Genomic DNA, 111377 nt, shown 5'->3' on the forward strand with positions numbered 1-111377 from the left:
GGGGGGGGGGGGGGGGGCCGGGGGGCGGCCCCCCCCCGCCGGGGGGGGGGGGGGGGGGGGGGGGGCCCCCCCCCCCCCCCCCCCCCCCCCTCCCCGCGAAGGGCTTCCTCAGCGCCTTGATCTCGCGGGCAGCGCCTGCACGGCCTGGTCCAGGGCCTGGAGGAAACGGTTGGTCGTGGCCCGGTCGCGGACCGCGAGCCGCAGCCACTGCGGCCCCAGACCCGGGAACGTGTCCCCCCGCCGGGCCGCGAAGCCCAGCAGCCGCAGCCGCTCCCGCACCTCCGCCGCCCGCTCCAGACGCACCAGGACGAACGGCCCCCGGGCCGTCTCCACCGCCTCCACCTCGCTGAACTCGGCCAGCCCGGCGAGCAGATGGGCCCGGTCCACCGTGATCCGGTCCGCCGCCTCGGCCGCCTCCACCAGCGCCCGCGGCTCCATGCACGCCTCGGCCGCCGCCAGCGCCGGGGACGACACCGGCCACAGCGGCTGCGCCTCGGCGAGCAGTGCCACCGTCTCCGGAGCGGCCAGGACGTAACCGATCCGCAGCCCGGCGAGCCCCCACGTCTTGGTGAGGCTGCGCAGCACCACGAGCCCCGGGATGTCCGTCCGCCCGCACAACGCCTCGCGCTCGCCCGGCACGACGTCCATGAACGCCTCGTCGACCACCAGCGTCCGCCCCGGTCTGGCCAGCCGCTCCAGCAGCGCCGCCGGGTGCAGCACGGACGTCGGGTTCGTCGGATTGCCGATCACCACGAGGTCCGCCTCCTCGGGCACCGCCGCCGGATCGAGCCGGAAGCCGTCCTCCTCGCGCAGCAGCACCCGCCCGACCCCGTGCCCGGCCGCCCGGAGCGCCGCCTCCGGTTCGGTGAACTGCGGATGCACCACGACCGGGCACCGGGCCGGAAGAGCCCGCGCGATCAGGACGAACGCCTCGGCGGCGCCCGCCGTCAGCAACACCCGCTCCACCGGCAGCCCGTGCCGGCCGGCGACCGCGGCACGGGCGGAGGTCCCGTCCGGGTAGGCGGCCAGCGAGGTGAGCGACGCGGCTATCCGCTCGCGCAGCCACTCGGGGGGAGTGTGGGTACGGACGTTCACGGCGAGATCGGTCAGATTCTCGCCGCGCACCTCCGCGTCGCCGTGGTGGCGCAGGTCGGGCCCTGCGCTCTCGATGTTCTGCGTGGGGGGAGTCATGGCAGCCATGGTGAACGGGTGGGAGCCCCCCGTCACCGGTGAGGTGGAAGTTTTCCTGGCGGAAACATCGAAAGTCCCGGTGACGGCCGGAAACCGGCGGGCCACCGCACAGGTCGCCACCCCCCTGGACGCGGCGTTCCCGCCCGGGGCGCGGGTCTTCGGCACCACCAGCTCGTCCGCCTCGATCAGCGCCGCCGCCTCCGCGACCGACGGAGTCCCCACCGCGCCGCCCACCGCGCCCGAGGGATGCGGCACGCGGACCGCGGCCAGTGCCCCGGCCGGATGGGTCCGCACCGGCACCCCGAGCCGGGCCGCCGCCCCCACGATCCCCGGCTCGTCCCCCTTGGCGTCGACCGTCGCCACCTCGACCACGTCCGCCGCGTCCAGCCCCGCCCCGCTCAGCACCGCCTCGATCAGGGCGAACACCACATCGCCTGAGGCCCCGCGGCGCGCGCCGACCCCCACCACCAGACTGCGGGCCCCGGACTCCGGTCCGGGGCCGACGGATACTCCGGTCATCGGCGGAGCCCTGCCTTTCAGGTCAAACGTCGCGGTGGTACGTCGGTGGTACGTCAGGGGTACGGAGGCAGCGGGCGCGGCCGTTCCGTATACGGAGCACGGGCACGGGCACCGTTGACAGGAGGGGTGCCGGGGGCCCCGCCGGTAAGGCCACCCTGAGATGCGGGGAGAGGGCCCGATCGGCTAGCAAGGCCCCATGGCGGTGTTCGTCGCGCTCGGCGCGTTCCTGATGACCCTGGCCGGCGGCTGGGTCGCCCAACGCGTCACCGACCGCCGTCACCTGGTGCTCGGCCTCGCGGGCGGCCTGATGCTCGGCGTGGTCGGACTCGACCTGCTGCCGGAGGCGATCGAGGCGGCGGGCACACCGGTGTTCGGGGTGCCCGCCGCCCTGCTGCTGTTCGTCGGCGGCTTCCTGGCGGCCCATCTGGTCGAGCGGCTGCTCGCCGGACGCCAGGTGGCACACGGGGCGGGCGGCGAGCACGGCGACCGCGTACCGCAGGTGGGTCTGACGGCGGCCGCCGCGATGGTCGTCCACAGCCTGATGGACGGCATCGCGCTCGGCGCCGCCTTCCAGGTCAGCGGATCCATGGGCGTGGCCGTCGCGCTGGCGGTGATCAGTCATGACTTCGCCGACGGATTCAACACGTACACCCTCACCAGTCTTTACGGGAACGCCCGCCGCAAGGCGCTCCTGATGCTGTTCGCGGCTGCCGCGGCACCGGTCGTGGGCGCCGCGACGACGCTGCTGTTCACCCTTCCGGAGGAACTGCTCGGCGGATATCTCGGCTTCTTCGGCGGAGCGCTGCTCTACCTGGCCGCCGCGGAGATCCTTCCCGAGGCGCACCACACCCATCCCGCCCGCTCCACCCTTCTCTGCACCATCGGGGGCGTGGGCTTCATCTGGCTGGTCGTCGGCATCGCCGAGTGAGCCGCGCGTACGCCCGCACACGCTGCCGGCACGGACGCGCGGGTCGCTCACCGCGCCCGGCAGTGCTCGACGAACCGCCGGGCCACCGAGGGCGACGCGGCCCAGTGGGTGTGCAGATAGCTCGCGTGCACACCCCGCTGGACGTACCCCTCGACCCGCCGCTCCGGCTGGTGCATGCCCCAGGCGGGCGTGGTCCCGGCCCCCGGCTCCAGCACGGTGCGGTGGAACTCGTGACCGCGCATCCGGGTCCCCGCCACCGCCAGCGAACTGTCCGAGACCGCTACCGCCTGCCGGTACCCGAGCGTGAGGCGCTCGGACATCCGGGCCTCGGCGTCCAGCACCCCGCACATCGGCCGCCCGTCCAGCTCCCGCGCCAGATACAGCAGCCCCGCGCACTCGGCCGCCACCGGGGCGCCGCTCAGGGCCAGCTCCGTGACCGCCCGCCGCAACGGCTCGTTCGCCGACAGCTCGGGGGCGTACATCTCCGGGAACCCGCCGCCGATCACGAGCCCCGCCGTACCCGCCGGCAGCTTCTCGTCCCGCAACGGATCGAAGGTCACCACCTCCGCACCCGCAGCCGTCAGCAGCTCGGCGTGCTCCGCGTACGCGAAGGTGAACGCCGCCCCGCCCGCCACGGCGACGACGGGCCTCCCGGGCACCGCCGCCGGGGCGTATGCCGGCTCCCAGGCCTCGTCCGGCAGCGCGGGCGCGGTGCGGGCCAGCGCCATCAGCGCGTCCAGGTCGCACCCGGCGAGCACCCGCTCGCCCATGGCCCGTACGGCGTCCACCGCATCGGCCCCCCGCTCGGCCACCGGCACCAACCCCAGGTGGCGCGAGGGCGTGGCGACCTGCGGGGCCCGGCGCAGCACACCGAGCACCGGAAGCCCCGACTCGTCCAACGCGTCCCGCAGCAGCGCCTCGTGCCGGTCGGAGGCCACCTTGTTCAGGATCACCCCGCCGATCCGCACCTCCGGGTCCCAGGAGGCGAACCCGTGCACCAGGGCCGCCACCGACCGGGACTGCGAGGACGCGTCCACCACCAGCACCACGGGAGCCTTGAGCAGCTTGGCCACCTGAGCGGTGGACGCCAGCTCCCCCTGCCCCGAGGCACCGTCGTACAGCCCCATCACGCCCTCGACCACGGCGAGGTCGCACCCCGCCGACCCGTGTGCGAACAGCGGGGCGATGAGGTCCGTCCCGCACATGTACGCGTCGAGATTGCGGCCGGGGCGGCCCGTCGCCAGCGAGTGATAACCCGGATCGATGTAGTCCGGGCCCACCTTGTGCGGCGAGACGGCGAGCCCGCGCGCGGCGAAGGCGGCCATCAGGCCGGTGGCGACGGTGGTCTTGCCGCTGCCGGAGGCCGGAGCGGCGATGACCAGACGGGGCACAGTCACCACTCGATGCCCCTCTGGCCCTTCTGCCCCGCGTCCATCGGGTGCTTGACCTTCGACATGTCGGTCACCAGGTCGGCGGCCTCGATCAGCGCGTCCGGCGCGTTGCGGCCGGTGATCACCACATGCTGGGTGCCGGGCCGGTTCCGCATCACTTCGACGACCTCGTCGGTGTCGATCCAGCCCCAGTGCATCGGGTAGGCGAACTCGTCGAGCACGTACAGCTTGTACGTCTCGGCCGCCAGGTCGCGCTTGACCTGCTCCCAGCCCTCGCGGGCCTTCTCCTCGTTGTCGAGCTGGCCGTCGCGCTGGACCCAGGACCAGCCCTCGCCCATCTTGTGCCAGTCGACGGTGCCGCCCTCGCCGCTCGCGCCCAGCACCTTCAGCGCGTTCTCCTCGCCGACCTTCCACTTCGCCGACTTCACGAACTGGAACACCCCGATCGGCCAGCCCTGGTTCCAGGCCCGCAGCGCGAGCCCGAAGGCGGCGGTCGACTTGCCCTTCCCGATGCCCGTGTGGACGAACAGGAGCGGGCGGTTGCGCCGCTGACGGGTGGTGAGCCCGTCGTCCGGTACCGATGTCGGCTGTCCCTGCGGCATTAAGCGGCCCTCCCGGCTGCGGTGACGTCCTTGACGAGCCCGGCGATCGAGTCGGCCCGCAGCTCGTCGAGCGTGACGGCGGTGCCTCCCAGTTCCCGGGCCAACTCCCCGGCGAGACCGAGGCGTACGTACCCCGACTCGCAGTCCACGACGACCGAGGCCGTCCCCTCGGATCGGTGCAGCCGTGCCGCCCGCCCCGCGAGCGCGACCGGCTCGGGCCCGCCGGTCGCCCGCCCGTCCGTGACGACGACGAGCAGGGGCCGGCGCGAAGGATCGCGCAGCCGCTCGACGCGCAGCACGTCGTGGGCTTTCAGCAGACCGGTCGCGAGAGGCGTTCGGCCCCCGGTGGGCAGCGACTCCAGACGGGAGGCGGCCGCGTCCACGGACGAGGTCGGCGGCAGCGCCACTTCGGCGTCCTTGCCCCGGAAGGTCACCAGGCCGACCTTGTCCCGCCGCTGATAGGCGTCCAGCAGAAGCGACAGCACGGCCCCCTTGACCGCGCTCATCCGCTGCCGGGCCGCCATCGACCCGGAGGCGTCCACGACGAACAGCACGAGGTTGCCCTCACGCCCCTCCCGGGTCGCCTGCCGCAGATCGTCCCGCCGCACCACGAGCCCGCGCCCGGAACGCCCGCGCGCCCGCTGGTGCGGGGCGGCGGCCTGCACGGTCGCGGCCAGGTGCAGCTTGGTCAGCGACCCCTGCGGACGGCGCGCGCCGGTCGTACGCCCATGCTCGGTACGCGCCCGGGAGCGCCGCCCCGCAGCACCCTCGCCGAGCCCCGGCACGCTGAGCATCTTCGTCCGGAACGGCTCGGCGGACGCCACCGGCTGCTGCTCGGCCCCGGTGGACCGCCCGGGTGCGTCGGGGGTGCCCTCGGGGGCCTGCGACGGCGTGTCGTCGCTCTCGCCCTGGGGCGGCGTGCGGTCTCCGTCGGCCTGGGGCGGCACACCCCCGCCACCACCGCCGCCGCCGTCATCGTTCCCGCCCCCATCGGGGTCGGGGTCGTCGTCGTTGTTCTTGTCCTGCCCCTGATCCCCGGCGGCCTCGTCCAGGGTCTGGTCGAGCTTGTCCTCGTCCAGACCGGGCGCGTCGAAGGGATTGCGGCGACGCCGGTGGGGGAGCGCGAGGAGCGCGGCCTGCCGTACGTCGTCGGCGGTGACCTCCTCGCGTCCGGCCCAGGCGGCGAGCGCGGTCGCGGTACGCGCCATCACGATGTCGGCCCGCATCCCGTCGACCTCGAACGCGGCGCAGGTAGCGGCGATCTGGCGCAGCACGGCGTCACCGAGCACGACACGCGGCAGCAGGGCACGCGCGGCGGCGATGCGCTCCCGCAGGGCGCTCTCCTCCTCGGCCCAACGCCCGGCGAACCCCTCGGGGTCGTCGTCGTACGCGAGCCGGCGCCGCACGACCTCCACCCGCTCGTCGGTGTCCCGGGACGCGGCCACCTCGACGGTCAGCCCGAACCGGTCCAGCAACTGCGGCCGCAGCTCGCCCTCTTCCGGGTTCATCGTCCCGACCAGCAGGAACCGCGCCGCATGCCGTACGGAGACGCCCTCGCGCTCGACGTACGAGGCGCCCATGGCCGCCGCGTCCAGCAGCAGGTCCACCAGGTGGTCGTGGAGGAGGTTGACCTCGTCGACGTACAGGATCCCGCGGTGCGCGTCGGCCAGCAGCCCCGGCTCGAACGCCTTCACGCCCTCCGAGAGCGCCCGCTCGATGTCCAGCGCCCCCACGAGCCGGTCCTCGGACGCGCCGACGGGCAGCTCCACGGTCCGCGCGGCCCGCGACACACCGGCCGCCTCCGCGTGCGGCCCATCGGGACACGCCGGATCGGGGGAGCCCGGATCACAGGAGAACCGGCACCCCGGCACGACGGAGACCTCGGGCATGAGGGCGGCCAGCGCGCGGACGGCGGTGGACTTGGCGGTCCCCTTCTCGCCCCGCACGAGCACCCCGCCGACGGCCGGACTGACCGCGTTCAGCAACAGCCCGAGCCGCAGATCGTCCTGCCCGACGATCGCGGTGAAGGGATACGGCGTACTCACAAGGCCTCCTGGTCGACATGCTGTTCAACGTCCTGCCCGAGCCCGGCGGACCCGGCCACATCAGGCCCCTGGCTCTTTGACTCAGCGGACCCGGCAAAATCAAGCCCCTCCGGCGATTGAGGAGCGGGGTCCGGGGCAGCGCCCCGGCTCTCCGGCCCACCCGCACCCAACGGCGGCGCCCCCGGCGGCACAAACGGCAACCCCGCAGGCGCACCCCCCTCGATCAACCGCCACAACGCATCCGTATCCGCATGCTCCTCCACCAGATCCCCCAGCCGATCCAGCTGCTCCTCCCGCAACACCCCGAAACTCGTGTCCGGCGCGGGAACGAACCGCCGCCCCGCGGCCCGGGCCACCTCCACCAGGAACCGCCGCCGGAACGCATCGCTCTCCAGCGACCCGTGCCAGTGCGTCCCCCACACCGCCCCCACCCGGCACCCGTCCAGGAACGGTTCCCCGCCCCGCACATCGGCCACCCCGTGGTGGATCTCGTACCCCTCCACCGGCTCGCCCAGCGCCGAACCGACCGGCCGCGCCAGCGTCTTGGCCCGGTCGAAGCGAATCCGCACCGGCAGCAGCCCCAGCCCGTCGACCAGACCCGCCCGCGACTCCACCTCGTCCTCGATCCGCTCGCCGAGCACCTGGAACCCGCCGCAGATGCCGAGCACCGGCCGGCCCTCCGCCGCCCGCCGTACCAGCGCGTCCGCGAGGCCCCGTTCGCGCAGCCAGGCCAGCGCCTTCACCGTGCCGCGCGTCCCGGGCACGATCACCAGGTCCGCGTCGGCCAGCTCGTCGGCCCGGTCCACGAATCGCACGACGACGCCCGGTTCGGCGGCCAGCGCGTCCACATCCGTGAAGTTGGACATCAACGGCACCGCGCAGACCGCGACCCGCAGCACGTCCTCCCCGTGGGGCGGCGCCACGACCGACTCCCGTACCGCGCCCCGCATCGACACCCGCAGGCCGTCCTCCTCGTCGATGCCGAGCCCGTGGGTGAACGGCAGCACTCCGTACGTCCGCCGCCCGGTCAGCCCGTACAGCATGTCCAGGCCCGGCTCCAGCAGCGAGACGTCGCCCCGGAACTTGTTCACCAGATAGCCCGCGACCAGCGCCTGGTCCTCCGCGCTCAGCAGCGCCGTCGTGCCGAAGAACGAGGCGAAGACCCCGCCCCGGTCGATGTCCCCGACCACCAGCACAGGGAATTTCGCGGCCCGCGCGATCCCCATGTTCACGATGTCGGTGCGCCGCAGGTTGATCTCGGCGGGCGACCCGGCCCCCTCGCAGATCACCGCGTCATAGCTCGCCCGCAGCTGCTCCAGGCAGTCCGTGACCGTCCCGAGCAACGCCTCCTGCCGCCCGCCGTGGTAGCCCCGGGCGCTCATCTCGCCCACCGGCTTGCCCATCAGGACGACCTGGCTGGACCGGTCGCTGCCGGGCTTCAGCAGGACCGGGTTCATCAGGGCCGTCGGCTCCACCCGGGCGGCCTGCGCCTGCATCGCCTGGGCGCGCCCGATCTCCGCGCCCTCCCGGGTCACGAAGGAGTTCAGGGACATGTTCTGCGCCTTGAACGGCGCGACCTTCACGCCCCGGCGCACCAGCCACCGGCAGATGCCCGCCGTGACGACGCTCTTGCCCGCGTCCGATGTGGTTCCCGCGACCAGCAGTCCACCGCTCATGCCCGTCCCCGCTTCTGCCCTGTCTGTCCTGCTGACGACCGTCCCGCGAGCACGTGCCCCGCGACCAGCCGCCCCGCCACGCACACCCCAAGGGCCAGCGTGCTCACCCGGCGCGACAGCCGTACCGCGCGTTCGATGTCCGCGCCCCGCACCTCCCGCCCGGACTCGCCGTTCAGGACCGGCCGGTGTTCGACGCGCCCCGCGTACGCCAGCGTCCCGCCCAGCCGTACGCCGAGCGCCCCCGCGAACGCGGCCTCCACCGGCCCGGCGTTCGGGCTCGGGTGGCGTCCCGCGTCGGCCTTCCAGGCGCGTACGGCGTCCGACGGCCGCCCGCCGCCCGCGACGGCCAGCGCGGCCGTCAGCCGGGCCCCGGGCCACCCCGCGAGGTCGTCCAGGCGGGCCGAGGCCCAGCCGTAACGGCGGTGGCGGGGCGACTTGTGACCGACCATCGCGTCGAGCGTGTTCACGGCCCGGAACCCGACGAGCCCCGGCACCCCGCCGATCGCCCCCCACACGAGCGCGCCGACGACGGCGTCCGAGGTGTTCTCCGCGACCGACTCCACCACGGCGCGGGCGATCTGCGGCCCGTCCAGGGAGTGCGGATCGCGCCCGCACAGATGCGGCAGCCGCTCCCGGGCCACCTCCAGGTCCCCGGCGGCCAGCGCGCCGCCGATGGCACGGGCCTCCCGGCCCAGCGACGTACCCCCGACGACGGACCAGGCGGTGGCGGCGGTCAGCGCGACGGCGAGCGCGGGGCGGTCCCGTACGGCGCGGGCGGCCAGCGCGGCCGCCCCCACGGCGCCGCCGGCGCAGACGAGGGTGTGCAGCGCGCCCCGGCCCCGGTCGTCACGCCACAGCAGGGACTCCACCCGCGCGGCGGCGCGGCCGAAACCGGCGACGGGGTGGCCGCGCCGGGGGTCACCGAGCAGGGCGTCGGCGATCAGCCCGGCCGTGGCGCCGTACGCGAAGACGCGGTCGGCACGCACGGCTCAGGCCGCCGTGGGCAGAGGCGTTCCGGCACGAAGAGGTACGGGACGAGGCACAGGATGCGGCGCACGGCGGCCGGGCATGGCTTATGTCCTCACTCAGGGTCCGCGCCCTGGTTCGACGTGACCGGCGACAAGAGTCTCCTGGCTTCCCGGATCCGCAGTTCCCCCGGCCTTCCAGCCCTCGTTGAGAGGGCCGTGACATCCGGTGTGGGGGAGTGCTCCCCGGTGACAGTGGCGGGACCGCGCCGGATTCTCACCGGCTTCCTCTTCTGTCGCCGTAAATGGCTCCGGCAGTCCACCACGCTGCGAGAACGGCAGTCAACTTGCTGTTGACCTGCGGAGCTCCAGTGTGCGCAGACGCACATCGGGCCGGACACACGAGGTGTGTCCGGCCCGAGGAAGTGCGGTGGAACGGGGTCAGGCGACGATCAGATAGATCCCGTACGAGACCGCCGCCACGCACAGCGCGAAGCAGGCGTACGCGCCGGTGCGCGCCAGCGCGACCGATCCGCCGGCGGCGCTGCTTCCGGCCGTGGCCGACTGCTTGGAGAGGGCGACGATGCCCAGGGTGAAGAGGCCGACCAGCGCGACGGTGACCACAAGGCTGACACCGAAGACGGAGGCGAGAGCTGCCCAGTCGATTTTCATGCGGATCTGTCCTTACACCGTGGCCGGCGGCCGGGCCGGGTCGTCGGGCGCCGTGGCCGGGGCCGGGATGGTGGTCATGAGGTCGGAGGTCGGGCCGCCGACGGGCGGCGGCTGGACCGCGGCGATGGCGGTGGTGACGACGCCCTGGGGCTCGTCGTCGCCGGTGGCCGTGTCGTTGACGTTGGTGTGGTCGACCGGCTGGCGGCGCGAGGCCAGCCAGATCGCGAAGGAGCCGCCGACGAGCAGGATCGCGGTGACGGTGATGCCCCAGGTGCCCTGCTTGGTCAGGAACTCGGCGCCCGCGCCGACCAGACCCGCGGCCGGCAGCGTCAGACCCCAGGCGATGAACATCCGGGTGGCGGTGGACCAGCGGACCACGCCGCCCTTGCGGCCGAGGCCCGCGCCCATCACGGCCCCGGAGCAGGACTGCGTGGTGGAGAGCGAGAAGCCGAGGTGCGAGGAGGCCAGGATGACGGTCGCCGCACTGGTCTGGGCGGCGAAGCCCTGCGGCGGCTTGAGCTCGGTCAGGCCGCTGCCCATGGTGCGGATGATGCGCCAGCCGCCGAGGTAGGTGCCGAGCGCGATGGCCACACCGGCGGAGACGATGACCCACAGCGGCGGGTTGGAGCCGGGGGCGAGGACGCCGCCGGTGACCAGGGCCAGGGTGATGATGCCCATCGTCTTCTGGGCGTCGTTGGTGCCGTGGGCGAGCGAGACGAGACCGGCGGAGGCGATCTGTCCGGCCCGGTAGCCCTTGGCCGTCGACTTCAGCTGGTTCGGGTCGGTGACGTTCCGGTTGATCCGGTACGTCAGCCGCGTGGCCAGCATCGCGGCGAGGCCGGCCACCAGCGGGGCGGCGATCGCCGGGAGCAGCACCTTGGTGACGACGGTGCCGCCGTTGATCGAGGACCAGCCGGCCGACATGACCGCGGCGCCGATCAGACCGCCGAACAGGGCGTGGGAGGAGCTGGAGGGCAGGCCGACCAGCCAGGTCAGGAGATTCCACAGGATGGCGCCGACGAGCGCCGCGAAGATGACCTCGGTTCTGAGGCCGTCCTCGTTGACAATCCCGCCGGAGATCGTCTTGGCGACCTCCACCGACAGGAACGCGCCGATCAGGTTGAGAACGGCGGACATCGCCACCGCTGTCTTGGGCTTCAGGGCGCCGGTCGAGATGGTGGTAGCCATCGCGTTGGCGGTGTCGTGGAAACCGTTCGTGAAATCGAACACGAGAGCTGTCACGACCACAATCGCAAGCAGCAGCGTGATGTGTTCCATTTACCCAGGCAATCGTTCGACGTCAGTGGCTCGTGGACCGTAGGCAACCTGAGTGAACGGAAGATGAACTGGGCAGGGCGCTGTGGTGACCCCAAGCGGAGTGGGTCGCTTCCGCTTGTGTGCGGGAGTGGTTGCGGGATGCCCGTGGGGCGCGGCGTGGACTGCCCTTTGCCGCCCGTTGGCGAACATTTTGAGCGGTCGTTCGGAGCCCGGAAGAGATCCCCGTCACTCCCCATGTGACGTTCCGGTTGCGCGCGTTCGCGCCTACGCTCGCCCCATGAGCGAGCAGCACCCGGAATCTGTCCGAGAGACCTGGCGGAACGTCGTCGCGACGGCCCGCCGCAGCGCGGCGGACGGCCTGGTCGTCGGCACCTCGGGCAATGTGTCGGCCCGCGTCGGCGACCTGGTCCTGGTGACGCCCAGCGGGGTGCCCTACGACCGGCTCGGACCCCAGGACGCGGTCGGCGTCGACCTGGAAGGACGCCAGGTCCTCGGGAACCTCGGGCCGACCAGCGAACTCCCCCTCCACCTGGCGGTCTACCGTGCCACCGACGCCGCCGCCGTGGTCCACACCCACGCCGTGCACGCCACCGCCGTCTCCACCCTCGTCACCGAGGTGCCGCTGGTCCACTACGCGGCCGCCATCCTCGGCGGCCCGGTCCGCACCGCCGCCTACGCCCGCTACGGCACCCCGGAACTGGCCGACGCCATGCTCGGGGCCCTGCGCGACCGCACCGGCTGCCTGCTCGCCAACCACGGCACCGTCACCTACGGCGACACCCTCGACCAGGCCTACGAGCGCACCGCCCAACTGGAGTGGCTGTGCCGCCTCTGGCTCACCGCGAGCTCCGTGCCCGGCCGCACCCCGGCCCTGCTCGACGCGGCCCAGCTGGCCGAGGTGACCGAAGCGCTCAAGGGGTACGGCCAGCCCGGCTGACAGGCGCCCCCGAGCCCCCCCAAGCCCCCCGAGCCCTCCTGAGCTCCCCGAGCCCCCCCCGCGCCTGTGGCCGACGGAGGCCGCGCCCGCCCGGACGGCCCCCGTCCGCCGACAGCCCGGCTCCTGCTCGGACGGCCCCCGTCCGCTGGCAGCCCGCCTCCCGCCCCACGACACTGAAGCGGTGCGCCCGGTAACCGCGACGGCAACGGCCGTCACCACGATCCTCGGCGTCGGTGCGGCAGCGGTCGCGGCCGGCCGGTACGCCAGCGACGTCGCCCTCAAGGCGGCGCCCGGACGTCCCCTCCCCGCCGACCGCCGACTCACCGTGCACGCCGCGGCGTCCGGGCGGGTCACCCTGACCCGCTCCTTCTCGGCGCTCCGGCCCGGCACCTACGGACTGGCCGGACCCGGGGTCCACGCGGTCGTCGGACCCGTCGTCGACGGGGCCTCCCAGGCCGCCGACACCGTCGTCCGGAGGCTGGAGAGCGTCGGCCAGGGCATCCTCGAACCCGGCGCGAAGGTGCGGCTCACCCCCGCGCTGTACGGCGGCGACCCGGGCAGCGACCTCGGCCTGGACCACCAGGAGGTCGAGATCCCCGGCGAGCTGGGAACCCTGCCCGCCTGGTACGTCCCCGGCGCGCGCGACACCTGGGTCATCACCGTGCACGGCCTCGGCACCACCCGGGCCCACCCCATGAACCTGATGGGGTTCCTGCACCGACAGCGCTTCCCCGTGCTCGACCTCGCCCTCCGGGGCGACCCCGGAGCCCCGCGCCCCGCCGACGGCCTCGGCCACTTCGGCGCCTCCGAGTGGCGCGACCTCGACGCCGCCCTCCGCCACGCCCTGCGCCACGGCGCGCGGAACGTGATCCTCCACGGCTGGTCCACCGGCGCCACCGCGGCCCTGTACGCCGCGGTCGAGTCCCCGCTCCGCGACCGCATCAGCGGCCTCGTCCTCGACTCCCCGGTACTGGACTGGCCGGTCACCCTGCGCGCCCTGGCCGCCGCCCGCGGCGTCCCGGCCGCCCTGCTGCCGCTCGCCGTCCGGGCCGCCCAGGGCCGCACCGGGATGAGCACCGCCCCGGTGCTGGAGACCTCCGCACCGGCCTCCCTGCGCACCCCGACCCTGATCCTGCATGGCCCGGACGACACGATCGCCCCCTGGGCGGCCTCCCGTGAGCTCGCCGCCCGCCGCGCGGATCTGGTCAGCCTCCACGCCGTACCGCAGGCTCCGCATGCGTCGATGTGGAACGCCGACCCGGCCCGCTACGAAGAGACCCTGCGACGCTTCCTCACGCCCCTGATGTGAGCCGATGGGGTGAACTCTCCCCCTTGCCGTCGCACCGGGGGAACCTTTCACGTACCGGTGAAACGCCTTCCGTTTGGGCTTTCGGGCCGTCAGGGGCAAGACTGCTCCCGTGACGTCCCGTACTCCGCGCGACTCCAGGCTGCGACTTGTCCGCCCGCGACCCCTTGCCACCGCCCGCAAGGCCGTGACCACCCGGCGCACCAGGCCGGCTCCCCGGCCCCCCGAGGGCACCCCGCCCCGCACGGAACTGGCGCGCCAGGCCAGGGCGGTGCTCGCCGACGCCGTACGCATCGCCCACTGGGCCGCCGGCACCCCGGGGCCGGGCACCACCGCCCCGCTCGCGGCCCACGCCCTCGAACGGGCGGCCACCGCTCTGGAGCTCTCCCCGGCGCAGGTCCGCGCGGGCTGGGACCGGGCCCGGCTGGCCGGACTCATCGAGCTGCACGGCGACACCGCCCGCCCCGGCTGGCGGCTGCGCGCCTGGGACCGGGACGACTCCGCCGTGCTGCGCGGCTGGGTGGCGCTCTTCGACGCCTGGTCGCTCGTCCACGCCGCGCCCGAGGGCATCGAGGCGGGCGCGGTCGCCGAAGCCGTCGAGGCCGTGCCCCAGGTGCTCTCCCTCCTCCAGCTCTCCGCGGGCCCCGTCACCGTCCCCGCCCTGCTGGACCTCCTCGGCCAGCGCGTCGCCGAACTCCAGGAGGAGCGCTGCGAAGTGCCCCTGGGCCCCGGCAGAACAGCGCCCGCCGCCGCACCCGACCGGAGCGACGACCTCAACGCCCTGCTGCTCGACTGGGCCCTGGAGGGCCTCGCCGCCGTCGGGGCGCTGACCCTCGGCAAAGGGCACGCCACCCTCACCCCGCTCGGCAACTGGGCGGTCTGGGTCAAGCTGGAACAGATCTGCGTCGCCGCCCAGAGCCCGGCCGGGAACATCGAGCAGTCCGCCGCCGACATGCTCCTCGGCTGCGCCCGGCTCACCCCGGGACCGGCCCGCGACGAATACCGTGCCTGGCTCGCCGCCCGCACCGTCGGCAGCGCCGTCGCCGAACTGCTGGCCGTCGCCCGGGGCGAGGACGCGCTGCTGCGCGGACTGGCCTTCGAGGCGCTGAGGGTCGTCGGCGCCCCCGCCGAACCCGAGGTCCGCGCCGTGCTCGCCGAACCCTCGCTGCGGCCCTACGCCCTGCTCTGGCTCGCCGAGTACGAGGGCAACGACCCGGACGACGCCCAGGACGTCCTCAGCCGCGAGGAATCCACCTGGCTCTGGGTCGACACCGCGGCCGCCGTCGCCGACCACGGCGAGACCGGGCTCCTGGTCCGCCACCTCGACTCCGCCGTCCAGGGCACCGTCCCGGCCCTGCTCGACGAGGTCAGGGCCGTCGGCCACCCGCGCACCGTCCAGGTCCTGGTCGCCCTGGCCGCCGCCCACCCGGACCCGGCCCTGGCCAAGGCGGTCCGCCGGGCCGCCTTCCAGGTGCACACCGGAGGAGCCTGAACCGTCCGCCGCCGGGGTCCGCTCAGCCGGACCCCGGGGCGTACGTCCCGAAGCTCCACACATTGCCCTCGGCGTCCCGCGCCATGTAGTCCCGGGAGCCGTAGTCCTGGTCGGTCGGCTCCATGAGGATCTCCACACCGAACTCCTTGGCCCGGGCGAAGTGCTCGTCCACCTCGTCCACCACCACGTACACCCCCGCCGGGCCCGCGCCCGCCATCGCCCGCGCGAACACCCCCTCGCGGCCCTTGGAGCCGAGCATCACCCTGCCGTTGCCCAAGGACAGCTCGGCATGGAGCACACTGCCGTTCTCCCCCTCGTAGACCGCCTCCTCGGTGAAGCCGAGGCCCTGCGTCAGCGTCCTGATCGCGGCCTTCGCGTCGTCGTACAGGACCGTCGGATAGATCGTGGGAACGCCGCTCCCCGCGCCTGCCATCGCACTCACCTCTCCTGGATGTCCGCCGCACCTGATGTGATCTGCGTCTCAGTCTTCCATCAGGCACTGACAATGCCCTCCCGAAGGGGATCCCCGCAGGTCAGGAGCGTTCGGCTCAGGCGAACGTGTCGCACTTGGCCATATCGCCCGTGCGGAACCCGGTGGAGAACCACTGCTGCCGCTGCGCGGCCGAACCGTGCGTCCACGACTCCGGGGTGACCCGGCCCTGGTAGCGCTCCTGGATCCGGTCGTCGCCGACCGCCGCCGCCGCGTCCAGGCCGTCCCGGACGTCCGCCCGGGTCAGCTCCGTGATCAGCGGCCGGCCGGTCGACTCGTCCGGCGTCGTCGTCGCGTGGTGCGCCCAGACCCCGGCGTAGCAGTCGGCCTGCAGCTCCACCTTCACCGCGTTGCTGTTCTCGCCCTGCCGCCCGTCCTGCGACCGGCTCAGCGTCCCCATCTGGTTCTGCACATGGTGGCCGTACTCGTGCGCCACGACGTACGCCTGGGCGAACGGGCCGCCGCTGGAGCCGAACTTCGTCCGCAGATCGTCGAAGAACCCGAGGTCCAGATAGACCTTGCGGTCGGCGGGGCAGTAGAACGGCCCGACCGCCGAGGTGGCGGCCCCGCACGCGGTGCCCACCCGCTGGCTGAACAGGACCGTCGGGGCGGCCCTGTACTCCGCGTCGCGCCGGTCGAACTCCTGACGCCAGAAGTCCTGCACGCTGTTGACCACCGCGACGGTCCGGCAGTCCTCCCGACTGTTCGCGTCCTGGCCCTTCAGGCAGCTCTCCTGCACCTGCCCGGCCGACGACGAGGTCGCCGCCGGGTCCGCGCCGTCGGAGGTCAGCCCGAGCTGATCGGGGCCGACACCGAAGAGCAGGCCCAGGATCAGGGCGATCACCCCCGCGATGCCGCCGCCCACGGTGGCCCTGCCGCCCGGGATCCGGCTGCCGCGCACATCCTGGACCTCGGACGTGTCCAGATCGGCGTCGTCGTCGAACTGCACGGGCGCACCACCCTCGGGCTCGGGCGGGCGACGGGGTGACGCCCTGCGCCGAGTATCGGATGGTTCGTCCCACCGGGCACGCGGAAAAGAAGTTGCGTACCGCCAGTAGAATGGGCCGTATGGCCTTCCTCCTTGTGCATTAGCGGCGTCGAGAGACCTCCGCCCTCGTCCCTCCGCCGTCCAAACTGCCCTGGAGTTTTTCCGTGATCACCGCTTCCGGCATCGAGCTGCGCGCCGGCGCCCGCATCCTCATCGAATCCGCTTCCTTCCGCATCGCCAAGGGCGACCGCATCGGCCTCGTCGGCCGCAACGGAGCGGGCAAGACCACCCTCACCAAGTGCCTCGCGGGCGAGGGCACCCCCGCCGGGGGCACCATCACCAAGTCCGGCGAGGTGGGCTACCTCCCGCAGGACCCGCGCACCGGCGACCTCGACATCCTCGCCCGCGACCGCATCCTCTCCGCCCGCGGTCTCGACACGATCCTGCGCAAGATGCGCGAGAACGAGGACCGGATGGCGAACGGGCAGGGCGCCACCCGCGAGAAGGCGATGAAGAAGTACGAGCGCCTGGAGACGGAGTTCCTCACCAAGGGCGGATACGCCGCCGAGGCCGAGGCCGCCACCATCGCCGCCGCGCTCAGCCTGCCCGACCGGGTCCTCGGCCAGCCCCTCCATACGCTCTCCGGCGGTCAGCGCCGCCGCGTGGAGCTGGCCCGGATCCTCTTCTCGGACGCCGACACCCTGCTCCTCGACGAGCCCACCAACCACCTCGACGCCGACTCCATCGTCTGGCTGCGCGACTACCTCAAGTCCTACCGCGGCGGCTTCATCGTGATCTCCCACGATGTCGAGCTGGTCGAGACGGTCGTCAACAAGGTCTTCTACCTCGACGCCAACCGCTCCCAGATCGACGTCTACAACATGGGCTGGAAGCTCTACCAGCAGCAGCGCGAGGCCGACGAGAAGCGCCGCAAGCGCGAGCGCCAGAACGCCGAGAAGAAGGCCGCGACCCTCAACGCGCAGGCCGACAAGATGCGAGCCAAGGCCACCAAGACCGTCGCCGCCCAGAACATGGCCAAGCGCGCCGACCGGCTGCTCTCGGGCCTGGAGGCCGTACGCGTCTCCGACAAGGTCGCCAAGCTGCGCTTCCCCGACCCCTCGCCCTGCGGCAAGACCCCGCTGATGGCGGAGGGCCTCTCCAAGTCGTACGGCTCGCTGGAGATCTTCACCGACGTCGACCTCGCCATCGACAAGGGCTCCCGCGTCGTCATCCTCGGCCTCAACGGCGCCGGCAAGACCACGCTGCTGCGCCTGCTCGGCGGTGCCGAGAAGCCCGACACCGGCCAGATCATCGAGGGCCACGGCCTCAAGCTCGGGTACTACGCCCAGGAGCACGAGACCCTCGACCCGGACCGCACGGTCCTGGAGAACATGCGCTCCGCCGCCCCCGACCTCGACCTCGTCGCGGTCCGCAAGACGCTCGGCTCCTTCCTCTTCTCCGGCGACGACGTCGACAAGCCCGCCGGCGTGCTCTCCGGCGGCGAGAAGACCCGGCTCGCGCTCGCGACCCTGGTCGTCTCCTCCGCCAACGTGCTCCTGCTCGACGAGCCGACGAACAACCTCGACCCCGCCAGCCGCGAGGAGATCCTCGGCGCGCTGCGCACCTACAAGGGCGCCGTCGTCCTCGTCACCCACGACGAGGGCGCCGTCGAGGCGCTCCAGCCGGAGCGGATCATCCTGCTCCCGGACGGTGTCGAGGACCTCTGGGGAGCGGACTACCGCGACCTCGTCGCCCTCGCCTGATCCACCGGGGGTGGATCATTCGGCCTACGCGTGATCCATCATCTGCGTGAGAACGTCTCGTACTCCGGTGGTGCGCCCGGCGCTCACCCGTCGTGCGCCCCTTTTCCGGGCTCCTCTCCCCGTACGGCCCTGACCTGCCCGTTCTCCGGCAGGTGAGGGCCATACGCCCTCGTACGCCCGCTGGAATCAGGGATTCCGATCGTGTCGAGGCGCTTCTCGTCCGGGAAACCGCTCGCACCGACCTTGCCGAATGGGTGGCCAGGACGCGCGGTAGGGGTGATCATGAGAGTCCAGAGCGCACTTCGCATGAGGAGGCACGGGTGGCCGAGACTCTGAAGAAGGGCAGCCGGGTAACCGGCGCCGCGCGTGACAAGCTCGCGGCAGACCTGAAGAAGAAGTACGACTCCGGTGCGAGCATCCGGGCGTTGGCCGAGGAAACCGGCCGCTCCTACGGATTCGTCCACCGGATGCTCAGTGAGTCCGGAGTGACGCTGCGAGGACGTGGCGGCGCGACACGGGGCAAGAAGGCCGCTTCGGCCTGAGGCCTGCGGGTTTCCGGCGTTTCCGGTCTCTTCGGGCCCAACGGATTTCGGGGTGGCCACCCGGCTGACCGCAAGGTCGTCCGGGTGGTTACTGTTCAGTCACTTAGTTCTGAGTGCTGACTGCACCCGATCCGGAGGCGCCCCATGACCTCGCTCGACACTGTGCTCGACAAGGACGGCGTACGGCTCACCGTCGACGACGCCGTCGCCACGGTGACGCTCACCAACCCGGCCAAGCGCAACGCTCAGTCTCCCGCTCTGTGGCGGGCGTTGACCGAGGCCGGACGGGCGCTGCCCGGCACGGTGCGGGTCGTGGTGCTCCGTGGCGAGGGCAAGTCCTTCTCCGCGGGCCTCGACCGGCAGGCCTTCACTCCCGAGGGCTTCGACGGCGAGCCGTCGTTCCTCGACATGGCGCGCGGCCCGGAGGCCGAGCTCGACGCGACCATCGCCGAGTACCAGGAGGCGTTCACCTGGTGGCGCCGCAACGATCTCGTGTCGATCGCGACGGTCCAGGGCCACGCCATCGGCGCCGGCTTCCAGCTCGCCCTCGCCTGCGATCTGCGGATCGTCGCCGAGGACGTGCAGTTCGCCATGCGCGAGACCAGCCTCGGACTCGTTCCCGACCTCACGGGCACCCACCCCCTGGTGCACCTCGTGGGGTATGCCCGCGCGCTCGAAATCTGCGCCACCGGCCGCTTCGTGCACGCCGAGGAGGCCGAGCGCACCGGCCTCGCCAACCTCGTGGTCCCCGCCGACCAGCTCGACGCTGCGGCCCGCGACCTGGCCGCCGCTCTGGTGGCCGCCCCCCGTGACGCCGTCGTCGAGACCAAGGCCCTCCTCGGCGGCGCGCTCTCGCGTACCTACGAGGAGCAGCGCGTCGCCGAGCGGGCCGCCCAGGGCCGCCGGCTCCGCGACCTGGCGGGCATCACCGACTGACCACGTCCGTGACCAGCACCGACACCGGCAGCCGCGCCTCCGTGGCCGCCGCCACCGCCGTGCGCACCGACCGGGCGACATCCAGCGCCCGGTGGTCCGCGGCCGTCGCCACCTCGACCCGTACATGGTCCGGGGCGGTGTGCACGGGGCTGCCCAGGACCCGGGTCAGCGAGACGACGCCCGGCGCGCCGGCGGCCGCCGACGCCACCGGGCCCTCCGGCTTCGCGACCCGGGCGGCGGCCGTCGCTGTCACCTCTGCCGTCACCTGATCGGGCGCACCCTCCGCCAGCAATGCCGTCACCGTCAGATCCACCTCGGCGATCTCCAGACCCAGCCGGGCGGCCGCGGCCGTGACGAGCGCCGCGCGCAGGGCCGCCGCGGCGTCGGGCAGCGGCCGGTCCGGGGCGGCCGAGAACTCCGCCTCGATCCGCAGTGGCCCCGGCGGCAGCGCGCTCGCCGGAACCGGAACCGGAACCGGGGGCGGCACCGGGCCCGCCGGGTCCCGCGGAGCGTCGGGGCCGCCCCCGGCCACCGCTTCGCCCACCGGACCGATCCGCAGCTTCCCCAGCACCGTCCCGGGGCGGGCCGCGGCCCCGCGCAGCACCGAGACGGCAGCCGTCTCCGCGATCCACGCGCCGTCCGCCGGGCCGCCCAGCGGCAGCAGTCTGCCCAGGCCCAGCCGTTGCCGTACCGCAGCGGTCCATCCTTCGGCCCTCTGCGGGCCCCGCGCCGTTGTCATCGCCCCAGCCTGCCGCATCCACGGCGCGGGATGGGGAAAGCGCACTTAACGTGGGCAAGGAAGTCCAACCCTGTCCCGAAGGGAAGAGCGGCGATGACTGACACCTCCCAGCGCAACAACCCCGCCGGCGGTCCGAGCGACAAGAACCTCGGCAAGCGCGGCGGCGGCGACCCCGGCACCCGGGGCCGTACCACCATCGCCGACGGCGTCGTCGAGAAGATCGCCGGGATGGCGGCACGCGACGTGGTCGGCGTCCACGCGATGGGCAGCGGCCTGTCGCGGACGTTCGGCGCCGTCCGCGACCGGGTCCCCGGCGGCGGCAAGTCCGTCACCCGCGGCGTGAAGGCCGAGGTCGGCGAGTCCCAGGCCGCCCTCGACCTGGAGATCGTCGTCGACTACGGCGTGTCCATCTCCGACGTGGCCCGCGACGTCCGCGAGAACGTCGTCGCCGCGGTGGAGCGCATGACCGGTCTCGAAGTCGTCGAAGTCAACATCGCGGTCAGCGACGTCAAGCTGCCCGACGAGGAGGACGACGAGGACGAGCCCGAGCAGCGGGTCCAGTAGTCCTTCCGCGTCTCCGTCGCACGGCAGTTGAGGAGAGAAACACGATGAGCATGGCTGCGGCCGGTCTGCTGGCCGGCATGGCGCTCGGGTTCGCCGGATATTTCGGCGGCTTCGGAGCCTTCGTACTGGTGGCCGCGCTGGGCGCGATCGGCTTCATCGCCGGCCGCTTCCTGGACGGCGACCTGGAACCCGGCGACTTCTTCCGGAGTCGCGAGCGCGGCGACCGGCGACGGTGACGGCGGTGACCGGCCGGGTCGCCGCCGCCGAACGGGGCGAGACCCGGATCGCCGACCGCGTCGTCGCCAAGATCGCCGCCCAGGCGGCGAAGGAAGCGGTCGACGAACCTCCGGCGGACGGGGCGTCGCCGCGTGCCACGGTCACCGTGCACCGCGACGCCGCCCGGGTCCGGGTCAGCCTCGAACTCGGCTACCCCTGCGACATCGGCCACCAGTGCGGCGCCGTACGCCGCCGGGTCGCCCAGCGGGTCAAGGCACTGGCCGGCATGGACGTGCCCGAAGTGGCCGTGCAGGTCGAACGGCTGCACCCCGCCGGAGCGAGCGCCGCAGCACAGGGGAGGATCCGATGACCGAACCCGGTGAACCGACCGGCTCCACCCGGCGCATGCCCACGGTCGAGCAGAGCGACGCCGAGGCGACCGTGCCGGTCCCGGACGCGTCGGCCGAGGCCCGCGCACCGGTCCCCACCCTGGACCAGGGCGACGGCCGGGCCGGCCGCTTCTGGTCCGCGCGCCGGGTCCCGGCCGCCCTGCTGTCCCTGGTCCTCCTGGGCGCGGCCGGACTGCTGCTCTACGACATCGCCGCCGTACGCGCCGACCGTTCGGCCATGCAGTGGCGGCGTTCCCTCGCCGACGGACTGGCCGACCGGCAGCTGAACGACGTCGTGGTGCTCATCGGGGCGGGCGTCGCGGCGTTGATCGGCCTCTGGCTGATCCTGCTGGCCCTCACCCCCGGACTGCGCGACCTGCTGCCGATGCGCCGCGACCGCGCCGAGGTCCGGGCCGGACTCGACCGCACCGCCGCCGCACTGGTCCTGCGGGACCGGGCCGTGGAAGTGGCCGGTGTGCAGTCCGTGCGGGTCAGGATGGGACGGCGCAGGGCGAAGGTGAGCGCGCTCTCGCACTTCCGGGAACTCGACGACGTACGCGCCGACCTGGACGCCGTGCTGGAGAAGGCCGTCCAGGAACTGGGCCTGGCGAAGCCGCCGGCCCTCTCCGTCCAGGTGCACCGACCGCCGAAGAAGGGATGAGCCGCATGCGCTCCACCGTCAACCGGGTCCTGCTGGCCCTGGCCGGGCTGGTGCTGGTCGCCGTCGGCGGAGCCGTGCTGGCCGCCGGCCTCGGCGCGTCCGTGCCGTCCTGGTGGCCCTGGGACGGAAAGAACGACGTGCTGCTCAGCGCGGCCGACCGGCACCGCTGGCGCGACGAGGGCTGGTGGTGGCCGACCGTGATCGCCGTCCTCGCCGTGCTCGTGGTCCTCGCCCTGTGGTGGTTCCTCGCCCAGCTCCGCCGCGGCTGGCTCGCCGAGGTGCTGGTGGACAGCGGCGACGGCGAAGGGGCGCAGCTGCGGGGCCGCGCCCTGGAGGGCGTGCTCGCCGGGGAGGCGGGCGAACTCGACGGAGTGGCCCGTGCCCAGGCGATGCTGACCGGCCGCCGCACCGCGCCCCGGGCCCGGCTCCGGCTGCTGATGGAGCCGCATGCCGCACCCCTGGGGACGCTGGACGCGGTCGCCGACGGGGCGCTGGCGCACGCCAGGGAATCGGCCGGGCTGGACACGCTTCCCGCCGAGGTGCGCCTCAAGGCCGTCAAGCACCGCGCGGAGCGGGTGTCCTGACGGCCCGTGCGGCACCGGGCGAGCGGGCCGGGCCGGTCAGAAGCCGTGCCGTGATCCTCCGTCGACCGGGACCATGATCCCCGTCAGGTACGAGGCGGCGGGGGAGAGGAGGAAGGCCGCGGTCTTCCCGAACTCCTCGGGCGTCCCGTAGCGCCGCAGCGGGATCCGCGCCTCGTTGGCGGTTCGGGCGGCCTCCGCGTCGCCGGACAGGGCGTCCAGTTCACGGACCCGGTCGGTGTCGATCCGGGCGGGCAGCACGCCCACCACCCGGATGCCCCGCGGGCCCAGCTCGTCGGCCAGCGACTTGGCGAAACCGGCGAGACCGGGGCGCAGCCCGTTCGAGATGGTCAGCCCCGCGATCGGCTCATGGACCGATCCGGAGAGCACGAAGCCGATCACTCCGCCCTCGCCGAGCGCCTCCGCCGCCGTCCGGGTGAGCCGTACCGCTCCCAGGAACACCGTCTCGAACGCCGTCTGCCACTGGTCGTCCGTGTTGTCCGCGAGGAAGCCGGGCGCCGGTCCGCCGACGCTGATGAGGATGCCGTCGAGCCGCCCGAAGCGTTCCCGTGCCGTGTCCACCAGGCGCCGGGCGGCGCTCGGGTCGGCGTTGTCGGCGGCGAGCCCGACCGCGTCCGGGCCCAGTTCGGCGGCGGCCTCCGTGACGGCCTTCTCGTCCCGGCCGGTGATGATCACTTTCGCGCCGTCGGCGGCCAGGGAGCGGGCCGTGGCGTTGCCGAGTCCCCGGGTCGCTCCGGTGACGATGTACACGCGGTCCTTCAGTCCAAGATCCATGGCCCTATCCTGCCGGGTCCTCCCCGGCGAGGTCGACAGCGGAGTTCACCAGTCCGATATGGCTGAAGGCCTGGGGGAAGTTGCCCAGCTGCCGCCCCGCCGCGACGTCGTACTCCTCGGCCAGCAGCCCCAGGTCGCTGCGGAGCTCCAGCAGATGCTCGAACAGCTCCCGCGCCTCGTCCGGTCTGCCGGTCCGCTGCAACGCGTCGACCAGCCAGAACGAGCAGACGATGAACGCCCCCTCGCCGCCCGGCAGTCCGTCCACCGAGTGGCCCTCGGCGCTGTAGCGGCGGACCAGACCGTCGCTGCCCAGCTCGTCGCGGACCGCGTCGACCGTGCCGATGACCCGGGGGTCGTCCGGCGGCAGGAACCCGGTCCGCACGATGAGCAGCGTCGAGGCGTCGAGCTCCCGTGACCCGTAGGACTGGGTGAAGGTGTTCCGCTCGGGGTCGTACCCCTTCTCGCAGACCTCGGCGTGCACGGCGTCCCGCATCGCCCGCCAGCGCTCGGCGTCACCGGGCAGCTCCGGGTTCTCCTCCAGCGAGCGCACCGCCCGGTCGGCGGCGACCCAGGCCATCACCTTGGAGTGCACGAAGTGCCGCCGGACGCCGCGGATCTCCCACAGCCCCTCGTCCGGCTCGCGCCAGGTCGACTCCAGGAAGCCGAGCAGACTGAGCTGGAGGTTCCAGGCGTGCGGCTTGTCGTCGAGTCCGGCGACGCGGGCGAGGCGGAGCGCGTCGATGACCTCGCCGTACACATCGAGCTGGCGCTGACGGACGGCCGCGTTGCCGGTGCGCACCGGCCGGGAGTGTTCGTACCCGGCGAGCCAGGGCAGCTCCGTCTCGGGCAGCCGGCGCTCGCCGGCCAGCCCGTACATGATCTGGAGGTCGGCCGGGTCCCCGGCGACGGCCCGCAGCAGCCAGTCCCGCCAGGCCGCCGCCTCCTCCAGATAGCCGGCCGCGACCATCGCCCCGAGGGTCAGCGTGGCGTCCCGCAGCCAGCAGAAGCGGTAGTCCCAGTTCCGTACGCCGCCGATCTCCTCCGGCAGGGAAGTGGTCGGGGCCGCCACGATGCCGCCCGTCGGGGCGTACGTCAGCGCCTTCAGGGTGATCAGGGAGCGCAGCACGGCGTCGCGGTAGGGGCCCTTGTACGTACACTTCCCGGTCCACTTCGCCCAGTCGTGCAGGGTGTGCTTGAGGGCCTTGCGCGGGTCGATCAGCTTGGGGCGCGGCGCGTGCGAGGGGTGCCAGGTCAGCACGAACGCCACGCTCTCGCCCTCGGCGACGGTGAACGAGGAGCAGGTGCTGAACTGCTGCCCCCACGTCTTGACCGGCGGCTCGCTGCGCAGCCAGACGGAGTCGGGGCCCGCGACCGCCACCCGGTGGCCGTGCGAACGGCGCACCCAGGGCACCACGGATCCGAAGTCGAAGCGCAGCCGCAGCACCGAACTCATGTCGACGCTGCCGCTGACGCCCTCGACGATCCGCATCAGGTCCGGCGTCCTGTCGCGCTGCGGCATGAAGTCGATGACCTTCACCGTGCCGGTCCGGGTCTCCCAGTACGTCTCCAGGACCAGGGAGTCACCCACGTACCCGCGCCGGGCGCAGGTGTCCGCGGCGCCCGCTCCCTTGGGTGCGATGCGCCAGTGGCCGTTCTCCTCGTCGCCGAGCAGGGCGGCGAAGCAGGCGCCGGAATCGAAGCGGGGCAGGCAGAGCCAGTCGACGGAACCGTTCCTGCCGACGAGTGCGGCGGTCTGCAGATCGCCGATCAGGGCGTAGTCCTCGATGCGTGGGGTCACGCCTGGCGTTTTCCCGAACCGGGCCGTTGTCAACCAGCCCGATCGGGCCCGGCGGTGTGCCGGAGACCTCAGGCGCGCGCCGGTGCGGGCTGCTCCGGGGCCCCGGCCGTCGTGTTCCCGGCCGCGGCCTGCTCACGGTCGTGCTTCTCACGGCGTACGAGAATGATCCAGCCGACCGGGACCGCGGCGACGAACAGCCACCACTGGACGGCGTAGGCCATGTGCGGGCCGATCGAGCTGTCGTCGGGGCGGGCGATCTGCTCGGGCAGGTCGCCCGAGGGCGCGGGCTCGGTCTGCTCGATGTATCCGCCGAGGACCGTCCGGGACAGCAGTTGGGACTGCTGGTCGCTGTTGATCAGCATCACCTGCCGGTCCGGCAGGCCCGCGAGGTCCTTGATGCCGCTGCTGCCGGTCGTCTCGTCCGCCTTGAGGCGGCCGGTGACGGTCACTTCGCCCCGGGGAGCGGGCGGCACGTCGGGGAAGGCGGTCTGGTTCGGAGCGGCCGGGACCCAGCCCCGGTTGACCAGCACGGTGCCGCCGTCCTTGAGGTCCAGGGGGGTCAGGACATGGACGCCGATGCGGTCGTCGTCCGAGGTCCGGCGGCGGACGACCACCTCGTGCTCGGTGTCGAACGTCCCCGTCGCGGTGACCGTCCGCCAGTAGTCCGAGCGCGGGACGGTGTGCCCGGGGGAGGTGAGATCGGTGACCGGGACCGGCTGCGCGTCGAGGTTCCGCGAGATCAGCCCGTTCTGCTCGACCCGGTGCTCGTGCCGGTGGAACTGCCAGAAACCCAGCTCGATCATCGTCGGGATCAGCGCGAGACCGAGCAGGGTGAGGATCACCCACTGCCGGGTCAACAGGAAGCGGTACACCCCATGACCGTACAACCGGGGTCATGGGGTGCGGCACTCAGGGGTGCGGCCGGAGAGATCCGGCGATGGGATGATCCGTCACACTTTGTCCACGATGCCTGCCTTCCCCTCGGCGCGGGCGCAGTGGGCGCCGCAGTACCAGTGCCCGTCTGCTTCGACGCCCTGCCCGATCACCTGGACCCGGCAGTGCTCGCAGATCGGCGCCATGCGGTGGATGGCGCAGGAGAAGCAGTCGAAGACATGCACCGCGCCCTGCGCGTGCACCTCGAAGGACATGCCGTAGTCGTTTCCGCAAACCTCGCAACGTGCCATGCGCCACAGGGTGGGACGCCCGGCGGCCACGGGGCGAGCGGCCGCCGGGCGAGTCGCGCCCGGTTCACTCCGATGACGGGGTTCCCTCGGGCGACGGGATCGCCTCCGGAGACGGCGGGGGCGCCTGGTGCGGCAGCGCGGCACCGTCGGCCGGGGCCACATCGCGCAGCAGATGGGTGAAGGCGCTCTCCTCCAGGATCGGCGTCCCGAACGACTTGGCCTTCTGGGTCTTGGACGTGGCCGCGTCGGGATCGTTGGTCACCAGCAGACTGGTCAGCCGGGACACGCTGGTCGCCACGTGCAGACCGGCCTCCACCGCCCGGTCCTCCAGCAGCTCCCGGTCGATCGAGGTGTCCCCGGAGAAGGCCACCCGCATCCCCTGCTGGAGCGGCTTCTCCTTCTCGTACCGCCCGGGGTTGGGATACGGGCAGGCCGGCCGCTTGCGCGAGGGACGCCAGCTGTTCTGCTGCCGGGAGGGCTGATAGCCGACGCGCGGGGCGACGGGGGAGTCGGACCACTCGGTCAGCGGCCGGCACTCCAGCAACGGCAGCCGCACCCCGCCCCGGGCCGCCGCGTGCAGGCTCGGCCGGAACGCCTCGGCCAGCACCCGGGCGTCGTCCAGGGCGTGGTGGGCCTGCTGCTGTACGACCCCGAAGTGCGCGGCGAGGGTGGCCAGCTTGTGGTTGGGCAGCGGCAGGCGCAGCTCCTTGGCCAGGGCGATCGTGCACAGCCGGTGTTCGACCGGGGCGACCACGGCGGCCCGTGCGTACTCCCGGGCGATCATCGACCAGTCGAACGCCGCGTTGTGCGCGACGAGCACCCGGCCCGCGAGCCGCTCCGACAGTGCGGCCGCGACCTCCGGGAAGAGCGGCGCGCCTTCGAGCACGTCGCTCGTCAGCCCGTGGATCCAGACGGGGCCGGGGTCCCGCTCCGGGTTGACCAGCGTGTACCAGTGGTCCTCGACATCGCCCAGGGCGTCGAGCCGGTAGACGGCGGCGGAGATTATCCGGTCGTCGCGGGCGAGGCCGGTGGTCTCCACGTCGACGACCGCGTACCCCTGGGGGTAGGCGGTCGGCCATGGTGCGGCTGTCTGGCGGTCGTCGAGCATGGTCACAGAGAATACGGGCCATGACTGACAGTCCCCTATTCGGCCGTCCCGGGGGTGGGGTCAGGGGAGGCGGACGATGCGCTCGGGCGGGAAGAGTTCGGCGCCGGTGACGTGGGTGCTGTGGGTCAGGTGGATCGTCAGGTTCTCGGATGCGGCGAGGGGGGCGAGGTCGTAGCACTCGTCCTTCCCTGACAGGCGCAAGATGTCCAGGGTGGGCAGCTCCGAGAGGGGGGAGAGCTCGGAGGCCAGCTCGCACTGGGTCAGTGTCAGCATGCGCAGCCCGGTCAGTGGACCCGTCAGATTCAGATCGAGGTCCGCTATCCGGATGAGGAGCAGCTCCCGCAGCCCGGGCACTACCGGCGTCCGGGCGAGCTGCCGGAACTGGTTCGCGCTGTACAGGGCCAGATCCTGCAGACTTGTCCAGCCCTCCAGGCCCTCCAGGCCCAGGTATCGGGTCTCCATGAGGAGGTCGAGCCGGGTCACCTGCTCACACACCGGCAGTTCGCCGATGCTTTCCATGAGGAAGGGGTGGCCCAGGGTCAGGTACTGGAGGTCGGGCATCGCGGCGAGCGGCGCGGGGTCGAGGCCCGGATGGAGCTGGATAAGGGAGAGGCGCTCCAGTCCGGGGCGGGCAAGTAGCTCGATGTTCCGGATCTCCGGGCAGCTGCTCAGACCGAGTTCGCGCAGCCCGGGCATGGCGGCGAGCTGCCGAACTTCGGCAAGCTGCGTGTTGTTCCAGACGAATACCCGTCGTACATCGGGCCGTGAAGTGATCGGCGACAGGTCGTCGCGGTCGCCCGCCACGTTCACGTTGTGCACCCGCGGAATGTGGTGCAGGGCTGACAGCTGACCGTCCGACTTCACATACGCTTGGGTGGTCTCCCAGGTTTGGCTTGCCATTATCTCGTGTGCGTAGAGATCGTGGTCGAACCGTTCCCAGGCCAACGACACTTCGTTGATAACCAGGAACCGCTTGTCCTCCCGGAACTGCTTCACCAGCTCGTACGCGGCTTCGCTGCCCACTGCCGCAGCCGTTCGCACGACAGCGGCCAACTCTCGCTCGCTCAGGCCGTCCAGCATCGACGACAGCAACTCCAGAGCCAGATCACCCACTTTGGCCAGTTCTTCGATGCTCTCCTGGCCGTCCGGGGGCAACAGCCTCTCCGTCCGCGCCTCCACTTCCCTCCGCACCCCCGGATCCAGCTCCGGCGTGTGAGCCAAACTCCCCGCCGCAAGCAGAACCAGCCGGTGTTCATGCTCCGCCTCCGCGTCGGCCCGCTCCAGCAGGGCTGTGAGCAGCGACGCCCGCTCGTCCGGCCGTGCGTGCCCCACCGCCATCTGCACCACGTCGTCCCACTGGTTCTCGTGGGCATGGCGGACCAGGACGCCGAAGTCACGGGCCTTCACCGCCGCCTTCGCGCCCAGGTAGTCCTGGAAGGTGCGGTGCACGAAGCCCACCGCGCCCGGGGTCGGTTCGCGGAGGAGGCCGCTGCGGTTGAGGAGGTGGGCGAAGACCTGGTCGGAAGTGCCCCGGATCTGGGACATGGCCTGCAGCCAGTCGGCGATCAAGGCCATCGCCTCGTCCTGCCGAGCCTCGGCCAGGCCATTGCGGGTCAGCCAGTACGCGAGGCGTTGCAGCAGGGCCGTCTGTTCTTCGCGGGTCAGGTCGACGCCCTCCACCCCGACGATCTCGCGCTCGGTGTCGCGCCGCACCAACGGCATGTCCAGCGCCGCGTCGTACAGCTCCTTGCGCGCCCGGGGCAACTGCATCCGCCGGTCCCGGTTCAGTGCGCAGAGTAGGGCGCACATCAGCGGGTTCGTCGCGAGCAGCCCCAGGTCCCGGCGAGTACTGACGGCCCGGCGCAGGGCATTCTCGTAACGGTCCAGCTCAGCGCGTTCCTCGTCCGACCGGCACTCAGAGCGGGCCGCCCGGTGCCAGTGCCCGATGAAGGCGCGGATGTCTTCGCGGCCCATCGCCAGCAGCGTGTGCGGCTCGAAGCCGGAGCCGGACAGCCAGCTCTCCGGCACCGCCGACGGGCGGGTCGTGACCACGTACCTGGCCCGGGGATAGGCGGCGATCAGGTCCTTCAGCCAGCGTTCCGTGCGCTTGCGCAGCCGGTCCGGCACCTCGTCGACGCCGTCCACCAGGACCAGCGCCCGGCCTTCCCTGAGGAGCCGGTCCGCCCACCCCGCCGGGGCCGAGCCGTGCAGCGGGACGCCGGCCGTGCGCAGGAAGTCCGCCGGGGCGGGTAGCGCGTCGAGGGCCGTGAAGGCGCGCAGCCGCAGAACGAAGGGGACGCACCGGTTCCAGTCCGCCAGCTCGTCGCCGAACGTCTGCCGCGCGGCGTTCAGCGCCAGCCACTGCACCAGCGTGCTCTTGCCGGAACCGGCCGGACCGCGCAGCAGCAGTCGCTCGTGTTCGCCGAGGGCCTGCTCGATCCGGATCGTGGTCCGGACCGGGTGGTCGAGGCCGTAGCGATCGGCTTCGTACTTCCCGCTGACCTCAAGACCGATGTACGCCGTCTCCAGCGGCCACCCGCCCGCCGACCGCCCCAGCGTCAGCCCGAACAGCTCCACCCGGCTGTTGGCCGCCGCCATGAACTCCGCATACCGCCGCTCGAAGGCGACATCAGCTGCGTCCGGGCGCGGCCCGAGCCGGTCCCGTACGTCCTCCACCAGCTCCCGCGTCCGCCTCGCCGCGCGGACCTGCTCCACCGCCGCCCGCGCCGCGAAGGACGGGTGGGCCGTAAGCTGCTCCACCAGGTGTGCGCAGCAGCGGCCGAGGAGGTCCTCGTACAGGTCGACGGCGCGCTCCGAGAGCCCGGCGGCCGGGGCCGACAGCTCCGCGCGCAGCCGCTCGGGGTCCAGTTCCAGCGCGAACAGCCGACCGGCGTCCGGCTCGCCCGCCGCCGTGAACGTGTCCTGTACGGAGGTGAGCGCGGCCAGCCGTTCGCGCTCGGGCAGGTCCGCGTACGACTTGGACATGCGGCCCGCGAGCACCTTCGCCAAGCGGTCCGGCTTCGCGGGCCGGAGGAGCGGACGGACCGGGTCCGGGACCAGGCCCGCACCCGGCCTGGGGGTCAGCAACACCTTGGCCGCCGCGCCGGCCACTGTGGTGGCCTGTCGTAACAACGCAACTTCTGTACCGGACACGCGTGTTCCTCCCCCTCGGCGACACGTATCCCGCAGATCCTACGGGCGGGCTCTTGGCAGAAGGTGCCAAAGACTGCTGACAGCAGGTCTCGCATACTTGTGGGTAACAACGTCTAGCCCTCACCGTCCGGCGGCCCTACGGTGCTCGCATGGAGCCGAACCTGCCCGATGTCGTGCTGTGGTCAATACCGGCCTTCGTGCTGCTCACCGTGATCGAGATGGTCAGTTACCGCCTCCACCCGGACGAGGACGCCGCCGGGTACGAGACCAAGGACGCCGCCACCAGCCTCACCATGGGCCTCGGCAGCCTGGGCTTCGACCTGCTGTGGAAGATCCCCATCCTGGCGATCTACATGGGGGTCTACGAACTGACGCCGCTGCGGGTGCCCGTGCTGTGGTGGACCGTCCTGCTGATGCTCCTCGCCCAGGACTTCTTCTACTACTGGTCCCACCGCGGCCACCACGTCATCCGGATCCTCTGGGCCTGCCATGTGGTCCACCACTCCAGCCGCAAGTTCAACCTCACCACCGCGCTGCGCCAGCCCTGGACCTCCGCGACCGTCTGGCCCTTCTACCTGCCGCTGATCGCCTGCGGGGTGCACCCCGCGGCGCTCGCGTTCTGCCAGTCGGCCAACCTCGTCTACCAGTTCTGGGTGCACACCGAGCGCGTCGGCAAGCTCCCGCGCCCCTTCGAGTACGTCCTCAACACGCCCTCCCACCACCGCGTCCACCACGCCTCGCAGGGCAGCTATCTGGACCGCAACTACGGCGGGATCCTCATCGTCTGGGACCGGATGTTCGGGTCCTTCGCGGCCGAGACCGAGCGGCCCGTCTACGGACTCACCAAGAACATCGCCACCCACAACCCGCTGCGCGTCGCGACCCACGAGTACGCCGCCATCGCCCGGGACGTCCGGGCCGCCGACACCTGGAGCGAGCGGGCCGGGCGGGTCTTCCGGGGGCCGGGCTGGCAGCCGGCGTCGAAGGCGGCAGGGGGAGCGGGGGCTTCCGTACCCGGCCGGGCCGCCGCCTCCGTACCCGCCCAGGCAGCCGCGCCCGCCACCGCCCCGGAACGCACCCTGTGAGCGCCACGGCTTCCCGCCCCGCGCGCACCGGCGCCGCCGAGCGCTTCGCCCGCCCCGTGCTCCTCGCCTTCCTCCTCGCCGCCGTCGTCGACCTGGGCGGGCTCCTCGCCGGGGCCGAGACCGTCCATCTGGTCGCCAAGCCGCTGCTGATGCCGCTGCTCGCCGGATACGCGGCACTGCGCGGCGGACCCCGACTGCTCGTCGCGGCCCTGCTGTTCGGGTGGGGCGGCGATGTCTTCCTGCTCGCCGACAACGACCTCGCCTTCCTCGTCGGCATGGGCTCCTTCGCCGTCGGCCATGTCTGCTACCTGACGCTGTTCGGGCGGGTCGAAGGGCGCGACCGGGCCCGCGCACCGCTGGCCACGGGGGCCGGATACGTCCTCGTCCTCGTCGTCTTCCTCGTGCTGATCTGGCCGGACCTCCCGGCCGACCTGCGGATCCCGCTGACCGGCTACAGCCTGCTGCTCACCGCCATGGCCTGGCGGGCGGGCGTGCTCGGGCGGTACGCGGCGGCCGGCGGGGCGCTCTTCCTGCTCTCCGACGCCCTCATCGCCACCGGCATCGCGGACTGGCCGCAGGCGCCCGCCCCCGACTTCTGGGTGATGCTCACCTACATCGCCGCACAGGCCCTGCTCACCCTCGGGGTCCTCACGGCCGGGGCGTACCGTGGGCGGGGTACCAGCAGTTAGGCAAGGACCCCGAACGTATGCGCGCCACCGTCATCCACGCCCCCCACGACATCCGGGTGGAGGAGGTGCCGGACCCGGGGATCCAGCACCCCGCCGACGTGGTGCTGAGGGTCCTGCGGGCCTGCATCTGCGGCAGCGACCTGTGGGCCTACCGGGGCGAGTCGGCCCGGCGGCCCGGTCAGCGCATCGGCCACGAGTTCCTCGGCGTCGTCGAGGAAGTGGGGTCCGGCGTCGGCGGTTTCGCCGTCGGTGATCTGGCCGTCGCCCCGTTCGTCTGGTCCGACGGCACCTGTACCTACTGCGCCGAGGGCCTCACCACCTCCTGCCCCCAGGGCGGCTTCTGGGGTTCGGTCGGCCCGGACGGCGCGCAGTCGGACGGCGGTCAGGGCGAGGCCGTCCGCGTCCCCCACGCCGACGGCACCCTGGTCAGGCTCCCGGCCGCCGCCGCGTCCGACGACCGCCTCCTCACCGCCCTGCTGGCCCTCTCCGACGTGCTCGGCACCGGCCACCACGCCGCCGTCGGCGCGGGGGTCGGGCCGGGCAGCACCGTCGCGGTCGTCGGTGACGGCGCGGTCGGCCTGTGCGGGGTGCTCGCCGCCAAGCGGCTCGGCGCGGAGCGCGTCATCGCGCTCGGCCGCCACACCGCGCGCACCGACATCGCCCGCCGCTTCGGCGCGACCGACGTCGTCGCCGAACGCGGCGAGGCCGCCCTCGCCGCCGTCCGCGAGCTCACCCGGGGCGAGGGCGCGCACAGCGTCATCGAGGCCGTCGGCACCGAGCAGTCGATGCGCACCGCCCTCGGCATCGTCCGCGACGGCGGCTCCATCGGTTACGTGGGCGTCCCGCACGGCAGCGCCACCGGCGTGGACCTCGGTGCGATGTTCGGCCGGAACATCGCCCTGCGCGGCGGCGTCGCCCCCGTACGCACGTACATACCGGAGCTGCTCCCGGACATCCTGGACGGCACGATCGACCCGTCACCCGTCTTCGACCGGTCCGTCGGCCTGGACGAGGTGCCCGTCGGCTACAAGGAGATGGACGAGCGGACCGCGCTGAAGGTCCTGATCACGCCGTAGTGCCCCGACGCGGGGCGAGGGCCCGGGGAGAACATCCTCCCCGGGCCCTCGCTGCTCGCTCGGTCAGGTGCCTACCAGCGCACCGCGTCCAGCGCGTCCACCACTCCGGCCCCGTAGAAGCCGTTGTACAGCTTGCCGCCCTCGCAGACCGCGTCGACGGTTCCGTCACCGTCGATGTCGTACGGCGCACCGCACGCCTTCGCGTCCGCCTCCAGCGTCAGCAGCGCCTTCACCGCGGCCGGCGAGGCGTAGGGGTGCTTGGACTTGATCAGCGCCACGACGCCCGCGACATGCGGGGACGCCATCGACGTACCGGCCTTGTAGCCGAACTTGCCGCCCGGCAGGGTCGACAGGATCAGCCCGTTGTCGGCCGGCGGCTCGGGGGTCTGGTAGATCGTCGAGTCACCGCCCGGGGCCGCCACGTCGATGATCCCCTTGCCGTAGTTCGAGTACGAGGACTTCAGGCCCTTCGCACCCGTCGCGGAGACCGTCACGACACCCGGCAGCATGGTCGGGATGTCCGGGCACAGCTTCGGGTCGACCGTCCGCGTGACCGTCTCGGAGTCGTTCGGGCTGGTCGTGTCCTCGATCGCGGAGGACGCCAGGTCCTGGCGGGAGTTGCCCGCCGCGGCGACGTTGACCGTGCCCTTGCGCTCCGCGTACTTCACGGCGCGGGTCAGGGCGTCGACCAGGGCGCCCTGGTCCGGGTCGTTCTTGCAGTTGAACAGCCACGGGTCGGTGTAATAGCTGTTGTTGGTCACGTCCACGCCGCGCTCGGCGGCCCAGAGGAACCCGCAGACGACGGCCTCGGTGTAGAAGAACCCGTCCGGGTTCGACACCTTGATGCCCGACACCTTCACGCCCGGGGCGACACCGGTGACCCCGACGCCGTTCTTCGCGGCGGCGATGGTGCCCGCCACATGCGTGCCGTGGTCGCTCTCGCCCGCCGCCGGACGCCAGGAGCCGGCGGTGGTGTCCGGAGCACCCGTGACGCAGTTGACCGAGGCGCGGCTGTCGAAGTTCGGGGCCAGGTCCGGGTGGGTGTCGTCGACGCCCGTGTCGATGACGGCGACCGTCACCTTCTTCGAGCCCAGCGACTTCTGGTGCGCCTTGTCCGCCTTGATCGCGGGCAGCGACCACTGGAGGGGCTCCAGCGGGTCCTCGCCGGCCTTCGCCTCCGCGGCTGCGGCCGCCGCCTGCTCGGCGGTGAGCGGCTGCGCTATCGAGCCGACGTCCTTGGTGCCCTGCGGGACGATCGGGTTGGTGCGGGTGGCGCCCGCCGACTCCACACCGCGTGCCCGGCGGATCGTTTCGCCGAAGGCCGGGTTCTGCGAGTGGGCGACGATGACGCCGATCTGCTCATAGGCGACGACGACGGTGCCGCCCGCCTTGGCGATCGCCTTCTCGACGTCCTTGACGGTGCCGTGGCCGCCCCGGGTGTTGACCACGTAGGACAGCTTCGGCCCGTCGGTCCGGGCGCTCGCGGTGGACTGCTCGCCGGTGGGCGCCGCCGTGGCTGTCGCCGTCGGCAGGAAGCCGAGCGAGGCGGTCAGCGCGAGACCGACGGGCACCGCGAGTGCGCGGGTCCGTCTCGATGCCAGATGAGCCATGGGTTCTCCACATCATCCGTGCCGAACGACCGGACACCTGGCGTGTTCGGTCGCGTACATGACGAGTGAAGCTATCGCTGATCATCCCGGCGCATCAACGTTTACGGGCAAGTGAGTTCGAAGAGTGACCGATCCGGCCGAATGTGGACGGGTGGCTTCCGGGCAACCGGACGCACCGCGACACCTCCGACAAGGCGAACGCGAACGCGAAAGACGCGGTGAACCGCTTCGTCCCGCCCTCCGTGCCGTTGTCCAGGAGGTACATCACCGTCCCCCGCCGGTAACGAGGCCTCCCATGACACCCACCGTCCCCCAGATCACCGCACCCGCGTCGCGAGGAGATTCCGTGGCTACCGATGCACCGCCGCCCGAGGGCACATCGCCCGCCGGACCCGTCCAGCCCACCACCGAGGCGTTCATCGCGATGCAGGCGAGCCCGGACTTCGCCGACCTGCGCCGCTCGCACCGCTCCTTCGCCTTCCCCCTGACCATCGCCTTCGTGACCTGGTACCTGCTGTACGTCCTGCTCTGCAACTACGCGGGCGGATTCATGGCCACCAAGGTCGTCGGCAACATCAATGTGGCGCTCGTCCTCGGACTCGCCCAGTTCGCCACCACCTTCCTCATCGCCTGGCTCTACTCCCGGCACGCCGCCACCAAGCTCGACCCCAAGGCCGACGCGATCAAGTCCCGTATGGAGGCCGACGTATGAGCGCCGCCCACGCCCTTTATCCCACCGTCCAGCTCGCCGCCACCGAGGGGGCGAGCGAGCACCGGCCGCTGATCATCACGCTGTTCGCCGCCTTCGTCGTGGCGACCCTCTTCATCACCGTGTGGGCGGGCCGCCAGACCAAGAGCGCCGCCGACTTCTACGCGGGCGGCCGCCAGTTCACCGGATTCCAGAACGGACTCGCGGTCTCCGGCGACTACATGTCCGCCGCGTCCTTCCTCGGCATCGCCGGAGCCATCGCGCTCTTCGGATACGACGGCTTCCTGTACTCCATCGGCTTCCTCGTCGCCTGGCTCGTCGCCCTGCTCCTGGTCGCCGAACCGCTGCGCAACTCCGGCCGCTACACCATGGGCGACGTCCTCGCCTACCGGATGCGCCAGCGCCCCGTCCGTACCGCCGCCGGCACGTCCACGATCGTCGTCTCGATCTTCTACCTGCTGGCCCAGATGGCCGGAGCGGGCGTCCTCGTCTCGCTGCTCCTCGGCATCACCAGCGACGCCGGGAAGATCCTCATCGTCGCCCTGGTCGGCGTGCTCATGATCCTTTACGTCACCATCGGCGGCATGAAGGGCACCACCTGGGTGCAGATGGTCAAGGCCGTCCTGCTCATCGCGGGCACCCTGCTCATCACCTTCCTGATCCTGCTGAAGTTCAACTTCAACATCTCCGACCTGCTCGGCACCGCCGCCAGCAACAGCGGCAAGGGCGCCGCCTTCCTGGAGCCCGGCCTGAAGTACGGCGTCGACAACATCTCGAAGCTGGACTTCATCTCGCTCGGCATCGCCCTGGTCCTCGGCACCGCGGGCCTGCCGCACATCCTGATCCGCTTCTACACGGTGCCCACCGCCAAGGCCGCCCGTAAGTCCGTGAACTGGGCGATCGGCATCATCGGCGCCTTCTACCTGATGACGATCGTGCTCGGCTTCGGCGCCGCCGCGATCCTCAAGCCCGGCGACATCATCGCCTCCAACAAGGCGGGCAACACCGCGGCGCCACTCGCCGCACTGGAGATCGGCGGCGGCTCCGGATCCACCGGCGGCGCCATCCTTCTCGCGGTGATCTCCGCCGTCGCCTTCGCCACCATCCTGGCCGTCGTCGCCGGACTCACCCTCGCCTCCTCCTCGTCCTTCGCGCACGACATCTACGCCAACGTCATCCGCAGGGGGAAGGCCACCGAGAAGGAAGAGGTCCGCGCCGCACGCTGGGCCACCGTCGCCATCGGCATCGTCTCCATCGCGCTCGGCGCACTCGCCCGCGACCTGAACGTCGCCGGCCTCGTCGCCCTGGCCTTCGCGGTCGCCGCCTCCGCCAACCTGCCGACGATCCTCTACAGCCTCTTCTGGAAGCGCTTCACCACGCAGGGGGCCCTCTGGTCCATCTACGGAGGCCTCGCCTCCTCCGTCCTGCTGGTGCTGTTCTCGCCGGTCGTCTCCTCCAAGCCGACCTCGATGTTCCCGGGCGTCGACTTCGCCTGGTTCCCGCTGGAGAACCCCGGCCTGATCTCGATCCCGCTCGGCTTCCTGCTCGGCTGGGTCGGCTCGCTGATCTCCAAGGAGAAGCCCGACACGGACAAGTACGCCGAACTGGAGGTCAAGTCCCTCACCGGCGTCGGAGCGCACTGACACACACCGGAGCGGGCCCCTTCGGTTCCTCCCCGACGGACCCCTTCGGCGCATCACCCACCACCCGCGGGGGGGGGGGGGGGGGGGGGGGGGGGGGGGGCCGCCCCCCCCCCCCCCCCCGCCCCGGCGGGAGCCGTCACCGTACGAGGTTGATTTCCGCCCATACCGTCTTGCGGGGAACGGGCCCCGGGGCGATGCCCCAGTGATCCGCCAGCGCCTCGACGATGAGCAGGCCCCGCCCGGTCTCCGCGTCGTCCTCGGGCGGCTTGACGGCCCCCGGCCCGGGCGGAACGCTGTCGCCGCGCGTGTCCGTGACCTCGATCCGTAGCGTGCTTCCGTGGACGGTGAGGGCGAGTTGGAAGTCCCGGCCCTTCACGCGTCCGTGCACCATGGCGTTCGCCGCCAGCTCGGCGACGATGTGCGCCGCCGCCTCTGCCTCCGCAGGGAGCCCCCATGCCCCGAGATGGGCTGCGGTCAGCAGTCGGGCGAGCCGGGCCCCTCGGCGGGTGGGTGACAGCAGCACCGTGAACGCCCGTTCGGCGGGCGCGTGTTGGGTGCGGACGATTTCTTGGTTCATGTCACTCAGCGTGGCCGCGTCTGCATACCGTGAACAGTGACGGAGCCCTTGCGTACGGTCACTGTCTGGGGCTTGTCCGGCCTTGTCCGGGCTGTCGGGAGTGACGCACGGGGAACGGACACCGTTGAGGTGGGAACGGCACGCACGTCGGAAGTGGGGCTCGCATGAGCATGGTTGGCGACGATACGGAGCGCGGGGACGGCGGGGCGGACGAGCCCGGCTGGGAGGTCGACCCGGACGACGAGTCGGGCGTGGCGGTGGTCGCCGCCGTGGGCCGCCAGATCAGGGCGTGGCGCGAGGCGGCGGGCATGCGGGCGGGCGAGCTCGGGGCTGCGATGGGATACGGGGAAGACCTCGTCTACAAGGTTGAGGGCGGCCGGCGCATCCCTCGCCCGGAGTTCATGGACGGCGTGGACCTGGCGCTGGGGGCGGAGGGCAAGCTTGCCTCGATGAAGGCCGACCTGGCGGAGGTGCGGTACCCGAGGAAGATCCGGGAGTTGGCAAAGCTGGAGGCCGCAGCGGTGGAACTCTCGGCGTACGGCAGTCACAACATCCATGGCCTCTTGCAGACCGAGGAGTACGCGCGGGCGCTGTTTGGGATGCGGAGGCCCGCGTTCTCGCAGGACGAGGTGGAGAGGCTGGTGGCTGCTCGCGTGGCCCGGCAGTCCATCTTCGGCCGCTCGCCCGCCCCAGAGCTCAGCTTTGTCCAGGAAGAGGTGACACTACGGCGCCACCTTGGAGGCAAAATGGTGTGGCGTCGGCAGCTGGAACGGCTCCTGGAAGTGAGCGAACTGCGCCATGTTGAGATTCAGGTGATGCCGACCAGTCGCGACGAACATGCCGGAATGGGCGGTGAGATGCAGGTGCTCAAGTTCAAGGACGGCTCGGCGGTGGGGCGCTCCGAGGGCGACTTCGGCAGCCGACCGGTCTCCGACCCGAAGCATCTCCGGATCATCGAGCTGCGGTGTGGGATCCTGCGGGCGCAGGCTCTCAACCCGAGGGAGTCGCGGGCCTTCATCGAGCAAGTACTGGGAGAGACATGATCAGCGAGACCTCTGCCGGGGACGCTTCCATGCTGGAGTGGGTCAGGAGCAGCTACAGCGACAGCAGTAACAGCAACGAGTGCGTCGAGGTCGCATCCGCCCCCGACGCCGTCCACGTACGCGACTCCAAGAACGTCCAGGGCCCCCGTCTCGCCGTCGCCCCCGCCGCGTGGGCCTGCTTCGTCCCGTACGCCGCCGCAGGGCGCTGACCACCAGGTACTCGCACCCACGGCCCCTCGTCCACCTGGGGCCGCAGGAGGGGACACGCCTGGGAATAGGTGTCCGATAAACGTATCCCCCGCTCCGCATAACGATGACGTCACACATCCAGTGACTTCGCCACCGATCCCCGAGAATGTGACCCAAGCCACTAAAGGATCGGTAAACGGCGTGGTACAAATGCCCAACTTCGCAGGCGGCAGGACCGCCGAAGCGGAGCGCCGGAGCCGATCCGGCAACCAGGCCAGGGTGATCAGCGTCGTCGACCGCACCGCGTGACACACCGGGTCGCCGAAACCGGACAACGACGTTCGCTCATCCCCCCACCGCACACCGAACGGCCCAGGGCACCCACAGGTCCACCGTTCCTGCGTCATCGAGGTAGCAACGTGACACTCGACTCCATCACCCAGAACATCGATGAATCCGTCAGCGGATTCTTCGAGCCCATAGCCGACTGGCTGGGCGGGATCGTCTTCTACTCCGTGACCATCGCCGGGGCGGAGGTGCCGCTCATCGTCACTTGGCTCGCGGTGGCCGGCATCGTCTTCACCGGATGGTTCGGATTCGTCCAGGTGCGCAAGTTCCGTCTTGCCGTGGACGTGGTGCGCGGTAAGTACGACGACAAGGACTCGGCGGGCGAGGTCAACCACTTCCAGGCCCTGACCGCCGCCGTCTCCGGCACGGTCGGCCTCGGCAACATCGCCGGTGTGGCCGTCGCCGTCTCCATCGGTGGCGCCGGAGCCACGTTCTGGATGATCCTCTGCGGCCTTCTCGGCATGGCCACCAAGTTCGTTGAGGTCACCCTCGGTGTGAAGTACCGCGAGGTCCACGCCGACGGCACCGTCTCCGGCGGACCGATGCACTACCTGCCCAAGGGGCTCGCCGAACGCTTCGGGAAGAACGGCAAGAGCCTCGGCAAGGTCCTCGCCGTCCTCGCCTCGATCATGATCCTGTTCTTCGGGCTCTTCGGTGGCAACCTCTTCCAGGTCAACCAGTCCTACGCCCAGCTCGTCTCCGTCACCGGCGGCGAGGACGGCGCGATGGGCTCCTCCGGCGGGGCGCTCTTCTTCGGCATCTTCGTCGCGGCCCTCGTCGGCATCGTGCTCCTCGGTGGCATCCGCTCCATCGCCTCGGTCACCAGCCGGCTCGTGCCGGCGATGGCTGCCATCTACGTCGCCGCCTGCCTCGTCGTCATCCTCGTCAACGTCACCGCCGTGCCCGCCGCGATCGGCACGATCATCGAGGGCGCGTTCAACCCCGAGGGCGTCGCGGGCGGCATCCTCGGCGCACTGATCATCGGCTTCAAGCGTGCCGCGTTCTCCAACGAGGCGGGCATCGGCTCCGCGCCGATCGCCCACTCCGCGGTCAAGACCAAGCACCCCGCCAGTGAGGGTCTGGTCGCGCTGCTGGAGCCGTTCATCGACACCGTCATCATCTGCACCATGACCGCGCTGACCATCGTCATCGCCAACCCGACCAGCTGGGGCGAGGCCCGCGACGGCGAGTCCATCGGCGGCGTGACGATCACCTCGGACGCGTTCGAGACCGTGCTGCCCTGGTTCCCGTACATCCTCACCATCGCGGTGATGCTCTTCGCGATCTCCACGGTGCTCACCTGGGGCTACTACGGCCTCAAGGCCTGGACGCACCTCTTCGGCCGCAGCCGCACCAGCGAGACCATCTACAAGTCCCTCTACACCCTGTTCGCCGTCGCCGGGTCCCTGCTCACCCTGCAGACCCTCATCGACCTGGCCGACGCGGTGCTCTTCTCCCTCGCCGTCATCAACATCATCGGCCTCTACCTCCTCGCACCCGTCGTCAAGCGCGAGCTCAACTCGTTCCTCGAATACGTCCGGGCCCGGAAGGCCGGCGAAATCGACGGAGCCGACGGAGCCGACGGGGACAAGGGCGGGGAGCCGGAGAAGGTGAACGTCTGAGCCCGACCGGCCCGACCTCCTGCTGATGCCTCTCGCCCCTGCCTGTCCGCAGGGGCGGGGGGCATCACGCCGTGTGCGGGCAGCGAGGCGTCAGCTCGTACGCAGCATCAGCCCGATGCCGACCACCATCAGCCCCGCCGCCGCGATCCTCGGAGCCCCGAAGCGCTCCTTGAAGAACAGCGTGCCGATCGCCGCGCCCACGATGATCGACGACTCGCGCAGCGCCGCGATCGGGGCCAGCGGGGCCTTCGTCTGGGCCCAGAGGACCAGCCCGTACGCGGCCACCGAGAGGGCCGCGCCGAGCAGGCCCCGTACGACGAACGGCCTGAGCTGCGCCGCGAGTTCGGAGCGGCGGCGGTAGTACGCGTACGCCGGGATCGCCAGGCCCTCCAGGACCATCAGCCACGCGACGTAACCGAGCGGCGTGCCCGAGGCGCGGACCCCGACGCCGTCGACCGTCGTGTACCCGGCGATGGCGAGCCCCGTGCCGAGGGCCGCCACGATCGCCGGCCAGTGCGGGCGCTTCCCGGAGCCCCGGATGCCCCACAGGGCCAGCCCGACCAGCCCGGCCGAGGCCACCGCGACGCCCGCCGTGGCCCAGCCGTTCGGACGCTCGCCGACGAACACCGCCGCCAGGACCGTCACCACCAGCGGGGCCGTACCCCGGGCGATCGGGTACATCTGCCCGAAGTCGCCGAGGGTGAACGAACGCATCAGCAGCAGCATGTACACCACGTGCAGCACGGCCGAGGTCACCAGGAACGGCCAGGCCCCCGCCGCCGGGAACGGGGCGAACAGGGCCATCGCCACGCCGATCAGCAGACCGCCGCCGGAGATCAGCGTGAAGGAGACCAGCTGATCCTTGATCGCGTGGGCGATGGCGTTCCAACTGGCGTGCGTGACGGCGGCTATGAGGACCGCGAGGGCGACCAGAGGGGTCACTTGGCGGGCTCGCGCACATCCGCGACCGTCGCGCCCGCGTGGGCGATCAGCGTTTTCGGGTCGAGCGGGAACACCGTGTGCGGGGTGCCCGCGGCCGCCCACACCACCGCGTGGTCCAGGAGGCGTCGGTCGGCCAGGACGCGGGTCCGGGTGGCGTGGCCGAAGGGGGGTACGCCTCCGATCGCGTAACCCGTCGTCTCCCGGACCAGGTCCGCGTCCGCCCGCTTGACCTTCTGCGCGCCCAGTTCACGCCGTACCAGCTCGACGTCCACCCGGGAGGAGCCGTCCATCAGGACCAGTACCGGCACGCCGTCCGCCGTGAAGACCAGCGACTTGACGATCTCGCTCAGCTCGCAGCCGACCGCCGCCGCGGCCTCGACGGCGGTCCTGGTCGCGTCCGGGAAGCGGCGCACCTCGACCTGGAGGCCCAGTTCGGCCAGCGCCTCGGCGAACCGGGGGTGGGCGGGGGAGACGGGGGCGGCGGGGGCGGGCTGCGTGGTTTCGGGGGGTTCGGATGTGCTCATGGCTGCACGCTAGCGGTCCGTGCAGTATGCACGCGAGGGGGTTCCGGGGAGTGGGCGCGAGACCCCGGGCGGACGCGCGTACGTGCCCTCACGCTGCCGGATGCGAGCCCGGGGTGTGGCCGAAGGTGCGGCGGAAGACGTCGATGAAGGCGCTGGTGGACGACCAGCCGCACTGATGCGCGACCGAGGTCACCGGCGTCCGCTCGGTCAGGAGGATCAGGGCGTGGTGGAGTCGGAGCTGGGTGCGCCACTGCGGGAACGTCATGCCGAGGTCGCTGCGGAACAGCCGCGACAGGGTCCGGTCGCTGGCCCCGACCTGTCGGCCGAGTTCGGCGAGCGTACGGCCGTCGCCGGGGTCGGCCTGCAGGATGGCGCACAGGGCGCGGAGCAGGGGCGCGGTGGGCGTGGGCAGGTGCAGCGGCTGCTGGGCGTCCGACGCGCGCAGTCGGTCGAGGAGCACCGCGCGCAGCCGGGTCCGCTCGGGGCTTTCGCCGTCGCCCTCGGCGTGGGTGTAGGCGATGAGCAGTTCGCGCAGCAGGGGGCTGACGGCGAGCACGGTCGGTACGTCGAGGCCGAGCGGGTTCTCGGTGACGGGCAGCCCGACCAGGTGCAGATCGAGTTCGCCGTAGGCCCGGTGCGCGTGCACGACGCCGGCGGGGACCCAGATCGCGCGGGTGCCCGGGGCGACCCAGGATCCCGCGTCGGTCGTGATGGTCAGGACGCCGCGGCCCGCGTAGACGATCTGGTGGTCGTCGTGCCGGTGGGCGTCGATCGAGCCGCCGGGGGCCAGTCGCCGGGTGCGGGTCGGGGCCACGGGGTCGTGGCGGACGGCGTCGTGGTGGGCTGCGGCGTCGCGTACGGCAGCGTGGCGGATGTTCGTCATCACCTGGCAGTTTATCGAAAGCGCGACAGGGCTCCCGGGTCGGACCATGACGGGATGCGAAGGAACACACCGATCGTCCTGCTGTCCGTGGGCCATGCCTGTGTCGACGTCTACCAGGGCTCCGTGGCGGCCCTGGTGCCGTTCTTCATCGCCGAGCGCTCCTACACGCTCGCGGTCGCCTCGGGCATCGTGCTGGCCGCCTCGCTGCTGTCCTCCGTGGCGCAGCCGGTGTTCGGGGTGCTCACCGACCGGTGGGCCATGCCGTGGCTGTTGCCGGTCAGCACGCTCCTCGGCGGTGTCGGCATCGCGCTGAGCGGCCTGAGCGGCTCCTACCCGCTCACTCTGGCGTTCGTCGCGCTGTCGGGGATCGGGGTCGCCGCCTACCACCCCGAATCCGCCCGTGTCGCCCGCATCGCCGCCGGGGGCAGCCACCGGGCCATGGGCTGGTTCTCCATGGGCGGCACGATCGGCTTCGCCCTGGCCCCGCTCATGGTCGCCGCCGCGATGACCGCCGGAGGGCTGCGCTGGACGCCCCTGCTCGTGCTGCCCGCCCTCGCCGGAGCCGCGCTGTGCCTGCCCGTGGTGCGCGTACTCCAGCAGCGTCAGGCCGCCGGACCCGGTACGACAGTGCCGACCGGGAGCGACGACGTCGCCTCCTTCGTGAAACTGTCCCTGGCCGTGGTCTTCCGGTCGATCGCGTTCATCGGCCTGAGCACCTTCATCGCGCTCTACGTCCGCCAACGCCTGGGCGGCGGTACGGCCGTGGGCACCGCGGCCCTGACCGTGCTCTACCTCGGCAGCACGGTCGGCTCGGTGCTCGGCGGGTCCCTGGCGGCCCGGTGGGACCGGGTGGCGATCGCGCGCTGGTCGTACCTGATCACGGCCGTGGCGGTCGCGGGCGTGGTGTGGGTGCCCGGCCCTGCCGTCTACCTGTTCGTGGCCCTGACCTCGGCCGGCCTGTACGTGCCCTTCTCGCTCCAGGTCACGCTCGGCCAGGACTACCTGCCCTCCCGGGTCGGCACCGCGAGCGGGATCACCCTCGGACTGACGGTCAGCATCGGCGGCCTGGCCAGCCCCGCCATCGGACGCCTCGCCGACGCCACGTCCCTGCGGACGGCCCTGGCGCCGCTGGTTCTGATGCCGCTGCTGAGCTGGCTGTTCTTCCGGGGGCTGCCCGAACCGGGGGTGCCACGGGCCGAGTTGCCCGGGGTCGCCGCCGTCGCGCCTTCCGGGGGAGGGGCCGCGAAACCCGGGTGACCCCCGGGGCTACCCCCCCCGCCGCTTTGGATGGTGCCCCCCGGGGCTCCCCCCCCCCGCCGCTTTGGATACGGAGTGGCGCGGTTGCTAGGCCTCGCATTTCTGTTTGACGAGTTCCGGGACATAGGAACGGAGGAACGCGGTGATCTCCTCGCTCTGGTCCTCCGTGCTCTTGGCACGGTGTTCCGGACTGCCGATGACTACCTTGGTGACCAGGTAGCTCTCACCGTTTCCGGTGCACGGGATTTCCATGAGAGCACCATCTGCTGCGATTTGCAGTTGAGAGGTTCTCGCAAGAGTCGCAGACTTCGGGTTTCTAAGATGGAGAGAGCCGTTCTCTGCCAGATCGCGTATATCAATTCCTTCGCCGACCCGGCTGCTCGCCACCTGCATGATTAGCTTTTTGTCGACTTTTATATTGCATCCCCACGATGTGGTGGATCCAGGTAGATGCGGTAGGTTCTTGAGTTCCATCCCCGGAGGCAGAAAGGGTTTGATGGTGTCTGGCTCGACAGCAGTTCCGCAGATGTCTTGTGGTGTGTCGTAGCCGTACAGTTCTCCTGTGGAGCAACCGGTAATGACCGCAGTCAAAAAGAATGCGGCGGCCGTGGTGACGGCTCGCTTCCCCTTGATCATGATCCCTTTCCCGCCAGCCCTCGAGCCGTTGCGCTTCCCTGGCTGGCAGCGTCATCTATTTTGTCGGTGACCACGTAGATACTCTCGGCAGCGTGCGGGTTGGCCTGTGACCAGGTTATTGCTAGCTGGCGAAGGCGAAGTTCTTCAACTTCGTTGGTCTCCTGGGATTCTCGTACATTTCCTGAAGCTATTCTTTTTGTTTCTTCATCGAGCCACTTGCTCGTCACTGCATCGACGCCTCGTTGAGCGGCATCACCGAACTCGGGTATAAAGTTTAGGACGCCACCCCAGGTGTGGTAATCCATCTTCGCCTCCCAGGTTGCCTTGCTTTTTGCATCGTCGGCGTCTACCTGCAAGCCTTGATAGCGTGCCTCTTCCAGGAATCCTACGGTACGACCCGCTCGACGCCAGGTTTCCTCCGGATTCTCGCGGCCAGTGTTAATGTCGTGAACTATCTCTCTATTGATTGAGTCCTGAAGGGTTAGATAGGAGAAGCGGTCGCGGGATATCTGCTTCGACACTTCAAGGACTTGAGTTCGATCCAGCGGGGGATTCTCTTCGTCGTTGTGCGCACTTGTTGTCTCATGAACTTCATCGCCATAGTTGCCCATTGCTATGGCCATCGGTGTCCGCAGCTTCGAGTGGAAGCGGTCTCCTTCTGCAGACAGATTCTCCAGCGCCCCCTTGAATACCCGGTCATTTGCCTCCGAATGGGTAACGTATCCGCCGCCTGAATTATTTGGGTCGATTCCGGTTGTCCCGGAAATCAGTGCCGCACCGAGGCCTTGCCGTGAGTTAATGTCCTCAATATCCATATCTGCCGGGAGGCGTTCTCCGGATGGATCATGAGGATTCGGCATCAAGTATTCTCCGTTGATGACGGACCAGTCGCGGTCTCGCAGGAGATACTTCATTCGGTCGTTCCCTGATCCGCTTCCTCCGCTCTCCGGGCTAATGCTGGACTGTGGATCAAGAAATGCGGCTGATGCTGCAGGGTCCTTGCTCATGACGCCCAGTAGCCCATCCAGGGGGTCATTGGCGAAGAATTCATCCCGACCCCACGCGAATTCCAGAGAGGTGTCCCATATGTCCTTATCGGATTTCTCGGCGGCGATGAGGTCGTCGCCGAGGTCGTGCATAACCTGGTCAGAGTATCCCTCTCCGTGCTGCATGAGGGTGACGAGGGACTGGTAGCCTCGAATCTTTTCCCCGTGCCATTCGTATTTTTGCATCCCGGCTTTTTGCATCCCGGCATGCCAGTCCTTGTAGAACTTGGAGCTGGTGTCTTGTGTTGCGCTGGAAATGGAATTGGCGAAACCCTGCTGGACGCCGATGTATTGACTCTTGTTCTCGTGGTCTGTGTGATAGGCGAGTGTGTTGAGCTGATTGGTGAGTTTGATGGTGTTCTCGGGACCCAGATGGTTCAGCATCATCTGGGAGAAAACTTCATCGTCCGCATTGTCGCGTTGCAGTCGTTCCCACTCATCGAGGTTTGACGGCTTTTTTCCATCCAGGACCTCGTCCGCATACTTCTGAGCTTCTCGGGCTTCGATTACCTCGATGTCGGAAATTGCATTCGCGTTGAACATGTGATCTTGTCCAGTGACCTGGTCAATGGCTCGTTCGATGAAGGGCTTGATGCCGGCCGCGTCACGGAGGGCGAGTTTCGCGCCTTGGTCGGCATCGTCCACAGCCCGGACCGCTGCGGCTATCGCCGTCGTCCAGGAAACTTCCTGAATCATCTGCAGCGCACCGTCGCTGATGACGCCATTCTTTGAGGACTTGGCGCGCTCTGTGTCGTAATGTGCGCCACCGTACTGGTCGACGTACATGTCTGCCTTCTTGGCAGACTCGACCAGCTCACGCAACGCATTGATTCGCTCTACGAACTGTCCGTGGATGTCGCGGAGGATTCCACCTATCGCCCGTGCTTCAATGCCCGCAGCTTTGTACTGGTCGCGCGTGGTCGAGCAGTGGGCCTTTGCGCTTGCCGCGCTTATTCCGACCCAGGCGCCATTCTTCGCCACGGGCTGCACGGTGTCCTCGTAGGAGTTCCCCAACCTGTTGAAGCCATCGGCCATTTCTTCCCAGGCCGACGCTGCTGTGATCAAGGGGGTCAACCGGACAGAAAGCACATCTTGATAGCTGAGCATCGTTCTCCTGAGTTGAAGTGCGCGGGGTCTCGGCCCAGGCGGCACATCCTCAGGAGATGCGCCAGGGAATCTCTCCGGGCTCGACCTCCACGGTGCAGAGGCCCTGTTGGGGCGTCGCACTGACCTCCTGGAGCGGCCCACCGCTTGCGTGCTGATTCTCGTCGACCGCTGTGACTCGCCGAGCGTAGTTTAGTGTCTGGAGTTGCTGCGCGACGCGGCGGGGCATAGTTGGCTTGATCCTTTCTCTGGCCTCGTGGGTTTCAGCGTGCTGCCGTCAAGTCGGCTATCTTGGGAGGGTGTTCGAGATTGCCGGTGGGGGACGATGAACTTCGACAGGGAATGGGCTGCTCACAAAGAGAGGGAATGGGCTGCTCACAAAGAGGCCGCGCTCTTGGCTCGGCAGAGCGATATGAGGCTCAACGCCACGCCGGGTAGTGGGAGTTCCGAAGACGGGGACCTCAAGACCAATGTGGCGGGGAAGGGCAGGGCGGCAAGTCATCTTGGAGAGACCATGCAGCCCAAGACCAGACAAGCTGGGGCCCACGCTGACGGAGAGACCACCGCCGTAGGAGCCGAGTTCAAAGGTTGGCAGACCGGAGCCGGTCTTGACGAGGCGCATGAGGAGTGGCAGCGGCAGGTAGCCAACCTGCAAAGGCGGCTGACCAAAGAGCGGGACGGCTTCCAGGGCGCCAAGCGGGACTTCCAACTGGTCGATCACGAGATCGAGCAGCCGCTGTCCCGTATAGCGCGGCTGGGGCGATTCGATGACGGCGGTGCGCGGCAGTCGTAACCGGAGATGCGGCGGGTGGTGAAATCCCGGTGACCCGGGGGGTAGCGGTGCTTCTATCCTCGGCCCATGAACGTGGGCGAGCAGGATGAGCAGGGCGAGCATCTGCTGAACGTCGTCGATGTCGAGGCGACCTGTTGGGAAGGGCAGCCGCCGCCCGGGCAGGTGAGCGAGATCATCGAGATCGGGCTCACCGTCGTCGACCTGCGCGCGGGCGAGCGGCTCGCCAAGCACCGGCTGCTGGTCCGGCCCGCGCGCTCGAAGGTCAGCCCGTTCTGCACGGAGCTGACCGGGCTGACGCAGACGGAGGTGGACGGCGGCCTCTCCTTCGCCGAGGCCTGCCGGACGCTGGCCGCCGAGCATCGTACGGGGCTTCTGCCGTGGGCGAGTTGGGGCGACTACGACCGTAACCAGTTCACCCGCCAGTGCCGGGCGACGGGCGTGGAGTATCCGTTCGGTCAGCGGCACACGAACGCCAAGGTCGCCTTCACCGCTTCGTACGGGCTGCGCCGCCGGCCCGGCATGGCTCAGGCGTTGGAGGTGGCCGGACTTCCGCTGGAGGGCCGCCACCACCGGGGCGACGACGACGCGTGGAACATCGCCGCCCTGGTGCTGGACCTGGCGGGGCGGGGGGAGTGGGCGGCGGCGGCCGGGGCTTAGGTGGTGTCCAACCTGCCTTACGTCGCAGCAGGGTGCGGGCGGGGCTGTGGGGCGGGGCCGAACAGCTCGTCCAGGTGGTGGTGCAGGACGTCGGACGCCGCCTCGCCGGTGCGCTGGCCGCCCAGCACGCTCGCGCCGAGGCCGTTGACCATGGCCAGCAGCCCGGCCGCCACCATGACGGGATCCTTCCCGGGGCCCACCGTGCCGGCCTCCTGCGCCAGGCGGAGCTGCCCGGCGAGGAAGCCCTCCAGCAGGGCGGGTTGGGGGACGGCGTGCTCCTCCAGTGAGCGGTCACCGAGGACGAGCGCGTAGTAGGCGGCGTAGATCCGGGTGATCTGACGGCTCTCCTCGTCGGTCGGCAGGATGCTGGAGAGGATGGCGGTGACCGTGGAGCGTGGTCGCGGCGGAGAGCCCGCGGCGCGGACCCATCGGTCCATACGGGCCTGGAACCGGGTGCCGAGCCGGGCGAGGGCGTCCAGCACCAGGGCCTGCTTGGTCGTGAAGTAGTACTGCACCAGCCGAAGGGAGACGCCCGCCTCGGCGGCGACCGCCCGCATGCTCACCGACTGAAGCCCCTCGGCGGCGGCGATACGCAGCAGAGCCTCCGCGATCTGTTTTCTGCGTTCCTCGTGATCGACGCGCGCGGCGATGGTCCGACCTCCCGCTAGTGGTACACGTGTACCAAGTCGTGATACGTCTGTACCATGAGCATAGGCGAGTTCAGGAACGACAAGAGCCGCGAGCGTTTCCACGCCGTCTACGGACGCCTGCTCGGCCGGCTCTGGCCGGGCACCGGAGACGCCTTCGACCTGCCGACGTCCTTCGGCGCCACCCGCGTCCACCGTGCCGGGCCGCCCTGCTCCGACCCGGTCGTCCTGCTGTCGGGCGCCAACGGCAACTCCCTGATGTGGCACCGGTACATCGAGCCGATCGCCCGCCGTCACACGGTGATCGCGGTCGACACGGTCGGCGAGCCGGGCGCCAGTGTCCAGAGCGCGCCCCTGACCGGCGCCGAGGACGGCGCCCGCTGGCTGGAAGAGGTACTCGCCGGGCTGGAGGCCACCGCCGCCCATCTCGTCGGCTGCTCCTACGGCGGCTGGCTGGCGCTCGGCCATCAGATGCACCACCCGGGCCGGACGGCCGCCCTCACCCTGGTGGAACCCGCCGGATTCGAGGACCCCGGCCGCCGCTTCTACGCCTGGCTCATCGCCGGCGGTCTGGCGGGCATGGCGCCCCACGCACTGAGGCCCTGGCTCGCCCGCCGGGTCGGCAACAGCGCCATCCTGGAGACCGAGCTGATGGAGCTGGGACGTGCCTCCGTCGGCTTCCGGCGCGCCCTTCCACCGGCCCGGGTCTTCTCCGACGAGGAGTTGCGCCGGGTGCGGGTCCCCTCGCTCTTCCTGCTGGGGGAGCGGAGCTCACTGCACGACGCCCGCCAGGCCGCCGAGAGGGTGAGGGCCCTCATGCCCGCCGCCGAGGCGGAGATCGTGCCCGGTACGGGCCACGCCCTGCCGACCGACGATCCGGAGTTGGTGGTCGCCCGCATCCTGCGGGGCGCGGCAGCGTGACGGCGTCCTCCCGGGCGTGACGGCGTCTCCCCGGACGTGGCGGCGTCTTCCCCGATCCGGTGGGGTCGAACCGGGCCGCACCGGGGGCGAACCGGGGGCGAACCGGGGCCGAACCAGGGGCGGATCACCCCGCGCGCGCCGCCGCCTCGTGGAAGCGGCGTACCGCCTGACCGGCCCGGTCCCGTAGAACGGCTTCCGCCTCGGGGGCCACGGCACCGGTGGTCAAGTGGTCCGCCCACGCGCGCAGCGCCGTTTCGGCCCTCGCGCCCGCTGTACCGGTGCTCATCACGCAGGTGGCGTACAGATCTACGCGGTGCCGGTCGAGCGTGTCCAGCTGTTCCAGCATCCGCCGCCCCGCCCGGGCCGGCCGGTCCGCCGCTGACTCCCCGGTCCGGAGGGCGGCGTCCGCGGCGGCCAGACACGGGGGGAGGATCTCCGGCCGCCAGTGGGAGCGCCACAGGTACTGCTCGAACTCGTCGTGCCGGAAGCGGTAGGCGTGGCCGTCCACGCGCAGCAGACCTCCCTCGTGCGCCCAGTCCAGGAAGCGGCCCAGCCGCAGCGGAAGGCGGCCACGCAGCGCGGCGCAGACCAGGAAGATCTTGTGGCGCTGTCCGGGCAGCGCGCCCCTGACGGTGGTGTAGGTCTCGGCCGACCGGTTCTGCAACAGCGGGATCCCCAGGAGCGCTCCGGCCGCCGTCGCCACCCACACGGTCGTGGGGACGTCGGGCAACGGGGCCCGGGTGAGGTTCGCCGAGACGGCGAACCCGAACATGCCACCGAAGTAGACACCGAGCAGCGGCATGACCACGGTCCTCATGTACAGGTCGAGCAGCCCACCCGCCCTTCCACCCATGCGGATACGGCTCACCGGGTCGATGTCCGGCCGGTCGGACCACGCCCGGTGCGCCGAGAAGCCCGCGGTGACGATCACGGGGAAGCAGAGCGCCACTTCCAGGGGGTCGCGCAGGGCGACGGCGGCCAGCCCCGCCACCACCAGCGCGAAGAGGGTGTAAAGCGAACCGTGCAGGGTCCGCACGAGACGACGGCCGCCCAGCGGCCACAACTGGTGCGGGGTCAGATCCGCCCGGAGGTCGGCGATCAGGCTCAGATACCGGGGCCTCGCGAACCTGTCGACGCCTCGGTGCGTCGACAGCAGCGTGAGCCACGCGGAGACCCGTTCGGCCGGGTAGCGGTCGGGGTCGCGCGGATGCTCCGCCACGACGGAAGGGACGAAGAGCGACAGCAGGTACTCCTCGGCCTCGCTGCTCATGTCGTCCGCGGCTGCGGAGTCCTCCGCGCTCCGCAGCCGTTCCTCCGGCGAGAACAGGCTCCACAGCAGCCCGGGCAGGCCGTGTTCGGCGGCGAAATCGTCCGACTCCGCCCGGTAGCGCTCCCAGAGGACGTCGCGCCCCCACCGCGTCACCAGCTCCGAGGGATCCCTGAGCCATCCCACGCCGCCCTCGCCCCGCACATGGAACGCGTTCGCGGTCATGGTGAGCCGCCACGGGGTGCTCAGGGCGCGCGCCAGCGGCCCCCCGGGCGAGACCCGCATCTCGTCCAGCACCCCGTCCCAGCGCTCGGTGAGGCCGCTGTGGGACCACTCGCTGCGGTTCTTGAGGTAGTCGAGCGCCATGTCCGGCGGGACCGGCAGCAGTTCGGCGCGGCCCGCCCCGGCCAGCGGGGCAGGACCCTCGAACTGCTCGTAGACGTCGCTGCGACAGGTGACGACCACGTTGCGGAAGCAGTCCCGGTTCACCGCGAGATAGCGGAGCAACGCGGCTGCCCGAGGACGTACTTCCGCCCCTGCGGGATCCAGCTCGTCCAGACCGTCGAGGACGAGGACCGCCTTGTCGGTCAGCGCCTCCTCGACCTGGGCGGAGGGCTGCCCGTACGTCCGGGCGGCCTGCTGGACGGCCCAGCGGCGGAACGCCAGATGGAAGCCCTCGCTCCGCGGATCCTCCCGGTCCGGTGGCCCGTCCCACGAGGAGAGGGAGAGCAGCACCGGCACCCCGTCGTTCACCTCCTCGTCATGGCGGGCGGCCAGCGCCCGGGTCAGCTCCCTGGCCAGCAGGGACTTGCCCGTACCGGGGCCGCCGGTCACCGCGAGCCGCCGCACGGGTCCGGGCAGCCCGAGGTAGCGGTCGATGACGGTCCGCCACTCCTCGGAGCCCGGGGCGCCGGGGCTGCCGTCCGGGGCCGCCGAGAAGCGGAAGCGCACCGGCAGGAAGGCGCTGCCCGGGCCCAGAATGTTGCGGTACTGCTGGTCCTCGTGCCCCTCGACCGCGCGGACCAGGGCCCGGACCGCGCCCTCCCGGCGGCTCTGCCGGTGCTCCCAGAAGGGCAGGAGCAGCCCGGCGACGCCGATGACCGCCCCCACCACACCGACCAGGGCGCCGAAGGGGTCCACGTCGCCGGTCGGCCAGGAGCGGAGGACGACGACGGCCCCCGCGCCCACCATCAGCACGCCGAGGACGGCCGCTGCCCGACGCCAGATGGAACCCGGCCTCGGCCGCCGCCCCATACGTAACTCCTCCGTCGTCGACCGTGAACCGCGAACCGCGAACCGTGGACTGCGAACCGTGGGCCGCGAAACCCGAGACCCGAATCCGTCCGGGTCCCGGCGCCCGCGCGTACCGGCTCCGGGCTCAGCCGTCCGCGCGTACCGGCTCCGGGCTCAGCCGCCCGCGCGCAGCACCTCCGCCACGACCGGGCCCGCCGCGTCGCCGCCGTGGCCGCCGACCTGGACGACCGCCGCGGCGGCGAGGTCGTTGCTGAAGCCGGTGAACCAGCTGTTGGAGGTCTCCTGCCCGTCGACCTCCGCCGAACCGGTCTTGGCGCCCTTGTCGCCGCCCACCGTGGCCATGGCGTCCTTGCCCGTTCCCCAGGCCGCCGTGGCCCGCATCATCGTCTTGAGCTGCCCGACGACGGAGGGGGACAGCGAGCGCGAGGCCCTCGCCAACTCCCGCTTGTCCAGGGACTGCGGGACGATGACCGGCTGGTTGAAGGTGCCGGTCATGGCCGTGGCGGTGATGGACGCCATGTTGAGGGCGTTCATCTGGACGGTGCCCTGGCCGATGTACTGGGCGGCCGCCTCGCCGCCCGCCTCCTCCGGCACGCTGCCGTCAGCGGTGACGACGCCGGTCTTCCAGTCCAGGCCGATCCCGAAGACGTCCCGGGCCTCCTTGGCGAGCGCCGCGTCGTCGTCCACGTCGTCGATGAGCTTGATGAAGGCGGTGTTGCAGGACTGGGCGAAGCTCTGCGTGAACGTGGAGCCGTCCGGCAGATCGAAGTTGTTCAGGTTGTGGAACGAACGCCCCTGCCACATCGCGTCCTTCGGGCACTCCGTCGCCCCGTTCGCCGTGACCAGACCCTTCTCCAGCAGCAGCGCCGCCGTCATGATCTTCAGCGTGGAGCCCGGCGCCTGCTTTCCCTGCAGCGCCGCGTTGAACCCGGTCGCCGGATTGTTGGCCACCGCGCGGATCGCCCCGGTGGACGGCTTGACCGCGACCACGGAGGCCTGCGCGTACTTCTTCACCGCCCGCTCGGCCGCCGCCTGCGCGCCCGCGTCCAGCGTCGTCTGCACCTTGCCGGGCCTGCCCTTGGCGAGCGTCACCAGGCTGACGTCCGGCTGGGCCTCGTCGGCCGGCTCGATCCAGGTCTCGATGCCGGGCGAGCCGCCCGCGCTCGCCCCGTACTTCTCGCGCAGCGTGTCCAGGATCGGCCCGAGCGAGGGGTACTTCTCCTTGGTCAGCACCGTCCCGTTGTGGTCGACGGCCTCGATCGTCGGCGTCGAGGACTCGCCCGTCTTCAGCGTCGCGCCCTCCGTCAACTGCGGGTGCACGACCGTCGGCGCCCAGTCGACCAGGGCCTTGCCCGTCGTCAGGCCGCGGACGACCGTCAGCTCCGAGGCGTACGACAAGGGCTTCGACTTGCCCTCGTACGACACCGTCGCCTTGACCGTGTAGGGCACCTTCGTGCCGGTCGCAGGGCCCGGGGTGATCTTCACCTTGCCGATGTGGGCGTCCTCGCCGTACGAGGCGAGCACCGGCTCCGCGCCCGACTCGTTGTTGGTGAGGAGCGCCGCGGCCGGTGCGTCCCCGGCCGCCCACGCGTCGAAGAAGTTCTTCGACGTCTCGGTTATCTCCTCCGCGCTCGGCGGTCCCGTTTTCACCTTCGACGACTCGGACGCGCTCTGCGTACCGCCGCTCCCGCCGGCCGTGTCCCCCAGCATGCTGTACGCCCCGTAGCCGATCCCGCCGGCCATCAGGACGAACGCTCCGCCGATCACGGCGACCTTCGCTCCACTGCGCATCTCGCAGTCCCCCTCCCCAGGAGAGCCCCTTGAACATGTTCAAGGGGCAACTGTGAGGAACCCTAAAGTGTTGTGGCAGATGGTGAGGGCGTTGTTACCGGACCGGAATGCTTGGCTGGAAAGCGCTCTCCGCCGTGTGACGGAGGACCGTCGTGGGCAGACTGGCCGGGAATGCACGGGGGAGCGAGCGTCGGGGGGCGTGCGGCATGGGCATCGGCATGGGCATCGGTATGGGCAGCAGCATGGGCGGCGGCTTGAGTACGGGCATGGGCAGCGGCATGCGAGGGTGCGCGGCGGTGGATCGGTGACGACGTATCACATCAAGCGTCTGCCACCGGAGATCCTGCCCGGCGGATCCGTCACGTGGATCGTGACCCGGCTCGGTATCGTCTCCGACCTGCCCGGACACGTCGCCGTCTGGCCCGTGGCCGAGGCCGAACGCTGGCGGAAGGCAGGAGTCCCGGCCGTGCTCGCCCCGGTCCTGGGCGGCTGGATCCTCGCTGCCCTGGTGGCGGCGGCGTACGTCCTCCTGTTCGGGCTCGCGTCCGGTGCCGGGGCCTGGGGTCACGGGGCCGGGGGCGGGACGGACTGGCTGAGGTATCCGGGCGTGGTCCTGCTGACCGCGCTGCCGTTCTGGTACCGGTTCGTTCCGGTCGCGGCCGTTCCGGCGGCGCTGTACGTGGCCGTGGAGGCGGCCCTGTCGACGGCCTCGGCCGGAGCCTCCGGCGGTGTGGCGACGGCCGGATGGCTGGTCGTCCTCGCCGCCTGCGCCATGGCGTTCACGGGAAGCTGCCTGCGCCTGCTGGCCCGCCGCCGGCAGCGGGCGCTGGCCCTCGCAGCGGCCGGAAACCGTCGCTACCCGCTGCCCGAGCGCGTCCGGGCATCGGACGGCTACCGAGGCTACGCACAGGTGTACCTCGGGCTGGGGCTCTGCTTCGCCGCCACGGTCATCCTGACCGACGGCCTGGTCGAGGACCTGACCTCGGGCGGCATCGCGTACGACGCCGTCGGGCAGCAGTGCGTCGGCCTGGTGCTCCTCGTGGCCGGAACGACCATCGGCGGCTGGGGCCAGTTCGCCTACCTGGCGGCGCGACGGCTGTACGAGAAGGAGCAGCCGGCCCTGATCGTGGGCGTGCGCGCCGGGGCGGACGGACGCCACTGGGTGTGCGCGGACGCCCGCACCCGCACGGCGCGGCCCCTGGTCGCGTACATCCCCCGCGACCGCGACACCCGGGACATGACACGGCTGCTGGGCAGCGGTTCGGCGTACGGGGCGGGGAACGGGCATCACGACATCGACCCGAGGCACGAGCCGTTCGAAGCGGTGCTGTACGGCACGCTCACGGAGGGCGACGAGGTCGTCCTCGAATACGCCTGCGCCGAATACCACCGAGACCGGGACACGGGCCGGATGTCCGCGACGGTGACCACCGCCCCGCTCCGCCCGGGCCGACGCCACGGGCTGGGCCCCTGGGAACCGACGGACGGCCCCACCCGGCAGCGCGAGCGGCTCCGCGAGGGCCAGGAACGGGCGGAGCGCCGGCGGGCGGCGGAAGAGCGGGCGAGGCGCGAGGCGGAGGAGCGCCTCAAGAAGCGGTCCCGGGCGAGCCGGAACAACTCCGGCGACCGGCACAACGGGGGCGGCTGCGGCTCCAGTTGCGGATCGAGCTGCGGCGGCGGCTGCGGGGGAGACTGAGCCCGGGACGCCCCCGGCCGCCCTCGACGGCGACGAGCCGCCCCCGTCGCACCCGCTACTGCGCCCAGTCGAAGACGCCCGACTCCAGGTCGAGCTGGGCGTTGCCGCCGCCGAAGTTGATCCCGCCGACACCGTCCTCCAGCTCGAACACGTACGGGGTCAGCCCCTCCGGCAGTACCTGGCAGGGCATCACCGTTCCGCCCAGGTGCGAGACGCCGTCCACGGACGACCAGAACGCTTCGAGCTCCTCGTCGTCCGAGGACCAGGCCTCCACATAGCCGCCCGCGCCGTCCTCCGCAGGGGCGATGCCGGTGTTCGGGTCGCCGGGGCGGTCGCCGATCCACACCGTGGTCTCGGGGGCGCTGTCGTCCCAGGCGTTCAGGCCACGGCGGTACTTGTCTCCGAGCCCGTCCGGCCGGATGTCGGCCGGGGGACCGATGCGCGGCGCGGCGAACTCCTCGGCCGTGAGCCAGATCAGCGCGTGCGCACCGCCGATGAGGTCTTCCAGGTCCTGCTGTTGGGGGTGGCGTGCGGCCGCCGTCGCGATCACCTCGGCGAGGAACGGATCGGCGGCCTGCTCCGCGGTGGGCTCGGTGCCCGCCAGCAGCTCGTCGACACCCTCGATGTCACTGGCGACGTGGTCGTCGGCGTGGAAGAGGGAGATGGCCACCAGGTCCGCGCCCTTGCGCCGGTAGTCCTTTGGCAGTTCGAGGGTGATGACATGGATCATCGGCAGGCCGGTGACGGGACTCCGGGGCCACGAGGCCGCCCCGATGCCGGGCGCACGACCGCCGCACCACCCGGCGACGACGGCATCGGGCAGATCGATCTCGATGGGCTTGTCGGGCCGCATCGACAGCTGGTCCGCCGAATCCCCGAAACCCAGGTCGTACGCCTTCAGGTCCTTCACCGTGTATGCCTCCCCGTTCGACTGTGACGGCGCTCAACGTACGACATCACTCCCGGACATCACTTCGGCGATCCGCCTATCCTGCTCGGATACGAGGCCGGGGGACAGGGGCGTGCCAGGTGGGCAGCGAAGTGAACGGGAGCGCGCCCGGAGTGCGTTCCGCGACGAACGCGGGCGCGGCCGGCGGCGGCGCGACCACCCTGGGGCCCCGCGCGTCCCTGCTGATGTCGCTGTCCCTCGCGCTGCTGCTGGGCGCGCTGTCGATGCTGGTGATGTTTCCGGCGGCCGAGCAGCTGCGCTCCCTCCGGGCGGCGAGCGGGCTCAGGCGACCCTGCACACCGGCGGCGCCTGCATGGCGGGTCAGTGCGAGGTGACGTTCGAGGCCGGTGGGCGGACGGTGGTGGCGGATCTTCCGGTGGGCAGCGGAGGCGGCAAGGAGTCCGTGGGCGCCTCCATGACCGTCCGGTACCAGGCGGACGACCCGCAGGTGGTCGCCCGCGAAGAGGATGTCGGGGGCGGCGGTGCGGTCGTCCTGGCGTGGATAGCGGGCGTGACCGCCCTGTTGTTCCTGACCGTGTCGGTGGTGGCCGCGATCCATCTGGCGCGGCAGCGGCGGCGGACCTGATCCGGAACCGATGACGGCCCGCCGGCGTCGTGGTGTCCATGGAACAGAGCGGGAGAACCATGGGTGAGGAGCCGACGTGGGCGGAGCTGCTGGTCTCCTTTCTCGTGATGGGGGTCATCCCCACGGTTGTCGGAGTGGCGGTGATCGTGTCCCTCGTCGGACTGACGCTCTGGGGCAGGGCCCTGCTGCGGCGGCGCAGCGGGCGGACCGTGTCCGGCGGTAACTGAGGCCCTCCTGGCTGTCCGTCGAACCTGGGCTGTCCGACTGCCTTGCTACACCCACGTATCCAGCCACATCCGGTCCCGCCACAGGTCCTCAGGGATCGACGTCCCGGTGTACAGCGGCCAGAAATAGATGAAGTTCCAGATGATCAGGAGCACCAGCACGCCCACCGCGATCGCCCCCAGCGTGCGGCGGCGTTCGCCGGTGGGATCGTGGGCGGTGAGGCCCAGTTCGGCCCGGGTGCCCGTGTTCGCCGCCGGGCCCACGATCGCGCCGAGCATCATCGTCACGGCCAGGCAGAGGAACGGGACGAACACCACCGCGTAGAAGAGGAAGATCGTGCGTTCCTGGTAGAAGAACCAGGGCAGCCAGCCCGCCACCACACCGCAGGCGATCGCGCCCGCCCGCCAGTCGCGGCGGAAGAACCAGCGCCACAGCACGTACGCGAGGGCGAGGCACGCCAGCCACCACAGCAGCGGGGTGCCGATGGCCAGGACCTCGGCGGCGCACTTGCCGGTCGCCGACTCCTTGCAGCCGGCCTGTTCCTCGTAGAAGTACGACACGGGGCGGCCGAGGACGAGCCAGCTCCAGGGGTTCGACTCGTAGGTGTGGCCCGAGGTCAGGCCGACGTGGAAGTCGTACACCTGGTTCTCGTAGTGCCACAGGCTGCGCAGCCAGTCCGGCAGCCAGTTCCAGGAGGAGTCCTTGCCCTCGGTGGCCGCCCAGTTGCGGTAGTAGCCCTTGTCCGTGACGATCCAGCCGGTCCACGACACGACGTACGTGACGATCGCGACCGGCACCGTGGAGAAGAAGGCGGGGACCAGGTCGCGGAGCAGCACCGCCCGGTACGGGTGGACGGCTCCTGCTGTACGCCGCGCCCCGACGTCCCACAAGACCGTCATCAGGCCGAACGCGGCCAGGACGTACAGGCCGTTCCACTTCGTGGCGAAGGCCAGGCCCAGCATCACGCCCGCCGCCAGCCGCCACGGCCGCCACCCCAGGCGCAAGGTCTCCGCGACCTCGGCGTCCGGGCGCAGCACCCCCTCCTCGTCCACCGGCAGCGCGTCGGCCAGCCTGCGCCGGGAGCGGTCCCGGTCCACCACCAGGCAGCCGAACGCGGCCAGCACGAAGAACATGACGATCAGGTCGAGCAGCGCGGTCCGGCTCATCACGAAGTGCAGCCCGTCCACCGCGAGCAGCAGGCCCGCCAGACAGCCCAGGAACGTGGAGCGGAACAGCCGGCGGCCGATCCGGCAGAGGAGGAGGACGGAGACCGTGCCGAGCACCGCCACCATGAACCGCCAGCCGAACGGCGTGAAGCCGAACAGCTGCTCACCGAAGCCGATGATCCACTTGCCGACCGGCGGGTGCACCACATAGCCCGGGTCGGTCGGGATCGGGACGGAGGACGGGTCGTTCAGGATCTGCTTGTCGACGTCCTTGGGCCACGACCCCTCGTACCCCTGGTTGACCAGCGCCCACGCGTCCTTCGCGTAATACGTCTCGTCGAATATCACCGCGTGCGGCTGGTCCAGCTTCCAGAAGCGCAGCAGCCCGGCGACCAGGGTCACCAGCAGCGGGCCGCCCCAGCCGGACCAGCGCATCAGCCGTTCGGCCACCTGCGGAGGGATCGCGAGCACGGACCACATCTGGCGTCCCGGCCGGGTGTACGGCGGGTCCAGCCGGTCGCGGAGAGAGGTCTCCGGGCGCGGAACATGGCCGAAGCGGCGCAGCCGCCGTTGCCAGGAGGTCGGCTGTTCGCCGAGCGGGTCCCCGGCGTCTTGGCCCCGCTGGGTCTCGGGTGCGGTACTCGTCACCGCGCCATCGTAGGGAACGCATCTGTGCGAAGGGCGCTGCCCGTGCTGCGAGGATGGCTGATGTGACTGGAACGACTGGAACGCTCGTGCTCGCAGGGACCCCCATCGGTGACGTGGCGGACGCCCCGCCACGCCTCGCCGCCGAACTGGAGCGGGCCGACGTCGTCGCCGCCGAGGACACCCGGCGGCTGCGCCGGCTCACCCAGGCGCTCGGCATCCACACGTCGGGGCGTGTCGTCTCCTACTTCGAGGGGAACGAGTCCGCCCGTACGCCGGAGCTCGTGGAAGCCCTCGTCGGTGGTGCCCGGGTGCTTCTTGTTACGGATGCGGGGATGCCGTCCGTCTCCGACCCCGGCTACCGGCTCGTCGCCGCCGCCGTGGAGAAGGACATCCGCGTCACCGCCGTCCCGGGGCCGAGCGCCGTACTGACCGCCCTCGCCCTGTCCGGGCTGCCCGTCGACCGCTTCTGCTTCGAGGGGTTTCTGCCGCGCAAGGGCGGTGAACGGCTCTCCAAGCTCCGCGAGGTCGGGGACGAGCGGCGCACCATGGTCTTCTTCGAGGCCCCGCACCGGCTCGACGACACCCTCGCCGCCATGGCCGAGGTCTTCGGCGCCGAGCGCCGCGCCGCCGTGTGCCGGGAGCTGACCAAGACGTACGAGGAGGTCAAGCGCGGCCCGCTCGGCGAGCTGGCCGTGTGGGCCGCCGACGGGGTACGCGGTGAGATCACCGTCGTGGTCGAAGGCGCCACCGACTCCGGCGACGAGGGGCTGGACGCCGAGGAGCTCGTGCGGCGCGTGCGCGTGCGCGAGGAGGCGGGGGAGCGGCGCAAGGAGGCCATCGCCGCTGTCGCCGCCGCCGCCGGGCTGCCCAAGCGGGAGGTGTTCGACGCGGTGGTGGCCGCCAAGAACGCGGAGAAGAACGCCGAGAAGGACCCGCCCAAGCCGTAGCCGTAGCCGTACGGTCCGGTCTTACGGGGTTTCCGTCAGCAAGTCGTACGCCGTCGCCACGAACGTGTCCGCCCGGTGCACCCGCCGCGTCGCCGTCGCCGCCACCGCCAGACCCGTGTCCGGGCGGAAGCCCAGGAACGCCTGCTGACCGAGCGTCGCCCCGGCGTGGAAGAGGACCGGGCCGTACGGGGACGGGTGGTGGAACCACGTGAGGGTGTGGGTGTGCGCGTGCCGCCGGCCGCGTCGCAGCAGGGGGCGGCACACATCGGTGAGCGCGGCGCTCAGCGTCGGGTCCAGGGGTTCGGGCCCGCCCACATGCGCCTCCAGGCCCGCATGAGCCTCCGGGCCCACATGCGCCTCCAGGAACGTCAGCAGGTCCAGCGGGGTCGCCCGCACCGCGCCCGCCGCCGCGAAGCCCCCGGTGTCCAGGGCGGGCACCGGCGTCCCGTCGCGGCGGTGGCCCACCGCCTCCGTGCCGTCCGGGCCCGGGCGCACCCGGGTCGCGTCCAGGTGCAGCGGGGCCAGCACCTGCTGGTGCAGCAGGACCTCCCAGGGGGTCCCGGTGGCCGCCGCCAGGGTGTGGCCGAGGACCGAGACGGCGAAGTTCGAGTAGTGCCACCGGGTCCCGGGACGGTGGCGCGGGCGGGCGCGCAGGAAGGCCCGGACCACCCGGTCGGCCGGGTAGCCGCCGTACGGGTCGGTCGACCAGCGGGGCACCGCCTGCGGGTAGAAGTCGGCGGGCAGGCCCGGCAGCCCCGAGGTGTGGGTGAGCAGATGGCGCAGCGTGATCCGGCGCACCGCCGGGTGCACCGGGAAGCCCGGGGCCAGCAGGTCCGCCGCCCGGTCCGCGTACCGCACCCGGCCCTGCGCCACCAGCCGGGCCAGCAGCAGCCCCGCGAACGGCTTCGACGCCGAGCCCAGCTCGTAGGCCAGTCGCTCCCGGTCCACCGGGCCCGGCTCCGCGCTACCGCCCGTGTGGACCGTACGGACTCCGCCCCGGCTGATCGCGAGCACCAGGTCGGGGGCGTCGATCCGTCCGGCCGCCTCCGCGAGGAGCCGTGCGGTGGCCGCGGGGCCGGGGTCGCCCACGCGGACCGTCGTCACGTCCGTCCCGCCCGCCACGTCCGCCACGTCCGTCATGCCGGGGCCGGCGTCGCGCTGAGGTCGGACAGGGCGCGGGACAGCGCGAGCGCCGAGGCGAACGCGGCGACGAGCGTCGGATGGTAGACGAGGTCGAACACCGACTCCTCGTCCCCCTCAGGCATCCCGCCGACCACCGGCATCGCCCCGTCCGGCTGCTGGGCCTGCGCGAAGCCCTGCCAGGCCGCCGGGTCCAGCGTCGGTTCGGGCAGGCAGGCGTCGACCACCAGCAGCTCGCCCAGCAGGTCCCAGCGCTTCAGGTCCAGCCAGTCGTCCAGCCAGACCGGCAGCCAGAGCGCCAGGTAGTCGGCGATGTCGGCGGGCAGCCCGGCCGGCTTCTCGCCCCAGTCGGTGAGGTGGAAGACCGTGTGCGTGATGTCGTAACCGATATGGCCCTCGACCGTCCACGGTTCGGGCCGCCGCGCCAGCCAGGTGTGCGCCAGCGCCGCCGTCTCCGGGACGCTCGGCTCCACCCCGAACCGCCGCTCGATCGCGCTCAGCCCGAGCCGCCGCACCGGCAGCACCTCCAGCGCCGCCCAGCTCGCGAGGCGGTGGTTGAGGCGGATCGCGGACTCCAGGTCCGGCTGCCGGTAGCCCAGCTCCCGGAACGGTACGTAGACCTCCAGCGGCACCGGCGAGAGCGGCTCGCGCCGCTGGCCCTCCAGCAGCCGTGCCCCGGAGCCCAGCAGCTCGTGCCAGGCGTGATCGAGGAGCTTGTGGGCCAGGGACGACTGCTGCGAGCCGGCCACGCCCTCGCGGAAGATGACCTTGCCGATGAGCGCCAGCTCGCCCAGGGGCTTGAAGCGGTCCAGCATCCCCGCCTCCGGGGACGGGTCGGCCTCCAGCCGGAACCCCTCCCGGTGTTCGTACAGCCAGCCCAGGGCCTTCGCCCCGACGTCGTGGATCTGCTGGATGCCGCTGCTCATGGGGTGTGCCTTTCCCGGCCGGGCGTCACGGTCCTGTCGGCCCCGCTCGGCGACGTCGGCGACTTCAGCGACCTCAGGGACAGGGCCGCGGCGAAGGCCGTCACGAGCGTGGAGTGGTAGCAGTCGATGAAGGGGTACGGGTCCGGCTCCGTCGTGTCCCGCACCGGTGGGCCGGTCTCCGGGACGCAGCCGGTCGCGTGCTGTACGTCGGCGAGCACCGGCCAGACCGCGTCCAGCAGCTCCTGCGGTGCCGGGCCCGGCAGGGAGGCCGCCACCGCGAGCAGTTCGCCGGTCAGGTCCCACTGGCCGCTCTCCAGACAGCCGTCGGCCCACGCGGGCAGCCAGGTCCGCAGATAGCCGTCGATCTTCCCCGGCACCCGGTCCGGCATCCGGCCCCAGTCCGTGAGGTGGAAGACGGTGTGGGTCAGCGCGTAGCCGGACGGGCCCTCGAACATCCACGGCTCCGACAGGCCGCCCAGCCAGGTCCGGGACAGCACCGCGCCCGCGTCGGTGTGGGTCACCACGCCGACCCGCCGCTCGGAGTTGACCAGGCCCAGCTGCCGGTTGGCGTGCTGCTCGGTGTGGGCCCAGGCGCGGGTCGCGGTGAGCGGGCGGGCCAGCGCCTCGAACCCTTCGTGGCGCAGCCCGTACCCGGCGAAGGCGGCGTAGATCTCGTACGGGTATGCGGCGTACGGCTCGGCGCGCAGCAGCTCCAGGAGGAGATCGCCTGCCGCCACCTGTTCCCAGGCATACGCGACGAGGTCCCCGGCCAGCTCGTGTTCCGGGGTGCCGGGGGTGGTGGTGCGGCGGATCGTGGAGCCGAGCTGGGCCAGCTCGCCGAGCGGTTTCAGCGTGGCGTTGACCTGGGTGTGGGGCTCCAGGACGTTGTCGGGGAGCGCGAATCGGGTGCGGTGCGCGTCGGTCCAGGCGAGGGCCCCGCGCAGGACGCCGGGGAGGACGGCGAGCGCGGCGCCGGAGTTCTCGCGGGAGGCCGTCCCGGTCCCGGACCCCGGGGCGCGCCGGGCCGCCCGAGGGCTCTGCCCCGGGCGGCCCGGGGAGGGGCCCTGGGTCGCGGTCGTCGTCACCGTGCCCTCGCCTCGGCCATCAGCCGGGCGGCCCGGACGTGCAGGGTCACGCGGGGGTCGTGGCCGCCCATCAGCTCGACGAAGTCCAGGCCGCGTTCCAGGCCCAGCGTCGCCGGTTCGCCGCCGATGGCCGCGAGCCAGCGGCCCGCGCCCGCCGCCTGGAGCCAGTCGCGCCGCCGGACCGCGCGGACGAAGCCGCGCGACAGGTCGACCGCCCGGTTCGCCGCGGCGCGCTGCACGGCCGAGGGGGCGGCCGGGACGGCGAGCGGCGCGAGGACCGAGAGCTGGTGCGTGAACGCCTGCCAGGGGGCCTCCTCCAGCCAGGCCGCGTCGGGCTCCGCGAACGCGGTGCCGCTCCCGCTCCCGGGAGTGGTCGCGCCCGGTGGAGGCGGTGCCATCCGCTGGAGCGTGGAGATCATGTGCCAGTGGCTCCAGGCCGTGGCGGCCGGGGCGTCGGGCTTGGGCGGGAATTCCCGCACCGCCCGGTCGAGTACGGCGATATCACCCGGATGCGGATGACGTCCGTACAGAACACTGGGCAACAGCAGGTCGGCCCCGATGACCCGTGCCGCCGCGATTCCGGTCCGATTCTCCTCGTCGATTCCCGCCGCGCCGCACACCGTGGCGAGGTGGTCCCCGCTCCGAAGAGCGAGGACCACCTCTGTTGCCAGGTCATGCACGGCACCCGCCAGGGGCGACGAAGCATGTGTCTGGTCCATGTGCCGGCGACTAGCCCTTCTTCGGGCGCGGGGTCGGCGGCGAGAGAAGCAGGGCGCCGCCGCCTGCGAGAAGCGCGAGATAGGCGCACTCGCGGGAGTCGCGGTACAGACCTTCGACCTCGCCCGGGTTGAGAGCGGCGTCGAGGTCGAGCTCGATGTCGGTGGCAGTGGTGTCCGTGGTGAACATGGGTTGTTCCCCGTCCTGTGGGAAATGGGGTGGACGTAATGAGTGAAAAGGAGGAATGGGGGCGCCGCAAATCGGCGTGCGACATCCGGGGAAATCGCGCATTCAATTGAATGATGAATTCATGAGGGGCGGGTGGGGTGAAAGCCCGGGAATTCAAGGGATACGGAGGGGGCGGCCGGGGGTGGTGCGCGGGCGCGTTCACGATCGGCGCCGGGCGCGTTCGGGGGCGCTCGGTGGCCCGGCGGTCACGCGCTGTCCTGCCGCGGTCCCGTCCTGGGCCATGCGTCGGCAAAGGGCTCCCAAAGGAGGCCAAGAACGCATCAACATCGGCGCTGAGCTGGTGCGTCCATCCGGGTGCAGGTGTCCACTGGAAGGGACGGGCCACCTGTTCGAACCCCTCGGGCGGGCCGGCCGTCCCCGGAGCGTGTGACCGGCGGCCAGGAGGAGCAGGCATGAGCGAGATCGCAGCGACCACTGTCCATGAGGCGTATGCCTTCGCCTGCATGAAGTGCGGGTACGGCTGGGAGCAGTCCTACGAGATAGAGCACCACGTCGACGTCCATGGCCACGCGTTCGTCGTCTACACGGCGGACGGCGAGCGTGTGCCGTCCCCGCTCTCCACGCCCACCTGCACGAACTGCGGCGGACACGTGGTGCGCATCATGCGGGCGGGGCGGGTCGCCGGCGTCCAGGAGCTGCTGCGGAAGCAGCAGGCGCCGCACGGCGCGGAGACCGCCGCGAAGGACCGGACGGTGTCGACCGCCGCCGCTCCGGCCCGGCACTGGCGGCTGTCCGACCTGCTCCACCCCTTCCACCGCAGGTGACGTGCCTTCCGCGGCGAGCGGCGCGCACCCTCCACCGCACGTGACCCGGCGGCGCGGGGCCCTCGTACGATCGTCGGCATGAGCCGTACCGAAGCCCCGCCGCTGCCCGAGCCCCTGCGGGTTCCGGTCGCCGACTCCCACACCCACCTGGACATGCAGGACGCCACCGTCGAGGAGGCCCTCGCCCGGGCCGCCGCGGTCAACGTGACGACCGTCGTCCAGGTGGGCTGCGACGTGGCCGGCTCCCGCTGGGCCGCCGACACCGCGGCCGCCCACCCCGCCGTCCACGCCTCGGTCGCCCTGCACCCCAACGAGGCCCCGCGCATCGTCCACGGATACGCCGAGGGCGCCGCCGGCACCGGGCGGCAGAGCGCCCGGGAGCCCGGCGGCAAGGCGGCGCTGGACGACGCGCTGGCGGAGATCGACGCGCTGGCCGCCCTCGACCAGGTGCGCGGGGTCGGCGAGACGGGCCTGGACTTCTTCCGCACGGGACCCGAGGGCGTCGCCGCCCAGGAGGAGTCCTTCCGGGCCCACATCGAGATCGCCAAGCGGCACGGCAAGGCCCTGGTCATCCACGACCGCGACGCGCACGCGGACGTGCTGCGGGTGCTGGCGGACGCGGGCGCACCCGAGCGGACCGTGTTCCACTGCTACTCCGGCGACGCCGACATGGCCCGGATCTGCGCGCGGGCCGGCTACTTCATGTCCTTCGCGGGCAACGTGACCTTCAAGAACGCCCAGCCGCTGCGGGACGCCCTGGCCGTCGCCCCCGCCGAGCTGGTCCTCGTCGAGACGGACGCCCCCTTCCTCACCCCCGCCCCGTATCGCGGACGGCCCAACGCGCCGTACCTCATTCCGGTCACGCTCCGCGCCATGGCCGAGGTGAAGGGCCTGGACGAGGACGTGCTGGCCGCCGCGATCTACGACAACACCGCGCGGGCGTTCGATTTCTGACCATCGGCCGGACCTTCACGGGCACTCTGTGTAGCCGTGTCGCTTTGGAGAGTGACCGAAGCTCCGCTATCGTCCCCGCGCACGACGGGGTGGCAGTGGCGGATCTTCGGCAGCGGGCGGATCTTCAGGAGCGGCGTGAGTATTTCGCAGGGCAGTCACCGGGCGGCGCGCGGCGGACGGCGTACGGCACCGGCACCGGCCCCTCCCGCCCCGGTACCGGCGGCGTTCCCCGGCGCGTTCCACGAGCAGATGACCGTGGCCGACGGGTTCTCCGTGGAGGGCCCGGCCGGCCACGCCCCGTTCCCCGGCGATGGCCCGGTCGCCGGTCACGCCCCGACGATGGTCGACACCCCGCTCGTCGCGCCGCCGGTCCTCGGGGCCCCGCTCGTCGGCCCGCCGCCCGTGGTGCCCCGGCAGGGGCCCACCCGCGCCGACGCCCGGCGGGCCGCCAAGCGCCGCCGCGCCCTCGTCGTGAACCCCGAGAACCTGAAGCTGAGGCGCCTCGTCCCGCAGGCCCTCGTCGTCGCGTTCCTCGCCGGCGGCACCACCGCGTTCGTCGCCAACGACAAGGCGGTCCGGCTGGACGTCGACGGCACGCCCCGGACCCTGCACACCTTCGCCGATGACGTCACCGAGCTCCTGGCGGAGGAGGGCGTCACCGTCGGCGCGCACGACGTCGTCGCCCCGGCCCCCGGTGCTCCCCTCGGCCACGGCGACGAGGTCGTCGTCCGCCACGGGCGGCCCGTCACCCTCACCCTCGACGGCGTCCGCCACCGGGTCTGGACGACCGCCGACACCGTGGCGGGGGCCCTGCGCGAATTCGGGATCCGCGCCGAGGGGGCGTACCTCTCCGCCGCCCGCTCCGCGCGGATCGCCCGCACCGGCCTGACCCTCACCGTCCGCACCGAACGCACCGTGACCTTCATGGCCGACGGCCAGGAACGCACCCTGCGCACCAACGCCGCCACCGTCCGCGAGGCCCTCGCCGAGGCGGGCATCACCCTGGACGGCCACGACACGACCTCCGTGGACCCCGGCCACTTCCCGCGCGACGGGCAGACGATCTCCGTCATGCGGATCACCGACACCCGCGAGGTGCGCGAGGAGACCGTCCCGTACGCCGTCGAACGGAGCGAGGACCCCGAGCTGTTCCGGGGCACCGAGGTCGTCGAGCGGGCCGGGCGCAACGGCGTGCGCCGGGTCACGTACGCGGTGCGGACCGTCAACGGCGTACGGCAGAAACCGCGCAGGGCCGCCGAGGAGCTGGTCCACCGGCCGGTGAGCCGCGTCGTGCGCACCGGCACCCGGCAGCGGCCCGACTCGGTCGCCGGGGCGGACGGGCTGAACTGGTCCGCGCTCGCCGCCTGCGAGTCCGGCGGACGTCCCGGCGCGGTGGACCCGAGCGGGACGTACGGTGGGCTGTACCAGTTCGACACGCAGACCTGGCATTCCCTCGGCGGCAGCGGCCGGCCCCAGGACGCACCGGCCGCCGAGCAGACGTACCGGGCGAAGAAGCTGTACGTGCAACGGGGGGCGAGTCCGTGGCCCCACTGCGGCCGTAGGCTTACCGGGTGAGCAGCACAGAGCCCGACGCCCTCCTGGGCCCCGCAGACATCCGCGACCTGGCCGCCAAGCTGGGGGTCCGCCCCACCAAGCAGCGCGGTCAGAACTTCGTCATCGACGCCAACACCGTCCGCCGCATCGTGCGCACGGCCGAGGTCCGCCCGGACGACACCGTCGTCGAGGTCGGCCCCGGGCTCGGCTCGCTGACCCTGGCGCTGCTGGAGGCGGCGGACCGGGTGATCGCGGTCGAGATCGACGACGTGCTCGCGGCCGCCCTGCCCGCCACGGTCCAGGCCCGGATGCCGGAGCGCGCCGACCGCTTCGCCCTGGTCCACTCCGACGCGATGCTGGTCAAGGAACTGCCGGGCCCGGCCCCGACCGCGCTGGTGGCGAACCTCCCGTACAACGTGGCCGTGCCCGTCCTGCTCACCATGCTGGAGCGCTTCCCGAGCATCGAGCGGACCCTCGTCATGGTCCAGGCCGAGGTCGCCGACCGGCTCGCCGCCCGCCCGGGCAACAAGGTCTACGGCGTGCCGTCGGTGAAGGCCAACTGGTACGCGGACGTCAAGCGCGCCGGGTCCATCGGCCGCACGGTCTTCTGGCCCGCCCCGAACGTCGACTCCGGGCTCGTCTCCCTCGTCCGGCGCACCGAGCCCATCGCCACCACCGCGAGCCGCACCGAGGTCTTCGCGGTCGTGGACGCGGCCTTCGCCCAGCGCCGCAAGACGCTGCGCGCCGCCCTGTCCGGCTGGGCCGGCTCCGCACCCGCCGCCGAGGCCGCGCTCGTCGCCGCCGGGATCTCCCCGCAGGCGCGCGGGGAGGCGCTGACGGTGGAGGAGTTCGCGGCGATCGCGGAGAACAAGCCGGAGGCGTCGGAATGAGTGCCGCTGTCACCGTCCGCGTCCCCGCCAAGGTCAACGTCCAGCTCGCCGTGGGCGCCGCCCGCCCCGACGGCTTCCACGACCTGGCCAACGTCTTCCTCGCCGTCGGCCTGTACGACGAGGTCACCGCGACCCCCGCCGACGAGCTGCGCATCACCTGCTCGGGCCCGGACGCCGCCCAGGTCCCGCTGGACGCCACCAACCTCGCCGCCCGCGCCGCCGTCGCCCTCGCCGAGCGGTACGGGATCACCCCCGCCGTCCATCTCCACATCGCCAAGGACATCCCGGTCGCGGGCGGCATGGCGGGCGGCAGCGCCGACGGGGCAGCCGCCCTGGTCGCCTGCGACGCCCTGTGGGGGACCGGCGCGAGCCGCGACGAACTGCTGGCGATCTGCGCCGAGCTGGGCAGCGACGTGCCGTTCAGCCTGGTCGGCGGGGCCGCGCTCGGCACCGGACGCGGCGAGAAGCTGACCCCGATCGAGGTCGGCGGGACCTTCCACTGGGTCTTCGCGGTGGCGGACGGCGGCCTCTCCACCCCTGCCGTCTACGGCGAGTTCGACCGCCTCACGGCAGAGACGGACGTCCCCGGGCCCACCGCGTCCCCCGCCCTGCTGGCCGCCCTGCGCTCCGGCGACTCCGGCGCACTCGCGGGGGCCCTGAGCAACGACCTCCAGCCCGCCGCGCTCTCCCTGCGCCCCTCCCTCGCCGACACCCTGGCGGCGGGCACGGCGGCCGGGGCCCTTGCGGCGCTGGTCTCCGGCTCCGGGCCGACGACGGCGTTCCTGGTGGCGGACGCGTCGGCGGCCCACAAGGTGGCCGACGCGCTGATGGCCTCCGGAACGTGCCGCGAGGCGCGGGTGGCGGTGTCGCCGGCGCCGGGGGCCACGGCGGTCTCCTGAGTCACTGCCAGCGGTACGGCGTGATGCTGGGGTCGTAGGAGCAGGTGACCATCGTCCTGTTGGTGGCCATGAGCGTGCGGCCCCGGTCGGCCTTCGCGCAGAACTGGCCGTCGACGACGGGGTGTCCGTTGGACGTGCAGGCGAAGCCCGGCTTGCCGTCGGGGCAGGTGATCGTCGAGCCGCCGGCCGGCTTCGTCGGGGCCTTCGTGGGGGCCGGGGCGGGAGCGCGCGTGGGGGTGGGCTTCGGCTTCGGGGCGGCCGTCCTGGGCGGGACGTAGGCCGGGTCGTTCTTCTCGTGCAGATAGCCGTGGAAGCTGGTCGTGCAGTCGCTGAAGTCCTCCGCGAGCCTGACGGTGACCGTGGTGTCGGCGGCGAGCCGGGTGCCGCTCCCGGGGCTGGTGTCGCAGATGTACCAGCCGTCGTGGTCCCGGGGGAGGGTGACGTCCTTGTGCTGGGCGGCGGCCGTCAGACGCGCGGCGGATATGTCCTGGCGGGCGAGCTCGGCCCGCGCCTGCTCATAGGTCCGGCTGTGCAGGGCGGGCATGACCGGATCGGGCGTGGCGGTCGGCGTGGGAGAGGCCGTGACCGTGGGGGAGGCCGAAGCCGTGGGCGTTGCGGCGGGCGGGGGCGCCGGGGCGCTGTCGTCGGTCTGTGTGCCGCCCTCGCAACTTGCCAGGGCGAGCACGCCGAGCAGGACGACAGGGGCGAAGTGGCGAGGAATCCGCACGGTGTTGATACTCCGGTTCTCGGGAACGGCGGGCGCCGCGGCGGATTGCCGGGACGCGGCCGGTGCACCTGCCCCGCGGGCCGCGACGACAGGCCGGCCGCACGGAGCTACGAACCCCCTGACGGCATGCGTCGTCTCCCCCGAAGAGCAGCTTTTGTGCTTGTTTTACTGGCCGACGACCGCCCTGTCCAGATCTACTCCGCGGTACGGCATTTCCGACGCATTCCGAACGATTCCGAAGCACTCCGAAGCGCTCCGAGGCGGTCTGAAGTATTCCGAAGTAGCCCGAAGTGTCCGTCCGTCGACTCGGCTACTCAGGGGCCGAGTTGAGTACGCGCGCCCTGCCGCGCGACCCGTGTCCGCCGCGACCGTATGACCATGGGATCAAGTGTTCGCGTATTGGCCGAGGCCACCCCCGTCACCCGGGACCGTTACGTCGACCTCCTGCGGGTCGCCTCGCTCGCCGCGGTCGTGCTCGGCCACTGGCTGATGGCCGCCGTCACCCCGGACGGGGTCGGCAATCTGCTCGCCGTCGTCCCGGCGCTCCAGCCGCTGACCTGGCTGCTCCAGGTCATGCCGGTGTTCTTCTTCGTCGGCGGCTTCTCCCACGCGCTGTCCTACCGCTCCCTGCTCCGCAAGCGCCCCGAGGCCACGGCGGACGCCTCCCCGGTCTCCGTCTACTCGGCGTTCCTGCGCGCCCGGCTCCAGCGGCTGCTGCGCCCGACCATGGTCTTCGTCCTGGTGTGGGGCGCGGCGGCGCTGCTGGTCCAACTCCTCGGCGGGGGCGGCGGGCTGACCGGCGTCACCCTGCGCATGGTGACCCAGCCGCTGTGGTTCATCGGGATCTACCTGGCGATGGTCGCGTTCACCCCGCCGCTGCTGAAGCTGCACGAGCGGTACGGCTGGGGGGCCTTCGCCGCCCTCGTGGCCGCGGCCGCCGCCGTGGACGTCCTCCGCTTCGCGGCCGGAGTCCCGTACGTCGAGTTCCTCAACTTCGCGTTCGTCTGGCTGGCCGTCCACCAGCTCGGCTTCCTGCGCGCCGACGGCCACCTCCGTCTCCGCCGCCCCGCCCTCCTCGCCGGTGGCGGCCTGGTCACCGCCTGCGCGCTGGTGGCGTTCGGACCGTACCCGCTGTCCATGGTCGGGATGCCCGGCGAGAAGGTCAGCAACATGGCCCCGCCCACCCTCGCCCTGCTGGCCCACGGCCTCTGGCTCGTCGGCGCGGTCGAGCTGCTCCGCGCCCCGGCCGCCCGGTTGCTGGAGCGCCCCCGGGTCTGGCGCACGGTGGTGGCGGCCAACGGGGTGGCGATGACCGCGTTCCTCTGGCACCTCACGGCGATGTTCGGCGTGTACGGGGCCATGCTCGCCCTCGACGTCCCGCTCCCCGAACCGGCCACCGCGGCCTGGTGGGCCCAGGTCCCACTGCGGATCGCGCTGGCGGCGGCCCTCACCGCCGGACTCGTCGCGGCCTTCCGCACCTTCGAGCGCCCGGCCCCCGCGGCACCCGTTCAGGGCCACGGCCCACTGGCGGCGCTCGGCGCGACGCTCTGCCTGCTCGGCGTGCTGGGCCTGTCCATGGTCGGCTTCGGCGGCCTGCTGGAGGGCCGCACGGCCCTGCTGATCGCCATCCCGGTCAGCGCCCCGGCCGCCGTCGCGATGACGCTGGGCGGCTGGCTGCTGGTGGAGCGGGCGGGACGGGGGCCGGGCGGGCACACTCCCACGAACGTCACTCCGCGAGATCGTGCACGGGGCCGCCGCCGTTCTCCAGACGGTCGATCGAAGCCAGCAACCGACGGGCGTTCGCCGGGCTCCGGAGCTGGTACACGGTCTCCTTGAGGGACTCGTACTCGTCGAGCGCCACTATGACCACCGGCGCGTGGCCGACGCGTGTGACCACCACCTCTTCACGGTCGTCCACGACCGCGTTCAGGATCTCGGCGTACTTGGCGCGTGACTCGGTGTAGGTCATCGTCCGCATAGCGGCCTCCGTACGTCGATGAGCAAGGGTTGGCAAGCGCGGTCGGCAGCTGGCGCCGGTGGCTCACCAGCCCGTCATCACTCCGCCCAGCAGCAGCGGCGCGGCGACCAGGGCGAGCAGCTTCATCCGGAACGGCCCGCCGTCCCCGTCCCCGTCCCCGTTCCCGTACTCGTCCTCGGTCCCGTCCTCGCTCCCGCCCGTGCGGCGGCAGACGCGGCAGACGACGAACGCGGCCACGATGCCCAGCGGGGCGAGGGTGGGCACGGACTCGGTGACGGCCCCGCGGGTTCCGCCCGCCCACCCCGCGGCCCACGACCCGGCGAGACCCGCCAGCACGGCGAGGAACACCCGGTTCGTGGCGAACCACTCCTTCTCCAGTACGTCGACCAGCTCGCCGATGCCGGTGCCCGCGCGGCGGGCCCGGACGGCGGTGACCAGGAAAGCGGCCAGGATGCCCACTCCGGCCACGAGGAAGATCCAGCGCAGCACCATCGCGACGACTACCACCCGTACGCCCCCTGTTTCACATCTGTTGCCATAAGCCACGGACGAGGGTATTCGACCCTCCGGCCCGGACGCCGAGGCCGCACGACCGGCCCCCCGCCGCCGCGCCGTACCCTGGGAAGGTCGATCAACCCCCTAGGCAGGAGTGAAATGGCCGTCAATCTGGTCAATGTCGAGCAGGTCAGCAAGGTGTACGGCACCCGTGCCCTGCTCGACGGTGTATCCCTCGGGGTGTCCGAGGGCGACCGGATCGGTGTCGTGGGCCGCAACGGCGACGGCAAGACCACCCTCATCCGGATGCTCGCCAAGCTGGAGGACGCGGACACCGGCCGCGTCACCCACAACGGCGGGCTGCGTCTCGGCGTCCTCACCCAGCACGACTCCCTGGACCCGGCGAAGACCGTCCGCCAGGAGGTCATCGGCGATCTCGCCGACCACGAGTGGGCGGGCAGCGCCAAGATCCGCGACGTGCTCACCGGGCTCTTCGGCGGTCTCGCCCTCCCCGGCTTCGAGCACGGGCTCGACACCGTCATCGCCCCGCTCTCCGGTGGCGAGCGCCGCCGTATCGCCCTGGCCAAGCTCCTCATCGAGGAGCAGGACCTGATCGTCCTCGACGAGCCCACCAACCACCTCGACGTCGAGGGCATCTCCTGGCTGGCCGGCCACCTGCGGGCCCGCCGCTCCGCCCTCGTCTGCGTCACCCACGACCGGTGGTTCCTCGACCAGGTCTGCACCCGCATGTGGGACGTCCAGCGCGGCACCGTCCACGAGTACGAGGGCGGCTACAGCGACTACGTGTTCGCCCGCGCCGAGCGGGAACGCATCGCCGCCACCGAGGAGTCCAAGCGGCAGAACCTGATGCGCAAGGAGCTGGCCTGGCTGCGCCGCGGGGCCCCGGCCCGTACCTCCAAGCCGCGCTACCGCATCGAGGCCGCCAACGAGCTCATCGCCGACGTGCCGCCGCCGCGCGACACCAGCGAGCTGATGAAGTTCGCCAACGCCCGCCTCGGCAAGACCGTGTTCGACCTGGAGGACGTGACCGTCCAGGCCGGACCCAAGACCCTCCTCACCCACCTCACCTGGCAGCTCGGCCCCGGCGACCGCGTCGGCCTGGTCGGCGTCAACGGCGCGGGCAAGACCTCACTGCTGCGCGCGCTCGCCGAGGCCTGCCGCACCCAGGGCGACGAGCAGCCCGCCGCCGGGAAGGTCGTCGTCGGCAAGACCGTCAAGCTCGCCTACCTCTCCCAGGAGGTCACCGAGCTGAACCCGAACCTGCGCGTGCTGGAAGCCGTCCAGCAGGTGCGCGACCGGGTCGACCTCGGCAAGGGCCGCGAGATGACCGCGGGCCAGCTCTGCGAGCAGTTCGGCTTCACCAAGGAGAAGCAGTGGACGCCCGTCGGCGACCTCTCCGGCGGTGAGCGCCGCCGGCTCCAGATCCTGCGGCTGCTGATGGACGAGCCCAACGTCCTCTTCCTCGACGAGCCCACCAACGACCTCGACATCGAGACCCTGACCCAGCTGGAGGACCTCCTCGACAGCTGGCCCGGGTCGATGATCGTGATCTCCCACGACCGGTTCTTCATCGAGCGGACCACGGACAAGGTCATGGCGCTCCTCGGCGACCGCGCCCTGCGGATGCTGCCGCGCGGAATCGACGAGTACCTGGAGCGCAGGCAGAAGATGGAGGAGGAGTCCACTCCCTCCGCCGCTGCCGCGCCCCGTTCCTCCGGGGCTCCCGCCGCCGCCCCTGCCGTCTCGGCGCAGGAGGCGCGCGCCGCGAAGAAGGAGCTGCAGAAGGTCGAGCGGCAGCTCGACAAGCTCTCCACCCGCGAGACCACGCTGCACAAGCAGATCGCGGACCACGCGACCGACTTCGAGAAGGTCGCCAAGCTCGACGCCGAACTGCGCGAACTGGTCACCGAGCGGGACGAGTTGGAAATGCGCTGGCTGGAACTGGCCGAGGACGCCTGACCGGACCCGTGGGGCCGGTGGGACGGGTGGTAGAACGGGGCGGCAGGGACCGTACGTTCGAGGGGGACCACACAGATGTCGCAGCCGCCGCCGCAGCAGGGCAGGCCCGGGGAGCAGGAGGGCTTCGGCGCTCCGTACGAACCGCAGCCCGGTGCGTACGGGGCCCCCGTGCCACCCCAGCCGCCGACCGTGCCGTACGGCTACCCGCAGCCGCAGCCGCAGCAGCCCACGGGGTCGTACGGCTACCCGCAGCAGCCTCCGGCGCAGCCCGGTTACGGCTACCCGGGGCCCCAGCCGCCGCCCCAGCCGCCCACCGTGCCGTACGGCTACCCGGGGCCCCAGCAGCCCTCCGGCGGGCCCGGTGGCGGCGGGCGTTCGCGGGGCCGGGTCGCCGGTCTCGTCGCCGCCGTGCTCGCCGGGGTCCTCGTCGTCGGGACGGGCGTCTGGTTCGCGGTGGGCGGCGATGACGGCGCCGACGACAAGAAGCCCGTCGCGAAGGAGAGCAGCGCCCCGAAGAAGCCCAGCGGCGAGCCGAGCTTGCAGATGGAGTCCCCCGCGAGTGCCGCGGAGATCAACAAGGAGCGCAAGGAGGGCGAGGCCGAGGTCCGCTGGATCCAGAAGAACGGCGTGGACCTGCCGGGGAACGGTGCCTCCGCCCTCGGGCCCTGGGTCGCCGGCGACACCGTGGCCAAAGCCATGTACCGCACGGTGTCCGGCTATTCCCTCGAGGACGGATCGCGGAAGTGGAGCGTGCCCCTGCCCGCCGACGTCTGTGCGGCGCCCACCCGTCCGACCGCGGACGGGAAGATCGTCATCGGCCTCATGACCAGCGCCTCCACGGCGGATTCGGTCTGCGAAAAGCTCCAGATGATCGACCTGACCACCGGCAAGGCGGGCTGGTCCGCGCCCTTCGAACAGGCTCCGACGCAGGACGGGCTCGCGAACATCGTCATGGCGATCAGCGGCGACGTCCTGACGATCGGGCGCATCGGCCGTACCGACGCCTTCCGGGTCAGTGACGGCAAGCACCTGTGGGGCAAACTGCCCGGCCCCTGCCAGTCGTACGGTCTCACCGGCGGGCCCATCCTGCTCGCCGCTGTCGGCTGCCGCGACCAGCTGGCCAGGGAGGCCCTCGACGCCCAGGAAGAAGTGCGGCGCATCGACCCGGTCACCGGCCGGACCTTGTGGGCGTACAAGCCGGGGAAGGGCTGGCGGGTCGACATTTTCCTGTCCATCGACCCACCGGTGATCTCGCTGCTAAAGGGCGGGCTCTCGAAGGGCGAGTGGGCGATCGAGGTCCTGAACGCCGACGGGACCCTGCGCTCCCGGCTCGTTCCCGGCGGCGACGTCATCGAGCCCCGGTGCACCGGCGCCAAGCGGAACGTGGGTGCGAACCTCGACACCTGCCTCGGCGTGGCCGCCGACGCCGACTCCGACACGCTCTACGCCGCCACCAGACACAAGTACAAGGACCGGTCCTTCAACAACGCCGTCGTCGCCTTCGACATGAGTACCGGCAAGAAGAAGTGGAAGGTCGCCGCACCCCCCACCCAGACCCTGATGCCGCTGCGGGTCGAGGGCGGCAAGGCGCTGATGTATCTGGGCCCGCCCGGCCCCACGACCGAGGGCGTCGGTGGCGGCATCATGTCGCTCGGGCCGCAGGGCGGCACTCCGCAGCCGGTCCTGCGGCACCCGGCGGCGGCCGCGGGGGCCGAGCGCAGCTTCGCCGACCCGCTTGTCCTCTACGCCGACGGACGCTCCCTCCTCATGCGCCCCCATGTCCTCGGGGAATCCGACGAGGAGGAGATGGACCTGGAGACGATGATCGCTTTCGGTGACTGACCATCACCTCCGGCCGGGGCGTAACGACGGCATCACAAGGCGGTTCTCCCTTGGGAACAGGGGCGGGACCGATCCGGTGGCGGGTGGCGGGCGGGTGGTACAAAGAAGCCCCGCCCGACTGTCGTAACACTGCGGAAGCCATGCCCGATTCGCTCCTTTCCGAGGGGAATTGACCCCTCTCGGAATCGCGGGGGAGACCGAATCGCGCACCGGACCGCACGAAGGGGGACGTGCTGATGAGCCAGCCGCCCAGCCAGCAACCGCCGCAGGGAGGCTTCGGGGCTCCGCAGGAGCCGCCGAACGGAGCTCCTCAGCCGCCCCAGGACCAGCCGGACCTGACCAAGCCGCCGCAGACGCCGCCGGGTCAGCCGCCCCAGGGGCCGCCCCCCGCACAGCCCCCGGCGCCCCCGGCCGGCCCGCCGCAGACGCCCCCGCCGGGCAACCCGTCGTACGGCTACCCGCAGCAGCCCCCGGCGCAGCCCGGTTACGGCTACCCGCAGCAGCCCGGCCAGGCCCCCGGCCCGTACGGCCAGCAGGCCCCCGGTCAGCAGCCCGGCCAGGCTCCCGGTCCCTACGGTCAGCAGCCCGGCCCCTACGGTCAGCAGGCCCCGGGCCCGTACGGCCAGCAGGCTCCCGGGCCGTACGGTCAGCAGCCCCAGCCCGGTTACGGCTACCCGCAGCAGCAGTACCCCGGCACCCCCGCCCCCGGCGGACCGGGTTCCGGCGGTGGCGGGTTCCTCAAGAACAAGACCGGCATCATCGTCGCGGCGGCGCTGGCCGTGGTCCTGGTCGCCGGCACGGGCACCTGGTTCCTCGTGAGCGACAGCGACGACGAGAAGAAGAAGGCGCCCGTCGCCGGCGCCAGCAACGACCCCAAGGCCCCCAGCGAGTCGCCGACGGTCGACGAGGGCGACGGCAACGGCGACGGCCGCGAGGCGGACGACGACCTCAACGCCGGGCGCAAGGAGGGCGAGGCGAAGGTCGCCTGGCTCCAGAAGAACGACGTCGACCTGCCGCGCAACGGCTCCGCCGTCCACGGCCCCTGGTTCGCCGGTGACCTGGTAGCCAAGGCCATGTACCGAGGCGTCTCCGGCTACTCCGTCGCCGACGGCAAGCAGAAGTGGACCCTGTCGCTCCCCGCCGACGTGTGCGCCGCGCCCAACGCGCCCACCGCCGACGGCAAGATCGTCATCGGGGTGAAGGACAGCACCACGGACAAGGCCAACTGCTCCGTCCTCCAGATGATCGACCTCAACACCGGCAAGGCCGGCTGGAAGAAGACGGTCAAGAAGAACGGCACCTGGGACTTCCTCTCCGACATCAGCCTGGCCATCAGCGGAGACACCGTCACCGTGGGGCGCACCAGCAACTCCAACGCCTACCGGGTCAGCGACGGCAAGGAACTGTTCGGCAACCCCGAGGGCAACTGCAAGCCCTTCGCCTTCGCCGGCGGCCCGAAGCTGATCGCCGCCGCCAGCTGCCGCACCGACGACGTCAAGAACCCGCAGCACCAGATCCAGGAGCTGAACCCGACCACCGGCAAGCCCAAGTGGACGTACCAGCCGCCCCGCGGCTGGGAGGTCAGCAAGGTCTATTCGGTCGTCCCGCTCGTCGTGCGGCTCGAACACGACGAGAAGAAGCAGTACGCCATGGCCGCGCTCACGGACAACGGCAAGCTCCGCTCCCAGCTCTCGCCCGCCAAGGGCGACACGCTCACCACCGACTGCGGGAACAGCTTCTCCGTCTTCGGCCAGAAGCTCGAAGGGTGCAGCGGCGTCGCGGCCGACGCCAACACCTTCTACATCGCGACCAAGGACGACGGCAGCGGGACCGCCCGGACGAACAAGGTCATCGCCTTCGACCTGAACACCGGAAAGCCCAAGTGGGAAGCGCCCGCCCCGGCCGAGCGCGTCCTGAAGCCGCTGGGCATGGAGGGCGGCGACCTGGTGCTCTACATGCGGCCGAAGTACGACGCCGCCGGCGCCGTCGTGACCCTTCCGCCGACCGGCGGCACTCCCAAGACGCTGCTTCAGCACCCGGAGTCGACCGGCCGGATCGAGAACGGCTTCTTCTCGGCCAAGGTCGCCTACGAGGGCGGTCGTTCCTTCATCTTCAGTGAGCGCGTGAGCGCGAGCAACGACAAGGAAGAGCTGGAGCAGTCGACGCTGCTGGTGTTCGAGAAGTGACGGCTCGCCCCGGACTCCGACAGCGGCCGGCCCCTCCCGGTCCCACGCGCCCCCACACCCACTCGTCTCCCGAGGTACGCACGCCATGACCCAGCCGCCCCAGCCACCGCAGCAGCCGCCCAACGAGCCGCCGAACACGCCCCCGGGCACGCCGAACACGCCCCCGCCGCCCGCCGGTCCGCCGGCCGGTCCGCCCTCCGGTGGCTTCGGTGCGCCGCAGGACCCGCCGCCGGGAGGGTTCGGCCAGCCGACCCCGCCGCCCGCGGACCCCTTCGGCAAGCAGCCGCAGCAGCCGCAGCAGCCTCCGCAGCAGCCGCCCGCCGCGCCGCAGGACGCGCCCGCCGGGGGCTACGGCACCCCGCCGCCCCCGGCGCCGGGCGGCTATCCCACCCCGCCCGCGCCGCAGCCCAACGGTTACGGCTACCCCCAGGCCCCGCAGCAGGGGTACGGCTACCCGCAGGGACCCGCCGGACAGCCGGGGCAGCCCGGGATGCCGCAGCAGGGGTACGGCTATCCGACCCAGCCGATGCAGCCGCAGTACGGCGCGCCGCAGCCGGGCGACGGCGGCGGCAACGGCGGCAAGAAGTTCTCCACCCAGATGCAGATCATCGTCGCCGCGGCCGTCGCCGTGGTGCTGATCATCGGCGCCGGGGTCATCTACGCCTCCACCGGCGGCGACGACAAGGGCGGCAAGAACGAGGCCTCCTCGTCCGGCTCCACCGGCGGCGAGGCCAAGGGCGGCGGCGAGGGTGGCGGCGGCCTGGCCGGCGGCAAGGAGAAGGCGCCCGCCAACACCAAGTCCAAGGTCGCCTTCCAGTTCCCGGAGCCGGTGGTCACCGACATCACCCACGTCGCGGGCTCCTGGGTCACCGACAAGGCGTACGTGAAGTCCGGCATCGCCGAGGTCAACGGCTACGACCGCGACAAGGGCACCAAGCTCTGGTCCGTCCCGCTGGCCGGTGACGTCTGCGCCGTGTCCCGGCACATGAGCAAGGACTACAAGACGGCCATCCTCTTCGAGGAGTCGAAGGCGACCAAGGAGAACAAGTACCCGTCGTGCAACCAGGTCGGCGTGATCGATCTGACCGCCGGCAAGCTCCTGTGGAGCAAGAGCGTCACCTCCGCCACCGGCGGTGACAAGCCGGTCCGCTTCGACGAGGTCACGCTCAGCGGGACCACCGTCGCCGCGGGCGGCACCTCGGGCGGCGCGGCCTTCAAGCTGGACGACGGAGCCGAACTCTGGAAGCCGAAGGTCGGCGCGGACGGCTGCTACGACAGCGGCTACGCGGGCGGCGAAGCCCTTGCCGCGGTCCGCACGTGCGGCACGAGCGACAGCCGGCAGCTCGTCGTGCAGGCGCTGAACCCGAAGGACGGCGCGCCGCTGTCCTCGTACTCGATGCCCTCGGGCGTCGACTTCGCGAGCATCGTCTCCACGAAGCCGCTGGTGGTCGCGGCCAACGTCGGCCGCACCGCCACCGACGGCAGCAGCATCTCCGACTTCTTCTCGATCGACGCGGCGACCGGCAAGCTGATCGTCCGCATCTCCGCCGACGCGGAGAAGTACGCGGGAGACTGCGGCTCCACCGAAGTCGAGGAGTGCAGCAACATTGCCGTCGGCAACAACCGGCTCTACCTGCCGACCGAGGATCACGACGGAACCAGCGAGTACGGCAAGACGAACGAGATCGTCGCCTTCGACCTGGCCACCGGAAAGCTCCTCGGCGGCCGGGCGGACGCGGGCGACCGCTACACCATGTCCCCGCTCCGGATGGACGGCACCAACGTCATCGCCTACAAGCAGGGCCCGTACGACAAGGGCGGTCAGATCGTCTCCATCGACGGTGAGACCTTCAAGGAGACCCTCCTGATGGAGAACCCGAGCGACGAGGCCGTCCGGAAGGCGGAGAAGAGGTTCTTGGTCGGCTCGGACGAGATCCTCTACTCCGAAGGCCGGCTCTACATGGCGAACGACGCGGTCCACAAGCCCAGCACCGTCAACCCCGACGAGAAGACCTACCTCGTCCTCGCCTACCGCACCGACTGATCACCGCGCTGATCACCGCGCTCCCCCTCCGGGAGCGTCGTGCAGCGCCAGGCCCCGCCGGTCGATCACTCACCGGCGGGGCCGATCGTTTTCTGCCCGCCAAGTGATCACCGAGTGCCGGTCAACGAGCCCCGAATAGCGCAGAATTCGGCATTCTGGGGGGCTTCTCCCACGTAAGGGCCGCGCGGCGTCGAACAAGCGTGTAGCTTGCCGGGGCAGGAGTCCGGGGGGCCGGGCGTACAGGGCTTTGGGGGCTGAGGACCGATGGGCGTGCGGCTCATGGTGGTCGACGATCACCGTCTGCTCGCCGAGGCACTCGCCTCGGCGCTGAAACTGCGCGGGCACCGGGTGCTCGCGGCGGCCGCGCCGACGTCCGGGACAGCGGAACTGGTGGTCAGCAGGGCCCCGGAGGTCTGTCTGTTCGGTACGGCCTCGCCCGCCGCCCCCGGGGTCTTCGACCCGATCGTGCGCATCGGCCAGGAGCGCCCGCAGGTGGCGGTGGTGGTCCTCGGGCCGGTGCCCAGCCCGCGCGGGATCGCCGCCGCGTTCGCCGCCGGGGCCGCGGGGTACGTCCGGCACGACGAGCGCATCGAGGGCGTCGAGCGGGCCATGCTCAAGGCGCGGGCGGGGGAGAGCGCCATCGCCCCGCAGCTGCTGCGGGGGGCCTTCGCCGAGCTGCTCAACCCGGCGGTCCAGCCCGACGACGAGGGACGGCGGCTGCTGCGGATGCTCACCCCGCGCGAGGCGGAGGTGCTGGTGCGGGTCGCCGAGGGCGAGGACACCCGGCTGATCGCGGCCGGCATGGACATCGCCCCGAGCACCGCCCGCACCCACGTCCAGCGGGTCCTGATGAAGCTCGGGGTCGGCTCCCGCCTCGAAGCCGCCGCGCTCGCCGCCCGTACGGGACTGCTGGAGCGGGCCGCGGGCAACGGCGGCGACCACGGCGGCGATCACGGCGGCACACCGCAGGGGCCGTACGTCCCCGGGCAGCGCGGGTGACGTACGGCCCCTGCGGGACGGGTCGGACGGGTCGGACGGGCTGCGGGCGGATCAGCCCGCGTCGGGCTCCTGGGAGGAGGCCGGGGCGTCCGGTTCCGGAGCCGCCGGGGCCTCGGTCGGGCGCAGCTTCATCCAGATCAGGAAGAACAGGCCGAGCGCCAGCATGGCCAGGCCCGTCCACAGGTTGATGTGGACGCCCTCGGCCTTCTTCAGGTCGGCGTCGGACGGGCTGATCCCGGCGATGGTGACGATCACTCCGTAGACCACGAACAGGCCGCCGATGATCCGCCGGATGTCGAAGAGACGGGCCGCGGTCGCGGACTTGCGCTCCAGCTCGGAGACTTCCTTGTGCAGGTCGGACATGGTGAGTTCCTCCGATCAGAACGAGTAGGGGATGTAGCACGCGGCGGCGAGGACGACCGCGCCCCAGCCGAGCAGCGCGGGCTTGCGGTACCAGGCGCTGTCGGCCTCGTCGAGTTCCTCGTCGGGGTCCGGCGACTCGGTCCCGTACACCAGGCCGGCCAGTTCCGCGTCGGGCTTCGGTGCGGTGAAGAGGGTGACGGCGACCATGACGACGGCTCCGGCGACGAATCCGACGATCGCGGAGACGAAGTTGGCGCCCTGGTCGGTCGGGATGTCGATGACTCCGCCCTTGTAGATCCAGAAGTAGTTGATCATCGCGGCGCCGGTTCCCGCGACCAGACCCCAGACACCGGACTTCATGGAAGCCCGCTTCCAGAACATTCCGATAATAAATACGACAAACATGGGCACATTGAAGAACGAGAAGAGCGTCTGCAAGTAGCTCATGATGTTCGAGAAGCTGGCGGCGATGAACGCCGTGCCGATCGAGGCCAGCACACCGATCGCCGTGATCAGCCGGCCGAACTTCAGGTAGTACGTGTCCGGCTTGCCCTTCACCACGTACCGCTGCCAGATGTCGGTGGTGAACACCGTGTTGAACGAGGACACGTTGGCCGCCATGCCCGCCATGAACGCGGCGAGCAGACCGGTCACCGCGATGCCGAGTACCCCGTTGGGCAGCAGTTCCTGCATCAGCAGGGGTATTGCGTCGTTGTAGGTGAGGTCGGAGTCCGGGGTGCCGATCTGGGGCACGATCACGGCGGCGACCAGGCCCGGGATCATCACCGCGAAGACGATGAAGATCTTCGGGAAGGCGGCGATCAGCGGGGTGCGCTTGGCGGCGGAGAGGTTCTTCGCGGACAGCGCGCGCTGCACCTCGGCGAAGTTCGTCGTCCAGTAGCCGAAGGAGAGCACGAAGCCGAGGCCGAGGACGATCGTCAGCCAGTTGGCGCCCAGCGGGTTGGCGTCACCGATGCCGGTGCCGCCCCAGGCGGTCATGAAGTCGCCGCCGTGCTGCTGGGTGAGCGAGTCGCTCATGGCGTCCCAGCCGCCGACCCGCTTCAGGCCCAGCACGGTGATCGGGATCAGCGCGGCGAGGATGACGAAGAACTGGAGCACCTCGTTGTAGATCGCCGAGGAGAGCCCGCCGATCGTGATGTAGATCAGCACGAACAGGCCCGCGACGACGATCGCGACCCACTGCGGCCAGCCGAGGAGCGCCTCCACGACGATCGACAGGGCGTAGAGGTTGACGCCCGCGATGAGGATCGCCGCGAAGGCGAAGAGCACGGAGCTCAGCAGATGCGCGGACTTGTCGAACCGCTGGAGCAGGAACTCCGGCACGGAGCGCACCTTGGAGCGGTAGTAGAACGGCATCATCACCAGGCCGAGGAAGACCATGGCCGGGATCGCGCCGATCCAGTACCAGTGCACCACCGCCACGCCGTACTGCGCGCCGGTGGCCGCCATGCCGAGGATCTCGGTGGCGCCGAGGTTCGCCGCGACGAAGGCGAGCCCGGTCACCCAGGCGGGCAGTGACCGTCCGGAGAGGAAGAAGTCGAGGCTCGTCTTCACGCTGGCACGGGCCGCGAAGCCGATGCCGAGTACGACGACGAAGTAGATCGCCAGGATGGCGTAGTCGAGCCCGTTCGTGGGGAGCCGAAGCCCTTCGGCCAGAGTCTGCATGGGGGGTACTCGCTTCGTTGCGCGAACTGAACCCGACGGAACTTACGCCTCCATGTTCGAGAAATGAACACTCTCGTTGGGGTTCTTTGTTCGATCGTGATCGAGTGCGGGTGAATGTCCGGGTATGCGGCCTCCGGGGTGCGCTGCGACCGGGGCTGCCGCCGGCCATTGACTAGGGTGTTCGCTTGTGATTTGTTATGTGCGATTATGTTGGGAGGATCTGGTGGAGGACCCTGGTGAAGAAGACGGTTACGACCCTCGCCGACGGCCGTGAGCTGATCTATTACGACGCCGCGGACGACACCGTCCGCGAGGCCGTCGACCACCGCCCCCTGGATCCCGTCTCGACCTCGTCCGAGATCCGCCGCGATCCGCTGCTCGGCGACGCGGTGGCCATCGCCTCGCACCGCCAGGCCCGCACGTACCACCCGCCGGCCGACGCCTGCCCGCTCTGCCCCACCCGGGACGGACGGCAGAGCGAGATCCCCGACGACCACTACGACGTCGCGGTCTTCGAGAACCGCTTCCCCTCCCTCGCCGGGGACTCCGGCCGCTGCGAGGTCGTCTGCTTCACCTCCGACCACGACGCGTCCTTCGCCGGCCTCACCGAGGAGCAGACCGCCCTCGTCCTCGCCGCCTGGACCGACCGCACCGCCGCGCTGGCCGCACTCGACCAGGTCACCCAGGTCTTCTGCTTCGAGAACCGCGGCGCCGAGATCGGCGTCACCCTCGGCCACCCGCACGGCCAGATCTACGGCTACCCCTTCGTCACCCCGCGCACCGAGCTGATGCTCAACTCGGCCGCCCGGCACCGCGAGGAGACCGGCCGCAACCTCTTCGACGACGTCGTCGCCCGCGAGGAGAAGGACGGCTCGCGCATCGTCCTCGCGGCCGAGCACTGGATCGCCTACGTTCCGTACGCGGCCCACTGGCCCTACGAGGTCCACCTTCACCCCCGCCGCCGCGTCCCCGATCTGCGGGAGCTGGACGAGGCGGCGCGGACAGAGTTCCCACAGGTCTATCTGGAACTCTTGAGGCGCTTCGACCGGATCTTCGGACCCGGCGAGCCGCCGACCCCGTACATCTCCGCCTGGCACCAGGCGCCGTTCGGGGTCCCCGGACGGGAGGACTTCGCCCTGCATCTGGAGCTTTTCACCATTCGCCGGACCTCCGGCAAGCTGAAGTTCCTCGCGGGATCCGAGTCCGGCATGAGCGTGTTCATCAACGACGTGCCGCCGGAGGCCGCGGCCGAGCGACTGCGAGAGGTAGCCAGCAAGTGAGCAACCCCCAGAACGTGAGCGATCCCCGGAACGTCCGCAACGACCCCAAGAAGTACCTGGTCACCGGTGGTGCCGGATACGTCGGCAGCGTCGTCGCCCAGCACCTGCTGGAGGCAGGGCACACGGTGACCGTCCTGGACGACCTCTCCACCGGCTTCCGTGCGGGCGTCCCGGCCGGGGCCGCGTTCATCGAGGGCCGCATCCAGGACGCCGCCCGCCACCTGGACCCCTCCTACGACGGCGTCCTGCACTTCGCCGCCTTCTCCCAGGTCGGCGAGTCCGTGGTGAACCCCGAGAAGTACTGGGTCAACAACGTCGGCGGCACCACCGCCCTGCTCGCCGCCATGCGCGAGCACGGCGTGCGCACCCTCGTCTTCTCCTCCACCGCTGCCACCTACGGCGAACCGGTCTCCAGCCCCATCACCGAGTCCGACCCCACTGCCCCCACCAGCCCCTACGGCGCGTCCAAGCTCGCCGTCGACCACATGATCAGCGGCGAGGCCACCGCCCACGGCCTGGCGGCCGTCTCGCTCCGCTACTTCAACGTGGCCGGGGCCTACGGCAGCTGCGGCGAGCGCCACACCCCCGAGTCCCACCTCATCCCGCTGGTCCTCCAAGTGGCCCTGGGACAGCGTGAGTCGATCTCCGTGTACGGCGACGACTACCCCACCCCCGACGGCACCTGCGTCCGCGACTACATCCACGTCGCCGATCTCGCCGACGCCCACCTGCTGGCCCTTCGCGCCGCCGCCCCCGGCGAACACCTGATCTGCAACCTCGGCAACGGCAACGGCTTCTCGGTCCGCGAGGTCATCGAGACCGTCCGCAAGGTCACCGGCCACGCGGTCCCCGAGACCGCCGCCCCCCGACGCGGCGGCGACCCGGCCGTCCTCGTCGCCTCCGCCGCCACCGCCGTCGAGCGCCTCGGCTGGCAGCCGTCCCGCGCCGACCTCGCCGGAATCATCGCCGACGCCTGGCAGTTCGCCCGCCGAGAGGAAGCCACCGCGCCATGACCCAGCATGCCGAGCCGACCGGGACCGGGACCACCGAGCCGTCCACCGCCTCCGTGGAGCCGTCCGGGACCGACCCCGCCGCCACCTTCGCCGAGCTGTACGGGGCCGAGCCCGACGGCATCTGGGCGGCACCCGGACGAGTGAACCTCATCGGCGAGTACACCGACTTCAACGACGGCTTCGTCATGCCGCTCGCCCTCCCGCACACCGCCCGCGCCGCCGTCTCCCGCCGCGACGACGGCGTCCTGCGGCTGTACTCCTCCGACGTCCCCGGTGGTGTCGTCTCCCTCCGCGTCGACGAGCTCACCCCGCACTCCGGCCACGGCTGGGCCGCCTACCCGGCGGGCGTGCTCTGGGCGCTGCGCGAGGCCGGGCACCCGGTCACCGGCGCGGACATCGCCCTGACCTCCACCGTGCCCACGGGCGCCGGACTCTCCTCCTCCGCCGCCCTCGAAGTCGTCACCGCGCTCGCCCTGAACGACCTCTTCGGCCTGGGCCTGAGCCCGGCCGAACTCGCCGTGATCGGCCGCCGCGCCGAGAACGACTTCGTCGGCGTGCCCTGCGGGATCATGGACCAGATGGCCTCGGCCTGCTGCACCGAGGGCCACGCCCTCCACCTGGACACCCGCGACCTCTCGCTGCGCCAGGTCCCCTTCGACCTGGCCGCCCAGGGCCTGACGCTCCTGGTCGTCGACACCCGGGTCAAGCACGCGCTCGGCGACGGCGCGTACGCGGAGCGCCGGGCCGGCTGCGAGGAGGGCGCCCGGCTGCTCGGCATACCGATGCTCCGCGATCTGCCGTACGCCGGTCTCGACGCGGCGCTCACCACCCTCGCCGACGCCGGGGCGGACGAGTCCGTGATCCGCTACGTACGCCATGTCGTCGGCGACAACCGCCGGGTCGAGCAGGTCATCGCCCTGCTCGACGCGGGCGACGCCCGGGCCGCGGGCCCCGTCCTGAACGAGGGCCACCGCTCGCTCCGCGACGATCTGCGGGTCTCCTGCCCCGAGTTGGACCTGGTGGTCGAGGCGGCGAACGCGGCCGGGGCGCTCGGTGCGCGGATGACCGGCGGCGGCTTCGGCGGCTCGGCGGTCGTCCTGGTGGAGGCGGCGGCGGCCGACACCGTGGCCAAGGCCGTCAGCGAGGCGTTCGCGGCGGCCGGACACGCGGCCCCGGGGATCTTCGACGCCGTCCCGTCGGCCGGGGCGCGCCGACTGCGCTGAGCCTGCTGCCGATCCCCGCGCTCACAGCTCCTTGACCAGGATGAACTCGGTGACGCCCGGCGGGTAGTCCGCGACCCGGCCGATCTCCTCGTACCCCTGCTTGCGGTAGAAGCCGGGAGCCTGGAAGTCCCAGGTCTCCAGCCGCGAGCGGGTGCAGGCCCGCTCGGCGCGGGCGGTCCGTTCGGCCTCGGCGAGCAGCCGCGCGCCGAGGCCGGAGCCCCGGTGCGGGGCGTCGACCCAGAGCAGATCGACATGCAGCCAGTACGCCCAGGTCCGCCCGGTCAGCCCGCCGGCCAGGGCCCCGTGCTCGTCCAACGCCCATACCTCCAGCGGAACTTCGTGTTCGGCGGAGGTGGAGAGCAGTGCGCGCAGGCCGGCCGAAGCCGCCATGTTGTCCTGGTGCAGACGCCCGCTCAGCAGAATGCGACGTTCTTTGTCTACTTCTGTCTCAAGACGGAACATGAGGCACACCCTAAGACCCACCGGCTGAACACCTGAGGCAACCAGTTCGGCGAATCGCCTTCCCCCTGTGGCCACCGCCCGTACGCTGATGCTCAGCACCGGTGGGGGCCGGTGCCGATTCAGGGGAGCGAGAGAGCCGGGTACGGCGCCCGGGGCGGGGCGGCAGGCGGTTCGACGGCGGCGGCCGTCGGCGCCGGCAGGCCGCAGCGAAGCCCCGGACGCCGTACCCGCAGCTGTCCGCCCCCACAGATGGGGGTTCTGTGGCGCGTATCCGGGTTCTGGTGGTCGACGACCACCGCATCTTCGCCGAGTCGCTCGCGGCGGCCCTCGCGGCCGAACCGGACGTGGACGTCTCCGCGGCGGGCAGCGGCCCGGCCGCGCTGCGCGCTCTGGAGCGCGCGGCCGCCGAGGGACGCGGTTACGACGTACTGCTGGTGGACGCCGAGTTGGGCGCCCTGACGTCCAGCGGCGCGCACGCGGTGCCCGTGCCCGTGCCCCGGCCGGAGGAGGGGGGCGTCGTCGACGGCATCTCGCTGGTCGCCGGGGTCCGCTCGAACCGGCCCGCCGTGCGGTCGGTGGTGCTCGCCGAGAAGGACGACCCGAGGGTCGCCGCCCGGGCGCTCCAGGCGGGTGCCTCGGGCTGGGTGGCCAAGGACTGCTCGCTGCAGCGGCTGCTGTCGGTGATACGGGGCGTGCTGCGCGACGAGACGCATCTGCCGCCCGCCCTGCTCACCGGCGTACTGCGGGAGCTGACCGCCGCCCGCAAGCACCGCACCGAGAGCGAGCGGCTGGTGGAGTCGCTGACGCCCCGGGAGCGCGAGGTGCTGCGCTGCATGGTGGCGGGGCTCGGCCGCAAGGCGGTCGCCGAGCGGCTGTTCCTGTCCCCGCACACGGTCCGCACCCATATGCAGAACGTGCTGGGCAAGCTCGGCGTGCATTCGACGCTGGCCGCTGTGGCGCTGGCGCGCCGGGCGGGAGTCGGCCCCGCCGAACACGTCCTACGTGGGGATGTTGTCGAACGGGGCGGTCAACTGGCGCAGTAGCCCGGCCAGTTCGCCCCGCTGGTGGCGGGAGAGCTCACCGAGGATGGCGCGCTCCTGGTCGAGCAGCCCGGCCAGCGACTGGTCGGCCTTGTCGCGCCCCTCGGCCGTCAGCCGGACGAGAACGCCGCGCCGGTCGCTCGGGTCGGGCAGCCGCTCGACGAGGTTCTTCTTGGTCAGCCGGTCGATGCGGTTGGTCATCGTGCCCGAGGTGACCAGGGTCTGGGTGAGCAGCTGCCCGGGGGAGAGCTGGTACGGGGCGCCGGCCCGGCGCAGCGACGTCAGTACGTCGAACTCCCACGGCTCCAGGTGGTGCTCGGCGAAGGCTATGCGGCGGGCCCGGTCGAGGTGGCGTGCCAGGCGGGAGACGCGACTGAGCACCTCGAGTGGTTCCACGTCGAGGTCGGGGCGCTCTCGGCGCCATGCAGCGACCAGTCGGTCGACCTCGTCCTCCATGTCGATCAGTGTAGAGGGTCCCTCGACGTGAAGTCTCTTGAATTCAAGTGTCTTGACATCAAGAGATTCCGGGCGTGATCCTGTTCCCATGACCGCATCTGACCGGCCCGCCTGGGATCCGCAGCAGTACCTGCGTCACGCGGACCACCGGACCCGCCCCTTCCACGACCTCCTGGCCCGCATCGGCGACGATCTCCCCGGCCGCCCCGCACCCCGCATCGCCGACCTCGGCTGCGGCGCGGGCAATGTCACCGCCCTCCTCGCGGACCGCTGGCCGAACGCCCGGATCACCGGCTACGACACCTCCCGCGAGATGCTCGCCGAAGCCGCCGCCCACGCCCGGCCGCCCCTCCTCGACTTCGCCGAGGCCGACGCCGCGACCTGGCAGCCCACCGAGACGTACGGCCTGATCGTCTCCACCTCCGCACTCCAGTGGATCCCCGGCCACGCCGAGCACTTCCCCCGCTGGCTCGACGCCCTCGCCCCCGGCGGCACCCTCGCCTTCCAGGTCCCCGGCAACTTCACCGCCCCCAGCCACACCCTCCTGGCCGGCCTCCGCGATTCCGACCGCTGGAGCCCCCTGCTCCACGGCATCGGCGACCGCACCGCCTCCGTCCTGGAACCCACCGACTACCTCACCCGCCTCCGCGACCTCGGCTGCACGGCCGACGTCTGGGAGACCACCTACCTCCAGACCCTGCACGGCGACGATGCCGTCCTCGACTGGGTCAAGGGCACCGCCCTGCGCCCCGTCCTCACCGCGCTGGCCGACGACCCCGAGGCCCGCGACGCGTTCCTCACCGAATACCGCGACCTGCTCCGCGAGGCGTACCCGCCCGGCCCGTACGGCACGGTCTTCCCGTTCCGCCGCATCTTCGCCGTCGCCCGCAAGGAGAAGTGATGACCGCCGCCGTGGGCCTCGCCGCCGTCGACCACGTACAGCTCGCCGCCCCGCCCGGCTCCGAGGACGCGCTGCGCACCTTCTACGCCGACGCCCTGGGCATGACCGAGATCCCGAAACCCCCCGTGCTCGCCGCCCGGGGCGGCTGCTGGTTCGCCTCCGGCCCGGTCCAGCTCCACCTGGGCATCGAGGAGGACTTCCGCCCGGCGAAGAAGGCCCACCCGGGGCTGCGCGTGACGGGGATCGTGGCGTACGCGGCGCGCCTGGAGACGCACGGCGTCGCCGTCGAATGGGACGGGGCCCTTCCCGGCCACCGCCGCTTCTACGCCCACGACCCGGTCGGCAACCGGCTGGAGTTCCTGGAGCCGGTTGCCGCTTGATGCGCTCTACAGCGCCTTCAGTGCCTCAGCCGAGACGTCGATGTCCACCGGGAACGGCACACCCGTCTTCAGGCGGTCGTGGTGGATCCCGGTCAGCGCGTACGCCTTCGTCACCGGGTCCAGCTCGTAGACCCGTACGACGGGGTGCTGGTCGGTGCCCGTCATCTCCACCAGCCAGAAGTGCGGGATACCGGCCGTCGCGTACTTGTGGGGCTTGGCCTCACGGTCGCGGGCCTCGGAGTCGGGGGAGACGACCTCGACGGCGAGGAGGACGTCGGCGGCGGCGTACGACGTCTGCTCCATCCCCTTCTTGTCAGCCTCGCTGCGAACGACGGAGACATCCGGCTCCGGCCCGTTGCGCCGGTCCAGTACCACGGTCATCTCGCGGCGGACCTTCACCTCCGGCGGGGCCGTACTGCGCAGTCCCGTCACCAGCAGATCGATCACCATGCTGTGAAACTTGCGCTGCGGACTCACGAAAACCAGGCTCCCGTCGATCAGCTCTGTGTGCGGCGGGAGATCGGGCAGCGTGAACAGATCGTCCACGGTGTATCCGTCCTGCGGGGGCACCGGCCAGCGGGAGCTGTGCGCGGTGGTCGGCTCGGCGGTCATGGTTCCTCCCATGGACGAATCCTCTGCCCTCCCGACCACACTACGGCGGGAAATCCGCACCCGTCATCACAACGGGTGACGACGTGCGGAAGGGTTACGCGATCAGCTCTTCCGGTGCCCTATCAGCCGCGGCTTCGCCTCCAGGTTCTCCAGCCCGTGCCAGCACAGATTCACCAGATGGGCGGCGACCTCCGCCTTCTTCGGCTTCCGCACGTCCAGCCACCACTGGCCCGTCAGCGCCACCATCCCCACCAGCGCCTGCGCGTACAGCGGGGCCAGCTTCGGGTCGAAGCCCCGGGCCTTGAACTCCAGGCCCAGGATGTCCTCCACCTGCGTGGCGATATCGCTGATCAGGGAGGCGAACGTGCCCGTCGACTGCGCCACCGGCGAATCCCGCACCAGGATCCGGAAACCGTCCGTGTACGACTCGATGTAGTCCAGCAGCGCGAACGCCGCCTGCTCCAGCAGCTCGCGCGGGTGACCCGCCGTCAGAGCCCCCGTCACCATGTCCAGCAGCTGACGCATCTCGCGGTCGACCACCACGGCGTACAGGCCCTCCTTGCCGCCGAAGTGCTCGTACACCACCGGCTTGGAGACCCCGGCACGCGCCGCGATCTCCTCCACCGACGTGCCCTCGAAGCCCTTGTCGGCGAACAGGGCGCGCCCGATGTCCAACAGCTGCTCGCGGCGCTCCTTGCCCGTCATCCGGACCCGCCGGGCCCGGCGGGAGGGGGAAGGCCTGCTCTTCTCGCTGCTCGTGCTGCCGTCGGTCGCCACGTCGTCAATCATGCCGCGTCGGCCGGTGCGGACGTGCGCCGGGAGTCGATTCGCGTGGCATCCGGCCACCGCACATCCGTGGCCCAGCCCAGCTTCTCGAACCAGCGGATCAGCCGGGCGCTGGAGTCGATCTGCCCCCGCATCACCCCGTGCCGGGCGCTCGTCGGGTCCGCGTGGTGCAGGTTGTGCCACGACTCGCCGCACGACAGCACCGCCAGCCACCACACGTTCCCCGACCGGTCACGGGACTTGAAGGGCCGCTTGCCCACCGCGTGACAGATCGAGTTGATCGACCACGTCACGTGATGCAGCAGCGCCACCCGCACCAGCGAACCCCAGAAGAACGCCGTCGCCGCACCCCACCACGACATCGTCACCAGACCGCCCACCAGCGGCGGAATCGCCAGCGACACGATCGTGAAGGAGAGGAAGTGGCGCGAGATCCCCCGGATCGCCGGGTCCTTGATCAGATCGGGGGCGTACTTCTGCTGCGGCGTCTGCTCCTCGTCGAACATCCACGCGATGTGCGCCCACCACAGGCCCTTCATCAGGGCCGGCAGACTCTCCCCGAACCGCCACGGCGAATGCGGATCACCCTCCGCGTCCGAGAACCGGTGGTGCTTGCGGTGATCGGCCACCCACCGCACCAGAGGCCCCTCCACCGCCAGCGAACCCATCACGGCCAGCGCGATCCGCAACGGCCGCTTCGCCTTGAACGAACCGTGCGTGAAATACCGGTGGAAACCGATCGTGATCCCGTGGCAGCCGATGAAGTACATCGCCACCAGCAGCCCCACATCCAGCCAGCTCACCCCCCAGCCCCACGCCAGCGGCACCGCCGCGACCAGAGCCACGAACGGCACCACGATGAACGCCAGCAACGCGAACTGCTCGATCGACCGCTTCTTGTCGCCGCCCAGCGTGGCAGGGGGCAGCGCGGCCGCCGCCCCGGGAGGCTCGGTCTCGTCGATCACATGGGGAGCATGGGGAGTGCTCGGCATAGGGGAATACCTCGAAGGGTGAGGGAGCGGTACCAGGACGGCCGTGGCTACGGTTCCGTAACCTACGGCTTGGTAAGTATGGCAGTGACGGGCCCCACAACACGAGAGGCCGCTCCAACCCGTCACACGCGGTAGCCCGCCCGCCCCCGGGGTAAGGGGATAGAGGCCCGGGTGTCCCGGGCGGCGACCGCGACCCCCGTCGGGGCCACGGACACGCCGCCTGCGACGACACCTATCCTGGGAGCGTCGGACAGCGCGGTCCGCACCCGCTCGTCGGGGCGTGGCGACAGCACCGCTGCCAGCCGCAGGGCCCCGGACCCCGCCACCCGTCCCCACCACCACACCACGGGGGACGGCGAAGCGAACGCACCTCCTCATTCACTGCAAGGAGCCGCACACTGTGAGCAGTGCCGACCAGACCCCTGCCGCCAGCCCCGCGCTGCGCGCCGACATCCGCCGCCTCGGCGACCTCCTCGGCGAGACCCTCGTCCGCCAGGAGGGCCAGGAGCTCCTCGACCTCGTCGAGCGGGTCCGCGCCCTGACCCGCACCGACGGCGAAGCCGCCGCCGAGCTCCTCGGCGACACGGACCTGGAGACCGCCGCCCAGCTCGTGCGCGCCTTCTCCACCTACTTCCACCTCGCCAACGTCACCGAGCAGGTCCACCGCGCCCACGAGATGCGCGACCGCCGCTCGGCCGAGGGCGGCCTCCTGGCCCGCACCGCCGACCGCCTCAAGGACGCCGACCCCGAGCACCTGCGGGAGACGGTCAAGAACCTCAACGTCCGCCCCGTCTTCACGGCGCACCCCACCGAGGCCGCCCGCCGCTCGGTCCTCAACAAGCTGCGCCGCATCGCCGCCCTCCTGGAGACCCCGGCCATCGAGGCCGACCGCCGCCGCCTCGACCTCCGGCTCGCCGAGAACATCGACCTCATCTGGCAGACCGACGAACTCCGCGTCGTCCGCCCGGAGCCCGCCGACGAGGCCCGCAACGCCATCTACTACCTCGACGAGCTGCACGCCAACGCCGTCGGAGACGTCCTGGAGGACCTCGCCGCCGAGCTGGACCGCGTCGGCGTCGAGCTGCCCGCCGGCACCCGCCCCCTCACCTTCGGCACCTGGATCGGCGGCGACCGCGACGGCAACCCCAACGTGACACCGCAGGTCACCTGGGACGTCCTGATCCTCCAGCACGAGCACGGCATCACCGACGCCCTGGAGATGATCGACCACCTCCGCGGCCTCCTCTCCAACTCCATCCGCTACGCCGGAGCCACCGAGGAACTCCTCACCTCCCTCCAGGCCGACCTGGAACGCCTCCCCGGCATCAGCCCCCGCTACAAGCGGCTGAACGCCGAGGAGCCCTACCGCCTCAAGGCCACCTGCATCCGGCAGAAGCTCGTCAACACCCGCGAGCGCCTCGCCGAAGGCACCCCCCACCGCCCCGGCTGCGACTACCTCGGCACCGCCGAACTCCTCGCCGACCTGGAGCTCATCCAGACCTCCCTGCGCGCGCACAAGGGCGGCCTCTTCGCCGACGGCCGGATGGACCGCACCATCCGCACCCTCGCCGCCTTCGGCCTCCAGCTCGCCACCATGGACGTACGCGAACACGCCGACGCCCACCACCACGCCCTCGGCCAGCTCTTCGACCGGCTCGGCGAGGAATCCTGGCGCTACGCCGACATGCCCCGCGAATACCGGCAGAAGCTCCTCGCCAAGGAGCTCCGCTCCCGCCGCCCCCTCGCCCCCACCCCGGCCCCCCTCGACGCGGCCGGCGAGAAGACCCTCGGCGTCTTCCACACCATCAAGCAGGCCTTCGAACGCTTCGGCCCCGAAGTCATCGAGTCCTACATCATCTCGATGTGCCAGGGCGCCGACGACGTCTTCGCCGCCGCCGTCCTCGCCCGCGAGGCCGGACTGATCGACCTCCACGCCGGCTGGGCCAAGATCGGCATCGTCCCCCTCCTGGAGACCACCGACGAGCTCAAGGCCGCCGACGTCATCCTCGACGCGATGCTCGCCGACCCCTCCTACCGCCGCCTCGTCTCCCTCCGCGGCGACGTCCAGGAGGTCATGCTCGGCTACAGCGACTCCTCCAAGTTCGGCGGCATCACCACCTCCCAGTGGGAGATCCACCGCGCCCAGCGACGCCTCCGCGACGTCGCCCACCGCTACGGCGTACGCCTGCGCCTCTTCCACGGCCGCGGCGGCACCGTCGGCCGCGGCGGCGGCCCCTCCCACGACGCGATCCTCGCCCAGCCGTGGGGCACGCTGGAGGGCGAGATCAAGGTGACCGAGCAGGGCGAGGTCATCTCCGACAAGTACCTCATCCCCGCCCTCGCCCGCGAGAACCTGGAACTGACCGTCGCGGCCACCCTCCAGGCCTCCGCCCTGCACACCGCACCCCGCCAGTCCGACGAGGCCCTCGCCCGCTGGGACGCCGCCATGGACACCGTCTCCGACGCGGCCCACGGCGCCTACCGCAAGCTCGTCGAGGACCCCGACCTCCCGGCGTACTTCCTCGCCTCCACCCCCGTGGACCAGCTCGCCGACCTGCACCTGGGCTCGCGGCCCTCCCGCCGCCCCGGCTCCGGCGTCTCGCTCGACGGCCTGCGCGCCATCCCGTGGGTCTTCGGCTGGACCCAGTCCCGGCAGATCGTCCCCGGCTGGTACGGCGTCGGCTCCGGCCTCAAGGCCCTGCGCGAAGCCGGCCTCGACACCGTCCTCGACGAGATGCACGAGCACTGGCACTTCTTCCGGAACTTCCTCTCCAACGTGGAGATGACGCTCGCCAAGACCGACCTGCGCATCGCCCGGCACTACGTCGACACACTCGTCCCCGACGAGCTGAAGCATGTCTTCGACGCCATCGAGGCCGAGCACGCCCTGACCGTCCAGGAAGTCCTCAAGCTCACCGGCTCCACCGAACTGCTCGGCACCAGCCCGGTGCTCCAGCAGACCTTCGCCATCCGCGACGCCTACCTGGACCCGATCTCCTACCTCCAGGTCTCGCTGCTGGCCCGCCAGCGTCAGGCCGCCGAACGCGGCGAGGAAGCCGACCCGCTCCTCGCCCGCGCCCTGCTGCTCACCGTCAACGGCGTAGCGGCAGGCCTGCGCAACACCGGCTGACCGGTACGTACGCCGTACGCCGAAACGGGGCGGTCCTGCTACAGCGCGACGAACGTCGCCACCAGCAGGGCCGCCCCCGCCGTACCGACGCCCCACGCCGTCCGCGCCAGCCGCAGCCCGCCGCCGATCACGAACGCGGCCAGCACCATCGCCCCGCCCAACGGCACCCAGGCATGCAGAAAGCCCGGCAGCCCCGTGCGGACCACCGCATCGGTACCGGGCTTCACCACCACGGGAAAACGATCCCCCTCGCGCGCCGCGACCGACCGGCCCACCGTCACCCGCGGACGCTCCCGCGACACCGCGTCCGGCTCGTACGCACCGGAACACGTCTCCTCACCGCACTGCGTCACCGTCACCGTGCCGTGGTCACGGCCCTTGGCCAGAACGATGTGGTGCGCGGTGTCCCACGACGACCACGCACCCGCGACCAGCAGCACCAGGACGACCAGCCCCATGGCCGCCCGACGGCCCGCGACCGCCGCCCGCTGGGAAGAGCTCCGCTTCATGGGGGCAGATCCTTGGCCAGACCCGCACCCCCGGTCAACCTATGGCCGAAAAACGCCCCACCAGCACCAGGAATGTCAGGAGTTGTACGCGGCGGGGAAGCGCGATGAACCGGACACCGCCCTCAGGAGTTGTACGCGCTCTGCGCCCGCTCCAGCCCCTCCGCCAGCAGACACTCCACCGCGTCCGCCGACCGGTCCACCAGGAACGCCAGCTCCTTGCGCTCCGTCGACGAGAAGTCCTTCAACACGAAATCCGCGACCTGCATCCGCCCCGGCGGCCGGCCGATCCCGAACCGCACCCGGTGATAATCCGGACCCATCGCCTTCGTCATCGACTTCAGCCCGTTGTGCCCGTTGTCCCCGCCGCCCAGCTTCAGCCGCAGCGCCCCGTAATCCACGTCCAGCTCGTCATGCACCGCCACCACATGATCCGTCGGCACCTTGTAGAAGTCCCGCAACGCCGTCACCGGACCGCCCGACAGATTCATGTACGACATCGGCTTCACCAGGACCACCCGACGGCTCCCCGGACCCGGCGGACCGATCCGCCCCTCCACGACCTGCGCCTGCGCCTTCTGCGCCCGCTTGAACTTCCCGCCGATCCGTGTCGCCAGCAGATCGGCGACCATGAACCCGACATTGTGCCGGTTCGCCGCATAGTCGGGACCCGGATTGCCCAGGCCCACGATGAGCCAGGGGTCGGTGGCGTCGGACATCAGCGCTCGGTCTCCTCGTACTCGTACACGCGGGATGGCAGGCGAACGGGGTGGCGGCTCCCCGGAAGGGAACCACCACCCCGTCAGTCAAGCAGGTGAAGCGGTGAGCGGTGAGGCTCAGGCCTCGGCGGCGGCGGTCTCGGCAGCCTCGTCCGCGGACGGCTCCTCGGCCTGCGCGGCGACGACCTGGATCACGATGGCGTCCTCGTCACCGGCGAGAACGGAGCCCTTCGGCAGCTTGATGTCCTTGGCCTGGATCGAGTCACCGGCGTCCAGACCCGCGACGGAGACCGTCACGGACTCGGGGATGTGGGTGGCCTCGGCCTCGACGAGCAGCGTGTTCAGCACGAACTCGAGCAGGTTGGCGCCCGGCGCCAGGTCGCCCTCGGCGTGCACCGCGATCTCGACGTTGACCTTCTCGCCGCGCTTCACGGTCAGCAGGTCGACGTGCTCGATGGTGCCCTTGAGGGGGTGACGCTGCACAGCCTTCGGGATGACCAGCGCGTCATTGCCGTCGATCTCCAGACCGATCAGCACGTTGGCCGTACGCAGCGCCAGCAGCAGCTCGTGGCCCGGCAGCGTGACGTGGACCGGCTCGGCGCCGTGGCCGTAGACGACCGCGGGAACGCGGTTGGCGCGACGCACACGGCGGGCAGCGCCCTTGCCGAACTCGGTACGGACCTCGGTGGCGAGCTTGATCTCAGCCATGGTTGCACTCCTCGTCAGGTGGGTGAGCCGTCGGGAGACGGAACACGAACGGTCACCCGGCCCACGACAGGCCTGCTACGAAGAGCGCGTCGATAACGGACCGCCGTACACACAGGTACGGCCTCCCTCGCCGAGCAACTCGCTGAGTCTACCCGGCGGGGAGGCCGCACCCCAAAGTGGATCTCTACAAGGCCGCCCTCAGGCGGTCAGCCCTGCTCCTCGAAGAGGCTCGTCACCGAACCGTCCTCGAACACCTCACGCACCGCACGCGCGATCGTCGGCGCGATCGACAGCACCGTGATCTTGTCCAGCTCCAGCTCACCCGGCGTCGGCAGCGTGTCCGTGAACACGAACTCGCTCACCTTCGAGTTCTTCAGCCGGTCCGCCGCCGGACCCGACAGCACACCGTGCGTCGCCGTCACGATGACGTCCTCCGCACCGTGCGCGAACAGCGCGTCCGCGGCCGCGCAGATCGTGCCACCGGTGTCGATCATGTCGTCGACCAGCACACAGACCCGGCCCTCGACGTTGCCCACGACCTCGTGGACCGAGACCTGGTTCGGCACGTCCTTGTCACGGCGCTTGTGCACGATCGCCAGCGGCGCGTCCAGCCGGTCGCACCAGCGGTCCGCGACCCGGACACGGCCCGCGTCCGGCGACACGATCGTCAGCTTCGAACGGTCGACCTTCGCACCCACGTAGTCCGCCAGGATCGGCAGCGCGAACAGGTGGTCCACCGGGCCGTCGAAGAAGCCCTGGATCTGGTCCGTGTGCAGATCGACGGTGAGAATCCGGTCCGCACCCGCCGTCTTCATCAGGTCCGCCACCAGACGGGCCGAGATCGGCTCACGGCCACGGTGCTTCTTGTCCTGACGGGCGTACCCGTAGAACGGCACGATCACCGTGATGGAGCGGGCCGAAGCGCGCTTCAGCGCGTCCAGCATGATCAGCTGCTCCATGATCCACTTATTGATCGGAGCCGTGTGGCTCTGGATCAGGAAGCAGTCCGCGCCACGTGCCGACTCCTGGAAGCGCACATAGATCTCACCGTTGGCGAAGTCGAAGGCCTTCGTCGGCACGAGACCGACTCCCAGCTGATGGGCGACCTCCTCGGCAAGCTCGGGGTGGGCGCGGCCGGAGAAGAGCATCAGTTTCTTCTCGCCGGTCGTCTTGATCCCGGTCACAGCACAGTCTCCTCAGACATGTATCTGGCGCTGCACGCATAGGTCCCGATGTGCAACGAGCCAGCCGAAATGGGTGAGCATCTATCACGGTACGCCGTCACCGGCGCACCTGTTTCCGGTCAGCTTTGCCCGTCGGTCTCCCGCGACGACGCCTGGGCGGCCTGCGCGGCGGCGCTGCCCGGCCGCTTCCGGGCCACCCAACCCTCGATATTCCGCTGCTGGCCCCGCGCCACGGCCAGCGAACCGGCGGGCACGTCCTTCGTGATGACCGACCCGGCGGCGGTGTAGACCCCGTCCCCGACCGTGACAGGCGCCACAAACATATTGTCGGAACCGGTACGGCAGTGAGAACCGATCGTCGTGTGGTGCTTGGCGACGCCGTCGTAGTTCACGAAGACGCTCGCCGCACCGATGTTGGTGTGATCGCCGATCGTCGCGTCACCGACGTAGCTGAGATGCGGGACCTTGGTCCCTTCCCCGATCGTGGCGTTCTTCATCTCCACATACGTACCGGCCTTGGCCTTGACTCCCAGCCGCGTACCCGGCCGCAGGTAGGCGTACGGACCCACCGACGCCCCCGCCCCGACCTCGGCCGAGTGCGTCACGGAGTTGTCCACCCGGGCCCCGGCGCCGACGACGGTGTTCTCGATCCGCGCGTTCGGCCCGACCTCACTGTCCTCCGCGAGATGGGTCGTGCCCAGCAGCTGGGTCCCCGGGTGCACGATCGCGTCGCGCTCGTACGTGACGGTCGCGTCGATCAGCGTGGACGCCGGGTCGACGATCGTCACGCCGGCGAGCATCGCCCGCTCCAGCAGCCGCTCGTTCAGCAGCCGGCGCGCCTCGGCCAGCTGGAGCCGGTTGTTGATGCCGAGGATCTCGCGGTGATCGCCCGCCACGGACGCCCCGACCCGGTGCCCGGCCTCGCGCAGGATGGAGAGCACATCGGTGAGGTACTCCTCGCCCTGGCTGTTGTCGGTACGCACCTTGCCCAGCGCGTCGCCCAACAGCCGCCCGTCGAACGCGAACACCCCGGAGTTGATCTCCCGGATCGCCCGCTGCCCGTCGGTGGCGTCCTTGTGCTCGACGATCTCGGTGACCGCACCGGTGGCGGGGTCGCGCACGATGCGCCCGTAACCGGTGGAGTCCGGAACCTCGGCGGTGAGCACGGTGACCGCGTTGGCGTCGGCGGCGTGGGTGGCGGCGAGCGCGCCCAGCGTCTCGCCGGAGAGCAGCGGGGTGTCGCCGCAGACGACGATCACGGTGCCCTCGACGGCCCCGCCGAGCTCTTCGAGCCCCATGCGGACGGCGTGCCCGGTGCCGTTCTGCTCGGCCTGGAAGGCGGTGCGCACGGGGGCGTCGCCGGCGTTCAGGTGCGCGGTGACCTGCTCACTGGCGTGACCGACGACCACGACGAGGTGCTGGGGGGCCAGCTCACGGGCGGCGGCGACGACATGTCCGACGAGCGAGCGCCCGGAGATCTCGTGCAGAACCTTGGGGGTCTTCGACTTCATGCGGGTGCCCTCACCCGCTGCGAGGACGACGACGGCTGCCGGGCTGGTTGCGCTCACGGATGTGCCCTTCGGCTTCGGGTGGTGGTCATCCGCAGGATACCGGGGGTGTTTCCGGTGGAAACGGGGGCGGGCCCCGACCGGTGTGGTCGGGGCCCGATGCGTGAGCTCCGCCGGCTGGATTCGAACCAGCGTCTCAAGGCTCCAAAGGCCTGCGGGATGCCGCTACCCCACGGCGGATCACGCCTCAACCCTACCGGGTCGATCACTGCTCATGAGCCGAGAGGTGGCACCTGTCGCGATCCCCGACCACCACCCTTCGATGCGGCGGTAGAGGGTTGCACCTTTGGCGACGCGGATGACCAAGCACCCTCGGTATGTATCGCCCACGTTCTTCCGGACCGTCTTCGGGTTGTGCTTCTTGAGCGTCGTCTTGTGGAGGGCGGAAACGTCGATGCCGACGAGGTCGGCCCAGTAGCTCTCGGCGGCTGGGACGTCGGCAGTTTCGTGGATCATCACCCGGTAGGAGAGACGGTCGCGGGATACGTCCAGCAGTTCCAGCCAGGCCAGATAGACGGCTATGACATCCGGATCGCTGTTGATGAACGTGACGTTCTCACGCCGGTCGTAGGTCTTGTCCTTACTGCCCTCCGCCCAGTACAGGGCGATTCCGGTGTAGAAGAGCTCACGGTCCGACATGGCAGCGGTCTCCTTCCGTGCGGCAGCTTTCGTCCGCTGCCGTTCGGTGTCTCGCACCGCCAGTTCATGGTCCCAGCGCATGCGCCCCGCGAGGCGCGCCTGTTCGATGGCGCTACGGCTGCGCTCCGGCTTCGGTAGATCCCGCACCCACAGAGAGATCGAACTCTTCGAGCACCCCAGCTCCACCTGGATCTGGTCGTACGTCATGCCCTGGAGCCGAAGCTCTCGGGCCTTCTCCCGGAGGCTGTCCTTGGCGTTCGGCCGCTTCGTCCACTCCGGTGCGGGCTCTCCCTCCAGAAGCCGGTTGAGGATGTCGTTGTTGTCGACGTGGAGCCGGTCGCGGATCTGGCGGCGGCTGAGCCCCTCCCTCCGCAGCGCCACCGCCCGCTCGCGTAAGCCCTCGAAGTCGGCGTACTTGCCTGTGGTTTCCGTCATACGGGGATCGTCGTCCGGAATGCGAACGTCCGGGTCGAATGCGCGGTCGATTCGCCAATTCAGGCGATCGGTGTGCGTTTCGTGCGCGTTCGAATGCGGAACGTGCTGTTGCCGGTCACCGGAAAATGAGATGCGTCCGCCCGTAGGCTGGATGCCATGACCGCAACGGGGGCAGACCAGGAGGCGGCGGGATCGACCACCCGCGGCTACTGGTGGTGGGAGCGGCGACGCAGTGTCGCCCTGGACGTGGGACTGGCGCTGGTATCGGCGCTGGAGTGTGGCCTGGAGGGGGTGGAGTTCGCCCGGAACACCGGGATACCGATGCCGGTGGGCGTGGTGTTCGGGCTGTTGGCGGGTTCGGTGCTGCTCGTGCGTCGGCGGTGGCCGATCGCCGTGGTGCTCGTGACGATCGCGATGACGCCCGCCGAGATGGGCTTCCTGATGGCCCTCGTGGGCCTCTATACGCTGGCCGCGTCCGAGGTGCCGCGCCGGATCACCGTCGTCCTGGCGGGGATGGCGCTGGTGGGGACGTTCATCATCACCTACGTGCGGCTGCGGCAGACCGTGGCCGAGCAGGCCGACTTCGGGCCGGGGGACTGGTACGTCCCGCTGGTGTCGGTCTTCATGGCGGTGGGGCTGACGGCCCCGGCCGTGCTGTTCGGCCTCTACATAGGGGCGAGACGCCGCCTGATGGAGAGCCTGCGGGAGCGGGCCGATTCGCTGGAGCGGGAGCTGTCGCTGCTCGCGGACCGGGCCGAGGAGCGGGCCGAGTGGGCGCGTACGGAGGAGCGGACCCGGATCGCCCGGGAGATGCATGACGTGGTCGCGCACCGGGTGAGCCTGATGGTGGTCCATGCCGCCGCCCTTCAGGCCGTCGCGCCGAAGGATCCGGCGAAGGCGGTGCGGAACGCGGCGCTGGTCGGGGACATGGGCCGGCAGGCGCTGACGGAGCTGCGGGAGATGCTCGGGGTGCTGCGCACGGGGGACGCGCTGATCGCGCCTGCCGCCGCGGGGGCGGTTCCGCTGGCGTCGGTGCGGCAGGCGGCTGTGGCTGCCGCCGCCACCGTCGCGTCGGAGGACGGGCCCCGGCTGCACGAGCTGGAGGATTTGGTGGCGCAGTCGCGGCAGGCGGGGATGACGGTGGAGCTGTCGGTGGACGGCGAGGCGCGGGCGTATCCGCCGGAGGTCGAGCAGACGGCGTTCCGGGTGGTGCAGGAGGCCCTGACGAACGTGCACAAGCATGCGGCGGGCGCGAAGACGTGGGTGCGGCTCGCGCATCGGGAGGCGGAGGTCGCGATGCAGGTGGAGAACGGGCCTTCGGACTCGGCGGCGGCGGATGCGGGGTTGCCGAGCGGGGGGAACGGGTTGGTGGGGATGCGGGAGCGGGTGCTGGGGCTGGGGGGTGTGTTCGTGTCCGGTCCCACGGATGCGGGGGGCTTCCGGGTCTCGGCGGTGCTTCCGGACGGCTCGGCGGCCTGAACCACCTGACGCGCTCCGCCCGGCGTGCGAGGGCCAGCCACTTCAGCCCGTCCGGCGTGCGAGGGCATTTCAGCCCGTCCGGCGTGCGGGGGCCAGCCATCTCAGCCCGTCCGGCGTTTGAGGACGGAACCCTGGTGGTGGAGGGCGGCGCCCCTTTTCTCGGCCGGGAAGCGATGGTGCCCGTTCGTCCCGAGCAACGGTTCCGTCCTCAAACGCCGGACGGGCTGGAAAAGGTGCGATGGTTCCGTCCTCAAGCGCCGGACGGGCTTGAAAAGGTGTGCCGGACGCCCGGAGCGGGCTACGCCGACGTCAGGCGGGACGGTTGCGTGCCCGTGACCAGCGTGGCCAGGGCCTCGTCGATGTCCTGGCCCAGGAACCAGTCGCCCGTGTGGTCGATGCTGTACACCCGGCCCTCCGTGTCGATCGCCAGCACCGCCTGCTCCTCGCCCTCCGCCCCCAGCGGGCTGACCTCCGTCTCCAGGGCCCGGCCGAGGTCCCCGAGCGTCCGGGCCAGGTGGAGTCCGCTCAGCGGGTCGATCCGTACCGCCGCGGGCGCGATGTGCCGGCCGGGCGCGGAAGCCGTGATGTGGAGGCCGCCGAATTCCGCCCAGGCCTCGACCGCGGCCGGGAAGACGGCGTGCTGGTGGCCGGCCGGGGAGGCGTGGGAGCGCAGGGCGTCGGCCCATTCCTCCGCCTGGCGGATGTCCCAGCGCCCGGGCTGCCAGCCCGCTTCGCGCAGGGCGGCGTCGACGGCGACGGGGAAGCGGGTGGAGGTGTGCTGCTGGTGGTCGTGCATCGGTGGGCGGTCAGCCCTTCTCGGCGGTGGTCGCGGCGCCGGTGGAGGTCAGGTCGACGGGGCGTACGCCGAAGTGGGACAGGAGCGCCGAGCAGGATCGGCAGGGCGGTGCGTAGCTGCCGTGGAGCGGGTCGCCGTCCTCGCGGATGCGCCGGGCGGTGAGCCGGGAGTGTTTGAGCGCACGGCGCGCTTCCCCGTTGGTCAGGGGTTTTCGCTGGGCGCGTTTGGAGCGCCCGCTCTCGGTGGCGGTGAGCTGCCGGGAGAGCAGTATGGCTTCGGGGCAGCGGCCGGTGAAGCGTTCGCGCTGGCCGCTGGTGAGGGTGTCGAGGAAGTCCTGGACGAGGGGGTGCAGCACTGGTGGCTGGTCCCCCTTGCCCGCGGTGCAGGTGAGCGTCTCGCCGCGGACGGACAGGGCGGCGGCCACGGCGGGGAGGATCCCGTCGCGGCGGTGGATCAGTCGGGGCGTACGGCTGGTCTCGGTGCTGCTCCAGGTGAGTCGCGGATCCCCTGATGTGACGGTTTGTGTGGAATGCATCGTGCTGACGTCCCTCCCTGCAATCCCCCGAGTTGCGGGGACAGCCTGCCAAATGTGCCAGGTGGTGGGGAAGCTGGGGCGGGGAAACGTGTCTGCGTGTCGCCCGAAGGTGCGAGACCGTCGCCTCACCGTCACGCGAATGTGACCGTTCGTGACGGATCCGGCGGGACGGGATCCGGTGTTGCCCCACCGCTTAGGCTGTGCGGAACACCGGACGCAGCAGGGGGCATCAGCCATGACGACAGGTCGGCTCGGGCAGCAAGCCGCGCCACCGAACGCCGCCTACGCCGGGCAGGTCGTGAACTTCCCGGACCCGGTCCGGGCGTCCCGCCACCCCGGAGGGGTGCGGATGGACGGGAGCGGCCGCCCGGTTCTTTCGCCGTACGCGCGTGCCGCGGCCGAGATCGCCGATCCGCCTCCGGGCTTCGGCATTGACGAGCTGCGCCTCACCGACTATGTGTCGGCGAACGCGGCGATGGCGGCGAGCGGTCACGACCTGTGGGACACGATTCCCGCGGTGGCGACTCCGCACGGCTGGACGTGGCACCACGTGCCGGGTGGCCGGCGGATGGAGCTGGTGCCGGTCGAGGTGAAGGCGCTGCTGCGTCATCACGGCGGTCTGGCGGGTACGGACGTGGATCAGAACCGGCGGGGCACCCGCCCGTTGCAGGAGACCCGTCCGGTGCACTTCCGGCTGCCGAAGGGCGCGGGTGCGGTGAGCGAGCAGCAGGTGCAGGGTGTCGAGGAGGATCTCGGCTACCGGCTGCCCGGCGCGTACCGCTCGTTTCTGAAGGCGGCGGGCGGTTCGGCCCCGGTGGGCGCCGCGCTCGACGCGGAGCTGGGGCTGCTGGTGGACCAGCCGTTTTTCACGGTGCGTGACGAGGCCGCGGTGAACGATCTGGTGTACGTGAACAAGTGCCTGCGGGACCATTTCACCAAGGACTTCCTGGGCGTCGCGTTCGTCCAGGGCGGGATTCTGGCGGTGAAGGTGCGTGGGCAGGACGTCGGTTCGGTGTGGTTCTGCCCGTACGACGATGCCCGGGATCAGGACGGCTGGAGTGTCCAGGAGCGTGTGGAGCGGCTGTTGCTGCCCTGCGGTGCGGACTTCGACGCCTTCCTCCAGCGGCTGGCGGGCAATCCGCCGGAGCTGGAGACCGTGGCGAACCTGATGGTGGACGGCGGCTTCGCGCGCGCCGTCCCGGTGGAGGGGTGAGCGCGGTGGTGACTTTCGCGCAGGCGCAGGAGCGGGCGGACGAGTGGGTCAACGGTGACGTGCCCGCGTATCAGCACCGTGAGGTCCGGGTCCGTGAGTTCGAGCTGGGCTTTGTGGTGTGGGCCGAGGACCGGCCGGAGGGCCCCGTCTCGGACGGGGGCCGTCAGCGGCTGGTGATCGCCCGGGACAGCGGTGAGGCGACGTTGTGGCCGGGGTTGCCGGTGGGTGAGGTGATCCGGCGGTACGAGGAGGAGTACGGGGCTCCGGCCGGTGCGCCGACGCCCGCTCCGGAGCCGCCGCAGCGGGTGGATCTGAACCAGACGTCGTTCCTGCTGACTCCGCCGGAGTGGCTGCAGGAGGCGGCGGACAAGCTGGGGATTCCGGATCATCGTGCGGAGCGGCAGGAGGCGGAGGCCCCGTCCGGGGCGGAGGGGGCTGGGCCCGCCCCGTCGTCGGCCTCCACCCCGTCGGCTTCCGATTCCGGTCCCGTGGCCGCGTCCGTCCAGGAGCCCGCGCCGTCCCCCGCGGACACGACGCCTTCCTCCTCCTCTTCCTCTTCCTCTTCCTCCTCCGGGTGGCCCGCCGCCGGTGGTGGCGACGCCTACGAGCCCACGGCTTCCGAGGGCGTGCCCGCCGGGGCGACTCCCTGGGCGGGTACGGACACCAACTCCGACTCCGACGACGGGGCGGTCCCGCTGCCCGCGACGGTGTTCGCGCCGGCGCTGTCGGGGACGGACGACGAGGAGACTCCGCCGCCGGTGGTCCCGGCGGAGGCGCCCACCGCGCTGATGTCCGGGGGCAGCCAGTTGCCGCGTACGCAGGTGGCGCCGGCTCTCCGTCCGGACCAGGGTCCGCAGGGCGGGGCCGGTGACATCGCGGACGCGGCGACCAGCAAGGCCGTGGTGCCGCCGCGCGGGGCCCGCGGGGGCGGTTCGTCGACCCCGCCGCCGCCCGGTGCGCCGGGGATTCCCGGTATGCCTCCGGGCGCGACGCCGCCGCCTTCGGGCCCGGGTGCGCCCGGTGCCCCGGCGGGCGGGTACGTCCCGACGCAGCTCGTCTCCCAGCTCGGCCCGCCCGGCCCGCCCGGACCTCCCGGTGCCACTCCGCCTCCCGGCCCGCCGCCGGGTTCCACACCGCCCCCCGGGCCTCCTGGACCTCCCGGTCCGCCGCCCGGTGCCACGCCGCCTCCGGGTGGCGGGGTGCACCATGCCGCGACGATGCTCGCCGACGGGAGCAGCATCGGTGCGGGCGTCCCGGGTGCGCCCAGGCCGCCGGGTCCGCCGGGTGCTCCGGGAGCCCCGCAGCCTCCCGGTCCGCCCGGTGTTCCGGGTGCGCCGCAGCCTCCCGGCCCGCCGGGTCCGCCGCCGGGTGCCACGCCGCCTCCGGGTGGTGGGGTGCACCACGCGGAGACGATGTTCGCGAGTCCGGGGCAGGTCGGTCCTCCCGGCCCGCCCGGTCCTCCCGGCGTCCCGGGCGGTTCGCTGGGCGGGGCCCCCGGTTCCGTACCGCAGCCGCCGGGTCCGCCCGGTCCGCCGCCCGGGCAGCACACCCCGCCGCCCCCGGCGTACGGCTATCCGCAGCAGCCCACCGGTCAGCCGACCGTGGGCCCCGGCTACCAGGCCGTGCTGCGGTTCCGGGCGCCGGACGGCAGCGAGCAGCAGCTGATCCGCCGCTCGGCGCCGGGCACCCCGCACCCCGAGTGGCAGATGCTGCACGAGCTGCGGGCGATGAACGTGCCGCCGCAGCAGGTCATCGAGCTGCATACCGAGCTGGAGTCCTGTGAGCTGCCGGGCGGCTACTGCGCCCGGATGATCCGGGAGACCTGGCCGCAGGTGCGGATCACCAGCGTCGCCCCGTACGGCACGGATCACGCCAGCCGGCAGCAGGGCATGCAGCATCTGCTGACGCACCAGGGCGAGCTGCACCAGGTCGCGGACGGCCCGGCGCGGCCCGCGCCGGTGCGGGCGCCGCTGCCGCAGTTGCCGCCCGCACCCGCGCTGCCGCCGGAGGCGGTGGCCGAGGAGCTGGCGCAGGCGTTCGGTCCGCAGGGCATCCTGCGGTTCGACCAGCGGGCGGTGTCCCGTCAGGGCGTGCCCGAGGTCGTGGCGCACACGCTGGTGTGGGCGGGGCTGCCCGCCGATTTCGGGCCGTTCTTCTGGGCGCAGCCGGGGCAGCCAGTGGTGCCGACGCTGGCGGAGCTGGCGGCGCAGCGTCAGGTGCAGCCCGCGCCGGACGCGGGGTCGTACCTGGTGATGGGTACGGACTTCGGCAAGGCGCTCTGTGTCCAGTACGGGACGGCGAACATCGTGGCCGTTCCGGTGGAGGCGGGGCCCGGCGGGCAGCCGGTGCCGCCGCAGTTCGTGAACACGGGGCTGCCGGAGTTCGTGCGGTCGATGGCGTTGCTGGGCCGGATGTGGCGGCTGAGGTTCGGGCTGAACCCGGAGCAGGCGGGTCGCTGGACCGTCGACTTCCAGGCACAGCTGGTGGCGCTGGACCCGGCGGCGCTGGCGTCGCCGGAGAGCTGGTGGTCGGTGCTGCTGGAGCAGATGTGGGACGGCTTGCTCTGAGCCGTACGCGGTACTGAACGGCGAGCGTGTACGAGGCGGGCGCCCGGACCCTTGAAGGGTCCGGGCGCCTCGTCGTTGCCGGGCCGGGCCGATGACCACCGGTTCGCCCGGGTCTGTGATGCCGGTCGCTTCCGGCCTGAATGCCGCTGATCGATTCCGACTTCCGGCACCAATTGCCGCATCCTTGACGTATCGCGGGGAGACCTGTGTGCATCCGTGCGTCCGTGTGTCGTAGAAGGGCTTCAGGCTATGAGTGCTGGACCGGGGTCCGCGTTCGACGTCGTCGGTGTGCGGGGGCGTGGTTACCGCCCCGAGCAGGTGGACCGGGCGATGGCGGCCCGGACGGCCGAGCGGGACAGCGCGCTCGCGGAGGTCTCGCGGCTGACGGCGCTGGCGGAGGAGCTGGCGGTCGGGGCGGCCCGGCTGGCGGAGACGGCCGCGGCGCTGCCCGAGCAGGACTACGCGGAGCTGGGGGAGCGGGCCCAGCGGATCCTGGGGCTGGCGCGGGAGCAGGCCGAGTCGCTGCGGGCGGAGGCGGAGGCGGCGGGCCAGGAGCTGGCGGACGCGGCCGACGCGGTGGGCCGGGCGGCCGGGGACGCGGCGCGGGAGGCGGCGGACGCGGTGCGGGCCGGGGCCGTGGCGGCGGCGGAGGAGCGGGTGGCCGGGGCGGTCCGGGAGGCGGAGGGCGTGCTCGCCGCGGCCCGCGCGGAGGCCGAGGAGGTGCGCGGGGCGGCCGAGGCCGCGATGGCGCAGACCCGTGACCGTACGGCGAGTGTGCTGGCCCACCAGGAGCAGGAGCACGCGGAGCGGCACAAGGCGGCCGAAGTCGAAATCGCGGCGGCGGAAGCGGAGTCGGAGGCCCGGCACACGGAGCTGACCGAGCGGGCCGAGGCGCTGCTCGCGGAGGCGGCCCGCGATCTGGCGGAGGCCCGGGAGGCGGCTCGCCACGGCCAGGAGGACGCGGAGGCGCGGGCGGCGGAGATCCTCTCGGAGGCCCGGGTGCGCGAGGAGCGGATCGTCCGGGAGACGGAGCGGATCCTGCGGGAGCACGAGGAGGGCCGCGAGGAGGTCCAGGCGCACATGGCGCATGTGCGCAGCTCGCTGGCGGCGCTGACGGGGCGGGTGGCGTCGGGTCCTGCGGACGACTGAACGGCGGCTCTTGACGCATACGTGTTCTTGCGAGCTGATGGGAGTGATCGGTTCACACGTTTCCGTTCCCCGTTCACGAGGGAGAGTTCATGTCGGTCCCAGCGCCGGACATTTTGTCGCCCGAGTTCGAGAGAGACCCGTATCGGGCGTATCGCCGGATGCGTCAGGACACGCCGCTCCTGTGGCACGAAGCGACCCGGAGTTACATCGTCTCCCGTTATGAGGACGTCGAGCGCGTTTTCAAGGACAAAGCCGGTGAATTCACCACCGAGAACTACGACTGGCAGATCGAGCCCGTGCACGGGCGGACGATACTCCAGCTCAGCGGGCGCGAACACGCGGTGCGCCGGGCGCTGGTCGCGCCCGCCTTCCGGGGTGGCGAGCTGCGGGACAAGTTCTTACCGGTCATCGAGCGCAATTCACGCGAATTGATCGACGGGTTCCGTGACTCCGGTTCCGCCGATCTGGTCGCCGACTACGCCACCCGTTTTCCCGTGAACGTCATTGCGGACATGCTCGGGCTGGACAAATCCGACCATGAGCGCTTTCACGGCTGGTACACCGCTGTTATCGCTTTTCTCGGCAATCTCTCGGGCGATCAGGACGTGGCGCGGGCGGGTGAACGTACCCGCGTCGAGTTCGCCGAGTACATGCTGCCGATCATCCGGAAGCGGCGGGAAGCGCCCG

At 71.5% G+C, this 111377-nt stretch carries 104 protein-coding genes, 1 tRNA gene and 1 riboswitch (1 of these 106 running past the window's edge); of the genes, 52 read left to right on the forward strand and 53 right to left on the reverse strand.

From position 1 onward, the window contains the following. Nucleotides 1–108: 108 nt before the first annotated feature. A complete protein-coding gene (cobC, locus tag ACIQPT_RS12115) occupies nt 109–1710 on the reverse strand; it encodes an Rv2231c family pyridoxal phosphate-dependent protein CobC (RefSeq protein WP_401155174.1) in 1602 nt (533 codons plus the stop codon). Nucleotides 1711–1906: 196 nt separating this feature from the next. On the opposite strand from cobC, the gene ACIQPT_RS12120 reads away from it, so the two are divergent. After that, nucleotides 1907–2638 (forward strand): ZIP family metal transporter, encoded by a 732-nt coding sequence (locus ACIQPT_RS12120; RefSeq protein ID WP_401155176.1) that lies wholly within the window; start codon nt 1907–1909, stop codon nt 2636–2638. A 47-nt stretch (nt 2639–2685) separates the two neighbouring features. On the opposite strand, the gene ACIQPT_RS12125 is transcribed toward ACIQPT_RS12120, so the two are convergent. From ACIQPT_RS12125 to ACIQPT_RS12155, 7 genes are all read right to left on the reverse strand, one after another. Continuing rightward, nucleotides 2686–4038, reverse strand: coding sequence for a cobyrinate a,c-diamide synthase (locus ACIQPT_RS12125; protein WP_401155178.1), 1353 nt, complete (start codon nt 4036–4038; stop codon nt 2686–2688). Continuing rightward, nucleotides 4032–4631, reverse strand: a complete 600-nt coding sequence (cobO, locus tag ACIQPT_RS12130; RefSeq protein WP_018512216.1) for a cob(I)yrinic acid a,c-diamide adenosyltransferase — start codon at nt 4629–4631, stop codon at nt 4032–4034. The genes ACIQPT_RS12125 and cobO overlap by 7 nt, the downstream gene beginning before the upstream one ends. Continuing rightward, nucleotides 4631–6676 (reverse strand): putative cobaltochelatase, encoded by a 2046-nt coding sequence (locus tag ACIQPT_RS12135; RefSeq protein ID WP_401155180.1) that lies wholly within the window; start codon nt 6674–6676, stop codon nt 4631–4633. The genes cobO and ACIQPT_RS12135 overlap by 1 nt, the downstream gene beginning before the upstream one ends. Further along, entirely contained in the window at nt 6673–8352 is a 1680-nt protein-coding gene (locus ACIQPT_RS12140; protein WP_401155181.1) for a cobyric acid synthase, read from the reverse strand. Before ACIQPT_RS12140 ends, ACIQPT_RS12135 begins: the two co-directional genes overlap by 4 nt. After that, nucleotides 8349–9338, reverse strand: a complete 990-nt coding sequence (locus ACIQPT_RS12145) for a cobalamin biosynthesis protein (protein ID WP_401155183.1) — start codon at nt 9336–9338, stop codon at nt 8349–8351. The genes ACIQPT_RS12140 and ACIQPT_RS12145 overlap by 4 nt, the downstream gene beginning before the upstream one ends. A gap of 137 nt (nt 9339–9475) precedes the next feature. Then, nucleotides 9476–9610: riboswitch (cobalamin riboswitch) on the reverse strand. 148 nt (nt 9611–9758) lie between these two features. Next, nucleotides 9759–9989 carry a hypothetical protein gene (locus tag ACIQPT_RS12150; RefSeq protein ID WP_069757115.1) on the reverse strand — a complete coding sequence of 77 codons (231 nt, stop codon included), beginning with the start codon at nt 9987–9989 and terminating at the stop codon, nt 9759–9761. Between the two features lie 12 nt (nt 9990–10001). Beyond that, on the reverse strand, nt 10002–11267 hold the full coding sequence (locus tag ACIQPT_RS12155) for an anion permease (RefSeq protein WP_401155185.1): 1266 nt from the start codon (nt 11265–11267) through the stop codon (nt 10002–10004). 277 nt (nt 11268–11544) lie between these two features. On the opposite strand from ACIQPT_RS12155, the gene ACIQPT_RS12160 reads away from it, so the two are divergent. From ACIQPT_RS12160 to ACIQPT_RS12170, 3 genes are all read left to right on the forward strand, one after another. Next, complete coding sequence (locus ACIQPT_RS12160; RefSeq protein ID WP_401155187.1) at nt 11545–12204, forward strand: class II aldolase/adducin family protein; 660 nt, start codon at nt 11545–11547, stop codon at nt 12202–12204. A gap of 181 nt (nt 12205–12385) precedes the next feature. Continuing rightward, the gene (locus ACIQPT_RS12165; RefSeq protein WP_401155189.1) at nt 12386–13513 is read left to right on the forward strand and encodes an alpha/beta hydrolase family protein; all 1128 of its coding nucleotides are present in this window, start codon (nt 12386–12388) and stop codon (nt 13511–13513) included. Between the two features lie 184 nt (nt 13514–13697). Then, complete coding sequence (locus ACIQPT_RS12170) at nt 13698–15002, forward strand: hypothetical protein (protein ID WP_401155559.1); 1305 nt, start codon at nt 13698–13700, stop codon at nt 15000–15002. A gap of 22 nt (nt 15003–15024) precedes the next feature. Here ACIQPT_RS12170 and ACIQPT_RS12175 read toward each other — a convergent pair whose 3' ends face one another. After that, nucleotides 15025–15435: a VOC family protein gene (locus ACIQPT_RS12175; RefSeq protein WP_401155191.1), complete on the reverse strand. Its 411-nt coding sequence runs from the start codon at nt 15433–15435 to the stop codon at nt 15025–15027. A 115-nt stretch (nt 15436–15550) separates the two neighbouring features. Continuing rightward, the gene (locus ACIQPT_RS12180) at nt 15551–16441 is read right to left on the reverse strand and encodes a neutral zinc metallopeptidase (RefSeq protein ID WP_401155193.1); all 891 of its coding nucleotides are present in this window, start codon (nt 16439–16441) and stop codon (nt 15551–15553) included. 203 nt (nt 16442–16644) lie between these two features. Between ACIQPT_RS12180 and ACIQPT_RS12185 the strand changes: the two genes are divergently transcribed. The 3 genes from ACIQPT_RS12185 to ACIQPT_RS12195 all read left to right on the forward strand — a co-directional run bounded on the left by ACIQPT_RS12185 (nt 16645) and on the right by ACIQPT_RS12195 (nt 19721). Next, entirely contained in the window at nt 16645–18243 is a 1599-nt protein-coding gene (locus ACIQPT_RS12185; RefSeq protein ID WP_401155195.1) for an ABC-F family ATP-binding cassette domain-containing protein, read from the forward strand. 320 nt (nt 18244–18563) lie between these two features. After that, the gene (locus ACIQPT_RS12190; protein WP_006123601.1) at nt 18564–18785 is read left to right on the forward strand and encodes a helix-turn-helix domain-containing protein; all 222 of its coding nucleotides are present in this window, start codon (nt 18564–18566) and stop codon (nt 18783–18785) included. 144 nt (nt 18786–18929) lie between these two features. After that, nucleotides 18930–19721 carry an enoyl-CoA hydratase/isomerase family protein gene (locus ACIQPT_RS12195; protein ID WP_103507765.1) on the forward strand — a complete coding sequence of 264 codons (792 nt, stop codon included), beginning with the start codon at nt 18930–18932 and terminating at the stop codon, nt 19719–19721. On the opposite strand, the gene ACIQPT_RS12200 is transcribed toward ACIQPT_RS12195, so the two are convergent. Then, nucleotides 19711–20460, reverse strand: a complete 750-nt coding sequence (locus tag ACIQPT_RS12200) for a hypothetical protein (RefSeq protein ID WP_401155197.1) — start codon at nt 20458–20460, stop codon at nt 19711–19713. The two genes, ACIQPT_RS12195 and ACIQPT_RS12200, sit on opposite strands and share 11 nt — an antisense overlap. Nucleotides 20461–20553: 93 nt before the next feature. Here ACIQPT_RS12200 and ACIQPT_RS12205 point away from each other — a divergent pair, with 93 nt between their 5' ends. Genes ACIQPT_RS12205 through amaP form a run of 5 tightly spaced genes read left to right on the forward strand, consistent with a single transcriptional unit; the run spans nt 20554 to nt 22874 of the window. After that, nucleotides 20554–21024, forward strand: coding sequence for an Asp23/Gls24 family envelope stress response protein (locus ACIQPT_RS12205; RefSeq protein ID WP_401155199.1), 471 nt, complete (start codon nt 20554–20556; stop codon nt 21022–21024). Between the two features lie 44 nt (nt 21025–21068). Further along, the gene (locus tag ACIQPT_RS12210) at nt 21069–21260 is read left to right on the forward strand and encodes a hypothetical protein (RefSeq protein WP_018488194.1); all 192 of its coding nucleotides are present in this window, start codon (nt 21069–21071) and stop codon (nt 21258–21260) included. Continuing rightward, nucleotides 21257–21610, forward strand: a complete 354-nt coding sequence (locus tag ACIQPT_RS12215) for an Asp23/Gls24 family envelope stress response protein (protein ID WP_401155201.1) — start codon at nt 21257–21259, stop codon at nt 21608–21610. Before ACIQPT_RS12210 ends, ACIQPT_RS12215 begins: the two co-directional genes overlap by 4 nt. Beyond that, nucleotides 21607–22290 carry a DUF6286 domain-containing protein gene (locus ACIQPT_RS12220; RefSeq protein WP_401155203.1) on the forward strand — a complete coding sequence of 228 codons (684 nt, stop codon included), beginning with the start codon at nt 21607–21609 and terminating at the stop codon, nt 22288–22290. Before ACIQPT_RS12215 ends, ACIQPT_RS12220 begins: the two co-directional genes overlap by 4 nt. Before the next feature lie 5 nt (nt 22291–22295). Then, nucleotides 22296–22874 (forward strand): alkaline shock response membrane anchor protein AmaP, encoded by a 579-nt coding sequence (gene amaP / locus ACIQPT_RS12225; RefSeq protein WP_401155205.1) that lies wholly within the window; start codon nt 22296–22298, stop codon nt 22872–22874. A 36-nt stretch (nt 22875–22910) separates the two neighbouring features. On the opposite strand, the gene ACIQPT_RS12230 is transcribed toward amaP, so the two are convergent. The 6 genes from ACIQPT_RS12230 to ACIQPT_RS12255 all read right to left on the reverse strand — a co-directional run bounded on the left by ACIQPT_RS12230 (nt 22911) and on the right by ACIQPT_RS12255 (nt 30909). After that, nucleotides 22911–23666, reverse strand: coding sequence for an SDR family oxidoreductase (locus ACIQPT_RS12230; protein ID WP_401155206.1), 756 nt, complete (start codon nt 23664–23666; stop codon nt 22911–22913). Nucleotides 23667–23670: 4 nt separating this feature from the next. Then, on the reverse strand, nt 23671–25464 hold the full coding sequence (locus ACIQPT_RS12235; RefSeq protein ID WP_401155207.1) for a glycoside hydrolase family 15 protein: 1794 nt from the start codon (nt 25462–25464) through the stop codon (nt 23671–23673). Nucleotides 25465–25532: 68 nt separating this feature from the next. Further along, nucleotides 25533–26336 carry an SURF1 family protein gene (locus ACIQPT_RS12240; protein WP_401155208.1) on the reverse strand — a complete coding sequence of 268 codons (804 nt, stop codon included), beginning with the start codon at nt 26334–26336 and terminating at the stop codon, nt 25533–25535. 78 nt (nt 26337–26414) lie between these two features. Next, a complete protein-coding gene (locus ACIQPT_RS12245; protein WP_006123591.1) occupies nt 26415–26648 on the reverse strand; it encodes a hypothetical protein in 234 nt (77 codons plus the stop codon). A gap of 64 nt (nt 26649–26712) precedes the next feature. Continuing rightward, the gene (locus tag ACIQPT_RS12250; protein ID WP_401155209.1) at nt 26713–27762 is read right to left on the reverse strand and encodes a DEDDh family exonuclease; all 1050 of its coding nucleotides are present in this window, start codon (nt 27760–27762) and stop codon (nt 26713–26715) included. A 54-nt stretch (nt 27763–27816) separates the two neighbouring features. After that, entirely contained in the window at nt 27817–30909 is a 3093-nt protein-coding gene (locus tag ACIQPT_RS12255; protein WP_401155210.1) for an NACHT domain-containing protein, read from the reverse strand. Between the two features lie 149 nt (nt 30910–31058). Between ACIQPT_RS12255 and ACIQPT_RS12260 the strand changes: the two genes are divergently transcribed. From ACIQPT_RS12260 to ACIQPT_RS12270, 3 genes are read left to right on the forward strand one after another with little or no spacing between them, the layout of a single operon-like run. After that, on the forward strand, nt 31059–31994 hold the full coding sequence (locus ACIQPT_RS12260; RefSeq protein ID WP_401155211.1) for a sterol desaturase family protein: 936 nt from the start codon (nt 31059–31061) through the stop codon (nt 31992–31994). Beyond that, complete coding sequence (locus tag ACIQPT_RS12265; RefSeq protein WP_401155213.1) at nt 31991–32683, forward strand: lysoplasmalogenase; 693 nt, start codon at nt 31991–31993, stop codon at nt 32681–32683. The genes ACIQPT_RS12260 and ACIQPT_RS12265 overlap by 4 nt, the downstream gene beginning before the upstream one ends. 17 nt (nt 32684–32700) lie before the next feature. Next, nucleotides 32701–33759 (forward strand): zinc-dependent alcohol dehydrogenase family protein, encoded by a 1059-nt coding sequence (locus tag ACIQPT_RS12270; RefSeq protein WP_401155214.1) that lies wholly within the window; start codon nt 32701–32703, stop codon nt 33757–33759. Nucleotides 33760–33830: 71 nt separating this feature from the next. Here the strand turns inward: ACIQPT_RS12270 and ACIQPT_RS12275 are convergent, their stop codons facing one another. Then, on the reverse strand, nt 33831–35369 hold the full coding sequence (locus ACIQPT_RS12275; RefSeq protein ID WP_401155216.1) for a S8 family peptidase: 1539 nt from the start codon (nt 35367–35369) through the stop codon (nt 33831–33833). A gap of 346 nt (nt 35370–35715) precedes the next feature. On the opposite strand from ACIQPT_RS12275, the gene ACIQPT_RS12280 reads away from it, so the two are divergent. Together ACIQPT_RS12280 and ACIQPT_RS12285 are read left to right on the forward strand one after the other, a co-directional pair. After that, the gene (locus ACIQPT_RS12280) at nt 35716–36081 is read left to right on the forward strand and encodes a DUF485 domain-containing protein (RefSeq protein WP_401155218.1); all 366 of its coding nucleotides are present in this window, start codon (nt 35716–35718) and stop codon (nt 36079–36081) included. Next, on the forward strand, nt 36078–37721 hold the full coding sequence (locus ACIQPT_RS12285) for a cation acetate symporter (protein WP_401155220.1): 1644 nt from the start codon (nt 36078–36080) through the stop codon (nt 37719–37721). Before ACIQPT_RS12280 ends, ACIQPT_RS12285 begins: the two co-directional genes overlap by 4 nt. Before the next feature lie 136 nt (nt 37722–37857). On the opposite strand, the gene ACIQPT_RS12290 is transcribed toward ACIQPT_RS12285, so the two are convergent. After that, nucleotides 37858–38298, reverse strand: a complete 441-nt coding sequence (locus tag ACIQPT_RS12290) for an ATP-binding protein (protein WP_401155222.1) — start codon at nt 38296–38298, stop codon at nt 37858–37860. A gap of 164 nt (nt 38299–38462) precedes the next feature. Here ACIQPT_RS12290 and ACIQPT_RS12295 point away from each other — a divergent pair, with 164 nt between their 5' ends. The 3 genes from ACIQPT_RS12295 (at nt 38463) to ACIQPT_RS12305 (ending at nt 41500) form a co-directional block, all read left to right on the forward strand. Continuing rightward, a complete protein-coding gene (locus ACIQPT_RS12295) occupies nt 38463–39341 on the forward strand; it encodes a helix-turn-helix domain-containing protein (protein ID WP_401155224.1) in 879 nt (292 codons plus the stop codon). After that, entirely contained in the window at nt 39338–39550 is a 213-nt protein-coding gene (locus tag ACIQPT_RS12300; RefSeq protein ID WP_401155225.1) for a DUF397 domain-containing protein, read from the forward strand. Before ACIQPT_RS12295 ends, ACIQPT_RS12300 begins: the two co-directional genes overlap by 4 nt. A 399-nt stretch (nt 39551–39949) precedes the next feature. Beyond that, entirely contained in the window at nt 39950–41500 is a 1551-nt protein-coding gene (locus ACIQPT_RS12305; RefSeq protein ID WP_401155226.1) for an alanine/glycine:cation symporter family protein, read from the forward strand. 90 nt (nt 41501–41590) lie between these two features. On the opposite strand, the gene ACIQPT_RS12310 is transcribed toward ACIQPT_RS12305, so the two are convergent. From ACIQPT_RS12310 to ACIQPT_RS12320, 3 genes are all read right to left on the reverse strand, one after another. Further along, a complete protein-coding gene (locus tag ACIQPT_RS12310) occupies nt 41591–42442 on the reverse strand; it encodes an EamA family transporter (protein WP_401155228.1) in 852 nt (283 codons plus the stop codon). Then, the gene (locus tag ACIQPT_RS12315; protein WP_401155229.1) at nt 42439–42966 is read right to left on the reverse strand and encodes a YbaK/EbsC family protein; all 528 of its coding nucleotides are present in this window, start codon (nt 42964–42966) and stop codon (nt 42439–42441) included. Before ACIQPT_RS12315 ends, ACIQPT_RS12310 begins: the two co-directional genes overlap by 4 nt. 88 nt (nt 42967–43054) lie before the next feature. Beyond that, nucleotides 43055–43849: an AraC family transcriptional regulator gene (locus ACIQPT_RS12320; RefSeq protein ID WP_401155230.1), complete on the reverse strand. Its 795-nt coding sequence runs from the start codon at nt 43847–43849 to the stop codon at nt 43055–43057. Nucleotides 43850–43903: 54 nt separating this feature from the next. Between ACIQPT_RS12320 and ACIQPT_RS12325 the strand changes: the two genes are divergently transcribed. Further along, the gene (locus ACIQPT_RS12325) at nt 43904–45106 is read left to right on the forward strand and encodes an MFS transporter (protein ID WP_401155232.1); all 1203 of its coding nucleotides are present in this window, start codon (nt 43904–43906) and stop codon (nt 45104–45106) included. An 87-nt stretch (nt 45107–45193) separates the two neighbouring features. On the opposite strand, the gene ACIQPT_RS12330 is transcribed toward ACIQPT_RS12325, so the two are convergent. After that, on the reverse strand, nt 45194–45742 hold the full coding sequence (locus tag ACIQPT_RS12330) for a hypothetical protein (protein WP_401155233.1): 549 nt from the start codon (nt 45740–45742) through the stop codon (nt 45194–45196). Then, entirely contained in the window at nt 45739–47895 is a 2157-nt protein-coding gene (locus ACIQPT_RS12335) for a hypothetical protein (protein WP_401155234.1), read from the reverse strand. The genes ACIQPT_RS12330 and ACIQPT_RS12335 overlap by 4 nt, the downstream gene beginning before the upstream one ends. Before the next feature lie 322 nt (nt 47896–48217). Between ACIQPT_RS12335 and ACIQPT_RS12340 the strand changes: the two genes are divergently transcribed. Further along, nucleotides 48218–48685, forward strand: a complete 468-nt coding sequence (locus ACIQPT_RS12340; RefSeq protein ID WP_401155235.1) for a hypothetical protein — start codon at nt 48218–48220, stop codon at nt 48683–48685. Nucleotides 48686–48751: 66 nt separating this feature from the next. Beyond that, nucleotides 48752–49342 (forward strand): exonuclease domain-containing protein, encoded by a 591-nt coding sequence (locus ACIQPT_RS12345; RefSeq protein WP_401155237.1) that lies wholly within the window; start codon nt 48752–48754, stop codon nt 49340–49342. Nucleotides 49343–49359: 17 nt separating this feature from the next. Here the strand turns inward: ACIQPT_RS12345 and ACIQPT_RS12350 are convergent, their stop codons facing one another. Further along, nucleotides 49360–49992, reverse strand: a complete 633-nt coding sequence (locus tag ACIQPT_RS12350) for a TetR/AcrR family transcriptional regulator (protein WP_401155561.1) — start codon at nt 49990–49992, stop codon at nt 49360–49362. 54 nt (nt 49993–50046) lie between these two features. On the opposite strand from ACIQPT_RS12350, the gene ACIQPT_RS12355 reads away from it, so the two are divergent. Continuing rightward, nucleotides 50047–50910, forward strand: coding sequence for an alpha/beta fold hydrolase (locus ACIQPT_RS12355; RefSeq protein WP_401155239.1), 864 nt, complete (start codon nt 50047–50049; stop codon nt 50908–50910). A 124-nt stretch (nt 50911–51034) separates the two neighbouring features. Here ACIQPT_RS12355 and ACIQPT_RS12360 read toward each other — a convergent pair whose 3' ends face one another. Next, nucleotides 51035–53431: an NACHT domain-containing protein gene (locus ACIQPT_RS12360; RefSeq protein ID WP_401155241.1), complete on the reverse strand. Its 2397-nt coding sequence runs from the start codon at nt 53429–53431 to the stop codon at nt 51035–51037. Nucleotides 53432–53584: 153 nt separating this feature from the next. Continuing rightward, nucleotides 53585–55222 (reverse strand): penicillin-binding transpeptidase domain-containing protein, encoded by a 1638-nt coding sequence (locus ACIQPT_RS12365; protein ID WP_401155243.1) that lies wholly within the window; start codon nt 55220–55222, stop codon nt 53585–53587. A 304-nt stretch (nt 55223–55526) separates the two neighbouring features. Between ACIQPT_RS12365 and ACIQPT_RS12370 the strand changes: the two genes are divergently transcribed. After that, complete coding sequence (locus tag ACIQPT_RS12370) at nt 55527–56918, forward strand: hypothetical protein (RefSeq protein ID WP_401155245.1); 1392 nt, start codon at nt 55527–55529, stop codon at nt 56916–56918. A 55-nt stretch (nt 56919–56973) separates the two neighbouring features. Here ACIQPT_RS12370 and ACIQPT_RS12375 read toward each other — a convergent pair whose 3' ends face one another. After that, nucleotides 56974–57828 carry a hypothetical protein gene (locus tag ACIQPT_RS12375; protein ID WP_401155246.1) on the reverse strand — a complete coding sequence of 285 codons (855 nt, stop codon included), beginning with the start codon at nt 57826–57828 and terminating at the stop codon, nt 56974–56976. A 152-nt stretch (nt 57829–57980) separates the two neighbouring features. On the opposite strand from ACIQPT_RS12375, the gene ACIQPT_RS12380 reads away from it, so the two are divergent. Genes ACIQPT_RS12380 through ACIQPT_RS12390 form a run of 3 tightly spaced genes read left to right on the forward strand, consistent with a single transcriptional unit; the run spans nt 57981 to nt 58680 of the window. Beyond that, nucleotides 57981–58202 carry a hypothetical protein gene (locus ACIQPT_RS12380; RefSeq protein ID WP_401155248.1) on the forward strand — a complete coding sequence of 74 codons (222 nt, stop codon included), beginning with the start codon at nt 57981–57983 and terminating at the stop codon, nt 58200–58202. Further along, complete coding sequence (locus ACIQPT_RS12385) at nt 58181–58453, forward strand: hypothetical protein (RefSeq protein ID WP_401155250.1); 273 nt, start codon at nt 58181–58183, stop codon at nt 58451–58453. The genes ACIQPT_RS12380 and ACIQPT_RS12385 overlap by 22 nt, the downstream gene beginning before the upstream one ends. Nucleotides 58454–58512: 59 nt before the next feature. Continuing rightward, complete coding sequence (locus ACIQPT_RS12390) at nt 58513–58680, forward strand: hypothetical protein (RefSeq protein ID WP_401155251.1); 168 nt, start codon at nt 58513–58515, stop codon at nt 58678–58680. 45 nt (nt 58681–58725) lie between these two features. Here ACIQPT_RS12390 and ACIQPT_RS12395 read toward each other — a convergent pair whose 3' ends face one another. Then, nucleotides 58726–60492, reverse strand: a complete 1767-nt coding sequence (locus ACIQPT_RS12395) for a dolichyl-phosphate-mannose--protein mannosyltransferase (protein ID WP_401155252.1) — start codon at nt 60490–60492, stop codon at nt 58726–58728. A gap of 53 nt (nt 60493–60545) precedes the next feature. Here ACIQPT_RS12395 and rsmI point away from each other — a divergent pair, with 53 nt between their 5' ends. Continuing rightward, nucleotides 60546–61439 carry a 16S rRNA (cytidine(1402)-2'-O)-methyltransferase gene (gene rsmI / locus ACIQPT_RS12400; RefSeq protein WP_401155254.1) on the forward strand — a complete coding sequence of 298 codons (894 nt, stop codon included), beginning with the start codon at nt 60546–60548 and terminating at the stop codon, nt 61437–61439. A gap of 21 nt (nt 61440–61460) precedes the next feature. Here the strand turns inward: rsmI and ACIQPT_RS12405 are convergent, their stop codons facing one another. Genes ACIQPT_RS12405 through ACIQPT_RS12425 form a run of 5 tightly spaced genes read right to left on the reverse strand, consistent with a single transcriptional unit; the run spans nt 61461 to nt 65496 of the window. Next, the gene (locus ACIQPT_RS12405) at nt 61461–62579 is read right to left on the reverse strand and encodes a serine hydrolase domain-containing protein (RefSeq protein WP_401155256.1); all 1119 of its coding nucleotides are present in this window, start codon (nt 62577–62579) and stop codon (nt 61461–61463) included. Beyond that, a complete protein-coding gene (locus ACIQPT_RS12410; RefSeq protein WP_401155258.1) occupies nt 62576–63505 on the reverse strand; it encodes a DUF6895 family protein in 930 nt (309 codons plus the stop codon). The genes ACIQPT_RS12405 and ACIQPT_RS12410 overlap by 4 nt, the downstream gene beginning before the upstream one ends. Beyond that, nucleotides 63502–64590 (reverse strand): DUF6895 family protein, encoded by a 1089-nt coding sequence (locus ACIQPT_RS12415; protein ID WP_401155260.1) that lies wholly within the window; start codon nt 64588–64590, stop codon nt 63502–63504. The genes ACIQPT_RS12410 and ACIQPT_RS12415 overlap by 4 nt, the downstream gene beginning before the upstream one ends. After that, nucleotides 64587–65309 (reverse strand): hypothetical protein, encoded by a 723-nt coding sequence (locus ACIQPT_RS12420; RefSeq protein WP_401155262.1) that lies wholly within the window; start codon nt 65307–65309, stop codon nt 64587–64589. Before ACIQPT_RS12420 ends, ACIQPT_RS12415 begins: the two co-directional genes overlap by 4 nt. A 10-nt stretch (nt 65310–65319) precedes the next feature. Further along, nucleotides 65320–65496, reverse strand: a complete 177-nt coding sequence (locus tag ACIQPT_RS12425) for a hypothetical protein (protein WP_007455151.1) — start codon at nt 65494–65496, stop codon at nt 65320–65322. Nucleotides 65497–65948: 452 nt separating this feature from the next. Here ACIQPT_RS12425 and ACIQPT_RS12430 point away from each other — a divergent pair, with 452 nt between their 5' ends. From ACIQPT_RS12430 to ACIQPT_RS12450, 5 genes are all read left to right on the forward strand, one after another. After that, complete coding sequence (locus tag ACIQPT_RS12430) at nt 65949–66320, forward strand: hypothetical protein (protein WP_401155263.1); 372 nt, start codon at nt 65949–65951, stop codon at nt 66318–66320. A 78-nt stretch (nt 66321–66398) separates the two neighbouring features. Then, entirely contained in the window at nt 66399–67274 is an 876-nt protein-coding gene (locus ACIQPT_RS12435) for a TatD family hydrolase (protein WP_401155265.1), read from the forward strand. A 339-nt stretch (nt 67275–67613) separates the two neighbouring features. Continuing rightward, nucleotides 67614–68849: a ubiquitin-like domain-containing protein gene (locus ACIQPT_RS12440; RefSeq protein ID WP_401155563.1), complete on the forward strand. Its 1236-nt coding sequence runs from the start codon at nt 67614–67616 to the stop codon at nt 68847–68849. Further along, on the forward strand, nt 68846–69718 hold the full coding sequence (gene rsmA, locus ACIQPT_RS12445) for a 16S rRNA (adenine(1518)-N(6)/adenine(1519)-N(6))-dimethyltransferase RsmA (protein ID WP_401155267.1): 873 nt from the start codon (nt 68846–68848) through the stop codon (nt 69716–69718). Before ACIQPT_RS12440 ends, rsmA begins: the two co-directional genes overlap by 4 nt. Next, nucleotides 69715–70617: a 4-(cytidine 5'-diphospho)-2-C-methyl-D-erythritol kinase gene (locus tag ACIQPT_RS12450; RefSeq protein WP_401155269.1), complete on the forward strand. Its 903-nt coding sequence runs from the start codon at nt 69715–69717 to the stop codon at nt 70615–70617. The genes rsmA and ACIQPT_RS12450 overlap by 4 nt, the downstream gene beginning before the upstream one ends. A 1-nt stretch (nt 70618) precedes the next feature. On the opposite strand, the gene ACIQPT_RS12455 is transcribed toward ACIQPT_RS12450, so the two are convergent. After that, a complete protein-coding gene (locus ACIQPT_RS12455) occupies nt 70619–71344 on the reverse strand; it encodes a PASTA domain-containing protein (RefSeq protein ID WP_401155271.1) in 726 nt (241 codons plus the stop codon). A 378-nt stretch (nt 71345–71722) separates the two neighbouring features. Here ACIQPT_RS12455 and ACIQPT_RS12460 point away from each other — a divergent pair, with 378 nt between their 5' ends. Beyond that, a complete protein-coding gene (locus ACIQPT_RS12460; protein WP_401155272.1) occupies nt 71723–73180 on the forward strand; it encodes an acyltransferase in 1458 nt (485 codons plus the stop codon). On the opposite strand, the gene ACIQPT_RS12465 is transcribed toward ACIQPT_RS12460, so the two are convergent. Then, nucleotides 73071–73322: a type II toxin-antitoxin system Phd/YefM family antitoxin gene (locus ACIQPT_RS12465; RefSeq protein ID WP_401155273.1), complete on the reverse strand. Its 252-nt coding sequence runs from the start codon at nt 73320–73322 to the stop codon at nt 73071–73073. The genes ACIQPT_RS12460 and ACIQPT_RS12465 overlap by 110 nt on opposite strands. A gap of 63 nt (nt 73323–73385) precedes the next feature. Next, on the reverse strand, nt 73386–73829 hold the full coding sequence (locus ACIQPT_RS12470) for a hypothetical protein (protein ID WP_401155275.1): 444 nt from the start codon (nt 73827–73829) through the stop codon (nt 73386–73388). A gap of 147 nt (nt 73830–73976) precedes the next feature. On the opposite strand from ACIQPT_RS12470, the gene ACIQPT_RS12475 reads away from it, so the two are divergent. The 5 genes from ACIQPT_RS12475 (at nt 73977) to ACIQPT_RS12495 (ending at nt 82868) form a co-directional block, all read left to right on the forward strand. Beyond that, nucleotides 73977–75797 (forward strand): ABC-F family ATP-binding cassette domain-containing protein, encoded by a 1821-nt coding sequence (locus ACIQPT_RS12475; RefSeq protein WP_401155277.1) that lies wholly within the window; start codon nt 73977–73979, stop codon nt 75795–75797. A 75-nt stretch (nt 75798–75872) separates the two neighbouring features. Next, nucleotides 75873–77639, forward strand: coding sequence for a PQQ-binding-like beta-propeller repeat protein (locus ACIQPT_RS12480; protein ID WP_401155279.1), 1767 nt, complete (start codon nt 75873–75875; stop codon nt 77637–77639). A 236-nt stretch (nt 77640–77875) separates the two neighbouring features. Then, a complete protein-coding gene (locus ACIQPT_RS12485) occupies nt 77876–79825 on the forward strand; it encodes a PQQ-binding-like beta-propeller repeat protein (RefSeq protein ID WP_401155281.1) in 1950 nt (649 codons plus the stop codon). A gap of 85 nt (nt 79826–79910) precedes the next feature. Next, nucleotides 79911–81869, forward strand: coding sequence for a PQQ-binding-like beta-propeller repeat protein (locus ACIQPT_RS12490; RefSeq protein WP_401155283.1), 1959 nt, complete (start codon nt 79911–79913; stop codon nt 81867–81869). Nucleotides 81870–82133: 264 nt separating this feature from the next. After that, nucleotides 82134–82868, forward strand: coding sequence for a LuxR C-terminal-related transcriptional regulator (locus tag ACIQPT_RS12495; RefSeq protein ID WP_401155285.1), 735 nt, complete (start codon nt 82134–82136; stop codon nt 82866–82868). A 51-nt stretch (nt 82869–82919) separates the two neighbouring features. On the opposite strand, the gene ACIQPT_RS12500 is transcribed toward ACIQPT_RS12495, so the two are convergent. Together ACIQPT_RS12500 and ACIQPT_RS12505 are read right to left on the reverse strand one after the other, a co-directional pair. Further along, a complete protein-coding gene (locus tag ACIQPT_RS12500; protein ID WP_401155287.1) occupies nt 82920–83231 on the reverse strand; it encodes a hypothetical protein in 312 nt (103 codons plus the stop codon). Between the two features lie 15 nt (nt 83232–83246). Further along, nucleotides 83247–84917 (reverse strand): sodium:solute symporter family protein, encoded by a 1671-nt coding sequence (locus tag ACIQPT_RS12505; protein ID WP_401155289.1) that lies wholly within the window; start codon nt 84915–84917, stop codon nt 83247–83249. Nucleotides 84918–85153: 236 nt separating this feature from the next. On the opposite strand from ACIQPT_RS12505, the gene galT reads away from it, so the two are divergent. The 3 genes from galT to galK are packed head-to-tail and all read left to right on the forward strand — an operon-like array spanning nt 85154 to nt 88433. Next, nucleotides 85154–86197 carry a galactose-1-phosphate uridylyltransferase gene (gene galT / locus ACIQPT_RS12510; protein ID WP_401155291.1) on the forward strand — a complete coding sequence of 348 codons (1044 nt, stop codon included), beginning with the start codon at nt 85154–85156 and terminating at the stop codon, nt 86195–86197. A gap of 14 nt (nt 86198–86211) precedes the next feature. Next, complete coding sequence (galE, locus tag ACIQPT_RS12515; protein WP_401155565.1) at nt 86212–87210, forward strand: UDP-glucose 4-epimerase GalE; 999 nt, start codon at nt 86212–86214, stop codon at nt 87208–87210. Beyond that, complete coding sequence (gene galK, locus ACIQPT_RS12520; protein WP_401155293.1) at nt 87207–88433, forward strand: galactokinase; 1227 nt, start codon at nt 87207–87209, stop codon at nt 88431–88433. Before galE ends, galK begins: the two co-directional genes overlap by 4 nt. Before the next feature lie 21 nt (nt 88434–88454). Here galK and ACIQPT_RS12525 read toward each other — a convergent pair whose 3' ends face one another. Beyond that, nucleotides 88455–88895 (reverse strand): GNAT family N-acetyltransferase, encoded by a 441-nt coding sequence (locus ACIQPT_RS12525; RefSeq protein WP_401155295.1) that lies wholly within the window; start codon nt 88893–88895, stop codon nt 88455–88457. Nucleotides 88896–89155: 260 nt separating this feature from the next. Here ACIQPT_RS12525 and ACIQPT_RS12530 point away from each other — a divergent pair, with 260 nt between their 5' ends. Beyond that, complete coding sequence (locus ACIQPT_RS12530; RefSeq protein ID WP_401155296.1) at nt 89156–89938, forward strand: LuxR C-terminal-related transcriptional regulator; 783 nt, start codon at nt 89156–89158, stop codon at nt 89936–89938. On the opposite strand, the gene ACIQPT_RS12535 is transcribed toward ACIQPT_RS12530, so the two are convergent. After that, complete coding sequence (locus tag ACIQPT_RS12535; protein WP_401155297.1) at nt 89894–90391, reverse strand: MarR family winged helix-turn-helix transcriptional regulator; 498 nt, start codon at nt 90389–90391, stop codon at nt 89894–89896. The genes ACIQPT_RS12530 and ACIQPT_RS12535 overlap by 45 nt on opposite strands. An 88-nt stretch (nt 90392–90479) precedes the next feature. Between ACIQPT_RS12535 and ACIQPT_RS12540 the strand changes: the two genes are divergently transcribed. Then, a complete protein-coding gene (locus tag ACIQPT_RS12540; protein WP_401155299.1) occupies nt 90480–91292 on the forward strand; it encodes a trans-aconitate 2-methyltransferase in 813 nt (270 codons plus the stop codon). Continuing rightward, nucleotides 91292–91672 carry a glyoxalase gene (locus ACIQPT_RS12545; RefSeq protein WP_401155301.1) on the forward strand — a complete coding sequence of 127 codons (381 nt, stop codon included), beginning with the start codon at nt 91292–91294 and terminating at the stop codon, nt 91670–91672. The genes ACIQPT_RS12540 and ACIQPT_RS12545 overlap by 1 nt, the downstream gene beginning before the upstream one ends. Before the next feature lie 6 nt (nt 91673–91678). On the opposite strand, the gene ACIQPT_RS12550 is transcribed toward ACIQPT_RS12545, so the two are convergent. From ACIQPT_RS12550 to ACIQPT_RS12560, 3 genes are all read right to left on the reverse strand, one after another. Continuing rightward, nucleotides 91679–92284: a Uma2 family endonuclease gene (locus ACIQPT_RS12550; RefSeq protein ID WP_401155567.1), complete on the reverse strand. Its 606-nt coding sequence runs from the start codon at nt 92282–92284 to the stop codon at nt 91679–91681. A gap of 102 nt (nt 92285–92386) precedes the next feature. Further along, the gene (locus ACIQPT_RS12555) at nt 92387–93073 is read right to left on the reverse strand and encodes a TetR family transcriptional regulator (protein ID WP_401155303.1); all 687 of its coding nucleotides are present in this window, start codon (nt 93071–93073) and stop codon (nt 92387–92389) included. Then, entirely contained in the window at nt 93070–94062 is a 993-nt protein-coding gene (locus ACIQPT_RS12560; RefSeq protein ID WP_401155305.1) for an acyl-CoA desaturase, read from the reverse strand. The genes ACIQPT_RS12555 and ACIQPT_RS12560 overlap by 4 nt, the downstream gene beginning before the upstream one ends. 400 nt (nt 94063–94462) lie before the next feature. Here ACIQPT_RS12560 and ppc point away from each other — a divergent pair, with 400 nt between their 5' ends. Continuing rightward, on the forward strand, nt 94463–97192 hold the full coding sequence (gene ppc / locus ACIQPT_RS12565; protein WP_401155306.1) for a phosphoenolpyruvate carboxylase: 2730 nt from the start codon (nt 94463–94465) through the stop codon (nt 97190–97192). Nucleotides 97193–97230: 38 nt separating this feature from the next. Here ppc and ACIQPT_RS12570 read toward each other — a convergent pair whose 3' ends face one another. From ACIQPT_RS12570 to ACIQPT_RS12600, 7 genes are all read right to left on the reverse strand, one after another. Next, the gene (locus ACIQPT_RS12570) at nt 97231–97701 is read right to left on the reverse strand and encodes a hypothetical protein (RefSeq protein ID WP_401155308.1); all 471 of its coding nucleotides are present in this window, start codon (nt 97699–97701) and stop codon (nt 97231–97233) included. A 122-nt stretch (nt 97702–97823) separates the two neighbouring features. Continuing rightward, nucleotides 97824–98417 (reverse strand): aminoacyl-tRNA hydrolase, encoded by a 594-nt coding sequence (gene pth, locus ACIQPT_RS12575; protein ID WP_383255128.1) that lies wholly within the window; start codon nt 98415–98417, stop codon nt 97824–97826. 117 nt (nt 98418–98534) lie between these two features. After that, nucleotides 98535–99125 carry a 50S ribosomal protein L25/general stress protein Ctc gene (locus tag ACIQPT_RS12580; protein ID WP_401155310.1) on the reverse strand — a complete coding sequence of 197 codons (591 nt, stop codon included), beginning with the start codon at nt 99123–99125 and terminating at the stop codon, nt 98535–98537. Nucleotides 99126–99331: 206 nt separating this feature from the next. After that, nucleotides 99332–100309 (reverse strand): ribose-phosphate diphosphokinase, encoded by a 978-nt coding sequence (locus ACIQPT_RS12585; RefSeq protein ID WP_007455203.1) that lies wholly within the window; start codon nt 100307–100309, stop codon nt 99332–99334. Nucleotides 100310–100428: 119 nt separating this feature from the next. Then, on the reverse strand, nt 100429–101877 hold the full coding sequence (gene glmU / locus ACIQPT_RS12590) for a bifunctional UDP-N-acetylglucosamine diphosphorylase/glucosamine-1-phosphate N-acetyltransferase GlmU (protein WP_401155312.1): 1449 nt from the start codon (nt 101875–101877) through the stop codon (nt 100429–100431). A 108-nt stretch (nt 101878–101985) separates the two neighbouring features. Then, nucleotides 101986–102057, reverse strand: a tRNA-Gln gene (locus ACIQPT_RS12595). Then, the gene (locus tag ACIQPT_RS12600) at nt 102058–102951 is read right to left on the reverse strand and encodes a hypothetical protein (RefSeq protein ID WP_401155314.1); all 894 of its coding nucleotides are present in this window, start codon (nt 102949–102951) and stop codon (nt 102058–102060) included. Nucleotides 102952–103107: 156 nt separating this feature from the next. Here ACIQPT_RS12600 and ACIQPT_RS12605 point away from each other — a divergent pair, with 156 nt between their 5' ends. Beyond that, nucleotides 103108–104430 (forward strand): sensor histidine kinase, encoded by a 1323-nt coding sequence (locus tag ACIQPT_RS12605; RefSeq protein WP_401155316.1) that lies wholly within the window; start codon nt 103108–103110, stop codon nt 104428–104430. A gap of 298 nt (nt 104431–104728) precedes the next feature. On the opposite strand, the gene ACIQPT_RS12610 is transcribed toward ACIQPT_RS12605, so the two are convergent. Together ACIQPT_RS12610 and ACIQPT_RS12615 are read right to left on the reverse strand one after the other, a co-directional pair. Further along, nucleotides 104729–105226, reverse strand: a complete 498-nt coding sequence (locus tag ACIQPT_RS12610) for an SUKH-3 domain-containing protein (protein WP_401155317.1) — start codon at nt 105224–105226, stop codon at nt 104729–104731. 10 nt (nt 105227–105236) lie between these two features. Continuing rightward, nucleotides 105237–105761, reverse strand: a complete 525-nt coding sequence (locus ACIQPT_RS12615) for a YwqJ-related putative deaminase (protein ID WP_401155319.1) — start codon at nt 105759–105761, stop codon at nt 105237–105239. Between the two features lie 235 nt (nt 105762–105996). Here ACIQPT_RS12615 and ACIQPT_RS12620 point away from each other — a divergent pair, with 235 nt between their 5' ends. The 4 genes from ACIQPT_RS12620 to ACIQPT_RS12635 form a co-directional block, all read left to right on the forward strand. Continuing rightward, on the forward strand, nt 105997–106974 hold the full coding sequence (locus tag ACIQPT_RS12620; RefSeq protein WP_401155569.1) for an SMI1/KNR4 family protein: 978 nt from the start codon (nt 105997–105999) through the stop codon (nt 106972–106974). A 5-nt stretch (nt 106975–106979) separates the two neighbouring features. Continuing rightward, nucleotides 106980–109541 (forward strand): SUKH-4 family immunity protein, encoded by a 2562-nt coding sequence (locus ACIQPT_RS12625; RefSeq protein ID WP_401155321.1) that lies wholly within the window; start codon nt 106980–106982, stop codon nt 109539–109541. 249 nt (nt 109542–109790) lie between these two features. Then, the gene (locus ACIQPT_RS12630) at nt 109791–110690 is read left to right on the forward strand and encodes a cellulose-binding protein (protein ID WP_401155323.1); all 900 of its coding nucleotides are present in this window, start codon (nt 109791–109793) and stop codon (nt 110688–110690) included. Between the two features lie 158 nt (nt 110691–110848). Next, nucleotides 110849–111377, forward strand: partial view of a cytochrome P450 gene (locus tag ACIQPT_RS12635; RefSeq protein WP_401155571.1) — the 5' portion only. 623 nt of this gene lie beyond the right edge of the window; the window shows 529 of its 1152 coding nt (coding positions 1–529); it begins with the start codon at nt 110849–110851; its stop codon lies off the right edge, out of view.

Origin of the sequence: Streptomyces sp. NPDC091289, from assembly GCF_044757365.1 — a bacterium.
In the GTDB taxonomy this organism is placed as follows: domain Bacteria; phylum Actinomycetota; class Actinomycetes; order Streptomycetales; family Streptomycetaceae; genus Streptomyces.

Coding starts and splice junctions, on each gene's coding strand:
- ACIQPT_RS12385 (WP_401155250.1), top strand. CDS start 58,181: ATGGCGGGTCAGTGCGAGGTGACGTTCGAGGCCGGTGGGCGGACGGTG.
- ACIQPT_RS12550 (WP_401155567.1), bottom strand. CDS start 92,284: ATGACCGCCGAGCCGACCACCGCGCACAGCTCCCGCTGGCCGGTGCCC.
- ACIQPT_RS12610 (WP_401155317.1), bottom strand. CDS start 105,226: ATGCACGACCACCAGCAGCACACCTCCACCCGCTTCCCCGTCGCCGTC.
- ACIQPT_RS12195 (WP_103507765.1), top strand. CDS start 18,930: ATGACCTCGCTCGACACTGTGCTCGACAAGGACGGCGTACGGCTCACC.
- ACIQPT_RS12290 (WP_401155222.1), bottom strand. CDS start 38,298: ATGAACCAAGAAATCGTCCGCACCCAACACGCGCCCGCCGAACGGGCG.
- ACIQPT_RS12605 (WP_401155316.1), top strand. CDS start 103,108: ATGACCGCAACGGGGGCAGACCAGGAGGCGGCGGGATCGACCACCCGC.
- ACIQPT_RS12335 (WP_401155234.1), bottom strand. CDS start 47,895: ATGCTCAGCTATCAAGATGTGCTTTCTGTCCGGTTGACCCCCTTGATC.
- ACIQPT_RS12320 (WP_401155230.1), bottom strand. CDS start 43,849: ATGACGAACATCCGCCACGCTGCCGTACGCGACGCCGCAGCCCACCAC.
- ACIQPT_RS12620 (WP_401155569.1), top strand. CDS start 105,997: ATGACGACAGGTCGGCTCGGGCAGCAAGCCGCGCCACCGAACGCCGCC.
- ACIQPT_RS12205 (WP_401155199.1), top strand. CDS start 20,554: ATGACTGACACCTCCCAGCGCAACAACCCCGCCGGCGGTCCGAGCGAC.
- ACIQPT_RS12435 (WP_401155265.1), top strand. CDS start 66,399: ATGAGCCGTACCGAAGCCCCGCCGCTGCCCGAGCCCCTGCGGGTTCCG.
- ACIQPT_RS12420 (WP_401155262.1), bottom strand. CDS start 65,309: ATGGACCAGACACATGCTTCGTCGCCCCTGGCGGGTGCCGTGCATGAC.
- amaP (WP_401155205.1), top strand. CDS start 22,296: ATGCGCTCCACCGTCAACCGGGTCCTGCTGGCCCTGGCCGGGCTGGTG.
- ACIQPT_RS12340 (WP_401155235.1), top strand. CDS start 48,218: ATGAACTTCGACAGGGAATGGGCTGCTCACAAAGAGAGGGAATGGGCT.
- ACIQPT_RS12535 (WP_401155297.1), bottom strand. CDS start 90,391: ATGGAGGACGAGGTCGACCGACTGGTCGCTGCATGGCGCCGAGAGCGC.
- ACIQPT_RS12410 (WP_401155258.1), bottom strand. CDS start 63,505: ATGAGCAGCGGCATCCAGCAGATCCACGACGTCGGGGCGAAGGCCCTG.
- ACIQPT_RS12430 (WP_401155263.1), top strand. CDS start 65,949: ATGAGCGAGATCGCAGCGACCACTGTCCATGAGGCGTATGCCTTCGCC.
- ACIQPT_RS12160 (WP_401155187.1), top strand. CDS start 11,545: ATGAGCGAGCAGCACCCGGAATCTGTCCGAGAGACCTGGCGGAACGTC.
- ACIQPT_RS12175 (WP_401155191.1), bottom strand. CDS start 15,435: ATGGCAGGCGCGGGGAGCGGCGTTCCCACGATCTATCCGACGGTCCTG.
- ACIQPT_RS12200 (WP_401155197.1), bottom strand. CDS start 20,460: ATGACAACGGCGCGGGGCCCGCAGAGGGCCGAAGGATGGACCGCTGCG.
- ACIQPT_RS12120 (WP_401155176.1), top strand. CDS start 1,907: ATGGCGGTGTTCGTCGCGCTCGGCGCGTTCCTGATGACCCTGGCCGGC.
- ACIQPT_RS12500 (WP_401155287.1), bottom strand. CDS start 83,231: ATGTCCGACCTGCACAAGGAAGTCTCCGAGCTGGAGCGCAAGTCCGCG.
- ACIQPT_RS12525 (WP_401155295.1), bottom strand. CDS start 88,895: ATGTTCCGTCTTGAGACAGAAGTAGACAAAGAACGTCGCATTCTGCTG.
- ACIQPT_RS12485 (WP_401155281.1), top strand. CDS start 77,876: ATGAGCCAGCCGCCCAGCCAGCAACCGCCGCAGGGAGGCTTCGGGGCT.
- ACIQPT_RS12580 (WP_401155310.1), bottom strand. CDS start 99,125: ATGGCTGAGATCAAGCTCGCCACCGAGGTCCGTACCGAGTTCGGCAAG.
- ACIQPT_RS12630 (WP_401155323.1), top strand. CDS start 109,791: ATGAGTGCTGGACCGGGGTCCGCGTTCGACGTCGTCGGTGTGCGGGGG.
- ACIQPT_RS12220 (WP_401155203.1), top strand. CDS start 21,607: ATGACCGAACCCGGTGAACCGACCGGCTCCACCCGGCGCATGCCCACG.
- ACIQPT_RS12450 (WP_401155269.1), top strand. CDS start 69,715: ATGAGTGCCGCTGTCACCGTCCGCGTCCCCGCCAAGGTCAACGTCCAG.
- ACIQPT_RS12405 (WP_401155256.1), bottom strand. CDS start 62,579: ATGACGGACGTGGCGGACGTGGCGGGCGGGACGGACGTGACGACGGTC.
- ACIQPT_RS12355 (WP_401155239.1), top strand. CDS start 50,047: ATGAGCATAGGCGAGTTCAGGAACGACAAGAGCCGCGAGCGTTTCCAC.
- ACIQPT_RS12555 (WP_401155303.1), bottom strand. CDS start 93,073: ATGATTGACGACGTGGCGACCGACGGCAGCACGAGCAGCGAGAAGAGC.
- ACIQPT_RS12545 (WP_401155301.1), top strand. CDS start 91,292: ATGACCGCCGCCGTGGGCCTCGCCGCCGTCGACCACGTACAGCTCGCC.
- ACIQPT_RS12330 (WP_401155233.1), bottom strand. CDS start 45,742: ATGATCAAGGGGAAGCGAGCCGTCACCACGGCCGCCGCATTCTTTTTG.
- ACIQPT_RS12285 (WP_401155220.1), top strand. CDS start 36,078: ATGAGCGCCGCCCACGCCCTTTATCCCACCGTCCAGCTCGCCGCCACC.
- ACIQPT_RS12260 (WP_401155211.1), top strand. CDS start 31,059: ATGGAGCCGAACCTGCCCGATGTCGTGCTGTGGTCAATACCGGCCTTC.
- ACIQPT_RS12140 (WP_401155181.1), bottom strand. CDS start 8,352: ATGAGCGGTGGACTGCTGGTCGCGGGAACCACATCGGACGCGGGCAAG.
- ACIQPT_RS12155 (WP_401155185.1), bottom strand. CDS start 11,267: ATGGAACACATCACGCTGCTGCTTGCGATTGTGGTCGTGACAGCTCTC.
- ACIQPT_RS12365 (WP_401155243.1), bottom strand. CDS start 55,222: ATGCGCAGTGGAGCGAAGGTCGCCGTGATCGGCGGAGCGTTCGTCCTG.
- ACIQPT_RS12465 (WP_401155273.1), bottom strand. CDS start 73,322: ATGCGGACGATGACCTACACCGAGTCACGCGCCAAGTACGCCGAGATC.
- ACIQPT_RS12275 (WP_401155216.1), bottom strand. CDS start 35,369: ATGGCTCATCTGGCATCGAGACGGACCCGCGCACTCGCGGTGCCCGTC.
- ACIQPT_RS12345 (WP_401155237.1), top strand. CDS start 48,752: ATGAACGTGGGCGAGCAGGATGAGCAGGGCGAGCATCTGCTGAACGTC.
- ACIQPT_RS12505 (WP_401155289.1), bottom strand. CDS start 84,917: ATGCAGACTCTGGCCGAAGGGCTTCGGCTCCCCACGAACGGGCTCGAC.
- ACIQPT_RS12360 (WP_401155241.1), bottom strand. CDS start 53,431: ATGGGGCGGCGGCCGAGGCCGGGTTCCATCTGGCGTCGGGCAGCGGCC.
- pth (WP_383255128.1), bottom strand. CDS start 98,417: ATGTCCGACGCCACCGACCCCTGGCTCATCGTGGGCCTGGGCAATCCG.
- ACIQPT_RS12325 (WP_401155232.1), top strand. CDS start 43,904: ATGCGAAGGAACACACCGATCGTCCTGCTGTCCGTGGGCCATGCCTGT.
- ACIQPT_RS12295 (WP_401155224.1), top strand. CDS start 38,463: ATGAGCATGGTTGGCGACGATACGGAGCGCGGGGACGGCGGGGCGGAC.
- ACIQPT_RS12245 (WP_006123591.1), bottom strand. CDS start 26,648: ATGGCACGTTGCGAGGTTTGCGGAAACGACTACGGCATGTCCTTCGAG.
- ACIQPT_RS12540 (WP_401155299.1), top strand. CDS start 90,480: ATGACCGCATCTGACCGGCCCGCCTGGGATCCGCAGCAGTACCTGCGT.
- ACIQPT_RS12210 (WP_018488194.1), top strand. CDS start 21,069: ATGAGCATGGCTGCGGCCGGTCTGCTGGCCGGCATGGCGCTCGGGTTC.
- ACIQPT_RS12475 (WP_401155277.1), top strand. CDS start 73,977: ATGGCCGTCAATCTGGTCAATGTCGAGCAGGTCAGCAAGGTGTACGGC.
- ACIQPT_RS12460 (WP_401155272.1), top strand. CDS start 71,723: ATGGGATCAAGTGTTCGCGTATTGGCCGAGGCCACCCCCGTCACCCGG.
- ACIQPT_RS12600 (WP_401155314.1), bottom strand. CDS start 102,951: ATGACGGAAACCACAGGCAAGTACGCCGACTTCGAGGGCTTACGCGAG.
- ACIQPT_RS12390 (WP_401155251.1), top strand. CDS start 58,513: ATGGGTGAGGAGCCGACGTGGGCGGAGCTGCTGGTCTCCTTTCTCGTG.
- ACIQPT_RS12490 (WP_401155283.1), top strand. CDS start 79,911: ATGACCCAGCCGCCCCAGCCACCGCAGCAGCCGCCCAACGAGCCGCCG.
- rsmI (WP_401155254.1), top strand. CDS start 60,546: ATGGCTGATGTGACTGGAACGACTGGAACGCTCGTGCTCGCAGGGACC.
- ACIQPT_RS12270 (WP_401155214.1), top strand. CDS start 32,701: ATGCGCGCCACCGTCATCCACGCCCCCCACGACATCCGGGTGGAGGAG.
- ACIQPT_RS12480 (WP_401155279.1), top strand. CDS start 75,873: ATGTCGCAGCCGCCGCCGCAGCAGGGCAGGCCCGGGGAGCAGGAGGGC.
- ACIQPT_RS12495 (WP_401155285.1), top strand. CDS start 82,134: ATGGGCGTGCGGCTCATGGTGGTCGACGATCACCGTCTGCTCGCCGAG.
- ACIQPT_RS12425 (WP_007455151.1), bottom strand. CDS start 65,496: ATGTTCACCACGGACACCACTGCCACCGACATCGAGCTCGACCTCGAC.
- ACIQPT_RS12615 (WP_401155319.1), bottom strand. CDS start 105,761: ATGCATTCCACACAAACCGTCACATCAGGGGATCCGCGACTCACCTGG.
- cobO (WP_018512216.1), bottom strand. CDS start 4,631: ATGCCGCAGGGACAGCCGACATCGGTACCGGACGACGGGCTCACCACC.
- ACIQPT_RS12315 (WP_401155229.1), bottom strand. CDS start 42,966: ATGAGCACATCCGAACCCCCCGAAACCACGCAGCCCGCCCCCGCCGCC.
- cobC (WP_401155174.1), bottom strand. CDS start 1,710: ATGACCGGAGTATCCGTCGGCCCCGGACCGGAGTCCGGGGCCCGCAGT.
- galK (WP_401155293.1), top strand. CDS start 87,207: ATGACCCAGCATGCCGAGCCGACCGGGACCGGGACCACCGAGCCGTCC.
- ACIQPT_RS12150 (WP_069757115.1), bottom strand. CDS start 9,989: ATGAAAATCGACTGGGCAGCTCTCGCCTCCGTCTTCGGTGTCAGCCTT.
- ACIQPT_RS12440 (WP_401155563.1), top strand. CDS start 67,614: ATGGTCGACACCCCGCTCGTCGCGCCGCCGGTCCTCGGGGCCCCGCTC.
- ACIQPT_RS12300 (WP_401155225.1), top strand. CDS start 39,338: ATGATCAGCGAGACCTCTGCCGGGGACGCTTCCATGCTGGAGTGGGTC.
- ACIQPT_RS12570 (WP_401155308.1), bottom strand. CDS start 97,701: ATGAAGCGGAGCTCTTCCCAGCGGGCGGCGGTCGCGGGCCGTCGGGCG.
- ACIQPT_RS12560 (WP_401155305.1), bottom strand. CDS start 94,062: ATGCCGAGCACTCCCCATGCTCCCCATGTGATCGACGAGACCGAGCCT.
- ACIQPT_RS12230 (WP_401155206.1), bottom strand. CDS start 23,666: ATGGATCTTGGACTGAAGGACCGCGTGTACATCGTCACCGGAGCGACC.